Source organism: Lactobacillus sp. M0396 (assembly GCF_016101625.1).
GTDB classification, from domain to species: Bacteria; Bacillota; Bacilli; order Lactobacillales; family Lactobacillaceae; genus Lactobacillus; species Lactobacillus huangpiensis.
In genome coordinates this window covers 230687-346029 of sequence record NZ_JACFQE010000001.1, presented here as the reverse complement: position 1 = coordinate 346029, position 115343 = coordinate 230687, and the positions used below count along the sequence as shown (strand labels likewise).

107 protein-coding genes, 1 tRNA gene, 3 pseudogenes and 1 other annotated feature (2 of these 112 running past the window's edge) are annotated in these 115343 nt (G+C 34.7%); of the genes and pseudogenes, 91 read left to right on the top strand and 20 right to left on the bottom strand.

The genetic code is table 11. The annotated features are described in order from the left end of the window. The 8 genes in view from priA to H3T43_RS01585 are tightly spaced (at most 14 nt apart) and all read left to right on the top strand, a layout consistent with a single transcriptional unit that may run on beyond the window. Positions 1 to 511, top strand: partial view of a primosomal protein N' gene (gene priA / locus H3T43_RS01620; protein WP_198212060.1) — the 3' portion only. 1889 nt of this gene lie to the left of the window's left edge; 511 of the gene's 2400 nt are visible here — the last part of the coding sequence; its start codon lies off the left edge, out of view; it ends in the stop codon at positions 509 to 511. A 14-nt stretch (positions 512 to 525) separates the two neighbouring features. Beyond that, positions 526 to 1470 carry a methionyl-tRNA formyltransferase gene (fmt, locus tag H3T43_RS01615; RefSeq protein WP_198212059.1) on the top strand — a complete coding sequence of 315 codons (945 nt, stop codon included), beginning with the start codon at positions 526 to 528 and terminating at the stop codon, positions 1468 to 1470. Next, positions 1457 to 2782, top strand: a complete 1326-nt coding sequence (gene rsmB, locus H3T43_RS01610; protein WP_198212058.1) for a 16S rRNA (cytosine(967)-C(5))-methyltransferase RsmB — start codon at positions 1457 to 1459, stop codon at positions 2780 to 2782. The genes fmt and rsmB overlap by 14 nt, the downstream gene beginning before the upstream one ends. Positions 2783 to 2786: 4 nt before the next feature. Next, positions 2787 to 3536 carry a Stp1/IreP family PP2C-type Ser/Thr phosphatase gene (locus H3T43_RS01605; RefSeq protein WP_198212057.1) on the top strand — a complete coding sequence of 250 codons (750 nt, stop codon included), beginning with the start codon at positions 2787 to 2789 and terminating at the stop codon, positions 3534 to 3536. After that, the gene (pknB, locus tag H3T43_RS01600) at positions 3533 to 5518 is read left to right on the top strand and encodes a Stk1 family PASTA domain-containing Ser/Thr kinase (RefSeq protein WP_198212056.1); all 1986 of its coding nucleotides are present in this window, start codon (positions 3533 to 3535) and stop codon (positions 5516 to 5518) included. The genes H3T43_RS01605 and pknB overlap by 4 nt, the downstream gene beginning before the upstream one ends. Next, on the top strand, positions 5514 to 6404 hold the full coding sequence (gene rsgA / locus H3T43_RS01595) for a ribosome small subunit-dependent GTPase A (protein WP_370520769.1): 891 nt from the start codon (positions 5514 to 5516) through the stop codon (positions 6402 to 6404). Before pknB ends, rsgA begins: the two co-directional genes overlap by 5 nt. A 10-nt stretch (positions 6405 to 6414) precedes the next feature. Next, on the top strand, positions 6415 to 7062 hold the full coding sequence (rpe, locus tag H3T43_RS01590; protein WP_198212052.1) for a ribulose-phosphate 3-epimerase: 648 nt from the start codon (positions 6415 to 6417) through the stop codon (positions 7060 to 7062). After that, the gene (locus H3T43_RS01585; protein WP_198212050.1) at positions 7059 to 7748 is read left to right on the top strand and encodes a thiamine diphosphokinase; all 690 of its coding nucleotides are present in this window, start codon (positions 7059 to 7061) and stop codon (positions 7746 to 7748) included. Before rpe ends, H3T43_RS01585 begins: the two co-directional genes overlap by 4 nt. Positions 7749 to 8102: 354 nt before the next feature. Here the strand turns inward: H3T43_RS01585 and rpmB are convergent, their stop codons facing one another. Further along, complete coding sequence (rpmB, locus tag H3T43_RS01580; protein ID WP_034981532.1) at positions 8103 to 8288, bottom strand: 50S ribosomal protein L28; 186 nt, start codon at positions 8286 to 8288, stop codon at positions 8103 to 8105. Positions 8289 to 8451: 163 nt separating this feature from the next. Between rpmB and H3T43_RS01575 the strand changes: the two genes are divergently transcribed. From H3T43_RS01575 to H3T43_RS01495, 17 genes and pseudogenes are all read left to right on the top strand, one after another. Next, entirely contained in the window at positions 8452 to 8814 is a 363-nt protein-coding gene (locus H3T43_RS01575) for an Asp23/Gls24 family envelope stress response protein (RefSeq protein WP_034981534.1), read from the top strand. Positions 8815 to 8835: 21 nt separating this feature from the next. Beyond that, positions 8836 to 10494, top strand: a complete 1659-nt coding sequence (locus tag H3T43_RS01570) for a DAK2 domain-containing protein (RefSeq protein ID WP_198212047.1) — start codon at positions 8836 to 8838, stop codon at positions 10492 to 10494. A gap of 2 nt (positions 10495 to 10496) precedes the next feature. Then, entirely contained in the window at positions 10497 to 12533 is a 2037-nt protein-coding gene (recG, locus tag H3T43_RS01565) for an ATP-dependent DNA helicase RecG (protein WP_198212044.1), read from the top strand. A gap of 17 nt (positions 12534 to 12550) precedes the next feature. After that, positions 12551 to 13555, top strand: coding sequence for a phosphate acyltransferase PlsX (gene plsX, locus H3T43_RS01560; RefSeq protein WP_034981542.1), 1005 nt, complete (start codon positions 12551 to 12553; stop codon positions 13553 to 13555). Positions 13556 to 13559: 4 nt separating this feature from the next. Then, positions 13560 to 13802 carry an acyl carrier protein gene (gene acpP / locus H3T43_RS01555; RefSeq protein ID WP_034981544.1) on the top strand — a complete coding sequence of 81 codons (243 nt, stop codon included), beginning with the start codon at positions 13560 to 13562 and terminating at the stop codon, positions 13800 to 13802. Between the two features lie 119 nt (positions 13803 to 13921). Beyond that, positions 13922 to 14932 (top strand): ABC transporter ATP-binding protein, encoded by a 1011-nt coding sequence (locus tag H3T43_RS01550; protein WP_198212042.1) that lies wholly within the window; start codon positions 13922 to 13924, stop codon positions 14930 to 14932. A gap of 3 nt (positions 14933 to 14935) precedes the next feature. Continuing rightward, the gene (locus tag H3T43_RS01545; RefSeq protein WP_034981548.1) at positions 14936 to 15913 is read left to right on the top strand and encodes an ATP-binding cassette domain-containing protein; all 978 of its coding nucleotides are present in this window, start codon (positions 14936 to 14938) and stop codon (positions 15911 to 15913) included. A gap of 2 nt (positions 15914 to 15915) precedes the next feature. Further along, entirely contained in the window at positions 15916 to 16875 is a 960-nt protein-coding gene (gene opp4B, locus H3T43_RS01540) for an oligopeptide ABC transporter permease (RefSeq protein WP_034981550.1), read from the top strand. Positions 16876 to 16891: 16 nt separating this feature from the next. After that, positions 16892 to 17815, top strand: coding sequence for an ABC transporter permease (locus H3T43_RS01535; RefSeq protein ID WP_198212041.1), 924 nt, complete (start codon positions 16892 to 16894; stop codon positions 17813 to 17815). 191 nt (positions 17816 to 18006) lie between these two features. Beyond that, positions 18007 to 19779, top strand: a complete 1773-nt coding sequence (locus H3T43_RS01530) for an oligopeptide ABC transporter substrate-binding protein (RefSeq protein WP_198212039.1) — start codon at positions 18007 to 18009, stop codon at positions 19777 to 19779. A 201-nt stretch (positions 19780 to 19980) separates the two neighbouring features. Then, positions 19981 to 21750, top strand: a pseudogene (locus H3T43_RS01525) (oligopeptide ABC transporter substrate-binding protein). Positions 21751 to 21925: 175 nt separating this feature from the next. Next, positions 21926 to 23698 (top strand): oligopeptide ABC transporter substrate-binding protein, encoded by a 1773-nt coding sequence (locus H3T43_RS01520; protein WP_198212351.1) that lies wholly within the window; start codon positions 21926 to 21928, stop codon positions 23696 to 23698. Positions 23699 to 23867: 169 nt separating this feature from the next. Next, positions 23868 to 25637, top strand: a complete 1770-nt coding sequence (locus H3T43_RS01515; protein WP_198212037.1) for an oligopeptide ABC transporter substrate-binding protein — start codon at positions 23868 to 23870, stop codon at positions 25635 to 25637. 105 nt (positions 25638 to 25742) lie between these two features. After that, positions 25743 to 26429, top strand: a complete 687-nt coding sequence (gene rnc, locus H3T43_RS01510; RefSeq protein ID WP_198212035.1) for a ribonuclease III — start codon at positions 25743 to 25745, stop codon at positions 26427 to 26429. 12 nt (positions 26430 to 26441) lie between these two features. Next, positions 26442 to 30005 (top strand): chromosome segregation protein SMC, encoded by a 3564-nt coding sequence (gene smc, locus H3T43_RS01505; RefSeq protein WP_198212033.1) that lies wholly within the window; start codon positions 26442 to 26444, stop codon positions 30003 to 30005. A 2-nt stretch (positions 30006 to 30007) separates the two neighbouring features. Further along, entirely contained in the window at positions 30008 to 31192 is a 1185-nt protein-coding gene (gene ftsY, locus H3T43_RS01500) for a signal recognition particle-docking protein FtsY (protein WP_198212031.1), read from the top strand. Positions 31193 to 31226: 34 nt separating this feature from the next. Then, positions 31227 to 32651 carry a C69 family dipeptidase gene (locus H3T43_RS01495; protein WP_198212028.1) on the top strand — a complete coding sequence of 475 codons (1425 nt, stop codon included), beginning with the start codon at positions 31227 to 31229 and terminating at the stop codon, positions 32649 to 32651. 71 nt (positions 32652 to 32722) lie between these two features. Here H3T43_RS01495 and H3T43_RS01490 read toward each other — a convergent pair whose 3' ends face one another. After that, positions 32723 to 34156 (bottom strand): amino acid permease, encoded by a 1434-nt coding sequence (locus tag H3T43_RS01490; RefSeq protein WP_198212026.1) that lies wholly within the window; start codon positions 34154 to 34156, stop codon positions 32723 to 32725. Between the two features lie 407 nt (positions 34157 to 34563). On the opposite strand from H3T43_RS01490, the gene ylxM reads away from it, so the two are divergent. From ylxM to H3T43_RS01455, 7 genes are all read left to right on the top strand, one after another. After that, the gene (ylxM, locus tag H3T43_RS01485; protein ID WP_034981574.1) at positions 34564 to 34905 is read left to right on the top strand and encodes a YlxM family DNA-binding protein; all 342 of its coding nucleotides are present in this window, start codon (positions 34564 to 34566) and stop codon (positions 34903 to 34905) included. Between the two features lie 4 nt (positions 34906 to 34909). After that, a complete protein-coding gene (gene ffh / locus H3T43_RS01480) occupies positions 34910 to 36337 on the top strand; it encodes a signal recognition particle protein (protein ID WP_198212024.1) in 1428 nt (475 codons plus the stop codon). A gap of 86 nt (positions 36338 to 36423) precedes the next feature. Next, complete coding sequence (rpsP, locus tag H3T43_RS01475) at positions 36424 to 36696, top strand: 30S ribosomal protein S16 (RefSeq protein ID WP_034981579.1); 273 nt, start codon at positions 36424 to 36426, stop codon at positions 36694 to 36696. A 64-nt stretch (positions 36697 to 36760) separates the two neighbouring features. Further along, positions 36761 to 37276 (top strand): ribosome maturation factor RimM, encoded by a 516-nt coding sequence (gene rimM, locus H3T43_RS01470; protein ID WP_198212022.1) that lies wholly within the window; start codon positions 36761 to 36763, stop codon positions 37274 to 37276. Further along, positions 37266 to 37991, top strand: coding sequence for a tRNA (guanosine(37)-N1)-methyltransferase TrmD (gene trmD / locus H3T43_RS01465; RefSeq protein WP_187160116.1), 726 nt, complete (start codon positions 37266 to 37268; stop codon positions 37989 to 37991). The genes rimM and trmD overlap by 11 nt, the downstream gene beginning before the upstream one ends. Before the next feature lie 117 nt (positions 37992 to 38108). After that, on the top strand, positions 38109 to 38456 hold the full coding sequence (gene rplS / locus H3T43_RS01460; protein ID WP_034981588.1) for a 50S ribosomal protein L19: 348 nt from the start codon (positions 38109 to 38111) through the stop codon (positions 38454 to 38456). Between the two features lie 101 nt (positions 38457 to 38557). Further along, complete coding sequence (locus H3T43_RS01455; protein ID WP_198212020.1) at positions 38558 to 39322, top strand: nucleoside phosphorylase; 765 nt, start codon at positions 38558 to 38560, stop codon at positions 39320 to 39322. 225 nt (positions 39323 to 39547) lie between these two features. On the opposite strand, the gene H3T43_RS01450 is transcribed toward H3T43_RS01455, so the two are convergent. After that, positions 39548 to 39847 carry a hypothetical protein gene (locus H3T43_RS01450; protein ID WP_198212018.1) on the bottom strand — a complete coding sequence of 100 codons (300 nt, stop codon included), beginning with the start codon at positions 39845 to 39847 and terminating at the stop codon, positions 39548 to 39550. Positions 39848 to 39907: 60 nt separating this feature from the next. On the opposite strand from H3T43_RS01450, the gene H3T43_RS01445 reads away from it, so the two are divergent. Then, positions 39908 to 40300: a MerR family transcriptional regulator gene (locus tag H3T43_RS01445; protein WP_198212016.1), complete on the top strand. Its 393-nt coding sequence runs from the start codon at positions 39908 to 39910 to the stop codon at positions 40298 to 40300. An 18-nt stretch (positions 40301 to 40318) separates the two neighbouring features. Here the strand turns inward: H3T43_RS01445 and lexA are convergent, their stop codons facing one another. Further along, on the bottom strand, positions 40319 to 40942 hold the full coding sequence (gene lexA / locus H3T43_RS01440) for a transcriptional repressor LexA (RefSeq protein ID WP_045928230.1): 624 nt from the start codon (positions 40940 to 40942) through the stop codon (positions 40319 to 40321). Between the two features lie 141 nt (positions 40943 to 41083). On the opposite strand from lexA, the gene H3T43_RS01435 reads away from it, so the two are divergent. The 5 genes from H3T43_RS01435 (at position 41084) to H3T43_RS01415 (ending at position 46760) form a co-directional block, all read left to right on the top strand. Beyond that, a complete protein-coding gene (locus tag H3T43_RS01435; protein ID WP_198212014.1) occupies positions 41084 to 41332 on the top strand; it encodes a DUF896 domain-containing protein in 249 nt (82 codons plus the stop codon). Positions 41333 to 41401: 69 nt separating this feature from the next. Beyond that, complete coding sequence (locus tag H3T43_RS01430; protein WP_034981600.1) at positions 41402 to 41617, top strand: YneF family protein; 216 nt, start codon at positions 41402 to 41404, stop codon at positions 41615 to 41617. 71 nt (positions 41618 to 41688) lie between these two features. Further along, a complete protein-coding gene (locus tag H3T43_RS01425) occupies positions 41689 to 43455 on the top strand; it encodes an ABC transporter ATP-binding protein (protein ID WP_198212012.1) in 1767 nt (588 codons plus the stop codon). Beyond that, positions 43445 to 45235, top strand: a complete 1791-nt coding sequence (locus tag H3T43_RS01420) for an ABC transporter ATP-binding protein (protein ID WP_198212010.1) — start codon at positions 43445 to 43447, stop codon at positions 45233 to 45235. Before H3T43_RS01425 ends, H3T43_RS01420 begins: the two co-directional genes overlap by 11 nt. 124 nt (positions 45236 to 45359) lie before the next feature. After that, positions 45360 to 46760, top strand: a complete 1401-nt coding sequence (locus tag H3T43_RS01415; protein ID WP_198212008.1) for an FAD-binding oxidoreductase — start codon at positions 45360 to 45362, stop codon at positions 46758 to 46760. 94 nt (positions 46761 to 46854) lie between these two features. On the opposite strand, the gene H3T43_RS01410 is transcribed toward H3T43_RS01415, so the two are convergent. Further along, on the bottom strand, positions 46855 to 48030 hold the full coding sequence (locus H3T43_RS01410) for a cyclopropane-fatty-acyl-phospholipid synthase family protein (protein WP_198212006.1): 1176 nt from the start codon (positions 48028 to 48030) through the stop codon (positions 46855 to 46857). Positions 48031 to 48109: 79 nt separating this feature from the next. Continuing rightward, a complete protein-coding gene (locus tag H3T43_RS01405; RefSeq protein ID WP_198212004.1) occupies positions 48110 to 48724 on the bottom strand; it encodes a 1-acyl-sn-glycerol-3-phosphate acyltransferase in 615 nt (204 codons plus the stop codon). Positions 48725 to 48782: 58 nt separating this feature from the next. Here H3T43_RS01405 and H3T43_RS01400 point away from each other — a divergent pair, with 58 nt between their 5' ends. The 6 genes from H3T43_RS01400 to H3T43_RS01375 all read left to right on the top strand — a co-directional run bounded on the left by H3T43_RS01400 (position 48783) and on the right by H3T43_RS01375 (position 53294). After that, positions 48783 to 49814, top strand: a complete 1032-nt coding sequence (locus H3T43_RS01400; protein ID WP_198212002.1) for a GIY-YIG nuclease family protein — start codon at positions 48783 to 48785, stop codon at positions 49812 to 49814. A 156-nt stretch (positions 49815 to 49970) separates the two neighbouring features. Then, positions 49971 to 50774 (top strand): 30S ribosomal protein S2, encoded by an 804-nt coding sequence (gene rpsB / locus H3T43_RS01395; protein WP_034981617.1) that lies wholly within the window; start codon positions 49971 to 49973, stop codon positions 50772 to 50774. A 39-nt stretch (positions 50775 to 50813) separates the two neighbouring features. After that, positions 50814 to 51689: a translation elongation factor Ts gene (gene tsf, locus H3T43_RS01390; RefSeq protein ID WP_034981620.1), complete on the top strand. Its 876-nt coding sequence runs from the start codon at positions 50814 to 50816 to the stop codon at positions 51687 to 51689. Between the two features lie 166 nt (positions 51690 to 51855). Further along, a complete protein-coding gene (locus tag H3T43_RS01385; RefSeq protein ID WP_198212000.1) occupies positions 51856 to 52101 on the top strand; it encodes a hypothetical protein in 246 nt (81 codons plus the stop codon). Between the two features lie 505 nt (positions 52102 to 52606). Next, positions 52607 to 52879, top strand: a complete 273-nt coding sequence (locus H3T43_RS01380; protein WP_198211998.1) for a DUF3883 domain-containing protein — start codon at positions 52607 to 52609, stop codon at positions 52877 to 52879. Positions 52880 to 53111: 232 nt separating this feature from the next. Continuing rightward, on the top strand, positions 53112 to 53294 hold the full coding sequence (locus H3T43_RS01375) for a hypothetical protein (protein ID WP_109918483.1): 183 nt from the start codon (positions 53112 to 53114) through the stop codon (positions 53292 to 53294). Positions 53295 to 53332: 38 nt separating this feature from the next. Here the strand turns inward: H3T43_RS01375 and H3T43_RS01370 are convergent, their stop codons facing one another. Continuing rightward, positions 53333 to 54457 carry an acyltransferase family protein gene (locus H3T43_RS01370; RefSeq protein ID WP_198211996.1) on the bottom strand — a complete coding sequence of 375 codons (1125 nt, stop codon included), beginning with the start codon at positions 54455 to 54457 and terminating at the stop codon, positions 53333 to 53335. 202 nt (positions 54458 to 54659) lie between these two features. On the opposite strand from H3T43_RS01370, the gene H3T43_RS01365 reads away from it, so the two are divergent. The 24 genes and pseudogenes from H3T43_RS01365 to H3T43_RS01250 all read left to right on the top strand — a co-directional run bounded on the left by H3T43_RS01365 (position 54660) and on the right by H3T43_RS01250 (position 84034). Next, positions 54660 to 55571, top strand: coding sequence for an ROK family protein (locus H3T43_RS01365; protein ID WP_198211994.1), 912 nt, complete (start codon positions 54660 to 54662; stop codon positions 55569 to 55571). A 124-nt stretch (positions 55572 to 55695) separates the two neighbouring features. Next, positions 55696 to 56427 (top strand): UMP kinase, encoded by a 732-nt coding sequence (gene pyrH, locus H3T43_RS01360; protein WP_034979511.1) that lies wholly within the window; start codon positions 55696 to 55698, stop codon positions 56425 to 56427. Next, entirely contained in the window at positions 56420 to 56977 is a 558-nt protein-coding gene (gene frr, locus H3T43_RS01355; RefSeq protein ID WP_034979514.1) for a ribosome recycling factor, read from the top strand. The genes pyrH and frr overlap by 8 nt, the downstream gene beginning before the upstream one ends. Positions 56978 to 56980: 3 nt before the next feature. Further along, the gene (locus H3T43_RS01350; protein ID WP_187154614.1) at positions 56981 to 57715 is read left to right on the top strand and encodes an isoprenyl transferase; all 735 of its coding nucleotides are present in this window, start codon (positions 56981 to 56983) and stop codon (positions 57713 to 57715) included. A gap of 8 nt (positions 57716 to 57723) precedes the next feature. After that, entirely contained in the window at positions 57724 to 58521 is a 798-nt protein-coding gene (locus tag H3T43_RS01345; RefSeq protein ID WP_198211993.1) for a phosphatidate cytidylyltransferase, read from the top strand. Positions 58522 to 58531: 10 nt separating this feature from the next. Next, the gene (gene rseP / locus H3T43_RS01340) at positions 58532 to 59788 is read left to right on the top strand and encodes an RIP metalloprotease RseP (protein WP_198211992.1); all 1257 of its coding nucleotides are present in this window, start codon (positions 58532 to 58534) and stop codon (positions 59786 to 59788) included. 26 nt (positions 59789 to 59814) lie between these two features. Beyond that, complete coding sequence (locus H3T43_RS01335; RefSeq protein ID WP_198211991.1) at positions 59815 to 61515, top strand: proline--tRNA ligase; 1701 nt, start codon at positions 59815 to 59817, stop codon at positions 61513 to 61515. 5 nt (positions 61516 to 61520) lie between these two features. Continuing rightward, positions 61521 to 65828 carry a PolC-type DNA polymerase III gene (locus H3T43_RS01330; RefSeq protein WP_198211990.1) on the top strand — a complete coding sequence of 1436 codons (4308 nt, stop codon included), beginning with the start codon at positions 61521 to 61523 and terminating at the stop codon, positions 65826 to 65828. Positions 65829 to 65933: 105 nt separating this feature from the next. After that, positions 65934 to 66407, top strand: coding sequence for a ribosome maturation factor RimP (gene rimP / locus H3T43_RS01325; protein ID WP_198211989.1), 474 nt, complete (start codon positions 65934 to 65936; stop codon positions 66405 to 66407). Between the two features lie 18 nt (positions 66408 to 66425). Continuing rightward, positions 66426 to 67682, top strand: coding sequence for a transcription termination factor NusA (nusA, locus tag H3T43_RS01320; protein WP_198211988.1), 1257 nt, complete (start codon positions 66426 to 66428; stop codon positions 67680 to 67682). 18 nt (positions 67683 to 67700) lie between these two features. After that, positions 67701 to 67997: an RNase P modulator RnpM gene (rnpM, locus tag H3T43_RS01315; protein ID WP_198211987.1), complete on the top strand. Its 297-nt coding sequence runs from the start codon at positions 67701 to 67703 to the stop codon at positions 67995 to 67997. A 2-nt stretch (positions 67998 to 67999) separates the two neighbouring features. Next, entirely contained in the window at positions 68000 to 68311 is a 312-nt protein-coding gene (locus H3T43_RS01310) for a ribosomal L7Ae/L30e/S12e/Gadd45 family protein (RefSeq protein WP_034979533.1), read from the top strand. 4 nt (positions 68312 to 68315) lie between these two features. Continuing rightward, the gene (gene infB / locus H3T43_RS01305) at positions 68316 to 70955 is read left to right on the top strand and encodes a translation initiation factor IF-2 (RefSeq protein ID WP_198211985.1); all 2640 of its coding nucleotides are present in this window, start codon (positions 68316 to 68318) and stop codon (positions 70953 to 70955) included. 18 nt (positions 70956 to 70973) lie between these two features. Beyond that, entirely contained in the window at positions 70974 to 71336 is a 363-nt protein-coding gene (locus H3T43_RS01300; RefSeq protein WP_034979538.1) for a ribosome-binding factor A, read from the top strand. Between the two features lie 44 nt (positions 71337 to 71380). Further along, a complete protein-coding gene (gene truB / locus H3T43_RS01295) occupies positions 71381 to 72274 on the top strand; it encodes a tRNA pseudouridine(55) synthase TruB (RefSeq protein WP_198211983.1) in 894 nt (297 codons plus the stop codon). 18 nt (positions 72275 to 72292) lie between these two features. After that, positions 72293 to 73225 carry a riboflavin biosynthesis protein RibF gene (gene ribF, locus H3T43_RS01290; RefSeq protein ID WP_198211981.1) on the top strand — a complete coding sequence of 311 codons (933 nt, stop codon included), beginning with the start codon at positions 72293 to 72295 and terminating at the stop codon, positions 73223 to 73225. Between the two features lie 133 nt (positions 73226 to 73358). Next, positions 73359 to 74408 (top strand): heat-inducible transcriptional repressor HrcA, encoded by a 1050-nt coding sequence (hrcA, locus tag H3T43_RS01285; protein WP_109586390.1) that lies wholly within the window; start codon positions 73359 to 73361, stop codon positions 74406 to 74408. 12 nt (positions 74409 to 74420) lie between these two features. Continuing rightward, on the top strand, positions 74421 to 75008 hold the full coding sequence (gene grpE, locus H3T43_RS01280) for a nucleotide exchange factor GrpE (RefSeq protein WP_198211979.1): 588 nt from the start codon (positions 74421 to 74423) through the stop codon (positions 75006 to 75008). An 18-nt stretch (positions 75009 to 75026) separates the two neighbouring features. Beyond that, positions 75027 to 76889 carry a molecular chaperone DnaK gene (gene dnaK, locus H3T43_RS01275; RefSeq protein WP_198211977.1) on the top strand — a complete coding sequence of 621 codons (1863 nt, stop codon included), beginning with the start codon at positions 75027 to 75029 and terminating at the stop codon, positions 76887 to 76889. An 80-nt stretch (positions 76890 to 76969) separates the two neighbouring features. Then, positions 76970 to 78112: a molecular chaperone DnaJ gene (dnaJ, locus tag H3T43_RS01270; RefSeq protein WP_198211975.1), complete on the top strand. Its 1143-nt coding sequence runs from the start codon at positions 76970 to 76972 to the stop codon at positions 78110 to 78112. A gap of 329 nt (positions 78113 to 78441) precedes the next feature. Next, positions 78442 to 80280: a translation elongation factor 4 gene (lepA, locus tag H3T43_RS01265; RefSeq protein ID WP_198211973.1), complete on the top strand. Its 1839-nt coding sequence runs from the start codon at positions 78442 to 78444 to the stop codon at positions 80278 to 80280. A 33-nt stretch (positions 80281 to 80313) separates the two neighbouring features. Continuing rightward, positions 80314 to 82589 (top strand): annotated as a pseudogene (gene recJ / locus H3T43_RS01260) (single-stranded-DNA-specific exonuclease RecJ). Between the two features lie 100 nt (positions 82590 to 82689). Continuing rightward, the gene (locus H3T43_RS01255; RefSeq protein ID WP_034979564.1) at positions 82690 to 83217 is read left to right on the top strand and encodes an adenine phosphoribosyltransferase; all 528 of its coding nucleotides are present in this window, start codon (positions 82690 to 82692) and stop codon (positions 83215 to 83217) included. 298 nt (positions 83218 to 83515) lie between these two features. Continuing rightward, positions 83516 to 84034 (top strand): GNAT family N-acetyltransferase, encoded by a 519-nt coding sequence (locus H3T43_RS01250; protein ID WP_198211971.1) that lies wholly within the window; start codon positions 83516 to 83518, stop codon positions 84032 to 84034. Positions 84035 to 84430: 396 nt separating this feature from the next. On the opposite strand, the gene H3T43_RS01245 is transcribed toward H3T43_RS01250, so the two are convergent. Then, on the bottom strand, positions 84431 to 86704 hold the full coding sequence (locus H3T43_RS01245; RefSeq protein ID WP_198211969.1) for an HAD-IC family P-type ATPase: 2274 nt from the start codon (positions 86702 to 86704) through the stop codon (positions 84431 to 84433). Between the two features lie 224 nt (positions 86705 to 86928). On the opposite strand from H3T43_RS01245, the gene H3T43_RS01240 reads away from it, so the two are divergent. Further along, a complete protein-coding gene (locus H3T43_RS01240) occupies positions 86929 to 87258 on the top strand; it encodes a YxeA family protein (RefSeq protein ID WP_198211967.1) in 330 nt (109 codons plus the stop codon). Between the two features lie 22 nt (positions 87259 to 87280). Further along, complete coding sequence (locus tag H3T43_RS01235; protein ID WP_122052536.1) at positions 87281 to 87616, top strand: YxeA family protein; 336 nt, start codon at positions 87281 to 87283, stop codon at positions 87614 to 87616. Positions 87617 to 87672: 56 nt separating this feature from the next. On the opposite strand, the gene eno is transcribed toward H3T43_RS01235, so the two are convergent. Continuing rightward, positions 87673 to 88959 (bottom strand): phosphopyruvate hydratase, encoded by a 1287-nt coding sequence (eno, locus tag H3T43_RS01230; protein WP_045928191.1) that lies wholly within the window; start codon positions 88957 to 88959, stop codon positions 87673 to 87675. 244 nt (positions 88960 to 89203) lie between these two features. Between eno and H3T43_RS01225 the strand changes: the two genes are divergently transcribed. Beyond that, on the top strand, positions 89204 to 90034 hold the full coding sequence (locus tag H3T43_RS01225) for a DegV family protein (protein ID WP_198211965.1): 831 nt from the start codon (positions 89204 to 89206) through the stop codon (positions 90032 to 90034). Between the two features lie 311 nt (positions 90035 to 90345). After that, positions 90346 to 91899 (top strand): L-lactate permease, encoded by a 1554-nt coding sequence (locus H3T43_RS01220; RefSeq protein WP_223897329.1) that lies wholly within the window; start codon positions 90346 to 90348, stop codon positions 91897 to 91899. Positions 91900 to 91959: 60 nt separating this feature from the next. Here the strand turns inward: H3T43_RS01220 and H3T43_RS01215 are convergent, their stop codons facing one another. Further along, complete coding sequence (locus H3T43_RS01215) at positions 91960 to 92535, bottom strand: phosphatase PAP2 family protein (protein ID WP_370520768.1); 576 nt, start codon at positions 92533 to 92535, stop codon at positions 91960 to 91962. Between the two features lie 243 nt (positions 92536 to 92778). On the opposite strand from H3T43_RS01215, the gene H3T43_RS01210 reads away from it, so the two are divergent. Continuing rightward, positions 92779 to 93699, top strand: a complete 921-nt coding sequence (locus H3T43_RS01210) for a hypothetical protein (RefSeq protein ID WP_198211961.1) — start codon at positions 92779 to 92781, stop codon at positions 93697 to 93699. A 212-nt stretch (positions 93700 to 93911) separates the two neighbouring features. On the opposite strand, the pseudogene H3T43_RS01205 reads toward H3T43_RS01210, so the two are convergent. Together H3T43_RS01205 and H3T43_RS01200 are read right to left on the bottom strand one after the other, a co-directional pair. Continuing rightward, positions 93912 to 94077 (bottom strand): annotated as a pseudogene (locus H3T43_RS01205) (IS3 family transposase); the annotation flags it as partial. Positions 94078 to 94449: 372 nt separating this feature from the next. Then, the gene (locus H3T43_RS01200) at positions 94450 to 94926 is read right to left on the bottom strand and encodes a hypothetical protein (protein WP_198211959.1); all 477 of its coding nucleotides are present in this window, start codon (positions 94924 to 94926) and stop codon (positions 94450 to 94452) included. 746 nt (positions 94927 to 95672) lie between these two features. Between H3T43_RS01200 and H3T43_RS01195 the strand changes: the two genes are divergently transcribed. Both H3T43_RS01195 and H3T43_RS01190 read left to right on the top strand, forming a co-directional pair. Next, positions 95673 to 96380 carry an AzlC family ABC transporter permease gene (locus H3T43_RS01195; RefSeq protein WP_198211957.1) on the top strand — a complete coding sequence of 236 codons (708 nt, stop codon included), beginning with the start codon at positions 95673 to 95675 and terminating at the stop codon, positions 96378 to 96380. Next, positions 96367 to 96690, top strand: coding sequence for an AzlD domain-containing protein (locus tag H3T43_RS01190; protein ID WP_198211955.1), 324 nt, complete (start codon positions 96367 to 96369; stop codon positions 96688 to 96690). Before H3T43_RS01195 ends, H3T43_RS01190 begins: the two co-directional genes overlap by 14 nt. A 524-nt stretch (positions 96691 to 97214) precedes the next feature. Here H3T43_RS01190 and H3T43_RS01185 read toward each other — a convergent pair. From H3T43_RS01185 to H3T43_RS01165, 5 genes are all read right to left on the bottom strand, one after another. Beyond that, complete coding sequence (locus H3T43_RS01185; RefSeq protein WP_198211953.1) at positions 97215 to 98045, bottom strand: hypothetical protein; 831 nt, start codon at positions 98043 to 98045, stop codon at positions 97215 to 97217. A 93-nt stretch (positions 98046 to 98138) separates the two neighbouring features. After that, a complete protein-coding gene (locus H3T43_RS01180) occupies positions 98139 to 98378 on the bottom strand; it encodes a S24 family peptidase (protein ID WP_198211951.1) in 240 nt (79 codons plus the stop codon). 945 nt (positions 98379 to 99323) lie between these two features. After that, positions 99324 to 100136: a hypothetical protein gene (locus tag H3T43_RS01175; protein ID WP_198211949.1), complete on the bottom strand. Its 813-nt coding sequence runs from the start codon at positions 100134 to 100136 to the stop codon at positions 99324 to 99326. Positions 100137 to 101024: 888 nt separating this feature from the next. Further along, positions 101025 to 101114: transfer RNA gene (locus tag H3T43_RS01170), tRNA-Ser, on the bottom strand. 143 nt (positions 101115 to 101257) lie between these two features. Further along, positions 101258 to 101626, bottom strand: a complete 369-nt coding sequence (locus H3T43_RS01165; protein ID WP_198211947.1) for a MerR family transcriptional regulator — start codon at positions 101624 to 101626, stop codon at positions 101258 to 101260. A gap of 157 nt (positions 101627 to 101783) precedes the next feature. Between H3T43_RS01165 and H3T43_RS01160 the strand changes: the two genes are divergently transcribed. From H3T43_RS01160 to pnuC, 5 genes are all read left to right on the top strand, one after another. After that, on the top strand, positions 101784 to 102191 hold the full coding sequence (locus H3T43_RS01160) for a carboxymuconolactone decarboxylase family protein (RefSeq protein WP_045928178.1): 408 nt from the start codon (positions 101784 to 101786) through the stop codon (positions 102189 to 102191). A 139-nt stretch (positions 102192 to 102330) separates the two neighbouring features. Then, entirely contained in the window at positions 102331 to 103038 is a 708-nt protein-coding gene (locus H3T43_RS01155; RefSeq protein WP_198211945.1) for an AzlC family ABC transporter permease, read from the top strand. After that, positions 103025 to 103351, top strand: coding sequence for an AzlD domain-containing protein (locus tag H3T43_RS01150; RefSeq protein WP_034979609.1), 327 nt, complete (start codon positions 103025 to 103027; stop codon positions 103349 to 103351). The genes H3T43_RS01155 and H3T43_RS01150 overlap by 14 nt, the downstream gene beginning before the upstream one ends. Positions 103352 to 103571: 220 nt before the next feature. Then, positions 103572 to 104735: a cation:proton antiporter gene (locus H3T43_RS01145; protein WP_198211942.1), complete on the top strand. Its 1164-nt coding sequence runs from the start codon at positions 103572 to 103574 to the stop codon at positions 104733 to 104735. A 135-nt stretch (positions 104736 to 104870) separates the two neighbouring features. Beyond that, the gene (gene pnuC, locus H3T43_RS01140; RefSeq protein ID WP_198211940.1) at positions 104871 to 105584 is read left to right on the top strand and encodes a nicotinamide riboside transporter PnuC; all 714 of its coding nucleotides are present in this window, start codon (positions 104871 to 104873) and stop codon (positions 105582 to 105584) included. A gap of 31 nt (positions 105585 to 105615) precedes the next feature. On the opposite strand, the gene H3T43_RS01135 is transcribed toward pnuC, so the two are convergent. After that, a complete protein-coding gene (locus H3T43_RS01135; protein WP_198211938.1) occupies positions 105616 to 105924 on the bottom strand; it encodes a TipAS antibiotic-recognition domain-containing protein in 309 nt (102 codons plus the stop codon). A 178-nt stretch (positions 105925 to 106102) separates the two neighbouring features. On the opposite strand from H3T43_RS01135, the gene H3T43_RS01130 reads away from it, so the two are divergent. From H3T43_RS01130 to H3T43_RS01110, 5 genes are all read left to right on the top strand, one after another. Further along, the gene (locus tag H3T43_RS01130; protein ID WP_198211936.1) at positions 106103 to 106612 is read left to right on the top strand and encodes a dihydrofolate reductase; all 510 of its coding nucleotides are present in this window, start codon (positions 106103 to 106105) and stop codon (positions 106610 to 106612) included. Between the two features lies 1 nt (position 106613). Beyond that, positions 106614 to 106802 carry a hypothetical protein gene (locus tag H3T43_RS01125; RefSeq protein WP_198211934.1) on the top strand — a complete coding sequence of 63 codons (189 nt, stop codon included), beginning with the start codon at positions 106614 to 106616 and terminating at the stop codon, positions 106800 to 106802. A gap of 58 nt (positions 106803 to 106860) precedes the next feature. Beyond that, positions 106861 to 107100 (top strand) — a binding site (T-box leader). Positions 107101 to 107145: 45 nt separating this feature from the next. Beyond that, positions 107146 to 107997, top strand: a complete 852-nt coding sequence (locus H3T43_RS01120; RefSeq protein WP_198211933.1) for a MetQ/NlpA family ABC transporter substrate-binding protein — start codon at positions 107146 to 107148, stop codon at positions 107995 to 107997. Between the two features lie 27 nt (positions 107998 to 108024). Beyond that, positions 108025 to 109089 (top strand): methionine ABC transporter ATP-binding protein, encoded by a 1065-nt coding sequence (locus H3T43_RS01115; protein ID WP_198211932.1) that lies wholly within the window; start codon positions 108025 to 108027, stop codon positions 109087 to 109089. Beyond that, positions 109082 to 109783 (top strand): methionine ABC transporter permease, encoded by a 702-nt coding sequence (locus H3T43_RS01110; RefSeq protein WP_198211931.1) that lies wholly within the window; start codon positions 109082 to 109084, stop codon positions 109781 to 109783. Before H3T43_RS01115 ends, H3T43_RS01110 begins: the two co-directional genes overlap by 8 nt. A 66-nt stretch (positions 109784 to 109849) precedes the next feature. On the opposite strand, the gene H3T43_RS01105 is transcribed toward H3T43_RS01110, so the two are convergent. Continuing rightward, on the bottom strand, positions 109850 to 110131 hold the full coding sequence (locus tag H3T43_RS01105; protein WP_034979630.1) for an HU family DNA-binding protein: 282 nt from the start codon (positions 110129 to 110131) through the stop codon (positions 109850 to 109852). A 161-nt stretch (positions 110132 to 110292) separates the two neighbouring features. After that, positions 110293 to 111153: a glycosyltransferase family 8 protein gene (locus H3T43_RS01100; RefSeq protein ID WP_198211930.1), complete on the bottom strand. Its 861-nt coding sequence runs from the start codon at positions 111151 to 111153 to the stop codon at positions 110293 to 110295. A 206-nt stretch (positions 111154 to 111359) separates the two neighbouring features. Between H3T43_RS01100 and H3T43_RS01095 the strand changes: the two genes are divergently transcribed. The 6 genes from H3T43_RS01095 to H3T43_RS01070 all read left to right on the top strand — a co-directional run. Continuing rightward, positions 111360 to 112085, top strand: coding sequence for an SLAP domain-containing protein (locus tag H3T43_RS01095; protein WP_187154641.1), 726 nt, complete (start codon positions 111360 to 111362; stop codon positions 112083 to 112085). A gap of 32 nt (positions 112086 to 112117) precedes the next feature. After that, positions 112118 to 112600 (top strand): nitroreductase family protein, encoded by a 483-nt coding sequence (locus H3T43_RS01090; protein ID WP_198211929.1) that lies wholly within the window; start codon positions 112118 to 112120, stop codon positions 112598 to 112600. 177 nt (positions 112601 to 112777) lie between these two features. Beyond that, positions 112778 to 113773 carry a dihydroxyacetone kinase subunit DhaK gene (dhaK, locus tag H3T43_RS01085; protein WP_198211928.1) on the top strand — a complete coding sequence of 332 codons (996 nt, stop codon included), beginning with the start codon at positions 112778 to 112780 and terminating at the stop codon, positions 113771 to 113773. A gap of 16 nt (positions 113774 to 113789) precedes the next feature. After that, the gene (dhaL, locus tag H3T43_RS01080) at positions 113790 to 114374 is read left to right on the top strand and encodes a dihydroxyacetone kinase subunit DhaL (RefSeq protein ID WP_198211926.1); all 585 of its coding nucleotides are present in this window, start codon (positions 113790 to 113792) and stop codon (positions 114372 to 114374) included. Then, on the top strand, positions 114371 to 114742 hold the full coding sequence (gene dhaM / locus H3T43_RS01075) for a dihydroxyacetone kinase phosphoryl donor subunit DhaM (RefSeq protein WP_198211924.1): 372 nt from the start codon (positions 114371 to 114373) through the stop codon (positions 114740 to 114742). Before dhaL ends, dhaM begins: the two co-directional genes overlap by 4 nt. 261 nt (positions 114743 to 115003) lie before the next feature. Further along, positions 115004 to 115343, top strand: partial view of an MIP/aquaporin family protein gene (locus H3T43_RS01070; protein WP_198211922.1) — the beginning only. Its footprint extends 380 nt past the window's final position; the window shows 340 of its 720 coding nt (coding positions 1–340); it begins with the start codon at positions 115004 to 115006; its stop codon lies off the right edge, out of view.

Here is a 115343-nt window from a genome sequence, read left to right as displayed (position 1 = left end):
GGGGTTATGGTTACCAGATTACAACGCCTCTGAAAGAACGTTTGAGTTGTTAACACAAGTTGCAGGGCGGGCTGGACGGGCTCAAAAGAAAGGTGAGGTAATTATTCAGACTTTTAATCCTGATCATTATGCCATTAAGTTAGCTGAAACTCAGGATTATGAACAGTTTTATCAATATGAGATGCGTGTTCGACATGCTGGTAATTATCCGCCTTATTTTTATACAGTGTTAATTTCTGTTGCGGCAAAAAAAGAACAAAATGCTGCGAGAGAGGCTTTTAAAATAAAAAAATGGTTACAGCCAAAATTACACCAGTCAACAATAATCTTAGGTCCAACTCCTAGTGCAATTTCTCGTTTAAAAAATCAATATTATTATCAAATACTGGTAAAATATAAAAAAGAAGATAATTTAAACAAGTTACTACACCAAATTCAAGACTCAGCGCAAAAAGTTAAAAAATATGGTTTGTCTGTTTATATTGACAATGAACCAGAGCGCATAATGTAAAGGGGAAATGATTAATGACATCAATAATTTTTTTAGGAACACCTAAATTTGCTGTACCAATTTTAGAGGCTCTTTCAGAGAATGATTATGAAATAAAAGCCGTGGTTACTCAACCTGATAAAAAAGTTGGACGAAAACAAAAAGTCACTGAAACGCCGGTAAAACTATTAGCAAAAAAATTGAATTTACCTGTTTTTCAGCCCGAACATTTGGGAAAGTCTGATGAATTGATTGATTTGATAAATATGCATGCTGATTTAATTATTACTGCTGCTTATGGTCAGTTTTTACCAAGTAAGCTTCTGCAATCAGCAAAAATTGCTGCTGTTAACGTTCATGGTTCTCTATTACCAAAATATCGTGGCGGTGCTCCTATTCAATATGCTCTTATTAACGGTGATAAACAAACCGGAGTAACCATTATGGAAATGGTTAAGCAAATGGATGCAGGTGACATTTACTCTCAAAAAACAATAGATATTCAAAAAGAAGATAATGCGGGAACCTTATTTGAAAAACTATCTCTTTTAGGTCGTGACTTGTTACTCCAAACTTTACCTCAAATTATTGCTAATCCGCAAAAAAAGGTTTCCCAGGATGAAGATAAAGTTGTATTTTCACCGAATATTAACAAGGGGCAAGAACAAATAAAATTAAATATGACCGCGACTGAAGCCAATAATTTAATTCGAGGCCTTAATCCTGACCCAGGAGCTTATTTGCTCATTGATGGTAAAAGATTTAAAATATGGCAAGCTGAAGTTGCTGCCGACACGACTAGCTTTCCTGCTGGAGTTGTCGTTGATAATAAAAAACGATTTGCAATTAGTTTTGCTAATCATACCGTTTTGAATTTACTTGAAGTTCAGCCTTCTGGAAAGAAAAAAATGGCAATTAAAAGTTTTTTGAACGGTCAGGGTAAAAACTTCAGTAAAGGTGATAAGATTGTCAGTTCATAAAAGTGCACGTTCTGTAGCACTTGCAACCTTGATTCGAGTATTTCGTGATGGCTCTTATTCAAATATTAGTTTTAGCAATAATTTGCAGGGAACGAAGCTGTCACAAGCTGACCAAAAGTTGGCAACAAGAATTGTATATGGCACTATTCAGGAAAAGATATATTTGGAGTATCAGTTTCGGGGTCTATTAAAGACTGAACTTAAAGAAGATTACCTTTTGCCATTGTTATTTATGTCCGCCTATCAAATTTTATTTATGAACAGTATTCCAGATCGAGCCGTTCTAAATGAAGCTAATAATCTGGCAAAAGAATTTGGTAGAAAACATTCAGCTGGATTTAAGATTGTTAATGGTATTTTACGTTCTTTCTTAAGAAGGGGACAGATTTTACCTGATGAGAAAGATAAAGTGCTTTTTTTAAGTGTTAAAGAAAGTACTCCCCAGTGGCTAGTTCAGTACCTTATTAATAGTTGGGGTGAAAGCAGAACAGCTTCTATCTTGTCAAGTATCAATAAACCAGCAAAAAATACTGTTAGAGTTTCAGGTTTAACTGATTATAATTTGATCAAAGAAGAATTAACAAAATTAGGATTTTTTCCTAATGAATCTCAAATTGCTGATGATGAACTGGTTTTAGCACATGGTGGTGTCTTTAAAACCTCCCTATTTAAAGAAGGAAAATTGACAATTCAAGACGAAGCTGCTAGTTTGGCAGTAAGTGCTTTCACTTTCACAGGTAATGAAGAAGTTCTTGATGCATGTAGTGCACCAGGTGGAAAAACTATTCAAATTGCTGAAAAGCTAAAACATGGATATGTTACTGCTCTTGATATTCACAAAAACAAACTGCGTTTGGTTAAGCAAAATGGTAAAAGAATGAACGTTGAATCAAGAATAAACGTTAAAACGATGGATGCCAGAAAAGCTGATCAAACATTTAAAAAAGGACAATTTGATAAAATCTTGGTGGATGCTCCATGTTCTGGATTAGGTCTTATTAGAAGAAAACCAGAAATTCGTTATACTAAAACATTACAGGATTTAGTCAAATTACAAAAAATACAATTGGATATTTTAGACCATGTAAGTACGTTGTTAAGTCCAGATGGCGAATTGGTTTATTCTACTTGTACTATTACTCAAGAAGAAGATGAAGACGTTGTTAAGGCTTTTCTAAAAAGTCATACTCAGTTTGAATTACAGCCTTTCACTGCAGGTAAACTTAAAGCAACACAAGGGATGCTGAAAATTTTACCTGATAGTTATGGTAGTGACGGCTTTTTTATAGCTAAGTTTAAAATGCGAGGTTAAAGTTTTGATTAGAACAGCATTTGCATCTAGTATCGGGCGAATACGCAAGAGTAATCAGGATTCTGTCCAGGTTTTCAAAAATAAAAGGAACGCATTGTTGGCCATAGTTTGTGATGGTATGGGTGGACATCAGGGAGGCGATGTAGCCTCAACTATGGCTGTAAGTCATTTGGGTCATAATTTTGGCGTTACTGACTTTTACGATTCTGACAGCGCACGCAAGTGGCTAAACGTCCAGCTAAGTAATGAAAATGAAACTATATTAAGAACTGCAGATCGCTTTCCAGATCTAAATGGTATGGGTACCACTATTGTCCTGGCTGTTATTTTTAACAACGAAGCTTTAATTGCACATCTCGGGGATTCAAGAGCATATGGTTATTCTGATGGCAAATTCATCCAGTTAGTTGAAGATCATTCCCTTGTTAATGAGTTAGTAAAATTAGGTCAAATTACGAAGCAACAGGCTAGAAATCACCCTCAAAAAAATATTATTACTCAATCACTGGGGGTTTCTAGTACAATTGATCCAGAGTTTAAACAAGTAACTTTAAATGATAACGATATTATTTTGCTTTGTACTGATGGGTTAACAAACTCATTAAGTGATCCACAGATTCAGCAAATTCTTGCTACAAAAGATTTATCATTAAAGAATCGGTGTCAAAAATTGATTGATGAAGCTAACCGCTTAGGTGGTGAGGATAATATTACTGCTTGCTTAATTCTAAACGAAGGCGGTGACGGTAAATGATAAATAAGGGCTATTTGTTAGGCGATCGTTACCGTATAATCGATACTTTGGGTGAAGGTGGCATGGCAAATGTTTATCTTGCTGAAGATATAATTTTACAGCGAAAAGTTGCGGTTAAAATTTTGCGACTTGATTTACAAAAAGAACCGCAAACTTTGGCTCGTTTTCAAAGAGAAGCACTGGCAACGAGCGAACTGAGCCATCCTAATATAGTAATGGTTCTTGATGTTGGCACTGATCATGGACTGCCATACATGGTAATGGAATATGTCGATGGGCCGGATTTAAAAGACTATATTAGAGCAAATTCTCCTTTGCATTTAGGAGATATTATCCGCATTATGGACCAAATACTAAGTGCAATGTCCTTGGCTCATAAACATAATGTTATTCACAGAGACCTAAAACCACAAAATATTTTAATGGACAAGCATGGAAATATAAAAATTGCTGATTTTGGCATTGCTGTGGCTTTAAATCAGAATTCTGTTACCCAAACTAACTCTGCGATTGGTTCTGTTCATTACATGTCTCCTGAGCAAACGAGGGGAGGACTCGTCACCAAGCAGTCTGATATTTATTCTTTAGGCATAATTCTATATGAATTAATTACTGGTCATGTTCCATTTAACGGAGATTCAGCTGTTTCAATTGCTTTAAAACACGCACAAGAGCCAATTCCCTCGATACGAAAACAAGATCCAAACATTCCCCAATCTTTAGAAAATGTTGTTTTAAAAGCTACTGCTAAAGATCCACGTGACAGATATGATTCAGCCAAAGAAATGAAAGATGATCTCGACAGTAGTTTAGAGCCAGGTAGGGCTAATGAACCGGTTTTTAAGCCAACTCATGGGAATAATGATGACGAAACCATTATATTACCTAATTTCAAATCTGATCCAAATAGCAATAGATTAGATGAAGAAAGCAGAACACAGAATGATGAATCAGGTGATAAGTCCAAAGTAAATCATTCCAGTTTTACACAGGCTTTGCGTAAACATAAATGGTGGTGGCTTTTTGTTGGAATTGCTGCGGTTTTAATAATTGGATTAATGTTTTTTGTTTTAAACAGCAACAATCATAAAGATGTACGTATTCCAGACGTTACAAATATGAGCGAAAGAAGCGCAAGAAATAGGCTTGAGACGGTAGGCTTGAAAGTAGGCAAAATAAAACACCGGAGTTCTGACAGTATAGATCGTGGTAAAGTAATTGAAACTTCACCTACTGCAGGAGTAGAAATAAAACGAGGCAGATACATTGATCTTTATATATCAGATGGAGCAGGTATGGTAAGAGTACCTGATGTTACAGGAGACGAATATGAAATAGCAGTACATAAGCTCGAAAAATTGGGCTTTGAAATAATACGTGAAAACCAATTTTCTTCTAACGTTCCACCTGATCATGTTATTTCTCAAAGTGTTGCAGCTGATGTGGAGGTAAAGCCAGACCAAACAACCATTACTTTAACTGTGTCAAAAGGAAAGAATCATAGCGCAAAAGATCATATGACTAAATTACCGGATCTAACTAATTATTCATTGAAGGAAGCGCAAGAATTTGCACATAAGCATGGTTTAACTTTGCAAGTCAGTTCTGCATATTCAAATAAAGTTAAAAAGGGTATGATTATTTCAATGAGTCCGGCAGCTGGTACCAAAGTACCAAGGGGAAGTACAATTTCAGTTAATGTTTCTGAAGGTGCGAAAAAAGAGCGTGATCTAACAGCTATAAAAAATTTCACAGTTAGTTATGAAGATAATGATGAAGATGATTCAGATGACAAGCGGGGGAATCATGTTCAAATTTATGTTTCAGATGATAATCATTCAATTGATAATATTTATCGGGATCTTTACATTAAAAAAGATATGAATTTTTCAATACCATTTGAACTTAAGGATGGTCCTGGTCAGCTGAAAGTAGTGCGTGACGGGCAGACAATTTTGAATGAGAAGGTCAAAAATGATTAAAGAAGATCAGGGAATTGTTACTGGTCTGATTGCCGGCTTTTATGACGTTCAGACGGGCACTGATACAATAAGAACACGTGCCAGAGGGGTTTTTCGTAAAAATAATTTAAAGCCTACTGTTGGGGATCACGTTAAGATTCGAATTGATGATAAGGGCACAAGTTACTTGGTTGCGGTGTTGCCTCGCCAAAACCTGATTGGTCGACCTGCTGTAGCCAATGTGACTCAAGTTTTACTCGTAATGTCTGCTGTACAACCAGATTTTTCATTACAACTGTTAGATCGCTTTCTGACTTATTTTTCTTGGAAAAACATTGCTGTAAGTATTTTTTTATCGAAAAGTGATTTAGTTGGTATATCCGATCTAAATAATATTCAAGAAAATTTGAATTATTATCAAGAAGTAGGCTATAAGGTCTATTTTAGTAAAAAAGAAGTTGCCGATAATTTACCTAATGACATTGGTTTCGGACAAATATGGACTTTAGCAGGCCAATCTGGTGCGGGCAAATCAACTTTAATCAACTCGCTTAAGAATGGTCTGCACCAAAAAACTGGGATTATTTCAAATTCCTTAAATCGTGGCAAGCACACAACAAGAACGGTAAACCTTTTTCCTTTAGGTAAGGGCTACCTTGCGGATACACCAGGTTTTTCAGCAATTGATTTAACTCCAATTAAAATAAATGAATTATGCAATTATTTTATTGAGTTTAGAAGAGCAAGTAAATTCTGTAAATTCCGAGGTTGCCAACATCTCAATGAACCCAAGTGCAGAGTAAAAGAACTAGTTGAAACAGGCAAAATTAAAAAAAGCCGCTATGATGATTACTTGTTATTGCGCAAAGAAATAGAAAATGGCAAATTACCAGAATATTTAAAGTAAGGAGAATACAGTGATAGCACCATCAATATTAAATATTAATAACTTAAATTTAGAAAAAGACATTCAAATAGCTGTGAATGCAGGCATTAACAGATTTCACATTGATATCATGGATGGGCATTTTGTACCTAATTTATCTTTTGGGCCACAACTTGTTTCAGATTTCAAAAAAGCTTTTCCATCTATTGAGGCTGAAATTCACTTGATGAGTAACAATCCTGATGATTTGGTACCGGCTTTTACTAAGGCCGGTGCTCAAATAATGTTGCTTCATTATGAAGCAATGACTGAAGAAAAACTAAATTACTGGTTAGATTATTTAAATGAAAATCAAGTTAAAGCTGGTGTTGTTCTTAACCCAGATACTCCCGTATCTGTACTTTCCAAATTTATTTCTAAAATAGATCAAATTTTACTAATGACTGTTTTTCCTGGTTTTGGTGGACAAAAATTTATTCCAGATTCTCTTTCTAGAATTAAAGAAGCATCAAATTTAGTAAATGGAAAAGTTCCAATTGAAGTTGATGGAGGAATTAACGGACAAACTGCAAAAAAAGCTAAAGATGCAGGAGCAGAAATTTTTGTAGCTGGATCATACCTCTTTTGTCAAAATAGTGTTGAACAACAAATTGCTGAACTGAAAGGTATATTACAATGAAAGCATGGGCGTTGCTAGGCGCTCCTAAACAGTTATGGCCGAATGATCTTAGAAAACAGCTTTTAGCAGCAAAAAAAAACGGCGATTTAATAATCGGAGTTGATCGTGGGACTTATCTTTTAAAAGAAATGGGTATAAAGGCCGATTTAGCTGAAGGAGATTTTGATTCATTGCAAAAAAATGAATTAGCTGCAATTGAAAAAAATGTTACTGATATCAGGTATTCGCTTCCAGAAAAAGACTTGACGGATGCTGAGATGGTTATTAGATGTGCGTTTATAGATTATCATGCTTCTCATTTAAGCCTTTTTGGAGCAACTGGAGGGCGATTAGATCATTTTCTATCTAATTTATTTATGGTTCTTAAACCTGGATTCAACCAGTTTGCTGAAAGCATCGAACTTATTGACCAACAAAATTCAATTAGATTCTACAATAACGGACAACATTTGATAGAAAAATTACCAACTTATAAATATTTCGGAGTAATACCATTAACAGCTGTTCAAAATTTAAAAATTAGGGGAGCTAAATATAATTTAACAGAGTTTAACGGGAATAATCCTGTGTCGTTTAGTTCGAATGAATTTTTACCTGATAAAGATCAATTTGAATTATCATTTAAAAAGGGAACTGTTGCAGTTATTCAATCTAGAGACATTGATCGCTTTCAAAATATCAAATAATAAAAACAGCAGATTTACTGCTGTTTTTTATATTTCTTGGAACAAGTTGTGATAAGTTAATAAATCTTTTTATATTTTTATATAAGTAAATTGATACAATGAGAAGTTTATCGTCAACATCATCTATTACTAATCGCATAGTATATAAAAAATTGAAATGAATGATTTGCCAATGAGGTTAGTTAAAAACGATACCATCAATTAAAACTACAGACTATAACTTGTCTTTTTTTACTCGGAAACTAATTGAAAGAGCAATAAGAATATCTCTATTTAAACATAAACTTTTAAACAGATTTTGGGAAATAAAAAAGCAGAAGAAAACTTCTGCTTTAAAAACTTTTTTATTTTACGCTAGGCACGGGTAACTTTACCAGATTTTAATGTCTTAGTTGAAACCCATACACGCTTTGGCTTGCCATCGACAAGAATACGAACTTTTTGAAGGTTTGGCTTCCACGCACGACGTGATGAATTCAGTGCGTGTGAACGTGTATTACCAAAAGTGGTCTTTTTGCCAGTGATATAATCTTTTGCCATTTGCTAAACCTCCTTTATTGTGTTTTCATACTAAATTAAGATAGCATAAGTTTAAGAACATTGCAACTGCAAAAGTATTTTTTAAGAAGGGATTTTTGCATTTAAACTTGATTACTATGATAAAATAGATTCATAATATGAGAACAATGATACGGAGGTAAACATGGCTGTAAAAATCAAAACAAAAAACGGTTTGATTGATATTTCAAATGGAGTGATCGCAACTGTTGTTGGTAGCGCAGCTACATCTAACTACGGTGTTGTCGGCATGGCTTCAAAAAATGCTATCCGTGATGGCTTCGATGGAATATTGAATCGAGCAAATTATAAGCGCGGTGTTGTTGTTAAGTCTGAGGATAATAAGATTACGGTTGATGTTTATATAATAGTCGGCTATGGTTTAAAAATATCTGAAGTAAGTCGCAACGTACAAGATAGTGTTAAATTCAATTTGAAAAATCAACTTGGAATTGAAACTAAAGCTGTTAATGTCATCGTTCAAAGTGTTAAAGTGCTTGATGAATAACTCAAGCGGAGGGTAGAAATATTGGTTTTAAAGGAAATAGACAGTAAAAAATTTAGAGATATGGTTCGCGTCGCTACGCACAGACTTGGTCGCAACGCAGAGTTTATTAACTCTTTGAACGTTTTCCCTGTTCCTGATGGAGACACTGGAACAAATATGAATTTAACTATTGAAAGTGGCGCTAAAGCTGTTGCCAAAAATACTAGTAATAGTGTGGGTGATTTGACAGAAAGCCTTGCTAAAGGGATGTTGATGGGTGCTCGTGGTAATAGTGGGGTAATCTCTTCTCAGCTCTTTAGAGGAGTTTATAAGGCAACTCAAGGCATGAAAACTCTTAATGCACAAGAGTTGGCCAATGCTTTTTCAAATGGGGTTGCAACAGCTTATAAAGCCGTAATGAAGCCAGTTGAAGGAACTATTTTGACTGTTGCTCGGATTGGTGCACAAGAAGGTGCCAATAAGGCCAATGAAACCGATGATGTTGAAGAAGTTATGAAGGCGATTGTTGAAGGTGCTAAAAAAGCGTTAAAGACAACTCCTGACTTATTACCTGTTTTAAAGCAAGTTGGTGTAGTTGATTCAGGAGGCCAAGGCTTACTCTTCATATATGAAGGATTTCTAGAAGGTCTTTTAGGTGAAGAATTTGCTGACCGGTACCAACCTGATGAAGGTGAAATGGATGAAATGATAAATGCCATGCATCATCAGTCTGTACAATCACAACTTTCTACTCAGGATATTACTAATGGCTACTGTACTGAAATCATGGTTGATTTAACTGCTGATGTTCCTAATAAGAAAACTTTTAATTTAGATGAATTTAGGGAGCATTTATCTCAGTTAGGTGATTCACTTTTGGCAGTTTCAGATGAAGAAGTGGCAAAAGTTCATGTTCATACTGAACACCCTGGAGCTATTTTTGCGTACGGCAGCCAATTTGGTCAATTGGGAAAAATTAAAATTGACAATATGCGGATTCAACACGAAACAATAGTAAATAGCAGTGAAGAAAATCAGGAAAATGTTGATTTTGCCGTAATAGCTGTTGCTTCTGGTAACGGAATTCGCAAACTTTTTGAAAGTGAAGGCGTTAACCGCATTATTTCTGGGGGTCAAACAATGAACCCTTCAACACAAGACATTATTGATTCAATTAAAAAATCAGGTGCTAAAAAAGCAATTGTGATGCCGAATAATGGCAACATTATTATGGCAGCCAAGCAAGCAGCTGAGGTGAGCGACATCCCAGTCGGCATTGTCCCTACTAAAACCATTTCACAAGGCTTGACAGCCATGCTTTCATTTGATCCGGACGATTCTCTTGATGACAATGTTGCAAACATGACTGACACTCTTGATACTGTTGTTTCTGGCGAAGTTACTAAAGCAAATCGTGATACCAAAATTAATGAAGTTGAGATCCATCAAGACGATTATTTAGGGATTATTGATGGAGAAATTAAAGTGGCTGAAACTGACATAATTACTGCAGCTTCTTCAATGATTGAAAAAATGTTGGATGAAGATTCCGAAATCGTTACTGTGATGTTTGGACGAGATTCTAACAAGAAAGAGGCTCAGAAACTGATAGATGCTGTTAAAGAGAAGCATGATGATCTTGAATTTGAACTTCATGATGGCGGACAACCTGTATATAATTTTCTGATTTCTGTTGAATAATTATGTATGCAAAGGAATTATTTGCACCTGTTACTGATTTAAAAGGAGTTGGAACCAAAACTGCTGCAGCACTTGGAAGCTTAGAAATATATAGCATTTATGATTTGTTATATTATTTCCCATTTCGCTATGATGAACTTCAAACGATTCCACTTGACCAGATCATGGATGGTCAAAAGGTAATGCTAAAGGGAGTTGTGGCTACTGAAGCTTTTGTAAGCAGATTTGGCTACAAAAAGAGCAGACTTAGTTTTAAATTGAGAATTGACCATGATGTAGTCATGGTCAATTTTTTTAATCAACCTTGGTTGAAAGAAAAAATTGAGGTAGGTAAAGAAGTTGCAGTCTATGGTAAATACAATATCTCAAGACAAAGTTTAGCGGGTTTTAAATTTATTGCAGCTAAAGAAAATGATAGTGGCATGGCTCCAATTTACTCAGTTAACCGACATTTAAGGCAAAAAAAATTAATTGATTTCATTAATATTGCTTTAGATGAATATTTGCCGGCTGTTGATGACGTTGTTCCAGTGGATATTCGACGGAAATATCGTTTGCTTCCTGAAAAAAATATTGTACAAAAAATGCATCACCCGCAAAATTTTAATGAGTCCCAGATTGCAAAAAGAAGTGCCATTTTTAGAGAATTCTTTATTTTTCAAACTGAACTAGCTCAGTTAACTGAAGTCAATCCACAAAACAAGGGGATTCCCAAAAAATATGACCTGAATGAAGTTGCTAAATTGACTAAATCTTTGCCGTTTGAATTGTCCACGGATCAAAAGCAGGTTATCAACGAAATTTTTGCAGACATGTTATCATCCAGACAAATGCAGCGTCTTTTACAAGGTGATGTGGGTTCAGGCAAGACTATTGTTGCGGTATATGCAATTTTTGCGGCTGTAACTGCTGGCTTTCAAGCTGCACTGATGGTTCCTACAGAGATATTAGCGACTCAGCATTTTAAAAAGATTGATGAATTGCTAAGGCCTCTAGGTGTAAGATGTGCGCTGCTAACAGGTTCTTCGAAAGCTTTGGAACGAAAAGAAATTTATACAGAATTGACCGATGGCACAATTAATGTTGTGATAGGTACGCATGCTTTAATTCAATCAAACGTAATTTTTAAAAAATTAGGATTAGTAATTATCGATGAACAACACCGGTTCGGTGTTAATCAGCGGCAATCTTTAATTAATAAGGGAAATTTGCCTGATGTGCTTACTATGACTGCTACCCCAATTCCCAGAACTCTGGCATTAACGGTTTACGGCAACATGACTATATCTGAAATACGACATCTTCCAGCCGGAAGAAAAAAAGTAATTTCTTCATGGAAAACGAGTGCCCAAATGGATCAGGTTTATCAGCTAATGCGCGAGCAATTAAAGCAGGGATTTCAGGTATATGCTGTAACACCTTTGATCACAGAATCAGAAGCATTAGATTTAAAAAATGCAGAACAGCTTTATGATAAACTCAGTAAAGATTTTCCTGATGAAAAAGTAGCATTACTTCACGGTCAAATGCCTGGTAATAAAAAAGATGAAATTATGTCCGAATTTGCAGCTGGAGAAATTAATATTTTAGTTGCTACCAGTGTGATTGAAGTTGGTGTTGACGTGGCAAACGCTAATATGATGGTTATCTATAATGCTGATCGTTTTGGAATTAGTCAGCTACACCAGTTAAGAGGGCGAATAGGGAGAGGTAAGACTCAAAGTTATTGCATATTTTTGGCTGATCCTAACACACAGGCAGGTAAAGCTCGTATGAAAATAGTGGCATCAACAACAGACGGTTTTAAATTGGCTGAAGAAGATTTAAAAATGCGGGGAGAAGGAGATATTTTTGGTAAAGCTCAATCTGGTCTGCCTGAATTTCAAGTTGGTGATGTAGTTAATAACTACGATACAATGGTAGTAGCACAAAAAGAGGCTAGAAAATTAATTAAACTTGATCCTCTCTTGCAAAAATCAGAAAATAAAACTTTAAAACAAGTGATAGAATATAAACAATTACAGCAAAAGAGAACATAGTAAAGGTTGAGGATACAATGAGAACTATTGCTATTGATGCTATGGGCGGTGAAAATGCCCCTGAAGCAATTATTAAAGCAGTATTACGGGCCAAAAAGGACTTACCCGAGACAAAATTCATACTTTTTGGCGATCAAAAAAAAATAAAAGAATTATTGGGAAGTGATAGCAGTCGCACACAAGTAGTCAATACTTCTGAAATTATTTTAGATGAAGATGAACCAGTTAAGGCAATTAGATCTAAAAAAGATTCGTCACTTGTCGTGGCAGCACAATTTGTGAAGCAGGGCAAAGCTGATGCACTTTTTTCATTAGGTAATACTGGAGCTATTTTAGCTTGTGGCATATTTATAATAGGACGAATTAAAGGTGTGGCCCGTCCGGGATTCATGCCAACATTGCCTGTAAAAAATTCCGATGATGGTTTCAATATGATTGATGTTGGTGCCAATGCCAAAAGTAAACCAGAATACCTGCTGGCCTGGGCTAAAATGGCTTCATATTATGCAGAAAAAGTAAGAGGAGTCAAAAATCCTCGTGTTGGTCTTCTTAATAATGGATCCGAGAGTGATAAAGGTGATGATGTTCATCAAAAAGCATACCAGTTGCTATTGGAAAGCAAACTTAATTTTATTGGTAATATAGAAGGAAATGAGTTATTAGTGGGTAAAGCTGATGTAGTCGCAACAGACGGTTTTACTGGTAATGCAGTTTTAAAAAACATTGAAGGAACTTCAGGTGTTTTGATACATCTTTTGAAGCAAAGCTTGCTCGATAACGGACCTTTTGTTAAATTAGGTGCGTTAATGATAAAAAAGGCATTAAAAGGGTTAGTTTCAAAATTTGATGTTGACAAATATGGTGGCGCAGTTTTACTCGGAGTCAATGCTCCTGTAGTCAAAACACATGGTCGCTCAGGTCAGCGTGCTGTTTATTTTACAATTAAACAAATTGATAAAATTTTACAGGAAAAAATAATTGATAATTTTAAAGCAGAATTTGCAGTTGAAAATAGGGAGTAAAGACATGAGTAAAGAAGAAATTTTTACCAAAATCCGAGATATATTAGCAGATAATTTTGAAGTTGATAAAGAAAAGATAACTGATGAAACTAATTTCACTAGTGATTTGGACGCTGATTCCATTGACTTAGTGGAATTCATTTTACAATTAGAAGATGAATTCGGCGCCGAGATTTCTGATGAAGATGCGGAGAAATTAAAAACTGTAGGAGACGCAGTTAATTATGTTGCAGATCATCAAAAATAAGTAAAAAATATTCATTATTAATTTGCATACAAAATGTTTCACGGTTATAATTAGAAATTAAATAAATTTATTAAATATCTTTAATAAATTCATTGAAGATTTGAGAGGGGAAATGACCTTTGGAAAAACAAAGTGATCTCTTGCTAGATATCCAGCATTTGCATACTGCATATCGTTTACATGGAAAGTTTTATGATGCTGCAGATGATATTAATTTAACGTTGAAGCGAAATGAAATTTTATCCATTGTAGGTGAATCTGGTTGTGGTAAGAGTACAATTGCATCGAGTATTATCGGCTTGTACGACCATAAAAATACGAAAGTGACTGGTGATATTCTGTATAATGAGTTAAATTTAGTTGGATTAAATGAAAACTTGTTTAACAAAATACGTGGAAACAAAATTGGTATGATCTTTCAGGATCCTCTAGCCAGTTTAAATCCTTTAATGCGTGTTGGCGATCAAGTAGCTGAAACGCTTTATTATCACACAGATATGAATGAAAAAGAGCGTCATGATCGTGTGCTTGAATTATTCAATCAAGTGGGAATGCCGAAGCCAGAAGAAACTTTTCAAATGTATCCTTTTGAATTGTCTGGAGGATTAAGGCAGAGAGTAGTGATTGCTATGGCGATTGCATGTAAGCCCGAAATTATCATTGCAGATGAGCCTACTACCGCTTTGGACGTTACTATTCAGGCTCAAATTTTGGATCTGCTTGAAGATATTCAAAGACAATCTCAATCTGGTATTATCTTAATTACTCACGATTTAGGTGTAGTTGCTGAAACTGCCGATCAAGTTGCAGTTATGTATGGTGGGCAGATAGTAGAAAAAGCTGATGTAAAAACTATTTTTGAGCATCCTTTGCACCCATACACTCGCTCCTTGTTAAATTCAATGCCTCAATCTGAAGATGAAGAAGAAGATTTGCACGTTATTCAAGGAACAGTTCCATCATTGCAAAATATGCCTAGAAAAGGCGACAGATTTGCTGCTAGAATTCCATGGATTCCTGCCAGTGCGCATGAAGAGGACCCAGTAATGCATGAAGTTGAGCCTGGTCACTGGGTAAGATGTACTTGCTGGAAGACGTTCCACTTTCAAGATGAAGTAGGTGGGGAGTAGTTTATGGCTAAAGAAATCATTCAAGTAAAAAACTTAAAAGTTCATTATCCCATTAGATCAGGTTTTTGGAACAGAATTACTGATTATGTAAGAGCGGTTGACGATATTAGTATTACCATTAATGAAGGTGAAACCTATGGTCTAATTGGTGAATCAGGCTCAGGCAAGTCAACTACTGGTAAAGCCATTGTGGGTGTTGAGCCTGTGACTAGTGGCAGTATCCTTTACAAGGGTGTCGATATTACTAAATCTAGAAATCGGCGTAAACTAAACTACAATAAAGATGTCCAAATGATTTTCCAAGATTCAATGTCGAGTTTAAATCCGAGAAAACGAATAGAAGACATTATTGCTGAACCTATTCGAAATTTCGAAAATTTAACTACAGATCAAGAACGTGATCGAGTTCAAGAGCTGCTGGATATCGTGGGTATGCCTAGTGATTCAATTTACAAATACCCTCATGAATTTTCTGGGGGACAGAGACAAAGAATTGGCGTAGCTCGGGCGGTTGCAACTAATCCGCGTTTAATTGTTGCTGATGAGCCAACTAGTGCTTTGGATTTATCTGTGCAAGCTCAAGTTTTAAACTTTATGAAGCATATACAACAGAAATATAATATTGCTTATTTGTTTATTTCTCATGACTTAGGTGTCGTAAAGCATATGTCTGAAAACTTAGCTATTATGCATCGTGGTCGTTTAGTTGAAATAGGTTCAAGAGAAGATATTTATGAGCATCCGATGCATATTTATACTAAGAGATTGCTTTCTGCTATACCGCAAGTTGACGTTGAGCATCGTGATGAGCATAAGAAACATCGACAAGAAGTTGAGCAAGAATTTCAAAATGATCAAAGCAAATGGTATGACAAGGATGGTCGTGTATTTCCTTTGCAACAAGTTTCTGGCAAACATTTAGTAGCCTTACCGAAAAATGAATTGAACGAAGAGAAGATAAAAGAAAAGGAGGGGGCATAATCATGTGGAAAACAGTTCTAAGACGAATTTTAATTATGATCCCGCAAATTATTATCTTGAGTATTTTGGTGTTTTTCTTGGCTAAGATGATGCCGGGTGATCCTTTTACTGGACAAATTAATCCAAATACTGATCCCAAGCAACTTGAAGCTTTAAAAAGAGCGGCTGGTTTATATGATCCCGCACCTGTTCAATACGCACGCTGGGTGGGAAACCTGTTTAAAGGTGATTTGGGAACAAGCTACATTCAACATGTTGCCGTTACTTCCTTAATTGCCGACCGTGCTGTTAATACTTTCTGGTTATCATTATTATCTACAGCTATCTGCTATGCTATTTCTATTCCTATGGGAGTTACAGCGGGTCGTCACCAAGATGAATGGCAAGATCAAGCAGTTCAAATTTTTAATTATGTTACTTTTGCTATTCCGCCATTTGTATTTTATATTTTGGGAATCTGGCTATTTGGTTTTACTTTAGGGTGGTTCCCTATTTCTGGCTCTGTTTCTCCAAGTGCCTCCGGTTTTTGGGGAACATTAGGAAGCCAACTTTATCACATTATTCTACCTGCTATACTAGTGGGATTAATTACCACTACATCAATTGTGCAATACTTAAGAACTGGAATAGTTGATAATAAGGTTGAAGATTATGTTCGTACAGCCCACAGTAAGGGTGTACCGGAAAAAGTTGTTTTTAATAAACATATTTTACGTAACTCCTTATTACCAATAGCTTCTTCCTTTGGTACAGTCATTACGGGACTTTTAAGTGGTTCGATGATTGTTGAATCAGTTTTTAGTTATCCTGGAATGGGTAAGTTATTCTTAGATTCTATTGGTCAGCGTGATTACACAACTTTGACTGCCTTAATATTAATTTTTGGTATTTTAACACTATTAGGTAATCTACTTTCTGATATTATCATGAGTATAATTGATCCAAGGATCAGAATTAAATAAGGGGGGAGGAGAAAAGATGTCCGACAAGAAAGAAATTAAGACTAATTTGAAAGATAAAAAGAAAAATGTTTCTTCTTCTCCTGAATCAAGTTTTAAAGTAATTATTAGAGAAATTGTAAAAGATAAGGTGGCATTATCTGCCTTCGTCGTAATAGTGTTAATATTGCTGTTTACCATGGTAGGCTCCTTATTCCTAAATTCTGCTCAGGTAACTGAAACTAATATTGTAGAAGCGTATAATCCATGGGGAACTGCTGGTCATATATTAGGAACTGATGATGGTGGACGTGATATCGTCAAATTACTAATAATGGGTGGACGAAATTCCATTTTGATTGGTTTGGGTGTAACCGTAGTCTGTGAAACTGTTGGTTTACTTGTGGGTCTAGTATCTGGATATTACGGTGGTAACATTGATGCCATAATAATGAGAATAGTAGATTTTGTTCAGGTATTGCCAACTTTCCCAATTGAAATCGTTTTGGTTTCTGTTATTCCGAACTACAATTCCCTTAGTTTAATTGGAATTATTTCACTTTTTGGGTGGCCTAAAACTGCAAGGTACTTTAGGGCTTTTATACTGTCCCAAAGAGAAAGAGACTACGTTTTGGCTTCCAAAACCTCTGGTTCTTCAGACCTTAAAATTATGTTTCGTGAAGTATTACCAAATATTACCTCGATGATTATTATTGACGTTGTATTAACTATTGCTGGTAATATTGGTATTGAAACTACGTTATCATATATTGGTTATGGTCTGCCGGCTTCTGTTCCATCATTAGGTACTTTGATTGGATTTGCAAATGATCCGGTAAACGTAGTAAGTCGTCCCTGGCTGTGGCTTCCGGCTACAATTTTACTGTTAGCAATATCGCTAAGTATAAATTACGTTGGTCGTGCTCTACAGCGTGCTGGTGATGCCAGACAACGTGAGAATTAATTCATTAATAGAATACAAAAAGCTTTGTCTAAAGAGACAAAGCTTTTTTTAATTAAAAATTATTATTATAAACTTATTAGACTATTATGATACTTTTTGATAAGATTTTTTTCTATGCTAGAATATGTTTGTTAGCTTATTCCAAGAATTTAGAATTTATTCAATAAAAAGATTGGAGTATGAATTAAATTATGAATAAAACAAAACTTTTATATTCTGCTGGTATCGTTTCAACTGCCGCACTAACTTTAGTAGCTTGTGGCAAAGGTAATAGCACTACTAAGAATGAAAATGCTAAAACTGCAAGTAAATTTCCACAATCTGTTCCTGTAAAAAAAACCAAAAAAGGTGGAACTTTAAAGTATGCAATTATGACAGATACTCCTTTTACTGGCATTTTTTCTGATGAATTATCGACTACAGCCATTGATAGTTCAGTAGCTGAACCAGGAGAAGAAGAATTATTTGATACTGATGATAATTTCAAAATTACTAATAAAGGTCCAGCTACAATGAAACTGGATCGTAAAGCTAAAACTATTACGATTAAAATAAAAAAAGGTGTGAAGTGGTCAGATGGCAAACAAGTTAATGCTAAGGATGTAGAGTACCCTTACGAAATTTTAGCAAATAAGGCGACCAAAGCACAACGTTATAGTAATCAATTTGAAGAAATTGTCGGAATGAAAGAATACCATAACGGTAAGTCAAAAACTATTTCAGGAATAGAAATGCCAGAAGGACCAGATGGTCTGACTGTCATTCTGCATTTTAAAGAGATGAAACCGGGTATGGTATATAGTGGTAATGGCTATTATTGGGAATATGCAGCTCCATACCATTATTTAAAAGATATTCCATTTGAAAAATTACAATCTTCAGATCAAATTAGAAAAAAGCCACTGTATTTTGGACCATATAAAGTTCAGAAATTAGTTCGTGGTCAATCTGTAACTTGGGTTCCAAATAAGTATTATTGGCGTGGCCATCCAAAGTTGGATAAAGTGGTTTCACAAGTGATTTCACAGAATTCGATCTCACAGGCAATTAAAAGTCATAAATTTGACATTGCTCAGGTAGTTAATTCTCAGTGGAACGAAGTTAAGAATACTAAAGGTGTTAATTTTGTTGCCCAAATTCCTCTAGGATATCACTATATTGGCTTTAGAGTTGGAAAATGGAATGCTAAGGCCGGTAAAAATGTGATGAATTCTAAAGCAAAAATGAATAATCAAGCACTTCGTCAGGCAATGACTTATGCCATAAATATTGATGAAGTCGATCAGCATTATACTTCAGGTTTAAGTTTTAGAGTTCCGACTTTAATTCCAGCGCAATTTGGAGACTATTTTGATAAAAAAGCAAAAGGTTATACTTATAATTTGAAAAAAGCCAATCAAATTTTAGATAAAGCTGGTTATAAAAAGAAAGGCCAATGGCGTGTCCAGCCTAATGGCAAGCCACTTACTATCAAATTTTTAGCAATGACAGGCAGTTCAATTCAATCACCAACTGTACAAAACTATATTCAGCAGTGGAAAAAAATTGGCATAAAAGTGAAATTAGTTGGAGGAAGGCTGACGGAATTTAACTCTTTTTATGACAAATTAGGGCATGATGATCCGCAAGTTGACATGTTTTTGGCGGCTTGGTCTTTGGCTAGCGAACCCTCTCCTGCATCTCTTTATGGTGAGACCTCACAGATGAATTATAGTCGGTTTGCAACTCCAGAAAATAATAAACTTTTGCAAGAAATAGATTCTCAAAAGTCATTTGATCATACGTATAGGGTTAAGAAATTCCATGAATGGCAGAAATATATGAATAAAAAGGCTTATGTTGTTCCTGTTGATAATTCTTATAAGGTAATAGCAGTAAATAATAAAGTTACGGGTTATTCCACCAAGCCCTCTGATAATTCTAATGGTCATCAATTATGGTACAAAATTGGATTTATAAAATAGAAAAATAAAATTTTTAATTAATTTCAATAAAAATGCATTGAGCTGATAAAGTCCAATGCATTTTTATTATTAAGAATAATTAAAATGATATTATTAATAAAATATTATTTTTTATTTAAAAATTTAATTTAATATGATATTATTTAGTATATTACACTCATAATTAGAAAAAGGTTTAGATTTTGAAAGGATCAAATAATCATGAAAGAACATAGTCTGTTTTATACGATAGGATTAGTGACAGTTACAGCTTTGACAATGGTTGCTTGCGGTAAAAAAAATAATGATAATGAAAATACTGCAAAATAAGCTAGTAAATTTCCTGAAAAAATGCCTGTAAAAACTTCAAAGCGGGGTGGTGTAGTTAAAGTAGCTTTACAAACTGACTCACCTTTTACCGGTATTTTTTCAGATCAATTACAAGTGACGGTCGTTGATGCTGATGTAGCCTCTCCTGGTTCAGAATCTTTATTTGATACTGATGATAATTTTCGTTTTACGGATAAGGGACCAGCAACTTTGAGGATTAATCGCAAGAATAAAACAATTACAATAGAAGTTAAAAAGGGAGTTAGATGGTCTGACGGCAAACAGGTTACTGCCAAAGATGTAGAATATCCGTACGAGATTTTATCGAATAAAGATACAAATTCACAAAGATATTCAAGTCAATTTGAACTTATAAAAGGTCTTAAGGAATATCATGAGGGAAAGGCAAAATCAATTTCAGGAATAGAAATGCCTGATGGCGAAAACGGCAGGAAAGTAATACTTCATTTCAAGCAATTGAAACCAGGAATGTATAATAGTGGGAATGATTATTTTTCAGAATATACGGCTCCATATCATTATTTAAAAGATGTACCTTTTAAGAAGTTGGAATCATCAGATAAGATTAGAAAAAAACCTTTGTATTTTGGACCATTTAAATTAGAAAAATTAGTACGTGGTCAATCAGCAGTTTGGGTACCGAATAAATATTATTGGCGTGGTAAGCCAAAGCTGGATAAGATAGTGTATCAGGTAGTTTCGCCTAATTCTTCAACACAAGCTATTAAGAGTCACAAATTTGATGTTGTGAATGTAATAAATTCCCAATGGGATCAGGTGAAAAATACTAAAAAAGTAAAATTTATTGCAGAAATACCGCTCGCTTATTGGTTCATCGGTTTTAAGCTTGGCAAATGGGATCCAAAAACTGGTAAAAATGTCATGAATCATAAAAGTAAGATGGATAACGTTGCTCTACGTAAGGCAATTGGGTACGCAATGAATGTTGATGAAGTAACCAAGCACTATACTCATGGCCTTACATTTCATATAACTACTTTTATTCCTCCTCAATTTGGTGATTACTTTAACAAAAATATTAAAGGATATAATTATGACGTTAAAAAAGCCAATCAAATTTTAGATAAAGCTGGATATAAAAAGAAGGGTAAATGGCGTGTTCAACCTAACGGCAAACCATTAAAGATTAGATTCATGGCTAAAGCCGGTGATCCTAATCAAGAACCGATTATTGAAAATTATATTCAACAATGGCATAAGGTCGGATTGGATGTTAGACTGTTAAACGGCAGAGTAACTGAATCAAACACTTTTTATGATAAGCTTAATCATGATGACCCACAAGTCGATATGTTTGAGGCAGGATGGTTGTTGTCATCTGAGCCCTCAGCAAGAGGTATGTATTGGGAAAAAGGTGCAGCGAATTATGATCGTTTTGTATCTCCTGAAAATGAAAAATTGTTGCAGGAAATGGACTCACAGAAAGCTTTTGATCATAAATATCGTGTAAAAGTTTTTCATGAATGGCAAAAATACATGTTTGATCAAGCGTATATGATACCAACTGTCAATTCATATAAAATTAAAGCAATTAACGATCAAATCACAGGATTTTCTCTCAAACCATCTGAAAATAACAATGGTCATGTACTTTGGTACCAAGTGGGTTATGTTAAATAAAATTATGTAAGACTCAAGTTTTTAAGGCTTGAGTTTTATTTTTGCTAATATAAAAAGGTATTTTATAGAAAATTTTAATTAATAATTAATAAAATATTTATTTTACTAATCTTTTTTGTTATTATTTGATTTAGGTTTTAAATCGTGTTTGTACTTTTGTAAGGAGAGAAGAATGATGAAAGAAAAAAATTTTTTATGCTCCATCGGTATTATAGCTACATGTGCCATGGCTCTGGTTGGTTGTAATAAGGCAAATAAAAGTAATAATGAGGACAGTTCGAAGGAAGCAAGTAAATTTCCAAATGCTTTGCCAAAAAAGGAAACAAAGCAAGGTGGAACTGTTAGAGTTGCCGTTGAAACAGATACGCCCTTTACAGGAATATTTACTGATGAGTTAAGTGTAACTGCGACTGACGCAGAAGTTGCTTCACCCGGCGAGGAATCTTTGTTTTATACAGATGATAATTACAAAATAAATGATAAAGGTCCAGCAACAATGAAGCTGGATCAAAAAAACAAAACTATAACTATTAAAATCAAAAAGGGTGTTAAATGGTCAGACGGCAAACAAGTGGTTGCTAAGGATATGGCATATCCATATGAAATATTGGCTAATAAAAATACTAAAGCTCAAAGATATTCTACTAAAATGGAAGTTCTGAAAGGAATGAAAGAATATCATGAGGGCAAAGCTAAAAAAATTTCAGGAATTGAATTGCCAGACGGTGATAATGGTCGCAAAATGATATTGCATTTTTCCTATATGACACCAGGAATGGCCTTTAGTGGTAATGACTATTATTGGGAATCAGCTTCACCATATCACTATTTAAAGGATGTACCTTTTAGCAAACTCGAATCCTCAGATAAAGTTAGAAAAAGACCAATATATTTTGGACCTTATAAGTTAGATAAACTAGTTCGTGGACAGTCAGCTACATGGGTACCAAACAAATACTATTGGCAAGGCAAACCAAAACTGGATAAAATTATTTATCAAGTTGTTTCCCCTAATTCTACTTCTCAAGCAATCAAATCACATAAGTTTGATATTGCTCAAGTTATTAATGCTCAGTGGAAACAAGTAAAAGATACTAAAGATGTGAGATTTATTGCAGAAATTCCTTTATATTACTCATACCTAGGGTTTAAGGTCGGCAAATTTGATGCCAAAAAAGGTAAAAATGTTATGAATCCTCATAGTAAAATGAATAATAAAGCCTTAAGGCAAGCTATTGGGTATGCCATGAATGTAGAGGATGTCAATAAACGTTATAATAACAATCTGAGTTTCAGAATTCCAACATTAATTCCAAAGCAATATGGTGATGTATATAATAAAAATGTTAAAGGATTTTCTTATAACTTAAAAAAGGCTAATGAACTTTTAGATAAGGCTGGTTATAAGAAAAAAGGTAAGTGGCGCGTTCAGCCCAATGGTAAACCTCTAAAAATTAACTTTTTAGCCATGTCGGGTGATGCTACACAAGGACCAATTATACAAAATTACTTGCAACAGTGGCATAAAATTGGGCTAAATGTAGGCCTTCTAAATGGTCGGCTGACAGAACGTAATTCATTTTATGATAAAGTTCAAAACGATAATCCTCAAGTAGACATGTTCTTAGGAGCTTGGGGTCTTTCTACGGAACCATCACCTAATGGATTATATAGTGAAGGTGGGCCAGCAAACTATACCAGGTTTGTTACCCCTGAAAATAATAAATTGATTAAAGAGATTGACTCTGCTAAAGCATTTAACCATAAATATCGTGTTGAAAAATTTCATGAATGGCAACAGTATATGTTTGATCAAGCTTATGTCATACCTATCTTTAATGCATATAAAATTAAAGCGGTTAATAATAAATTAACTGGTTTATCACTAAAACCTTCTGAAACTAATAACGGTCATCCAATATGGTACAAAGTCGGTTATATTAAATAAAATGCAGATTATCATTATTTATGATCATGTATACATCTTCCGACTTTAATAAAGCAAAATTAACATTTTATTAGTAAAACTATTGCATTTTTAATTTTAAGTGTTAACATTTAGGTATTAACTTGCTTCCAAAATTATAAATGATGTTGGAGAAGGAGAAAATTGTGTTATGAAAAAAGGTAAACTATTAGGTTCTGTAGGAGTTTTAACTGCTGCAACCCTGACTTTAGTAGCTTGTGGTAAGAGTAACACCAAGAGTAATGAAGGTGCTAAAACAGCAAGTAAATTCCCTATTCAGACTCCCGTAAAAACCGCTAAACAAGGCGGTACGTTAAAGGTGGCAGAAGTTACTAACACCCCATTTACTGGTGTCTTTAATGAAGAGCTGCAAATGGATCAACCAAGTGCTGATGTTACTAGTCCAGGTCAAGAATCTTTATTTGATACTGACGATCACTATAAGATTAATGATAAAGGTCCGGCTACTTTAAAACTGGATCGTAAAGCCAAGACCGCAACTATAACTATTAAAAAAGGCGTAAAGTGGTCTGATGGTAAACAAGTAACTGCTAAAGACATTGAATTTGCATATGAAATTATTGCTAACAAGGCAACAAAATCACAAAGATATGCGACTCAATTTAATATTATTAACGGAATGTCTGATTACCATGAGGGTAAGTCAAAAACTATTTCAGGTATTGAAATGCCAGATGGCCCTAATGGACGTGTTGCAATTTTGCACTGCAAGGAATTGAAACCAGGTATGTACTATAGTGGTAACGGCTATATTTGGGAAATGGCCGCACCTTACCACTATTTGAAGAATATTCCTTTTGCAAAATTGGAATCTTCTGATGAAATTAGAAAGAAGCCATTGTTCTTTGGCCCATACCAAGTTAAAAACGTTGTACGTGGTCAGTCAGTTACATGGGTACCAAACAAATATTATTGGCGTGGTAAACCAAAATTAGATAAGATTGTATACCAGGTTGTATCTCCAAACTCTGCTTCGCAAGCGATTAAGAGTCATAAATTTGATATTACCCGTGTAACTAACAGTCAATGGAAACAAGTAAAGGATACAAAGAAAGTTAACTTTATTGCTCAGATTCCTCTGGCATATAGTTACCTGGCATTCAAGGTAGGTAAATGGGATGCTAAGAAGTCTAAGAATGTAATGAATCCCCATGCTAAAATGGGTAATAAGTCATTACGTCAAGCAATGGCTTATGCTATGAATACTGACGATGTTTATAAACATTATACAGATGGTTTGAGTTTCCAAATTCCTACATTGATTCCAGAACAATTTGGTGATTATTTCGATAAAAGCGCCAAAGGATACACTTATAACATCAAAAAGGCTAATCAAATTTTGGATAAGGCTGGTTTTAAGAAGAAAGGTAAGTGGCGTACTAATCCAAACGGTAAGCCATTAACAATAAATCTTTTGGCTATGTCGGGTAATGCCATTCAACAACCAATTATTCAAAACTTTATTCAACAGTGGAACAAGATTGGCTTGAATGTTAAACTTGTTGGCGGACGCTTGACTGAATTCAACTCATTCTATGATAAAGTTCAAAATGACGATCCAAAAGTTGATCTGTTTTTGGCAGGTTGGAATTTGTCCACTGAGCCTTCTCAGGAACAAATGTATAGTGAAGGAACAATGTCTAACTATTCACGTTTTGTAACTCCTGAAAACACTAAACTTATTCAAGAAATGGATTCCCAAAAAGCCTTTGACCATAAGTATCGCGTTCAAAAATTCCATGAGTGGCAAAAGTACATGATTGATCAAGCATATGTAATTCCTACTAAAAATGATTATAGAATTGATGCTGTTAACAGTAAAATCACTGGTTACTCATTGAAGCCATCACAGACAAACAATGGGCATCAATTATGGTACAAAGTTGCTTACACTAAATAAAGTTATTTAATAAAGAGATTAGAAAACTATTGTCATTTGAGGACAATAGTTTTCTTTTTTAACGCTAAAAACTGGTATAATTTAGATTGTTAAGGAGTTGAAAAAATGGTTAGTACCAAATTCATTAAACGATTAGATACAAAATACAAAATTAAATTTAACAATCCTAACTTATTAGAAGAGGCTTTTACTCATTCTTCTTATGCTAATGAGCATCCTGAAAATGGTACTCGGGATTATGAAAAACTGGAGTTCTTAGGGGATGCAGTTTTGGAATTAGCAATTTCTGATTATCTCTACCGTAATTTTAGAAATCTAAATGAAGGCGAATTAACTCGAATGCGTTCAAATATCGTTGATACTGAAGGATTTGCAGAATTTGCTCAAAAATTTGGTTTCCCGGCTGAGATTAATCTAGGTCATGGTGAGGAAAAAGCAGGTGCACGTTCTCGAAAAACTCTTTTAGAAGATGTTTTTGAAGCTTTTAACGGTGCGCTTTTTCTTGATCAAGGCATGGAAGCAGTCGAGCATTTTTTAAGTTTGACAGTATATCCATTAATTGATGCTGGCAAATTTGATGCTTCAAGAGATTACAAAACAGACTTACAAGAATTGTTGCAAAAAGATGGACCTGTTAAGATTGAATATGAAGTTTTAAAAGAAGAACAAATGCCTTCAAGTTTTACTGTCCAGCTAGTTGTTAATGGGAAAGTATTGTCTAAGGGACAGGGTCACAATAAAAAAGCCGCTGAACAAGAAGCTGCAAAAACTGCTCTAGGTAAGCTCAATTAGGGAGATGAGTGTGTGCCACTAACAGAACTGATAATTGACGGCTTTAAATCCTTTGCCGAAAAAACAAAAATTAAATTTGACACCGGTATTACTGGCATAGTTGGTCCCAATGGTAGTGGTAAAAGTAATATTACTGAAGCGATCAGATGGGTCATGGGCGAATCAAGTGCCAAATCCTTGCGTGGTTCAAACATGAAAGATGTCATTTTTGCCGGAAGTGAATTCCGTCAACCGGCAAATCATGCAGAAGTTTCTCTGATTTTTAACAATAAAAAACACGAACTAAATTTTAAGGAAGATCAAGTTGTTATAACTCGACGGATTTTAAGGTCTGGAGATAATGAGTATTTAATCAACAAAAAGAGTGTCAGACAACGTGATGTGCGTGCTCTATTTTTGGATTCTGGAATTTCACAGGACAGTTTAGCAATTATTTCTCAAGGTCGGGTAGATCAAATACTAAATTCTCGTCCAGAAGAAAGACGTTCATTATTTGAAGAAGCAGCTGGTGTACTTCATTTTAAGAGACAAAAAGAAGAAGCAAAGGTTCAGTTGGAACAAACAACTGATAATTTAGTGCGCATCAACGATCTTGTCAAAGAGCTAGAGCAGAGGATTGAACCTCTTCATGAACAAAGTTCCTTAGCTAAAGAATATCAATTTCAGAAAAAGGGTCTGGATCAAGAACTAAAAACTTTATTGGCATTTGAAATTCACGATTTAGATAATCAAAAAGAAAAAGAACAGGAAAAGGCTGATGAAAATCAGACTCTTTTATCGAAACTGGATCGAGAAGTAAAAGATTCTCAAGAAGCTGTGGCAAACAAAAGAAAAGAATATCAAACTTTAAATAGTCAAAGAGATAAGGTGCAAAATGATTTACTTTCTTTAACTAAAAAGCTTTCTGAAATTAATACCAATTTGCAAGTTGCGGTACAAAGTAAGCAGTATAGCGCAGCTACAAAAAAAGAATATCAATCTGAATTGGATGACCTAAAAAAGCAATTATCGGCAATTGAAAATGATAGAATTGATCTGCTTGAAAAGGAAAAGAATTTAAAGAGTGAGCAAGAGAAGTTGAATGATAAAAGATCTGAACTCTGCGCACAGCTAAAAGAAGATCCTGAACAACTAAACCGAAAACTAGAGCAGCTCCGATCAGCTTATATTCAGTTGTTGCAAGATCAAACTTCTAATAATAATGAAATAGTTTATTTGAATTCTGAACTGAAAAAACTTTCTGATAATAGCCAGTTTCAAACAGAAAATGTTGTTGAAGAACTAAGAACTGAAACTACTGAGCTTAAACGACTTAAAACTGAAGGTAAGTCACTTAAAGAAAACTGTCAGATTGAAGAACAAAAGATAGCAGATTTAACTAATGAGCAAAAAATAAGTCAAAAAAATTTGTCGTCGCTTCAAGAATCATTGTCGACCAAAAAACAACGTTTTAGTCAATTAAATGCACGTTATGATGCTCTGGAAAATATACGCAAACGTCATGAAGGTTATTTTTACGGAGTCAAAAACGTTTTAAATAATTTATCTGCTTATCCCGGAGTAATTGGAGCAGTGGGTGAATTAGTTGCTTTTCCTGTTAAATATGAAGCTGCAATGGCTACAGCATTAGGGAATGGGGTTCAAGATTTAGTTACTAAATCAAAACTGGATGCTCGGGATGCTATTAATAAATTAAAAGAAAACCATGCGGGTCGTGCTACTTTTCTTCCTCTTGACGGTTTAAGAGAATATACAATACCAACTTCAACTATCAATACAATTTCTTCTTTTTCCGGATTTCAAGGTATTGCTAGCGAAATAGTTAAAAGTTTGCCTAATCAAGATATTGCGCCTGCAATTAATTATCTCCTTGGAAATACTATAATAGTTGACACAATAAGCAATGCTATGAAGATAAGACAGAGAATTTCTCGCTATCGTATTGTAACTCTTGACGGAGATGTTATTTCACCTGGTGGTTCAATGACAGGAGGAGTGCGTAATCAAAAAAGCAATTCTCCACTTCAAACAACTGCTGAACTGAGTCAATTAAGACAAAATATTAATGATTTAAAAGCAAAAATTAAGAATGAACAATCTCAGTTAGCTGATGCTGTAAGCAAGAATGAAATTTTAACTCAGCAGTTGAATGAAATGACATCGAAATTTCAAAATCTTAAACAAGAATTAGGTGAAGCGGCTCTTTCTTATCAAAACCAAGAAAAAGAAGTGAACAGGTTAAAGGCTGCAAATAGTTTGTTTGAACAACAAAAGCAAGAACGCAACCAGGAAATTACTGAAACTAAGAACAAGATTAAGTCTGCCGAAAAAAAGAAGAAAGAACTGCAGGAGAAAATACTTCAGCAAAAACAAGATATTAGTGAATTGCAATTACGTATTAAGAACTTTTCAGAGTTGAATCAAGAGGTTCAGGAAAAGTTAAGCGAACTTGATCCGCAAATAGCGGTTTATGCTAATAAGTTGGAGAACGTTTCAAAGCAAAAATCCGATAAAAAGAATGAATCAAAGCAGCATCAAAATCAAATTAATACTTTGTCCCAAAAGTTGAAAGAACTTGATGAAAATGATGTGCTTGGTGACGAAAAGAAGATGAACTTTGAACGCGAAAATAAAGAGGGGATTGCAAAAAAGAAAAATTTGCAGGAACAACTTAATACTTTAAGTTCTAAATTAGGACAGTATGATGCTAAAATTAACCAGCTTGATCAGGTAGCGAGTCGTAATTATGAACTTCGTAAAGATGCTGCTGCTGAACAAAAAGATTTTTCTGTGAAAATAGCACAGTTGAATAGCCAAATAGATCAACGTCTAGATACTTTGAATACGGAATATTCACTAACATATGAGGCCGCATTGAATCAAGCCGAAATAGAAAATAACGAGACCAATAGGACACAACTTCAAAAGAATGTGAAATTGCATCGCATGTCTATTGCGGACATTGGTCCAGTTAATCTGAAGTCAATTGAAGAATATGAAAATGTCAAAAAACGTTACGACTTCCTTAATGCACAACAAAATGATTTGTTAAAGGGTCGAGACAATTTAGAAAAATCGATGTCAGAACTTGATCAAGAAGTATGTAGTCGCTTTAGTAAAACTTTTACAGAGGTAGCTCATAGTTTTACTGAATTATTTCCGGTGGTTTTTGGAGGTGGCAGTGCCAAATTAGTTTTGACTAATCCTGAAGATTTATTGAACACAGGAGTTGAAATTATTGCTCAACCACCGGGTAAAAAGTTGCAAAAACTAAGCTTATTATCAGGTGGAGAAAGGGCATTGACAGCAATTACATTGCTTTTTGCTATGCTCAAAGTTAAACCAGTACCATTTTGTGTACTGGATGAAGTGGAGGCAGCACTTGATGATGCAAACGTCACACGCTTTGCACATTTCTTAGAAGAATATGACATGCATACACAATTTATTGTAATAACACATAGAAGAGGAACAATGGAAAAAGCAGACCAACTTTATGGTGTTGTCATGCAAGAATCAGGCGTATCGCAGGTATTGTCAGTGTCATTAAAAGAATTAAAAAATGAGGTGAAATAACAGTGGGTTTATTTGATAAGATAAAAAAATCTTTATTTGGTGAAGAGAATAGTAAAGCTACTGATGATTCGCAGAATCAATCAGAAAAAGAGCAACAAGAATCTTCTGAGGAGATAGAAAACAAGGAAGAGATAGCCTCTGAAGAAAAACAAACTTCAGAAAAGAATGAATCAGAAAACAAAAATTCGACAGCTTTTCAGGAAGAAGAATCTTTAGAGCAAGAAACTGAGGATGAGCCTGATAATGAAAAGGAAAAAGAAACTGAATTATATGAAAAAGGTTTAGAGAAAACTAATCAGGGTTTTGGGGCTCGATTAAATCGCTTTTTTGCCCAGTTCAGGACTGTTGATGAAGATTTCTTTGATGACTTGGAAGAGCTACTCATTGAGTCTGATGTCGGTTATGAGACTGCCGAAGAATTGACTGACGAACTGCGAGATGAAGCAAAATTGCAGAAAGCCAAGTCGCGAGATGATTTGAAAAAAGTTATTGTTGAAAAATTAGTTAATCTTTATGACCAAAGTGGTAATTCCGAAAATGAAAAATTAAAGTCTCATAACGATGGTAAGCCGAATATTTATCTTTTTGTAGGTGTAAATGGCGCGGGCAAAACCACAACAATTGGTAAATTGGCTAAAAGATTTAAAGATGAAGGGAAGTCAGTTCTTTTAGCGGCAGCAGATACTTTCAGAGCTGGTGCAGTTGAACAATTATCAGAATGGGGAGAAAAAGTTGGTGTTCCAGTAGTAACTGGAAAGGAACAAGCGGACCCTGCTTCAGTTGTTTATGATGCGACTGATAAAGCTATTAAAGACAATTATGATTATTTATTAGTGGATACTGCTGGTCGTTTACAAAATAAAAAGAATTTAATGAATGAGCTGGAAAAAATTGAACGGACAATTAAAAAGCAAGCACCAGAAGAGCCAACAGAAACTTTATTAGTTTTAGACGGCTCAACTGGTCAAAATGCACTCCTTCAAGCTAAGGACTTTGACAAGACTACCAAATTAACAGGATTGGTTTTGACTAAATTAGACGGTTCCTCAAAGGGCGGGGTGGTTTTGGCAATTAGAAATGAGATGAAATTGCCAGTAAAATTAGTTGGTTTAGGTGAAAAAGCCAGTGATTTAGCTGATTTTGATGCCGCAAACTATGCTGTCGGACTATTTCATGATTTAATTTAAAAATAGATTTTTTAAAGGGAGATATTTATATTTAATGAAAGAATACAGTGCATGTACAACAATTTTAGTCGGTAAAAAGGCTTCAGTTGACGGGTCGACCATGATTGCTCGTAATGATGACACTTTTCGTCCAATTACACCGCAAAAATTTATTATCAGACCCGCTGCAAAAAATGAATCGGGTCGTAAAATTAAGTCTTGGTTGAATAAGTTTAAATTAGACTTGCCTGAAAATGCTCAGGCTGTTCCTGCTGTACCAAATGTTGATTACAAAAACCGTGGTTATTACGATGAGAGTGGTATTAATCAAGAAAATGTGGCAATGTCTTGTACTGAATCAACTTATGGTAATGAGAGAGCACTCGCATATGATCCACTGGTAAAAGATGGTCTTGATGAAGATTGTATGCAGTCAGTTGTTTTGCCTTATATTCACTCTGCTAGAAATGGAGTTGAATATTTAGGCAAACTGATAGCTAAATATGGTTCACCGGCAGGCAACTCGGTCCTTTTTGGTGACAAAGATGAAATATGGTATATGGAAATTGTCACAGGTCATCACTGGGTAGCACAACGTATTCCAGATGATGCTTATGCAATTGCTGCAAATAGGGTTTCTATTGAACAAGTAGATTTTGCTGATTCAGACAACTTTATGTGGAGCGAGGGAATTCAGGAGTTTGTTGCCGATCACAACTTAAATGTTGATCATCAGGGATGGAATTTCCGTCATATTTTTGGTACTTATAGTGAACAAGATAGGTTTTATAATACTAATCGTGTTTGGTACGGTCAAAAATATTTTAATCCCGAAATTGAACAAGATCCAACCGATGGTGATTTACCTTTCATTCGGCGTGCAGCTAAGAAAATAACCAGAGAAGACATTGAATTTGTGCTCGGCAGTCATTACCAAAACACTCCGTATGATCCTTTTGGTAAAGGCACAGATGAAGAGAAGCATCGTTTCCGTCCAATTGGTTTAAATAGAACGCAAAATTCCCACATTTTACAGATTAGAAATGATGTTGACCCTGATAAGGCAGCAATAATGTGGCTTTGTATTGGTGGGCCAACTTTCACGCCTTTTGTACCATTCTTTGCTAATATGAATGATACTGATCCTTCTTACAATAACACATCAATGGAATATAATCTTAATGATGCTTGGTGGTACTACAAATCTTTAGCGGCACTTGTAGAAACGCATTACCCACAGTTTGTTCAACTCGATAGTGATTATCTGAATGAACTTAATCAATACTATCGTCGTCGTGTGCATAAGATTATCGAAGTAGCTAGTGATAAATCAGGGACTGAATTAACTTCATATCTAACTAAGGCCAATCAAGAGACTGTTGCCTATACTAGAAAGCGTTCTGAAAAGCTTTGGGCTCAGATGATGATTGATTCAATCAATATGTCAAAACTAACATTTAATATGGATGAAAATCTTTAAATAATAATACTATTTAAAGGCATTAAAAAAGTCTGGAAAAACTTTCCAGACTTTTTTATTTTTGAGAAGTGCTATTTACGCATTTTCTTATTCATAGCAGAATGACGAATGCCATAAATTAAATAAATAAAGACACCAATTAGTGACCATATTAGCATGTACTTTTTTGCTTGTATATCTAATCCCCAAAAAACAACAAAAGATCCGAGAAATGCTAAAAATGGCAGTACAGGATACCAAGGCATTTTAAAAGCTGGATCAACAATATCTTTTCCTTCGCGTGGCCTTATGCGATAGATTCCCAGAGAAACAAACATAAAGGCAATCAGAGTTCCAGCTGAAACTAATTGTGACAGGAATGAGAAGGGAATAAATGCAGAAATAATAATTGCAATAACTGCAACTGTCCATAATGAGTTTGCTGGTCGATGTTCTTTATTCAATTTACCAAGTACTTTAGGAATCATACCATCGCGACCAAATGAATATACCAAACGAGAACTTGCCATACAAAGACCAATCAAAGCGGTAAACATTCCTAAAATAGCAACAGACTGAACGATAGTGGCAATATGTCCGAAACCTGTTTTTCTTAAAGCGTATCCAACTGGCTCAGCTGAATTTAAATATTGGTGATAAGGTATCATTCCAACTAAGACTAAGCTGACGGCTACGAATAAAATAACTGCTATTAGCAACGAACCGATAATTCCCCGTGGCATAGTTTTTTGCGGGTTAATAGCTTCTGCAGAGTTTGATGCAATGGTATCAAAGCCCAAGAATGAAATATAGATCATCGAAACTCCGGCATAAATACCTTGCCAGCCACCAAAAGGTCCATGAGCTGTTGCACGATAATGTGGTATAAAAGGAATGAAATTAGCTTTTTTAATAGCTGTCAAACCAACGCCAACAAAAAGCAAAATTGCTAAAACTTTGACCACCACTAAAACGTTTTCGACTCGGGAAGCTTTAGAGACTCCAAAGCTGACTAGAAATGCAGCCAACAAAATAGCTAGTAATGCAACCAGGTCAAATAATCCTCCATTTACGCCTAGTGGATTGGCTAGGGCAGCGGGTAATTTCCAGCCTAAAGGTGCTATTAATGCACGAAGATTAGCAGACAAACCAGAGCTAATAAATGCCATTCCAATTAGGTATTCTGCTAAAAGAGCCCAACCAGAAAACCAACCCCAAAATTCTCCAAATATAACATTGATCCAAGAATAAACTGATCCTGCAAATGGCATTGCGGCTGCCATTTCTGCATAGGCGAATGCAACAAGACCAGCTACTATAGATGCAATAACACATGACAGGGCTACAGCGGGTCCTGTGTGCAGTGCTGCAACTTCTCCAGGTAATGTAAAAATTGAGGTTGAAACGATAGTACCTACACCCAGAGCTAAAAAGTCACGAACTTTTAGTGTTCTGACTAAGTGACCATCTTTTTCCTGATAAATATCTGGATCTTCTTTTCGATTCATTAATTTCCATAAATTCACACTGAATTGCTCCTTAGCTTTGTTTAGCATTCTGTTTGAAAGAAATCTACCATTTAAAAAGTTCACACGGGTAACAACTTGAGTGCGAACTTACATTTTATATAGTAAAATTTGTTTTAAACAGTAGGTGTAGTGTAACGCTTTTAAATATTTTTTCAAAACAGTTTGATTACTCAAATAAAAAAACGGTACAAAATTAATATTTATTCGTGTACCGTCTAATCTAATAACTTTCAAGAATGATAATTCTATATCCGTGATAGTAAAATTCCTAAAAATTAATTAAATTAATAATACAGATTTTTATTAAGAAAAGCAATAAATTTTAGTATATCTTTAATCAAATTTTTGGCTTTCAAGATCGTCAATTTCTGACATTTTTGCTATACTTGTTCAAGGTGAGGGCAATGGACGAACTCGAAAAAAACGAAATATTAGGTGATTTATACGCATATTATGGTGGTCTATTAACCAAGAGCCAGCAAAGTTATTTTGAAGACTATTATTATAACGACCTGTCTTTAGGAGAAATAGCCATTAATCATCATGTTTCACGTCAGGCAGTCTACGACAATTTACGTCGCTGTCGCAAGTTGTTAAAAAATTACGAAGATAATTTACATATGCAGAGGGATTACAATATGATTGAAGACAAACTAGCAAAAGTTGTAGTCGCACTCAAAAAAAGCAAGTCAAGCCAAGCTTTACAAATAACTACTGATCTAATAAATCAACTGAGGGGAGAGTAATTCGATGGCATTTGAAAATTTAAGTGAAAGAATTCAAAAAGCCTTAAAAAATCTAACGGGTAAAGGGAAAATATCAGAAGATGACATCAATAGTGCCAGTCGGGAAATTAGACTGGCATTACTGGAAGCTGATGTTAACTTTAAAGTTGTTAAAGATTTTATCAAGAAAATAAAGCAAGAAGCTCTCGGAAAAGAAGTTCAGGAAAGCCTTAATCCGGGTCAACAAGTCATTAAGATTGTTAACGATGAATTAACCAAGATGATGGGTGAGAGCGCAGTTTCCCTCAATAAATCTAAACATATTCCTACAATAATAATGATGGTGGGTTTACAAGGTACAGGTAAAACTACTACAGTTGGTAAGTTGGCAAACAGATTAATACAAAAAGAAAAAGCAAGACCGTTGCTAATTGCTGGTGATATTTATCGTCCAGCGGCTATTGACCAGTTGCAGCAAATTGGTGACCAGCTAAAAGTTCCTGTTTATAGTGAAAAAGATCAAAAAAACGTAGCTCAAATAGTACAAGACGGCTTAAGCCAAGCCGATAAAGATAAAAATGATTATGTCATTATTGATACCGCGGGTCGTTTGGAAATTGATGAGCCTTTGATGGAAGAACTTGAGCGCGTCAAAAAAGTTGCCCAACCGGATAATATTTTGCTGGTAGTAGATGCCATGACCGGTCAAGCAGCAACTGATGTTGCAAAGGGCTTTGACAAACGTTTAGACATCACCGGAGTTATTTTGACCAAACTTGATGGTGATACTCGTGGCGGTGCCGCTTTATCCATTAGAGCAGTAACCGGCAAGCCAATTATTTATACTGGTCAGGGTGAAAAATTAACTGACCTTGAACAATTCTATCCTGATCGTATGGCTTCTAGAATTCTAGGTATGGGTGATATGCTGACTTTAATTGAAAAAGCTCAGCAGGATTATGATGCCAAAAAAGCTGAAGAAGTTGCTGAAAAAATGAAAGAAAATACTTTCGATTTCAACGACTTTGTTGATCAGATTGAGCAAGTTGAAAAAATGGGTCCACTTGACCAGCTGATGAAGATGATTCCAGGAATGGCAAATAATCCACAGCTTAAGAACGTCAACTTCGATAAAAAGCAAATTGTTTATGTGAAAGCAATTATTTCATCAATGACAGAAGAAGAGCGAGAAAATCCAGAGTTGCTTAATCCTAGTCGCAGAAGAAGAATAGCAGCTGGATCTGGTCGACCGGTAGTTGAAGTCAACAGAATGATTAAGCAATTTAAGCAGGCTCGCGATATGATGAGCAAAATTACTAAGGGTAATTTTAAGGGAATGGATAATTTGCCAGGAATGAATTCTCCAATGGGTCGGATGGCCATGAGACATATGGGTAAAAAATTTAAGAAAAATAAGAAAAAACGGATGAAGGTCAAGAGATATCATTCATAAAAAATCACCTGTTAAGTAAAAACACTTTACACCCTTTTAAAAAAGTGCTATATTATTTAACGTAACTTTTAGGAGGAAAAAAATTTATGTCAGTAAAAATTCGTTTGCGCCGTATGGGTGCTAAAAGAAAGCCATTTTATAGAATCGTTGTAGCTGATTCCAGAATGCCACGCGATGGTCGTTTTATTGAAGAAGTCGGTTACTATAATCCAGTTTCAGTTCCTAAGGAATTGAAATTAGACGAAGATAAAATTTTTGAATGGTTGCAAAAGGGTGCTCAACCTTCAGATACTGTGCGTTCACTACTTTCTGGTGCAGGCTTAATGAAGAAACTGCATGATTCAAAATTTAATAAATAGTGAATCGTTAGTTAAAAGTTTGAAGTTAACTGCTTCAAGCTTTTTTCTTTGAGTAGGAGAAACTATGCAATTTTATGATGTTGCGCGAATATTATCTACCCATGGTCTTAAAGGAGAAGTAAAAGTTGCTTTAATTACGGATTTTCCGGAAGAACGCTTTGCTGCAAAGCAAGAATTGGCTTTAAAAGCTAATCAACAAAAAAAGTTGACGGTTAAAACCAGCAGACCTTTTAAACAGTTCTGGCTGGTTCAATTTAATGAAATCACTGATATTGATAGTGCTAAGAAATTAGTCGGCGAAACTTTAGTTGTTAGCGAGCAAAATCAGCATGAACTTCCAGATGGCGCATATTATTATCGCGATATTCTAGGCTGTAAAGTGATAGATAATCATTCTGGGGTTAAGCTGGGTCAAATAACCGGTATCGAAACTCCAGGAGCAAATGATGTTTGGGAAATTACCGAAGAAAATGGTAATGAGTATTTAATTCCCTATATAGATCAAGTTGTTAAAAAGATAGATGTTGAACATAAAAAAGTTTTTGTAGAACTTTTGGAAGGATTACGCAATGAAGATTAACGTATTGACGCTTTTTCCCGATATGTTTACACCATTGACAACTTCAATGCTTGGAAGAGGTCTTGAAGATGGCAGATGGCAACTCAATTTAGTCAATTTTCGTGATTTTACCACGGATATTCATCATCACGTTGATGACAGTCCTTATGGTGGCGGAGCAGGCATGGTCTTGCAAATTATGCCGATCAAAAAAGCACTTGATTCGATCGCAAATAAGGGCAAAGTAATTATTACTGCACCACAAGGCAAAACTTTTAATCAAAAAATAGCACAAGAATGGTCTAAAGAAGAGAACCTTACATTTATTTGTGGTCATTATGAAGGCTTTGATCAGCGCATCTATGATTTGGCAGATGAAACAGTTTCAATTGGTGATTATGTCTTAACTGGTGGTGAATTACCTGCAATGAGTATGATTGATGCTACTGTTAGATTGATTCCGGGTGTTTTGGGAAATATTGCCTCACCAGTAGAGGAGAGTTTCACTCGTGGTTTGCTGGAATATCCACAATATACCAGACCAGAAGATTTTGAAGGAAAGAAAGTACCTGAAGTATTAACATCTGGAAATCACCAAAAGATTGATGAGTGGCGTCATAAGGAAGCTTTGCGGGCAACCTACTTGTACAGACCGGATTTACTTGAAAATTATAATTTAAGTAAAGAAGAAAAGAGAATGTTGACGGAAATAGAGCAGGAAAAAGATCAAACTTGATTTTAATTGCTATTTTTGCTAATATAATTGAGGTGTAATTTATTTTTGCACTAATAGTTAGGGGTGTTCCGCTGACGTGAATGACGTGAATGAATGCCGGAGAAGGAGAAAATAAAAATGGATCCATTAATTCAAGAATTAACTAAAGAACAATTACGTGACGATATTCCTGACTTCCGTGCAGGAGACACAGTTCGTGTCCACGTGCGTGTTGTCGAAGGTTCACATGAACGTATTCAGATGTTTGAAGGCGTTGTTATTAAGCGTAAGGGCACTGGAATTGGTGCCAGCTATACTGTACGTAAGATGGCATCTGGTGTTGGTGTTGAACGTACTTTTCCAGTAAACGATCCACGTGTTGCCAAGGTTGAAGTATTACGTCACGGGCGTGTACGTCGTGCTAAACTTTACTACTTACGTGATCGTCACGGCAAGTCTGCTAGAATTGCAGAAAAGCGTCGTTAAATTAACGCTTAAGTAAAGGAGAATCATTCCGTAAAGGGATGATTCTCTTTTTTGTTTATGTTAAAATCTTCAGCAAAATATTTTTTATGGAGGGTAGAATTATGAATGAACCATTTTTATTAAATTTTGATACTAGTCCAAAAGCAGTTCTAGAACCAGAGCACGAAAAAGAAATTAATCACTTTCATTTTCAACCTAAATTGCTGTTTGCATTTTTAACTACAGCTGCAATCAACAAATTTTTAGTTGGTCGTCCTCATAAACAAGTGGGATTTTTTGAATGTTTTGAAGGAAAAACTCCCATTTATGAAGTTGATTTAGATGGAGCAAAGTTTACCCTTTGTCAGGCTAAAATGGGGGCCGCGGCCGCTGTGCAACTGTTAGATTGGTTAATAGGCTACGGTGTTAAACAGATTTTAGCAGTTGGCTCAGCAGGTTGTTTGGTTGATTTACCGGAAAATTATTTTCTCGTGCCTATAAAAGCCATAAGAGACGAAGGTACGTCATTTCATTATTTAAATCCAGAGACATTTGTCATGTTAGAATCCGCATTTTTAGACAAAACAAAGAAGCTAATGAACGAAAATGGATTTACGGTTAAAGAAGTAACTACGTGGACTACTGATGGTTTTTTTAGGGAAACTGCCAAGAAAGTAAAACAGGCTAAAGCATTGGGCGCCTCATGTGTTGAAATGGAATGTGCGGCACTCGCTGCTTGTGCACAATTTAGAGGAGTCGACTTTGCACAAATATTATTTACAGCAGATTCTCTTAAAGATGTAGAAAAGCATGAAGAAAGAGGCTGGGGCAGGGATGCTCATGAAGCAGCAATTAATTTAGCTGCCAATATCATTAGTAAAATTTAACCAAGTTTGTGAAAAAATACTTCCGTGGAACCAAAGTGAAACAGCGTTATTATTCACAAGCAAATAACATAAAAGCTTTAGAAATAGCATTTTTAAGTATAAAATCAATGTAAAGATTGTGAATTGATTTAAAGCATTAGTTGTGGAAAGTCAATTTCTTGCCATAATGACAGTATTTTGAGACGTTACGTTTGACTACTAACAGGAATTTTGCTAGGTAAATATCTAAAAATACTTAAAGTTCAAGCAAATCAAAATAATAGTCAAAATTAGTCTGATAAACCAGTGAGACCAAGTGATTTGTCCGTAAAGAAAAATTCCGTTTGCTAGAGCGGTAAGCAAAACTGCTACTAGAAATATAGTAGTTAAAAGTGGTTTTTTTAGAAAACTTCCGGCAATAATGCCTAATGCGGACAAGACGTTGATCATGATTAGCCAAATTGGCAAACTAGTAAAAGATGAAAAGCTGGCGCTAGTCATAAGAACACCATATATAATAGTTAAAGAGATTGTTAGATATGACATTTTTATACCTCCTGCTAAAATTTAATCATCTGGGGTCGACCCTACGTCAAGGAGATAATTATGTATTTGAAAGAATTTATTCAAAAGGAAAATACTACACGTGATACAGTTAGACATTATATCTACTTAAGCTTATTAAATCCTGGTCGTAAGGGAAGAAACTATTGGTTTACTGAAGACGAAACTGATATTTTTGAAGCAATTAAAGAGTTCCAAGACTTAGGTTTTTCGCTTCAAGAAATAAAGGACATAAAAAAACTACACGATGAATCGTGTAGTACTGAAAAGCAGCGTAAACAGAACTTAAAGTTAATTAAGGATAAAATCGCTGTTATAAATGCAAAAATAAACAAATTAAAAATGCAGGAAAAAGTCCTGGAAGAAGTAAAAGAAACTATGGAGAAAAAAGCATTATTGAAACTCGTAAAAAATAATTTTTATTTATCCCAATAATGCTATAAAGTTCTTTTGTTAAATAATAGTGTTACGGTACAGTCCAACTACTTTACCTAAAATGTGGACGCTTGACAATATGATCGGTGCCATCGTATCATTTTCAGGCTGTAAACGATAGTGACCTTTTTCCTTGTAAAATCGTTTTACAGTTGCTTCATTTTCATCTGTCATTGCTACTACAATTTCACCGTTAATAGCTGAAGATTGTTTGCGGACAATTACATTATCTCCGTTTAAAATACCAGCATTAATCATACTTTCTCCATGTACTCTCAACATAAAGAGATCGCCAGCATCGTTTGCTAAATCAGGAGGCAAAGGGAAATAGTCTTCTATGTCTTCAACAGCTAAAATAGGTTGACCAGCAGTCACATCACCAACAACTGGAATTTCTTTTGGTTGGACGCCAATTGCTTTTTTCCCTTCATCGGTTATTTCTAATGCTCTTGGTTTTGTAGCATCCTTTATTATTAAGCCCTTGTTTTCAAGCCTTGATAAATGGCCGTGTACAGTAGAAGTGGAAGATAAATCTACAGCATGACATATTTCACGCACAGTTGGAGGAAAGCCCCTGTCTTCAACCGTTTCATATATATAGCGTAAAATTTGTAACTGCTTATTGTTTTGTTTTGTAGTCATAGTTATCTCCAGTATTATAAACGTCTTTAATACTTTTAATTCTAGCAGATAATTTGGTATAGTACAAACAAGCGTTCTGAAAATTTTAAACTTTTTTTATTACAAATAATAATGTAGACTTTTTTAAGAGAGGTGCTAAAAATGAATGAAGATCTTGAGAAAAAACTAATAAATCGAATAAATGAACTTTATCATAAAAAGGAATCTGTTGGACTAACAGAAGGCGAGGAAATAGAACGAAAGAAATTACATCAGGAATTTATTAAGAACTTCAGAGCAGGCTTTAAACAAGATGTAGAGAATTTAGTGATAATTGATAAAAATGGCAAAGAAATTACTTCTGAAAAAGCGAAAAAAGCTCAAAGAAAAAAAGGTTTAAGAAAAGATTAACTTTGATCTTTAATTTTACTGTATTTTTAGGTAAGATATACCTATTGGACAAATTGAGGTGATTATTTTATGAACTTAGGATTAGCGATTTTTCTGATTGTTATAGCATTAATATTAGGACTTGTAGGAGGCTTTTATGGTGCAAGAGCATATATGAAAAAATATTTTAAGGATAATCCGCCAATCAGTGAAGATATGATTGTTGCCATGATGTCTCAAATGGGCCAAAAGCCTTCAGCTAAGAAGGTAAACCAAGTGATGAACATGATGAAGCACCAAAAATAAAAACTTACTAGATTGAAATAGTGTGGCGGAGAATAAACTCTCCGCTTTTTTACTGAATTTTTAGGTGAATAATGGGTATATTTTTTAAATTAGGTTGGTTTTTTAAAAAAGAAAAAAAGCGTTACCTAATTGGTATTACGTTTTTGGCACTTACTTCAGTTGTGAACTTGGTGCCACCGAGAATCTTAGGTCTAATGGCTGATCAATTAGATGAAGGACATATTAGTTGGCAAGAATATGGTCTTCTAATTTTGGCAATTGTTTTAGCAGCCCTGTTGCTGTATGGCTTTCGCTATTTTTGGCGTAGTCAGATTTGGGGTGGTGCAGCAGAACTGGAACTACAGTTAAGATCGAAACTATTCCGTCATTTCATGGCTATGGATCGCACTTTTTATCAACGTCACAGAACAGGTGATTTGATGGCTCACGCTACAAATGATGTTTCGGCCGTTCAGGAAGTTGCCGGTGAAGGCGTTTTAACACTCGTTGACTCACTAATAATGAGTGTATCTACCATGGTGGCCATGATTGCTTTTGTTGATTGGCGTTTAACACTTGTGGCTCTTTTGCCGTTACCATTTTTGGCTTGGGGAGCATGGAAATTAGGAGACAGGCTACATGATGCATTTGATAAGTCCCAAGCAGCTTTTTCCAGGTTAAACAATAAAACTCAGGAATCAGTTTCAGGTATCAAGGTTTTGAAAACATTTGGTCAGGGTAAAGAAGATACTGCTGCTTTTGACCAAATGATAGATGACACTATTAAAATCAATAAAAAAGTTTTTAAATGGGACTCTATGTTTGATCCTTTAGGCACATTGCTTATTGGTTTGACATATACAATAACTATTATTTACGGTGGGATGCTTGTTTTTAACAAAGCACTCACTATTGGCCAGTTAGTTTCGTTTATTGCATACATTGGTAATATGGTCTGGCCTATGTTTGCCATCGGATATCTTTTTAATATTTTAGAGCGTGGAAGCGCAAGTTACGATCGTATTGAAAAGCTGCTGGAAGAAAAGTCTGAAATTACGGATAAATATGCTGATCAAAAATTATCTGCCAAAGATATAGCGGGCGATCTTATTTATCATGTTAAATATTTTGCATATCCAGATGAACCGAAAGTTCAAGTGCTGAATAATATCGACTTTACGTTAAAAACAGGTCAAACTCTGGGTCTTGTGGGTAAAGTAGGAGCTGGTAAAACTACTATAATACAGCTTTTACTTAGGGAATTTGATAAGTATGATGGTCACATTACGTTAAATGGACATGATATCAGAGAGATTCCCCTTAATGTTTTATTACGCCAAATATCATATGTACCTCAAGACAATTACCTATTTTCAACCAGTATCCAAAAGAATATCGCTTTTTCAAAAGCAGACAGTAATGAAAGTGCTATTGTTTCTGCAGCAAAGAAAAGTGATCTGCACAATGATATTTTACAGATGCCAGGTGGTTACAATACTTTGGTGGGTGAAAATGGCGTTTCACTTTCCGGAGGACAAAAACAACGTATGTCTATTGCCAGAGCGCTACTTAAACAAAGCCAAATCTTAGTTTTAGATGATGCATTGTCAGCAGTAGATGCCAGGACTGAAATGGCTATTTTACGCTCTCTAAGAAAGGAACGTAAGGGAAAAACAACATTAATTGCTACGCATAGACTTACATCGGTAATGAATGCTGATTTAATTTTAGTCCTAAAAAATGGTCGGATTGTTGAACGAGGAACTCATGACCAGCTGCTGAAATTAAATGGTTGGTATGCTGATATGTGGCAAAGACAAGAATTAGAAGACAAGGTAGGTGACTCCAATGGACGATGAAAATTCATTCCAATCAGTCTGGTCTCAAGAAATTCCTGTAAAAGAGCAACTTAGCATTTTTAAGCGCTTGCTGCGTTTTGTGATGCATTTTAAAAATGAAATGATCATTGCAGGTATTGGTGCTTTTTTAGTAAGTGTAATTAACGTTTTACTGCCATATGGTTTACAGTATTTTTTAGATAATTTTTTGAGTAAAGCTGATGTTACAACACAAATAATTTTATTCGCTGGTTTTCTTTACGCATTTGGTTCCATTGTCAAAGGAATTTTGCAGTTTACCTACGAGTACTTTTTTGCTTTAGGATCAGAAAAATCGCTTGAAGGCTTGCGTTCTGAACTTTATAAAAAGTTGCATACATTAGGAATGCGATACTTTGATCAAACTCCAGCTGGTTCAATAGTCTCAAGAGTAACAAATGATACTATGACTTTGAGCAATTTTTTGACTGTATTATCAAGCGTAGTAATTTCATTTTTCTCAATTATTTCGGCTATGGTAGCGATGTTTTCTACCAATGTGGTGGCTGGATTTATAGTTCTTGCTTTTTTACCTTTACTTTTAGTGATTATTTGGCAATATTCTAAAAGAAGTTCGAAACTTTACCGTAGTTATCGCGAAAGATTAAGTCGCATAAATACTAACTTAAATGAATCAATTGAAGGAGTTTCTTTAATCCAGCAATTTAAGCAGGAAAAGCGTATGACTAATCATTTTGAAAGTGAAAACTCTGCCTTAATGAAAACACGTTTCGATATGATTAATCTTAATTCCTTTTTGTTGTCACCTTTAACTAGTTTGCTATATTCACTTGCATTAGCATTAACTTTAATGTACTTTGGATTTCCGTTAAGGGAAACCTTTGTTCCAGCTGGTGTTGTTTATGCATTTTCACAATATATTTCACAGTTTTTTAATCCAATTGCCAATATGATGGATCAAATGACTTTTTTCCAAGATGGTATTGTAGCAGGCAAAAGAATTTTTCGGATTTTAGATAATACTGATTACGAACCACAACAAAAAGCTGAGGCAGGATTAACAATTAATCAAGGAAAGATTGAGTTTAAGCACGTAAGTTTCTCATATGATGGTAAAAACGAAATTTTACATGATATTTCCTTCACAGTTAATCCAGGAGAAACTTTAGGCATAGTTGGACATACAGGTTCGGGTAAAAGTTCAATTATTAACGTAATGATGCGTTTTTATGAATTTTATAAAGGTGAAGTGTTAATTGACGGGGTTGACATCAAAAAATATCCTAAAGAAGAATTGCGCAAAAAACTTGGATTGGTATTGCAAGAGCCCTTTATGTTTTACGGGGATATTAATTCCAATATTCGCCTTTATAACAAGGACATAACTGACAAGCAAATAAAAAAGGCTGCTGAAACTGTTCAGGCAGATGGCTTTATTGAGAATCTCCCTGGAAAGTACCATGCTAAAGTAGGTGAAGGTGGAAGTGAATTTAGTCAAGGCCAAAGGCAGCTAATATCTTTTGCTCGTACTTTGGTGACGGATCCTAGGATATTAGTTCTGGATGAGGCCACTGCAAATGTCGATACTGAAACTGAAACGCTGATTCAACAAGGATTGAAGAGATTGCGTAAGGGTCGCACAACTTTGGCTATTGCGCACAGGCTTTCAACTATTGTTGATGCAGATCAAATTATTGTATTGAATGATGGCAGAATTGTGGAAAGAGGCAATCACGAGAAACTTCTTTCACAAAAAGGTTATTATTATAATTTATATACCTTACAGAATAGCCAAAAGTGAAAAAAAGCACAAAGCTAAAAACTTTGTGCTTTTTTATATTTAGTATTGACAGCGTTTACATTAAAGAGTAAATTTATCATGTTAGCAGTAGCTAAATTATGATTTTAGTAAGAAGGGAATTATAATGGAATATCAAAAAATTAATCAAACTGACTTGGATAACCTAAGCAAGTTCATTTCAGATCCAGAAAGGTTTATTACTAAACCAACTAAGCACTGGGATCATGACCAATTTGGTACAGTCAAAGCTATGCCAGATTTGGTAATTCAACCAACAAGCAATGAAGAGGTAATGAATGTTGTTAAATACGCTAGTGATCATTCAATACCTTTGGTTCCAAGGGGAAATTCAACTGGTTTAATGGGAGCTAACCTTGCTGTTGATGGCGGAATTTCACTTGACATGATCAAAATGAACAAGGTTTTGGAATATGATCCAGAAAGTTTGACTATGACTGTTCAAGCAGGATTAAGATTGAAAGACTTGGACGAATATTTAGCTGATAAGCCTTTCATGTATATGCCTGCTCCAGCCATGCACTGGGCAACTATTGGTGGCAATGTTTCCACAAATGCGGGTGGACTCAAAGCCATCAAATATGGAGTTACCAGAGAGCACATTCGTGAGATCAAAGTAGTTTTGACTAACGGAAAATTGTATAAATTTGGCTCCAAAGCAGTTAAATCGTCTTCAGGCTATTCACTAAAAGATTTAATTATTGGATCAGAAGGAACTTTGGGTGTTGTAACAGAAGTTACAATTCGTTTATACCCAAGACCACACAAATCTATCAATGCAATTATTCCATTTCCAACTCTAAATGACGCTATTAGATCTGTTCCAGCTATTCTTAAATCTGGAGTTGTGCCAACAACCGTTGAATTTATGGGACGCAAGGTTGTTAAACTCTGGGAAACATATGCTAAGGACGAATTTCCGATTAAGCATGGTGATGGTTTTATTATCATTGGAATTGACGCCTTCACAGAAGATGAATGGAAAGCAGAACTTGACGAAACTTTAGAAGTTGTTAAACCGTTTAAAGCAGAAAAGGCAATTGTATTAAGTGCTGATTCTGATGAAGCTAAGAAGATTTGGAAATGTCGTGAAGAGTTATTGCTTGCTATTCAAAACTCCACACCAAAGATGGATGAAATTGATGTCTGTGTTCCAATCAACCACATTCCAGTAGTTTTAGACCGAATCGAAGAGCTAGAGAAGGAATTGAATATTAGAATTCCAAACTTTGGTCATGCTGGAGACGGCAACCTGCATATTTACCTTTGCTCAGATGATATGACTGATGAAGAATATGCAAAAACAAGCGATAAAGTAATTTCAGAGTTATACAAGACTGCTAAATCACTTGATGGAAATATGTCTGGTGAACATGGTATTGGCTACGCTAGAGCAAATTATTATGAAGACTTTTATGGTAAAGAATATACTGACTTACTACGCAAGGTTAAAAAGTTATTCGATCCTAATTACATTGTTAATCCAGGAAAAATTTTTGAACCTTAATTCATATCTTAATTCATAGTGTATATGTGCGTTTAATAAAAAAAGCTGACAAAGTTTATTTGTCAGCTTTTTTGTGTAGATTAAATTATTAATATTACTTATTTAACATATACTTTCTAGTCATTGGTAAGTTTTTACCTGAAGGTCCTTTAGTAATCAGATATTGGACAACATCGATATTGCCAGATTCAAAAGAAGCAGCGCAAGCCTGCAGGTATAAATCCCACATTCGAGTAAAACGCTCACCCATATTCTTTTGAATTTGATCCCGTTTAGCATTAAAATTTTTATCCCAAATTTCCAATGTTCTTTGATAATGTCTTCTAAGCATTTCCAAATCCGTAATTTGCATGTTGTTTTCGACAATATGACTGATATTTTCACTTAACCCTGGTACATAACCACCTGGAAAAATGTACTTGTTAATCCAAGCGTTTTTGGCACCACCTTGTTGACGCGTAATGCCATGAATGAGAGCTACGCCATCTTTCTTTAAATATTTTGAAACATCGGCAAAGTATTGACCTAAATTTTCTTTACCAACGTGTTCAAACATTCCTACAGAGGTAATGTAATCCCATTGTTCATTTCCCAACTCGCGGTAGTCTTCTAACTTAACTTCTGCAATATCCTGCAAGTTTTGATCGTATATTTTCTTTTGAACAAGTTTATATTGCTCTTCACTTAATGTTACGCCAGTTACCTTAAGGCCATATTCTTTAGCCGCTAGCAGCATGAGAGTGCCCCAACCGCATCCAATGTCAAGCAGTGTCTTTCCTTTTTCGGGATGTAATTTATTTAAAATATGGTGGATTTTTGCCAATTGTGCTGTCTCAAGATCGTCATTTTCGTTTTCAAAATACGCACATGAATATGTTAAAGTAGGGTCAAGCCATAATTTATAAAAGTCATTACCGATATCATAATGACTTTGAACATCTTTTTCACTTTGTGCTTCAGTGTGTTTTTCTTTTGGTAAAAATTTGCGAAATTTACTGGACCGCATGAAACTTCCGGCACTTTCATAAGCTCCGCAAATTAGTTTTTGCAAACTGCCCTTGATTTCGATTCTTTTATCCATATATGCTTCGCCTAAAGCAAGAGAAGCATTTTTTGAAATAGTACTAGTCGGAATTTTCTCGTTAAAAATTATCTCTATATTTGGAGTACCGTTTCCGTAAACTTCACTTTTGCCATCCCAGTATGTTACTTTGACAGGGAAAGGAAAGGACTTGCTTAACATAGCTCTATAAAAACTTTTTTCTAACAATTTTGAAATCCTCCATCTAACTTTTTTACATTTTTATTTTAACACTTGTTCATTGAGCTAATGTTTAAAGAGTAATTTTTTATTTAGGTTGATAATGAAAATTGGGGTTTTGTTCGTAGTCAACTTTATCCCAGGCTTTTTTAAGCTTATTGTCTAACATAGCTTCGTTTTCGTGAGTGAGTTTTATTTTACGGTCAATCATAAACGGCTCCCCGAAACAAACTTCTAAGGGTTGGCGTTTTAATAAACCAGTGAAAGTTAGTGGACCCTGATAGACTACTGGTACTATAGGCTTGTTTGATAATTTAGCAATGGCAATTGTGCCGCCTTTCATTTCAGATGAGTGCCTTGTACCTGAGGGAAAAATAATTAAAGAATAATTACCTTTTCTCAATCCATTAATAGGAGTTTTTAAAGCTGAAGGTCCAGGATGTTTACGGTCTACTGGAAAAGCATGTGCATGTTTTAAAATGAACCGTAATATCGGTTTTTTAAACAATTCTATTTTAGCCATAAACATGAATTCTTTTGGACTTGCCGCTAAGGCGAATAAAATTGGTTCCCACCATGTTCTATGTGGTGCTGCTAGTATATAGTTCCCTTCGGGAATTCTTTCCTTATGATTAACGTGTAAATGTCCATTTAATAGCCAAACTATAAAGCGAGCTACCGGACGAATAAAATGATAAAACATAATTTCCTCCAATTGATGTAAAATATTATAACAAAGCTGCGAGAGAGGACAAATTTTTATGGACAAATTATTGAAAAATGAGCGCATTGATTATATGTACAGTGATGATTTAAAAATAATCCAAAATAAATCATCTTTCAGCTTTTCATTAGATACTCTGCTTTTAGCAGCAACTGCAAAAGATTCAATTAAAGATAATTCCAAAGTGGCTGATTTATGTGCTGGCAATTGTGCAGCAACAATGTATATGGCTTATTTTAACCGTGCTAAATATGATGCGGTTGAAATACAAGAAGAAGTGGCTTCACAAGCTGAACGTTCTATATCGCTAAACAATATGGAAAATCGTATCCAGGTTTTTCAAAAAAATGTTAAAGATGCTCCAGTTTTTTTGAGAAAAGATTCGTATGATGTAATTGTCGTGAATCCACCTTACTTTAAAGTTGCACAAAATCATAAAGTAAATCCTGATCCAGCAAAGGCTATTGCCAGACATGAAATCTTAATTAATTTAGAAGAAATAATTTCTGTAGCCAGTGCCTTGCTTAAAATGAAAGGCAAATTATTTATGGTCCATCGACCAGAGCGTTTAAATGAGATTGCATATTTTTGTCTTAAACATGATTTGAGTATTAAGCTTGTACAGCCATATGTTTCTCATCGAGGAGAAAACTGCAATTTAATAATTATTGAAGCAGTTAAGCATACCGGTAGCGATGGTCTGGTATTAAGGGATGCCATTGAGGTACATGATAAAAACGGTAATTATCTTCCTCCGATTCAGCGTATAATCAGAGAAACGGAATCGGATAGAGAAAAAAGGCAAAAGAGTAGAAGATATTATTTTTATGTACTCTTATGCAAAGATAATAGCTTCTACGGTGGCTTTACTGATGATTTATCCAAACGACTAAAAGCACATAATAGTGGCAAAGGTGCCAAGTATACAAAGTCTCGCAGACCAGTCAAACTGCTTTACCACGAAGAGTTTAAAGATAAGAAGCTGGCGCTTAAAAGGGAATATTGGTTTAAGCACCATAATAGATTATGGAAGGAAAGATTTTTAAGAGAACATAAAGTTAACTTTTAACCTTGCATCTTAAACAATAATCTAGTATTATTTTAGCGTATGCCTTTATGCATATGTATAAAAAACATCAAGAGCAATCAGTATTTCGGTGCCATACAAATGGTGAAATACTGAAATGACCGCTTGAGACGATTAAAACCATAGGAGGAAGTTAATATGTCAGTAGTTTCTATGAAACAATTGCTTGAAGCCGGTGTCCACTTTGGTCACCAAACTAGAAGATGGGATCCAAAGATGGCTCCTTATATCTTTACGCAAAGAAATGGTATTTATATCATTGACTTGCAAAAAACTATCAAAATGTTAGATGATGCTTATTCATTCGTGAGAGCTGTTGCTCAAAATGGTGGCGTTATTCTTTTTGTTGGTACTAAGAAACAAGCTCAAGATTCAATTGCTGAAGAAGCTACTCGTGCTGGTCAATACTACGTTAACCAACGTTGGTTAGGTGGTACATTGACTAACTGGAAGACTATCCAGAGCCGAGTACAAAGATTAAAAGATTTAAAGAAAATGTCAGAAGATGGCACATTTGATGTATTGCCAAAGAAGGAAGCTTCTCTTTTGACTAAAGAAAAGGATAAATTGGAAAGATTCTTAGGTGGTATTGAAGATATGCCTAGAATTCCAGATGTTTTATTCGTAGTCGATCCTAAAAAGGAAAAGATTGCTGTTCATGAAGCTAATATTTTAGGAATTCCTGTAGTAGCTATGGTCGACACTAACACTGATCCGGATCCAGTTGACGTAGTTATTCCTGCAAACGACGATGCTATTCGTGCTATTCGTTTGATTTCAGGCGCAATGGCTGATGCTGTTATTGAAGGTAAGCAAGGTCAAGATGATGACAATGCTGAAGCAGAGATGGCTAAGGGTGCAGAAGAAAAACAAGCAGATACTGAAGCTGATGCAGAAAAAACAGTAGAAGCTGAAGAAACTTCTGACTCAGATGAAGACTAGTTTTAATTATTAATAAGTTTTTATTTGGAAGGAAAAATAATGGCAAACATTACTGCTAAACAAGTAAAAGAATTACGTGACCGTACTGGCGCCGGCATGATGGATTCCAAGAAGGCTTTGGTTAAAGCTGATGGTGATATTGAAAAGGCAATTGACATTTTAAGAGAAAATGGTGTTGCTAAAGCTGCTAAGAAGAGTGGCCGTATTGCTGCTGAAGGTTTGGCCGAATATGCTTTTGAAGGAAATAATGCTGTTGTAGTAGAGATTAACTCTGAAACAGATTTTGTTTCATCCAATGATAAATTTATCAAATTAGTTGATGATGTGACCAAGGCTATTTTAGCGGCTAAACCTGCTAACGTTGAAGAAGCATTAAAATCACCAATGGGTGATTCCACAATTGGCGAGGAAATTACCAATCTTACTGCTGTCATTGGTGAGAAAATCACTTTAAGACGATTTGATCTAATTACTAAGAATGATGATGAAGTCTTTGGTGCTTACAAGCACAATGGTGGTGCAATTGTTGCAGTTGTTACCTTAAAAGGCAACAGTGAGGAAGCAGCTAAGAACATTGCAATGCACGTTGCCGCAATTAATCCAGAATACTTGAACAAGGATTCAGTACCAAAGGCTGATTTTGATCGTCAGAAAGAAGTTTTCACTAAGGAAACTGAAAATGAAGGCAAGCCTGCTAAAATCATTCCTAAGATTGTTGAGGGCAGAGTAAACAAGTATCTCAGTGAAATTTGTTTAGTGGACCAACCTTATGTTAAAGATGGCGATATGACAGTAGCTGAATATGCTAAATCAGAAGGCTGCGAAGTTGTTGGCTACAAACGTTATGAAGTTGGCGAAGGTATCGAAAAGAAGCAAGAAGACTTTGCTGCTGAAGTAAAAGAACAAATGAAATAGATATACATATTTTTATTGATTCAATTAAAAGCTCTTATCTGTATAGATGAGGGCTTTTTTTTTCTAAAATCTTGCGAAATCATTGACAAAAAGTGATAACCTTAAAGTATAAAGCTTTCTGTATTTGAGAAAGAAAATAATTTTAACAGGAAATGAGGTTTCAATAATGAGGAAACTGGCAGAGTTTGACTACATGCTGGATTCATTTAATAGGGATTCCAGAAATCTTAATCGGTTAAGACACGATTTCGTTAATAAATATACGCAAAGTTATATTAAAAATGATATGAATTTAGACGATTTTGTTGTTGGTAAAGGAAATAAAAATAGCTTTTGCTATCAACTTGAATTTAATTTAGCTCAATTGGGCAGTATCAGAGGTTCAAATTCAAAAAATTGGTATTTATTATAACCAACAAAAACAGGATTACGTTGTTACGAAAGCATGGCAAAGAAATGATGAAAATAGTCTTTTACTGAATTGAAAGCAGCAATTGTCAAAATCATTGACTTAGGTAAAAAAGATAAAATGAGTAAAAAAATTGATGCTATTCCACTTTCAAATATATTAAAGCATAAAATATTATCTGTTTATTATCTCAATAAATACTTAAATATTTTTGCAAAAGAACCACTGACATACTTTTTATTACAGTTTTATCAAAAAAATTAAAAAATATGTCAATTTATGAATTGCAAAAAAAGTTAATTGATTTGAAAAGGAAGAATAAAGCGCTAAAAGGCTGGTCTAATATTGAATATGGTAATTATCTTTATTATCTTTTTTCCAAAGCTAAGAAATTAAATACTTGATAATACTAATAAGCTAAAACAACAGATTATGACATTGAAACTCTACAAATCCCTGAAAATAAAGAATATTCATATAAAGAGAAAAAATGTCAAGCTATGTATGATTGGAGAAGAAAAGTGTTTTTAATAGTGAGGTTAAAAGGCTGAAAGATTTCAATGATCTAAATATAGAATGGGAATCTAAAGTTGATGATTCATTGGGATATGATATTTTATCTTATGAGCTAGATGGTATTCCAAGATATATAGAAGTAAAAACAACAAAAGAAAATAGGAGCGATAGATTTAGTTTTCATATCTCTCGCAATGAACTTGAAAAATCAAAGGTATTAAAAAATTATTGGATTTACCAAATATTCTTTTCGATAGGACAATAGCAAGTAATTTTTCTCATTGAAGATCCTTTTAATGCAAAAGACATTAATATAACAGCCCTTAATTACCTGGTTAATGTCAGGTAAAAAGAAAAGAATGATTCAAGACAAGTTTTTTAGTGTTAAGTTAGAGTAAAAGTGATTAATTAGAATTAAGTTTTTCAAATTTTCTTTATCTTATTAAAACTATCATTTACCATGTAATTAAAATTATTTTAAGGACGGTGAAAAACTTATGGGATTTTGGGTAATGCTAATTTCATTAGCAGTCGGGGCATTTTTAATATATTTGTGTTTTGCCAAAAACACGTCTCAATCAGTTAAGGTCACGCTTTTTTTAACTGGTTTAATCTTAATTGCCGGGGCAATTTTTCTATCTACTCCGCAAGGCGCAGCATTTGTAATGGAAATTACTTAATTAGATAAAAGCATTTTAAAAAATATTTATGGCACTAATCAGTGCCTTTTTATTTTGTTTTGTAAATAGTTTTTAGTATTAGCCCAGAAAACATGTAAAAAATATGCGGATACAAAAGATAATAGCCACGTTAATAACCAGGTCGCCCAAAAGCTGCAAAAAGGATGGAGAATGGCATAATGTTTGATATTTAAGCCATACCAAATAATTTGGTCCCAAAAGACATTTGATAAGTAAGCTCGGTAGGCGTAAGCGGCTAAAAAGTGAAAAACCTGTAGACTAATTTTTGAATTTTTTCTGACTTGATACAAGCAAAAAGACGAAATTAAGGCAATGACTGCTAAGCAATAAAAAGTCATTGACGGTTTATAATATGGTGCATTAGCAAAAAGTACCGGGTGACCAAAATTTTGTAATTCAAAGTTAGTCCAAAAAAAGCATCCGCCAAAGGCAATCAATACTAGCCACCAAAATTTTTGCAAAAGCGCATTAACATAATCTCGCAGTTGCCAAGCGAGTACACCATATACCGCATAAATAAAAAATGATATAAAAAGACGATCAAGAAGGTACCAACTTCTTTCTTGCTGGCCATGAAAAACAAAATAATCATAGAATCTAAGCCAAACAAAATAGAAGATAAAAGTTATGATTGCTACCGTGATGCCCCGTTTGACATCTTTACCAATAAAGCGGCTAAGGGTCCAGAAAAAAGGCATTAAAATGATAAATTGCAACATCATGGTGTTGTACCATAAATGAGGTGCAGCGTTGCCGCTAACAAAGTGCCAACAAAATGACAAGAAGTTGGTAAACTTATTTACTTGTTGTAACCACGGCATTCCTAGTAAGTAAATTAAAGTCCACCATATAGTTGGAATAAAAAGATTTGAACAATTTGAGCGCAGGTATTTTTGATAAGAAAAACTGCCAGTTAGATCACAAGTGCGGATAGTGGAATAAAGTATGCCAAAAATAAATGCTGGTGCTGTATATTTAACTAAGTTATACATGATGCCAAAAATGTCCTGGGTATAATAAGATTGTCCTTCACCCATAATTAGTGACATTATTGGTTGGGTCATGACTGCTGTGCAAGCAAATACTTTGAGATAATCACCAATATCAGCTTTTTTATAAGCTGGATAGGGGTATTTTTTCATTTACTCAGATCCTTATTTAATACTAAGTCTTGCATTTATTATTTTAAAAAATATGATAGAAGTAAAGAAGCTTATTCAATTATTTTTTGATAATCTCATTTTCAAAATTAGGGGGTTGGAATTTTTACTTTTTTAAAATATAATTTTTATTGCTGCTGCAAAAATGCATTGAGCTTTTTAGATAAGGAATTACAAGGGATATATGAAAAATTATTTAACTGTTGATATTGGCGGAACTGAAATTAAATTTGCAAAATTAGATTATGCTGGGAATATAATCGAAAAAGATAAAATTTCTACTGTTAAAAATAAATCTGAATTTTTGGCAAAAATAGATCAAATTGTAATACATTATATTTCAGATATAAAAGGCTTGGCTTTTTGCTCTCCTGGAAAAATTGAAAACACTAAAATCAGATTTGGTGGTTCATTACCTTTTTTGGATGGAATTGATTTTGCAGAAATTTATGGTAAAAAGTGCAGGATTCCAGTAGCGGTAATAAATGATGGCAAGGCCAGCGTTTTAGCAGAAAATTGGTTGGGTAGTCTAAAAGGTGAATCGAATTGCGCCGCAATAACCCTTGGAACCGGTGTTGGTGGGGGCATAATAATTAATGGTCATCTATTGCGGGGCACACACTATCAAGCTGGTGAATTAAGTTTTATGATTAATGATTTATCGCAACCTAAAGATATGGAAGGTGCCGTAGGAAGTAATGGTTCTGGTGTGAATTTTGTTAAATCAATTAATCGTAAACTAAATCATAAGAATGTAAATGACGGATTGCATGCTTTTAAAGCAATAAAGTCCGGTAAAAGAGAAGCTGTGGAGATTTTTAATGATTATTGTTTAAAAGTAGCAACTTTAATTCTTAATATTCAAACAGTAGTAGATTTAGATAAAATAGCCGTTGGAGGCGGTATAAGCGCACAACCAATTTTAATTAGCGGTATAAATAAAGCATACGATAAATTAGTTAATAATTATAATCCAATCATTGGTGATACTTTGATTAAACCTGCAATTGTTTCTGCTCATTTTAGAAATGATTCAAATTTATACGGATCGCTTTATAATTTATTGCTTCAAATTAATAAGGAAAATAAATATTAGTTTTATCAAAATCTCGAAGTTGATTAACTTCGGGATTTTTTAAGAAATTTCTCTCTTTTATTTCTAAGTCCACATTTGCCCTTTTTATATGGTAGAATAACTAAAGTTAATAGAGGAGGTTGTCATGACTAAAGTTAAGTATAAGCGAATAGTTTTGAAAATTTCTGGTGAAGCTCTTGCTGGTGATGAAGGAACCGGTATAAATCCTACAGTCATCAGTCATTTGGCAAAGGAGATTAAATCTGTTCACGATTTAGGAGTTGACATTGGAATCGTTTGCGGTGGCGGTAATATGTGGCGCGGAGAAACTGGTGCAAAACTTGGTATGGAACGTTCGCAGGCTGATTATATGGGTATGCTTGCTACTATAATGAACGGCTTGGCTCTTCAGGATGGATTGGAGCACGTGGGAGTACCGACTAGGTTGCAAACATCAATTGAAATGAGACAAATAGCTGAACCATATATTAGGAGAAAAGCTATTCACCACATGGAAAAAGGACGTGTAGTTATTATGGGTGGTGGCACTGGTAACCCCTATTTCTCAACTGACACAACTGCTGCCTTAAGAGCTGCAGAAATAGGTGCTGATGTGATCCTAATGGCTAAAAATGGAGTTGACGGAGTTTACTCTGCTGATCCAAATGTTGATCCACATGCCAAAAAATACAGTGAACTTTCACAACTAGATATTATTTCTAAAAACTTAAAAGTCATGGACAGAACTGCCAGCTCACTATCAATGGATACCAACATTCCTCTAATTGTATTCAACGTTAATACTGAAGGTAATATTAAAAAAGTGGTATTGGGTGAGAATATTGGAACAGTAATCGGAGGGAAAAATAATGAATAATGACGCAATCAAAAAGGCTCAAGATAATATGAAAAAATCAATTACTGTTTTTGAAAAAAACTTGAGCTCTATTCGTGCTGGCGTTGCTAACGCAGCTTTACTTGATGGAATAAAAGTGGACTATTATGGTGCTCCTACTCCATTAACGCAAATGTCTAGTGTTACTATTCCTGAGCCACGCGTGTTATTAATTACACCTTATGATCAGAACAGTCTGGATGATATTGAGCATGCACTCTTAGCATCAAATTTGGGTTTAACGCCAGCAAATGATGGAAAAGTCATCCGCCTTGTTATTCCGCAATTAACAGGTGAAAGGCGTCAAGAAATTGCTAAAGAGGTCAACAAAATGGCTGAAGAAAGTAAAATTGCAATCAGAAATGTTCGTCGTGAAGCTATGAATAGTCTTAAAAAGCAGCAAAAAGATGATGAAATCACCGAAGATGAACAGCGCAATTTGGAAAAGAAAGTGCAAAAAGTTACTGACGATGCAACAAAGCAGATTGACCAAATTGCAGAAGAAAAACGTAAAGAGATTACCCAGGGCTAATAAATGGCAGATAAAAAAAATCAGTTAAACCATTTAGCTATCATTATGGATGGTAATGGTCGTTGGGCAACAAAGCAAGGCAAACCACGAATTGCAGGTCATTACGAAGGTATGAACAACGTAGAAAGAATAACTTTGGCAGCCAACCAATTAGGCATCAAAGTTTTATCCTTATATGCGTTTTCTACTGAAAACTGGGGTAGACCTAAAGAAGAAGTAGCATATCTGATGAACTTGCCAGTACGCTTTTTTGATAAGTTTATGCCAACCTTAATGAAAGAAAATGTCAAAGTGAACATTATGGGCTACTTGAATGAATTGCCTTCTAAAACCTATGATGTAGTGCAGAGAGCAATGGCTGAAACTGCTAATAACAGTGGTTTGATTTTGAACTTTGCTTTTAATTATGGCTCACGAAGAGAAATTACTACAGCAGTAAAGGAAATTGCAACTCTTGTTGAAACGGGAAGTATTACAAGTGATGAAATTTCTGAAAAAATGATTTCGCAGAGATTGATGACTGCAAGCTTTGGTAAATACAGTGATCCAGATTTATTAATCAGAACTTCTGGTGAGCAAAGGATTTCTAATTTCATGTTATGGCAATTAGCATATTCAGAACTTGCTTTTAGTGAGAAAAACTGGCCTGATTTTACTAGAGAAGATCTAGAAAAATTTGTTATTGATTTTCAAAATCGTCATCGACGTTTCGGTAAGGTCGATGAATCGGATAGTTAGGTAAATATATGAAACAACGTGTAATCACAGCAGTTATTGCTTTAATTTTATTTATTCCTATCGTCATAGCTGGCGGACTTTGGATGGATTGGCTCACCGTTTTGTTTGCGGCCGTTGGTATCAGTGAATTCTTTTTAATGAAAAAACAAATATTGGTTTCAGTAAACTTTCTACTAGCATTACTGGCCACCATTATTTGGGCAGTTCCTGATAGTTTTCTCAAGTCAATGCCATTTCATTGGACAAAATACGGCATTTATTTTGCTTTGATAATGTTAATGCTAACTTGGACAGTTTTAACTAAAAATAAAACTACTTTTGATGATGTAGCGGTTTATACATTAGGCTCATTATATGTGGGAACCGGCTTTCATTACATGGCAAGTATTAGAAACGCAAACAATGGTCTTGCACTGCTTTGCTACGTTTTTGTTGTAGTTTGGCTGACAGATACAGGAGCCTACATGATCGGGCGTAAAATTGGTAAACATAAGTTGTGGCCTGTAATTAGTCCTAATAAAACATGGGAAGGCTCAATTGGTGGCACAATTTGTGCTGTAATTTGTGCCGCAATTTATGTTTACTTTGTTAATCTGAACCATTCACAAGTTGAAATGATTATTTTTGCTCTTATATTATCAATTGTTGGGCAAATGGGTGATTTGGTTGAATCTGCTTATAAGAGATACTATGGGGTAAAGGATTCAGGCAAGATATTGCCAGGTCATGGTGGAATACTTGATCGCTTTGACAGCATGCTCTTTGTTTTACCTGTTTTTGCTGCTTTGATGGGAATCATACACTAGGGGGATTTTTGTGAAAGGTATACTTATCTTTTTAGTAGTATTTGGAATATTAGTTTTTGTCCATGAATTCGGGCACTTTATTGTTGCTAAAAAGTGCGGTATTTTAGTACGTGAATTTTCTATAGGTATGGGACCAAAGCTTTTCCAAGTTAGACGCAATCCAACTACTTATACGATTAGGTGGCTTCCGCTAGGCGGATATGTCCGTTTAGCAAGTAAAGATGACGAAACTGATTTAGCAGCAGGGATGAGAGTGGTTTTACAGCTTAATCAACAGAAAGAAGTTGTAAAAATTGATGCCTCTGAATCAGATATACCGATTGAAGGAATACCATTACAAGTTACGGCATTTGATTTGGTAGATAAACTTTTTATTTCTGGATATGAAAATGGAGAAGAAGATCGATTAGTCACATACAAAGTCAATCATGATGCTACGGTTATTGATCATTCAAAAACTGAGTTAATTATTGCACCACGTGATACACAGTTTCAAGAAGCCAATGTGTGGCAGAAACTAGCTACCAATATTGCTGGGCCATTAATGAATATAATTCTAGGTTTTGTCGTTTTTTTAATTTGGACATTTACTGTTCCCGGTCCTGCAACTACAGAAATAGCAGAAGTGACACCTAATTCACCTGCAGCTGTTGCAAAAATTGAGCCGGGTTCAAAAATTTTGGCTGTTAATGGTCACAAAATATCGTCTTTCGAACAAATTTCGGAAAAAATATATCAGAACAAAAATAAAAAAATTAATATCTCTGTTATTAAAGATAAGCAAAAAAAAGTAGTAAACGTTCAACCAAAAGCAGTAAAAATGCAAGGTCAAAAAGTTTACCAAATCGGAATTAGAGCAAAAAGCGATGAAAGAATCGGGGCTAAATTTAAGCGTGGCTGGAATACGGCTGTTTCCACTACGGGAATGATTTTCAGCGCAGTTGGTGGCTTATTCCGTCATTTTAGTTTAAATAAGCTTTCTGGACCTGTGGGTATCTATTCCCAGACGTCACAGGTTTCGCAAATGGGTTTTACCTATATCTTAGCTTTTTTGGCAATGATTTCAATTAACTTGGGAATCGTGAATCTAATTCCTGTACCGGGTCTTGATGGTGGCAAGTTTTTGCTAAACATTATTGAAATTGTGCGGGGCAAACCGATATCAGAAAATCATGAAGCCATGGTAGAACTGGTTGGCTTCGGTTTATTATTAGTTTTAATTATTGCTGTAACTGGTAATGATATCTACCGTTACTTTATTAAATAAAATATTAATTTTGGGAGAGAGAATTAATGCGACAATCTAAATTATTTATGCCAACTTTGAAGGAAGCGCCAGCTGATGCTGTTGCTGAAAGTCATAAATTGATGCTGCGAGGCGGATACGTTCGTCAAGTTACAGCGGGCGTTTATGCGTATTTGCCTTTAGGGTACCGTGTTCTAAGTAAAGCTGAACAGATAATGCGTGAAGAAATGGCAAAAATCAACGTGCCAGAAATGGCAATGCCGGATCTTTTACCAGCAACTTTATGGGAAGAATCAGGCAGATGGCAAAAATATGGTCCGGAAATGTTTAAACTTAAAGACAGACATGGTCGTCAAAGCCTGCTAGGACCAACTCATGAGGAAACATTTACTGATATTGTCGCAAAAAATTTAAAAAGTTATAAGCAAATGCCGATAGCTCTTTTCCAAATTCAATCAAAGTTTAGAGATGAAAACAGGCCTCGTTTCGGTTTGCTTAGATCACGTGAATTTATCATGCTTGATGCATACAGCTTTGCCGCTACTAAAGAACAGCTTGATCAACAATTTGAAGATGAGAAAAAGGCTTTTACAGCTGCGTATCATCGTTGTGGCTTAAAAGTTACTCCGGTTATTGCCGATTCAGGAACTATGGGAGGAAAAAATTCAACTGAATTTCAGGCTCCAGCTGCCATTGGTGAAGATACTATTGCTACAAATGAAACAGGAACATATTCAGCTAATCTAGAAATGGCTTGCAGTATTGATACGTTCAAGCAGAAAGAGGAACCGTTAAAACAAGTTGAAGATGTAGCTACTCCCGGTCAAGAGAGTATCGCTGATTTAGTTAAATTTTTAAATATTCCGGCAACTAGAATTATTAAGAGTGTGCTTTACGTTGCTAATGAAAAAGAAAATATGCTAGTCTTAATCCGTGGTGATAAAGAAGTCAATGAAGTAAAGTTAAAGCATTTACTTGATGTTGATTCACTAAGAATCGCTACTGATGAAGAATTGGCAAACATAACCGGCGTTGGCAAAGGTAGCGTTGGTCCAATTAAAGCTGATTGGGCTGATAAAGTAGTAGCAGATAATACTGTTAAAAATCTTTATAATGTTGTTGTAGGCGCAAACAAATCTGGTTACCAAATTAAAAATGTGAATTTAAACCGTGATTTTACTCCAGACATATTCGGTGACATTCGTGTTGCTAATGAAGGTGAACCAGATCCAGTTGATCACTTGCCATTAAAATTCACAACTACTATTGAGGTAGGACACATTTTTAAACTGGGAACTTATTATACAAAAACTATGGGTGCAAACTTCCTCGATAAAAATGGTAAAGCTCAACCTGTTATAATGGGTTCATATGGTATTGGTGTCACGAGAGTTTTATCTGCTGTGATTGAACAGCATTTGACTAAAAATGGCGTTGCCTGGCCTAAAGAAATTGCACCATTTAGCCTGCACATTGTGCAAATGAAAATGAAAGATGAAGGTCAAACGACTTTGGCTCAAAAACTTGAAGAAAAGTACAGTGCTAAGTATGATGTATTGTATGATGATCGTAATGAACGGGCAGGAGTTAAATTTGCTGATGCTGACTTGCTGGGAGCTCCAGTGCGAGTAACAGTTGGTAAAAAAGCCAGTGAAGGAGTAGTCGAAGTTAAACGGCCTACTGATGAAAAAGCAACTGAAATGACAGTGTCCGAGTTAGACGATTTTATTAATAAAGAGTTAGGATAATTTTCGTGACTGATAAAAATAAACTATTTTTAAGGTTATTGGAGCAAATCAAGTTTCCGCAAGAATTTGCAGATAATGATTTGTTGCAAAAGGGCGAAATTGAGAACGTGGATGTTTACGCTAAAGAACACAGGTGGGATATCCATGTTCTTTTTACTACACCCTTAAAATTTGAAACTTTTAATGCTTTAAATAAGGCTATAACTGCTAGTTTTTCCTCTTTCGTCAATATTCATTTGTATGTTCGCTCTCGGGATGGAGCAGATGATTATTTAACTGACTATTGGCAGTTCGCGGTGCAAAATTCTCAGGCTTTGCAACCAGTGGCACGAGAATTTATTTCTAGTCATAAGCCTAAAAAAGAAAATGGCCGTTGGATTATTCCGGTTGATAATTTAGTGGTTGATGGATTGCTCGAGCAAAAAATGCTTGATGAACTTGCGGAAGAAATGAGGAATTTTGGTTTCTTTAACTTGAAGTTTGTAACTGAAATTGATGATGAAAATTCCAAAAATAATTTAGCCAGTCTTCAAGAGCTGCAGGAACAACATGAGCAAAATATGCAGGAAGAATATGATTCAGCTTCACCACAAGAAAAGCCAAAACCAGCAACCTATCCCACAAAAAAGACTCGTTATGGCAATCGCAAATTGGATGATAATTTACCTGTAACTCAAATTAAGGAAGTAATTGATGGAAGTAGAAATATTGTAATAGAAGGTAATATTTTTAATATTTCAAGTCGAGAATTAAAAAATGGTTCAATTATATTTACAGGTGAAATAACTGACTACACTGATTCAATTTCATTTAAAAAGTTTGTTTCCGATAAAGAGCAAATTGAAAATATGACAAAAATCAAACCGGGAACTTGGGCTAAAATGCAAGGATCAGTAGCTGAAGACCAGTGGAGTCATGACACTGTTTTTAATATTTCTTGTTTTGAAATTGTAGAGCATGTTGGCAGAACTGAAAAATATCAGGGTGATGAAAAAAGGGTCGAGCTACATCTACATACAAATATGAGTCAGCTTGATGCTACAAATACCGCAACTGACTTTGTCATGGCAGCTAAGAAATTTGGTCAAAAAGCAATAGCTATTACAGACCATGCTGATGTTCAAGCCTTTCCTGAAGCATATAATGCAGGTAAAAAGAATGGTGTCAAAATAATTTACGGTTTAGAAGCTAATATGATTGATGATCATGCATTACTGGTTCTTAATCCGGCTTCAATGACATATAAAGATCGTGAATTTGTTATTTTTGATGTTGAAACGACAGGTTTGTCATCCGTTTACGATACCATTATTGAAATCGGTGCTGTAAAGATGAAAAATGGGGAAGTGCTGGAGAGGTTTGATAAATTTATTAATCCCCATCACCCATTAAGTGAACAGACCATTAATTTGACATCAATTACTGATGAAATGGTAGGAGCAGCTGATGATGAAGCTGTGGTTATTAAGCAATTTCAGGATTTTTATGGCGACCGTCCGCTTTGTGGTCATAATGTTCAGTTTGATGTTGGTTTTGTCAACGCAGCTTTGAAACGAGCTAACTTAGAAGAAATTACTCAGCCGGTAGTTGATACTCTAGAAGTATCACGGTTGCTTCATCCAGAACAAACCAGACATACGTTAGATTCTCTGGCCAAAAAATATAATGTTGTCCTCGAGCATCACCATAGGGCTAATCAAGATGCTGAAGCAACAGGCTATTTAATGTTTAAGCTCTTGGATGCGTTTGCCAAAAAGTATCACGAAGATGATTTAGGTAAAATGAACGATTATGCCGCTCAGGGTCAAGTGTTTAAAAGAGCACGGCCACAACATATGACTATCTTAGCAAAAAATCAAGCTGGCCTTAAAAACATGTACAGACTGGTTTCTATTGCAAGTACCAAAGATTTTTATCGGATCCCACGTACTCCCAAATCAGATTTGGTTAAGAATCATGAAGGTTTGCTATATGGTTCTGGATGCTCTGAAGGCGATGTTTTTGTTGCAATGATGCAAAAAGGCTATGACGAAGCTCGTAAGAAGGCACGCTTTTATGATTACCTCGAAATTCAGCCACCAGCAAATTATTCAATTATGATTGAAGATCATTTGATTGCTGATGAAAAAGAACTTGAAGAAATTCTGACAAATATTTACAAATTGGGTAAGGAATTAAATAAACCAGTAGTTGCCACAGGAGATGCACATTATCTGGAAGAACATGATGCTATATATCGTACTATTTTGATTTCGGCCCAACGCAGCAAACCTGACAGGAACAAAAAACAGCCTGACATGCATTTTTACACTACTCAGGAAATGCTAGATGCCTTTAGTTTTTTAGGTGCAGATATTGCTAAAGAAATAGTAATTACTAATCCTAATAAAATTGCTGAATCAATTGAAGAAATTTCACCTATTAAAGATGGACTTTACCCACCACACATTGACAATGCTGATGAAGAAATGAAGCGTTTGACATATGACAAAGCACATGAGCTATATGGAGATCCACTGCCAAAGATTGTCCAAGATAGACTTGATATGGAACTCAATTCAATTATTTCCAATGGTTATGCTGTAATTTATTTGATTTCTCAAAGACTAGTGGCTAAGTCGAATAAGGATGGCTATTTGGTTGGCTCACGAGGTTCCGTTGGCTCTAGTCTGGTGGCTACAATGTCGGGTATAACTGAAGTCAATCCATTGGCACCACATTATCGTTGCCCAAAATGTAAGTATTCGAAATTTTTCGAAAACGGTGAATACGGGTCTGGATATGACTTGCCAGATAAAAAATGTCCTAAGTGTGGAGCTGAACTGGTTAAGGATGGGCAAGATATTCCTTTTGCAACGTTTTTGGGATTTCACGGTGACAAAGTTCCTGATATCGATTTGAATTTCTCGGGTGACTATCAGCCGGTAGCCCATAACTTTATTCGAGTAATGTTTGGTCCCGATAATTCTTATCGAGCAGGTACAATTGCCACTGTAGCTGATAAGACAGCTTACGGTTATGCTAAACACTATGATGAAGAAAAAGAATTGAATCTTCGTAATGCTGAACTTGATCGTTTAGCAGCGGGTGTCAGTGGAGTTAAAAGGACTACCGGTCAGCATCCTGCAGGTATTGTTGTCGTTCCTGATGATATGGATATCTATGACTTCACACCCGTACAATATCCTGCAGATGATGTCAATGCTGCGTGGTTGACAACACACTTTGATTTTCATTCCATTCATGATAATATCTTGAAATTTGATATTCTAGGTCACGATGATCCAACTATGATTAGAATGTTGCAAGACCTTTCCGGTGTTGATCCTTTAACAATTCCACCCGATGATCCAGGAGTAATGTCGCTTTTTTCAAGTCCTAAAATTTTAGGTGTAACACCTGAGCAAATTCAATCAGAAACTGGTACTTTAGGCGTACCCGAATTTGGTACAAAATTTGTACGAGGGATGTTAGAGGAAACAAAGCCGACTACATTCTCCGAGTTACTGCAAATTTCTGGCCTATCCCACGGTACTGATGTCTGGTTAGGAAACGCAGAAGAGCTTGTTAACAACGGCACTTGCAAACTAAAAGATGTTATTGGTTGTAGAGACAATATCATGATGGACTTGATTCACTGGGGAGTTAAACCCGAAGTAGCGTTTTCAACTATGGAATCAGTTCGTCATGGTCGGGGAATAAGTGATGATGATATGGCAGTTCTACAGAAAAATGATAAAATTCCTGACTGGTACATTCCGTCTTGTCTCAAAATCAAGTATATGTTTCCGAAAGCTCATGCGACGGCTTATATATTAATGGCTTTAAGAATTGCCTGGTTTAAAGTTTACTATCCTGAAATCTACTACACTGCTTATTTCTCAGTACGGGCTGATTTATTTGATTTAGTAGCTATGAGTCATGGTAAAAACACGGTAAAAAAGGCAATGGCTGATATTCAAAATCAAGGAAATGATGCGTCTGCCAAGGATAAGAGTCTTCTGACAGTCCTGGAAATTGCCAATGAGTGTTTAGAGCGTGGTATTAAGATAAAAATGGTTGATATTAATCAGTCTGAGGCCACTAATTTTAAAATTATTGATCAGCATACAATTTTAGCACCGTTTAATGCAGTTCCTGGTCTGGGAAATAATGCAGCCAAACAAATTGTTGCTGCAAGAACTGAGCAGAAATTTTTGTCAAAAGAAGACTTGGCAAACCGTGGAAAAGTATCCCAGTCAATTATGGATTATTTAGAAAATAATGAAGTTCTAACTGGAATGCCAGAGCAGAATCAACTTTCACTCTTTTAAAATTTTGCAGTATTAATATAAATGTGATATACTTTTTAAAGAAGTTCGAATAAATAATTCGGAGTGAGCAATTGTGCTCACTCTTTTTATTACGGAGGAAAGTACTTGGCGAAAGTTAAAGATTTTGTTCTCAAAGAAATTAAACCAATTATTGCAGAACGCAAAGATGAGTTTATTGATATAGAATACGTTAAAGAAAAGGGTCAAAACTATTTAAGAATTTACGTTGATAGAGAAAATGGTATTGATATGGATGAAATTGCAGGGTTAAGTGAATTATTATCTGAGAAGCTTGATCAAATACAACCTGATCCATTTCCTGATCCTTATATTTTGGAAGTTTCTTCTCCTGGTATTGAAAGACCAATAAAAAACAAAGATGATTGGAAAAAAGCTTTAAATGAGTATGTGCATATAAAACTATACCAGAAAGTTGAAGGTGAAAAAGAATATGAGGGAACTTTAAAATCTTATAATGATAGCGAAATCGAACTTGAAATAAAGATAAAAACTAAAAAGAAGGTTTTATCACTTCCCCGTAAAGCAATTGCAGGCATTCGTTTCGCAATTGAGTTTTAGAAAGGTTGATTAAAATTTATGTCTAAGGAAATGCTTGAAGCGTTCGCTACACTCGAGAAAACAAAGGGTATAAAGCAAGACGTAATTGTTGAAGCGATAAAAGCAGCGCTGGTTGCAGCATATAAGAAAAATTATAATCAGGCAACGAATGTAATAGTTGAATTTGATGAACGTAAGGGCGACTTTAAGCTGATGACTGAAAAGACTGTCGTTGAAGAAGTTCATGATGAACGTTTGGAAATCAGTTTAAAGGATGCTCTGACGATTAATCGGGCCTATGAACTTGGTGACAAAATTCGTTTCGAAGTCGCACCTAAAAATTTTGGTCGGATTGCTGCACAAACTGCTAAACAAGTTATTATGCAACATTTGCGTGAGGCAGAGAGAAATCATATTATTGATGAGTACTCTCAGTATGAAGATGAATTAATAACAGGAACTGTTGAAAGACGTGATAATCGTTTCGTTTATGTTAAAATTGGTAATGTTGAAGCAGTAATGCCACGTAATGATCAAATGCCTGGTGAAAGCTATAATCCCCAAGATCAGATTCGGGTTTTGGTTACTCATGTTGGTTCAGATTCAAAAGGCGCTCAAATTACGGTTTCACGTACCGCACCTGATATGGTAAAGAGATTATTTGAACAGGAAGTACCTGAAATTTATGATGGAACTGTTGAAGTGGTCTCAATTGCTCGTGAAGCAGGGGACAGAACCAAGATTGCAGTGAAGTCCAATGATCCTAACATTGATCCAGTAGGAACATGTGTTGGTCAAAGAGGTGCCAGAGTTCAGAATGTGGTTAATGAACTTGACGGTGAAAACATAGATGTAGTTAAATACGAGGAAGATCCGTCAGACTACATTGCTAATGCCTTGAATCCCGCTGAAGTGATTGCTGTTCAATTTGGAGATGAGGACGAGGAAAAAAGTGCTTTGGTAATTGTTCCGGATTACCAGTTGTCGCTTGCAATTGGTAAAAAAGGACAGAATGTACGTTTGGCTGCCAGATTAACAGGATATAAGATTGATATTAGACCAGAATCTGAAGTAGAATTTGTTGACGAAAGCAGTGATCAGGCTGAAAAAGAAAATGAAGCAGCTGAAACTAATAATTTAGCTTATGATGGTTCAAAGTCTTCTTTACAAGAAAACAGCGATTTTGCTGAGAGCGAAGAATCTGATGAAGATCCAGCTTCTGAAGGGGCTGAACCAGAAGATGAGCTTCAGGATAACATTTCTGATGGTGAAACAGTAGATTCTACTGAAAATTAAAGCAAGAGGTGAAACTTTTTGAAAAAAAGAAAGATTCCAATGCGAAAAGACTTGTTGACTAATACCATGCAGCCAAAAAAAGAATTGGTGCGCATCGTAGTCGACAAAGAAAAGAACATTTCTGTTGATCCTACTGGTAAAAAACCTGGTAGGGGAGCATATGTTTCGCTTGATCCAAGTCAGATCAAAAATGCTCAAGAAAAGAGCTTAATTGAGCGGAGTTTAGGAACTAAAGTGCCTAAAGAGTTTTACCAGGAGCTTTACTCATATGTTGACCATCAAAAGGCAAGAAAAGAATTGTTTGGTGATAAGTAGATTTGCAAAATAGACAAAAAGCACTAAATTTGTTGGGATTAAGTCAAAAGGCCGGAAAATTAGTTTCAGGCACTGAAATTGTTTCAATTGGCGCAAAAGCCAAAAAGGTAAAACTAATTATTTTAGCCCAAGATAGTCATGCAGATACTACTGCAAAGATCTATAAAGTTGGGGAACAAAATAATATACTTGTTATTAACAAATTTACTAGTAATGAAATTTCCCAAGCGATCGGAAAAAAGCGAAAAGTTTTAGGAATTACTGATACTGGTTTCTGCAAAGCATTGTTACAAAAAATAGACGAAGGAGTGTGATTTGATGGCTAAAACAAGAATTTATGAATTGGCAAAAGAATTAGGCATCGATAATAAAACTGTGGTCAATAAGGCGAAGGACCTGGGACTGGATGTTAAAAATCATATGTCATCACTTGAAGATTCACAAGTAAATCAATTAAAAGATAGTTTCCGTAGCTCCGCTCCCGCGCAAAAGCAAGAGAAACCCGCAAAAAGGAGCAGTAAAATCAAAATTTCCGTTACCTCAATTCGCAAAAATGAAAAAAAGCATGAGGAAAATAATAATAACAAGAATACCAAAAGGAGCAACAACTTTCACCGATCTAACAATAGATCAAGACAAGCTCAAGATCGCTATAAGCAACATACTAGCCCAAGTCAAAGGACTTCAAAGCCAGTAGCACAAGACTTATTAAAGAAGTTAAAGCAAAAACAACGTGTGGATGAAAAGAAATTAGATCGTCAAAGTGAGAGAGTCCAGAAGTCTTATGATGAAGACAAAGTCAATGTCAAAAAATCTTCTGGAGAAGATAACAAGAATGTTTCAAAATCAGAAAATAAAGTTGTTAAAGTCGAGACTACAGCACCTAAGGTAACTGGACCTAAAATAATTAAGCCTTCGCCAGCCAGAATGAAGAATACACAAAAGGCAAGTCCAGTTAATAAACCTAAAGCTTTGGATACAAATGCTGCACCTGAACCTGCAAAAGAAGAAAAGCGTCGCGGTAATGGTCACGGTCGCAATTCTGGTAAACCTGGCAGAAAAGGTAAAAATCAAACTTTTGGTACCAATAATTACTCAAAGCATCAAGAAAAGCGTAAACGCAAGAATAAGAAAAAGCAGCTCGAACAGGTACCAAAGAAACAGTCAACCCAGAGAAAAGAACGTCCGTTACCGGAAACACTGGTGTACGAAGTTGGTATGAATGCTCAAGATTTGGGCAAGTTGCTGCACCGTGAACCTGCTGAAATAGTTAAGAAACTATTTATGTTAGGTGTGATGACTAATCAAAATCAGTCACTTGATAAAGATGCAATAGAATTAGTTGCTGCTGAATATAATATCAATGCCAAAGAAAAAGTTCATGAAGATATATCTGACATTGATACTCTTTACGACAAGAGAATGGCAGCTTCTATGAAATCTAAGCATCAAATTAAGCGACCACCAGTTGTTACAATCATGGGTCACGTTGACCATGGTAAAACAACTTTGCTTGACCGATTGCGTCATACTCATGTTTCTGCTCATGAAGCTGGTGGTATTACACAGAAAATTGGTGCCTATCAGGTAAGAGTAGATAATAAGCCAATCACATTTTTAGATACGCCTGGACATGCGGCATTTTCTAACATGCGTGAACGTGGTGCTGAAATCACCGATATTGTTGTACTGGTTGTAGCTGCAGACGATGGAGTTATGCCACAAACTGTTGAAGCCATTGACCATGCTAAAAGTGCTAAGGTACCAATCATTGTTGCAATTAACAAAATGGATGTTCCTGGTGCAAACCCTGAGCATGTTACTGAACAGTTAATGAAATACAATTTGATTCCGGAAAATTATGGTGGTGACACTATTTTTGTAAACATTTCTGCCAAAACTGGTGAAAATGTTGATGAACTTTTACAAATGATTCTCTTACAAGCAGATGTCATGGAACTACAGGCGGATCCTACGCAAAAGGCAATTGGGACTGTTATTGAAGCTCGCCTTTCCCGTGGCCGTGGCCCAGTTGCTGACCTTTTGGTTCAACAAGGAACCCTAAAAGTAGGTGATCCTATTGTTGTCGGTAATCGCTTTGGTCGTGTCAGAGTGATGACCAATGATCGTGGACGCCAGGTAGAAAAAGCTACGCCATCAATGCCAGTTGAAATTACTGGATTGAATGATGTGCCCGAGTCAGCCGATAAGATTGTTGTCTTTGATGATGAAAAGACTGCCAGAAGCGTTGGTGAACAAAGAGCACAACAGGCTTTACAACAATCTCGTGAAAATGTCCAACATGTTACTCTTGATAACTTGTTTGACACGATGAAAAAAGAAAACATGAAAGAAGTAGACGTTGTCTTAAAAGCAGATGTACAAGGTTCAGTAGAAGCTTTACAACAATCGCTTGAAAAGATAGAAGTCGAGGGCGTTCGTGTTAATATCATTCATGCGGGTGTAGGAGCAGTAAATGAATCGGATGTTACATTAGCCGGAGCTTCGAATGCCTTTATTATTGGCTTTAATGTCCGTCCAACCGCTACTGCTAAATCTCAAGCTGAAGCAGATGGAGTAGATATTCGACTATATAGTATTATTTACAAGGCAATTGATGATGTTAAAGCTGCTATGAAGGGTATGCTTGAACCAACTTATGAAGATAAAGTTGTTGGTAATCTGACTGTACGTGAAACTTGGAAAGTTTCTAAAGTTGGGACGATTGCTGGTGCATTTGTTGATTCCGGATACGTATCAAAAGATTCTGCAATCAATTTGATTCGTGATGGGGTTGTGATCTATACCGGAAAAGTTGCGTCACTCAAACGGTTTAAAGATGATGCCAAGATTGTTAAGCAAGGATTCGATTGCGGTTTAACCATTGAGGGCTATAATGACATCAAGATTGGTGACGAAATGGAAGCCGTAGAAAAACAGGAAGTTAAGCCTGAATAAATTAACTGGGAGGAAAGCATGAAACACAGAATAGGTCGTGTTGAAGGAGAAATCCTCCGTGAATTAACGAAAATTTTACGAAAAAATATTCGTGATCCACGAGTTAATGATGTAACAATTACAGCGGTTGAATGTACAAATGACTTATCATATGCTACTGTTTATTACAGCATTCTTTCTGAAGATTCTAAAAAAGAAGAAGAAGCTGCTGCTGGTTTAAATAAAGCTAAGGGAATGATGAGGCATTTGTTGGGGCAAGTCCTAACTGTATATAAAGTACCAGAGTTGATTTTTAAACGAGATAATTCAGTTAAATATGGTAGTAAAATTGATCAGTTAATCGCTGAAGTAAAAAAGCAGGATGCAAATCGCAATAATTAAGAAAAGCGCTGTGAGGCGCTTTTTTCATGATTAGGTAATAAAAAATGTTAAATGGTATTTTAGTGATAGATAAGGATAAGGGCATGACAAGCGCAGACGTTGTCTATCATTTACGCAAAGCGCTGCATATCAAAAAAATAGGCCATGCTGGTACCCTAGATCCTGACGTTACGGGAGTGCTACCAATTGCAATTGGTCAGGCCACAAAATTGATTGAATTGATGCACGAGGAAAACAAAAAATATGTAGGTCAGGGAATTTTTGGTTTTGCCACTGATAGTTACGATATTAGTGGCAAAAAAACAGAATTTAAAAAAATAACTAGTAAAATTAAACACCATCAAATTCAAAAAGCTATGCAAGAGTTTGTGGGCAGTATAGAACAGGTACCACCTATTTATTCGGCCGTCCGAGTAAATGGCAAGCATTTATATGAATATGCGCGAGCAGGTATTAAAGTTGAAAGGCCAAAAAGACAGGTTGAAGTTTTTTCTTACGATCTTACAAATGAACCTGTTTTTGATAAAGAAAATGGTCAAGAAGTTTTTGATTTTAAAATTGAATGCAGTAAAGGAACCTATGTTCGCTCTTTAATAAATGATTTGGGAACAAGCCTTGGTGTGCCGGCCGTAATGAAAAATTTGCGGCGCACTTCTAGTTCAGGCTTTGATATAGATCAAGCTGTTAAATTGAATGAAATTTCAGAAAATCCAGATATGGTAAATGAATTGCTTCAACCAATTGACTCTTTTTTTACTAATTATGCTCATGAGGATATTGATACAGATCTGTGGGCCAAAGTTAAAAATGGAGCAACGATTTCTCTGAAAACGAATGCAAAAAAAGTGGCATTAGGATACAATAATAGAGTTAAGGCAATTTATCAAAAAGATGGTACCATGTATCGCCCTTATTTAATGCTTTTACAAAATGAATAAGTGAATGAAGGTCTTATTATGGAAATTATCCATTTAACTTACCCGTTTAAGGAAAATATTATTCCACAAAAGATAATCCTTGCTTTAGGATTCTTTGACGGTGTTCATCGTGGTCATCAGGAATTAATCAAAATCGCAAAAGAAAAAGCAATTCAAAAGCATTTACCATTAGTAGTAATGACATTTGATCGACATCCTAAAGAAATTTATCAAAATAAAGAAGTCAGCTATATAGATACATTGTCTGAAAAAGCTTATAAGATGCAGGAACTAAAAGTTGATTTTTTGCTTGTGATGCATTTTAATGAGGCATTTAGCAAACTGACTGCACAGGAATTTGTAGATAAAATTATTGTTAAATTAAATGCTGATACAGTTGTAGCCGGCTTTGACTACACTTATGGTCCCAAAGAGATTGCCAATATGAAAAATTTCCCTAAGTTTGCTAAGGGAAGATTTGCTATTATTGATGTTCCAAAACAGTCTTATGATGGCCAAAAAATTGGCTCTACGGAAATAAAAAGGGCCATTACCAGTGGAAATATGGAATTGGCCGCTAAATTATTAGGGTTTCCGTATGTCATGTCCGGTAAGGTCGGGCACGGTTTACGTAATGGCCATAAACTGGGTTTTCCTACAGCAAATCTAGTTTGGTTTCAAGGCAAGGTGGTTCCTAAAATTGGAGTATACGCTACTAAAACCAAGATTAAAGGCAAGTGGTATGACTCAATGACAAGCGTGGGTTATAACGTAACTATTAATGAGGGTACAAAGCTTTATATTGAATCGAATTTATTTGGATTTAATCAAGAAGCCTATGATGAAGAAATGGTAATTAAATGGTATAAGTATACTCGTGGCGAAATTAAATTTGATAACTTAAAAAAATTAAAAAAACAAATGAGTGGTGATGAGGCAGAAATCAAAGCTTATTTTGCCGGCATTGGTTAATTTCAATTTTAAAGAGGATAAGCGTTTTTTTTGTAAAAAAGTTAGCACTCAACTTGACATTCTGCTAAAAGCTAGTATCATATTAATTGTTAGCACCTAATAAGTTTGAGTGCTAAAAGTGAGGGCGATATTTATGTTGACCGAACGTCAAGAATTAATTTTAAAAACAATTATCAATGATTTTACGCAGACACATGATCCTGTTGGGTCTAAAACAGTCATGAATCAGTTACCTATTAAAGTTTCAAGTGCAACTATTCGTAACGAAATGGCGGTTTTAGAAGAAAAAGGCTTGATTGAAAAAACTCATTTGTCAAGTGGTCGAGTACCTTCAACAGAAGGCTACCGTTACTATCTTGACAATTTAGTTGAGCCTTTACAGATTTCATCTTCTGTTTATAAAAGAATTATTAATCAGCTTGATCAGCCGTTTCATCAAGTTAACGACATCGTACAGGAAGCTGTTAAGATCTTATCTGACCTAACAAATTACACTGCATTTGCGGAGGGGCCTGAGAATAGTGATTTAACTATTACCGGATTTCGTATAGTACCTTTATTTGGCAGACAGATTATGGCTATTCTTGGTACCAGTGATGGTGATGTTCATGACCAGGTTTATAACTTACCATACAATATTCATGGTGATGACATTGAACGTGCCGTTCGTATGATTAACGATGAATTAGTAGGAAAGTCGCTAGATCAGGTTACACCTGAGTTTCTTAAGAAGACTTTAGGACAAAAGCTTAAAGCTGCTCATGTGTCTGAATTAATAGATTTAGTTGAAGATGTGATCAGTGATGCTGCCAGCGAACAAATGTATGTCGATGGTCAGATTAATTTGCTCAATAATATTTCTTTGAGTGACGTTTCTAATTTGCGGTCATTATATGAAATGATTGAGCATAATGACTTAATTTCTAGTATTTTGGATAACAGGCAAAATTTAAAAAGTGACAGATATCCAGTTCGGGTAAGTCTAGGGTCTGAGTTATCAAATGATTTGTTAAAGGATTATAGTCTGCTTACGGCAGAGTACAGCGTTGGTCCTCACGGAAAGGGCATAATTGCTTTACTTGGCCCTGATAATATGCCGTATTCTCAAGTGATAGGATTGCTTGAATATTTCAGAAATGAGCTATCTAAAAAGTTGCTTGATTATTATGGTAGATTTAAATAAAGGAGGTTAGCCGTGAGTAAAGAAGAAATTAACAGTAAAAATTCAAAAAAAGATCAAAAAGAATCAAGTGAATCAAAAGAAGTTAAAAAGCATTCTCAAGCTAAGGCTAACGAAAAAAAGAAGTCCGAATCTTTGGAAAGCAAACTGCAACACAATTTGACCCAGTTGCAAAAAGAAAAAGATGATTTAGAAGATAAGTACTTGCGCAGTCAAGCTGAAATGCAAAATATGCAAAATCGCTACAATAATGAAAGAGCGCAACTTATTAAATATGAATCACAATCTTTAGCTAAAGATGTTTTGCCAGCAATGGATAATTTAGAAAGAGCTTTGGCAACAAAGGTTGATGATGAAGCATCAAAGCAGCTTAAAAAGGGAGTGCAAATGACACTTGATTCTCTGGTTAAAGCCATGAAAGATCATGGAATCAGTGAAATCACTGCTGAAGGTGTAAAGTTTGATCCTAATTTACACCAAGCTGTCCAAACAGTTGAAGCTGAAAATGAAGATCAAAAAGATCATGTTGTGCGGGTTTTGCAAAAAGGATACTTGTACAAAGATCGTACTTTAAGACCAGCGATGGTTGTTGTAGCACAATAATTGAAAGGAAGCATATCAATGTCAAAAGTTATCGGAATTGACCTAGGAACTACCAACTCGGCAGTTGCTGTTCTTGAAGGAAAAGAGCCAAAAATTATTACTAATCCAGAAGGAAACCGTACTACACCTTCAGTAGTTGCTTTCAAGGATGGAGAAATTCAAGTCGGTGAAGTCGCAAAGAGACAGGCTATTACTAATCCTAATACTATTTCTTCAATTAAGCGTCATATGGGTGAAGCTGATTATAAGGTCAAGATTGGTGATAAAGCATACACTCCTCAAGAAATTTCTGCCATGATTTTACAATATATCAAGAAATTCTCTGAAGATTATCTTGGCGAAAAGGTTACTGAAGCAGTCATTACAGTTCCTGCATACTTTAACGATGCTCAGCGTCAAGCTACTAAGGATGCCGGTAAAATTGCAGGCTTAGATGTTAAGAGAATAATTAACGAACCTACTGCATCTTCACTTGCATATGGCCTTGATAAAGATGCTGAAGATGAAAAAGTTCTGGTTTATGACCTTGGTGGTGGTACCTTTGATGTTTCTGTTTTGCAATTAGGTGACGGAGTCTTCCAAGTACTTTCAACTAACGGTGATACTCACCTTGGTGGCGATGACTTCGATAATAAAATTATTGATTGGCTGATCAAGAACTTTAAAGATAAAAATGGTGTTGACCTTTCTAAAGATAAAATGGCTTTACAAAGGTTAAAGGATGCCGCTGAAAAAGCTAAGAAAGATTTGTCTGGCGTGTCTTCAACTCATATTTCATTACCATTTATTTCTGCTGGTGAATCTGGGCCATTACATTTGGAAGCTGATTTAACTAGAGCGAAATTTGACGAATTAACTGCTGATTTAGTTGATAAAACAAAGATTCCATTTGACAATGCATTGAAAGATGCTGAATTAACAGTTAATGACATTGATAAAGTTATTTTGAATGGTGGTTCAACCCGTATTCCTGCTGTTCAGGATGCAGTTAAGAAGTGGGCTGGTAAAGAGCCTGATCACTCAATTAACCCGGATGAAGCTGTTGCTTTAGGTGCAGCAATTCAAGGTGGAGTTATTTCTGGTGATGTTAAGGACGTAGTTTTACTTGATGTCACTCCTCTTTCTTTAGGTATTGAGACCATGGGTGGCGTATTTACTAAGTTAATTGAAAAGAATACGACAATTCCAACTTCAAAGAGTCAAATTTTCTCTACTGCTGCAGACAATCAACCGGCTGTTGATGTTCACGTTTTGCAAGGTGAGCGACCAATGGCTGCTGACGATAAAACATTAGGTCGTTTTGAACTAACAGACATTCCTGCCGCCCCACGTGGTGTTCCTCAAATTCAAGTTACATTCGATATTGACAAAAACGGCATTGTTAATGTTTCTGCTAAAGATATGGGAACCGGTAAAGAACAAAAGATTACCATCAAGAGTTCATCCGGTTTATCTGACGAAGAAATCAAGAAGATGCAAAAAGAAGCTGAAGAACATGCTGAAGAGGATAAGAAGAAGAAAGAAGAAGTTGATCTTCGTAATGAAGTCGATCAATTAATCTTCTCAACTGAAAAGACTTTGAAGGATGTCAAAGGCAAGGTATCAGATGATGATACTAAGAAAGTTCAAGATGCACTTGATGCTTTGAAGAAGGCTCAAAAGGACAACAACTTGGATGAGATGAAGTCCAAGAAGGATGAATTGTCTAAAGTTGCCCAAGACTTAGCAGTCAAATTGTACCAAGCTAATGGTGGGGCTCAAGGTGCACAAGGACAGGCTGGACCTCAAGCAGGACCACAAAATCCTGGTTCCCAAGATGGCAATTCAGGTAGTGGTTCCGCAGGTGAAGGCGAGTTTCATAAGGTAGACCCAGATAAGTAAAGGGTTTATAATTGAATAAATTAGAAAAGAACTGCCAAAAAAAGTAGTTCTTTTCTTTTGTAAAGTTAAGGAGCTTATAGATGGCACAAGAAGATTACTATAGCGTTCTTGGTGTTGATCGCAATGCCAGTGATGAAGAAATTACCTCTGCTTATCGTAAACTTGCCAAAAAGTACCATCCTGATTTAAACCATGAACCAGGTGCTGAGGACAAATATAAAAAGGTTAATGAAGCCTACGAAGTTTTACATGACAAGCAAAAGAAAGCACAATATGATCAATTTGGTTCAGCCGGAGTCAATGGTCAAGGCGGCTTTGGCGGTGCAGGTCAAGGGTATAGTGATTTTGGTGGCTTCGGTGATTTTGGTGATATTTTTAATGACTTCTTCGGTGGCGCTACCGGTGGTGGTCAGCGTAGAGCGAATCCAACAGCACCAACTCGTGGTGAAGATTTAGACTATACTTTGTCAATTGATTTTATGGATGCAATTACCGGCAAAAAAACACAAGTTTCTTATACCAGGAGCGAAACATGTCCGACATGTAAAGGTAATGGTGCTGAAAAGGGTACACACCCGATTACGTGTGATAAATGTAATGGTACTGGTTACATGACTATAACTCAAAAGTCCATGCTGGGAGTTATTCGGCGTCAGACAGTTTGCGATAAATGTCATGGCAAAGGTGTAATTATTGAGCATCCTTGCCAAACTTGTCATGGCAAAGGTGTAATTGATGGCAAAAACACTATTGAAGTTAATATTCCAGCCGGAATTGATAATGGACAGCAATTACGTTATGAAGGTCAGGGTGAAGCAGGAAAAAATGGTGGCCCTTATGGAGATCTTTATATCAGTTATCGCATCAAACCATCAAGAGATTTCGAACGTAAAGGAACTACTATTTATACTACTGTTCCGATCTCATTTGCGCAGGCAACATTAGGTGATGAAATTAATGTTAAAACTGTGCATGGAGAAAAGAAGTTGAAAATTCCTGCTGGAACACAACCTAATAAAGAATTTACTTTACATGGTGAAGGTGTTCCATATTTGCGTGGAAATGGTAATGGTGATCAAATAACTACTGTTCAAGTACAGATTCCGAAATCGATTAATGAAAAGCAGAAACAGGCTTTGGTTGATTTTGTCAAAGCCGGCGGTGGATCAATAACGCCACAAGAAAAAGGATTCTTTGAAAGATTAAAAGAAAAGTTGCAGTAAAAATTAATGCTATAAAATTATGCTCAAAGGGCTATAAATACTGGTGAGAGATTGATACTGACTTAATAATTAAATCCGATGATCCCTGCTGTGTAAAAAAGAAATCAAAAATTATTTGAGACTTTTCAATGAAAATGGAATGTCAGATAAAAATGGCATTATAAGATATTAGTAGTATTATTTGCAAATTGAACTAAAGGACTAATTCTTCAAGCTTGATGGGATTAGTCCTTTAATTTTGATAAAAAGTTTCTTTATCTTAATTAATTTTATAGGTGTTTGGGAATTTGTTATAATAATAAAGATAGAGTAAAGGGTGCAAATTATTTATGGATATTAAAAAATTACAAGATTACCAAAAACATATTCGCAACTTTTCCATAGTTGCTCATATTGATCATGGGAAATCTACAATTGCGGATCGTATTTTAGAACTGACTGATACTGTATCTGAACGACAACTAAAAAACCAAATGTTAGATGATATGCCACTTGAACGTCAGCGGGGAATCACGATTAAAATGAACTCAGTTGAAATTAAATATCATGCCCAAGATGGAGAGGACTATATTTTTCATTTGATTGACACTCCTGGACACGTAGATTTTTCTTATGAAGTTTCTCGTTCTTTGGCAGCTTGTGAAGGTGCACTTTTAGTAGTCGATGCTTCACAAGGTGTACAAGCGCAAACTTTAGCTAATACTTATTTAGCGATTGATGATGATCTGGAAATAATGCCTGTAATTAACAAGATTGATTTGCCATCCGCTAATCCTGAGCAAGCCAAGGAAGAAATAACTGAAATGCTGGGTTTAGATGCTTCAGAGGCAGTTGAAGTTTCGGGAAAAACAGGTCAAGGAATTAAAGAATTGCTTGAGCGAATAGTAAGAGATATTCCTGCACCACAGGGAAATTTGCAAGATCCACTTAAAGCATTGATTTTTGATTCTAAATATGATGATTATCGCGGGGTAGTTTTGTCCGTCAGAATTGAGGATGGCACTGTTGCACCTGGCGACAGAATCAAAATTATGAATACCGGTAAAGAGTACGAGGTTACTGAAGTTGGGGTATCAAGTCCACACCCAGTAAAGAAAGAAATTTTAATTGCTGGTGATGTTGGTTATCTGACAGCAAATATCAAGTCTGTTCGTGAAACTCGTGTTGGTGATACCATTACTTCTGCTGAAAATCCGACAGCTGAACCACTTCCTGGTTATCGCCAAATACCACCAATGGTATATTCTGGTATGTATCCTGTTGATAATTCCAAATATGACGATCTTAAGGAAGCTTTGCAAAAGCTTCAGCTAAATGATGCTGCTCTGGAATTTGAACCTGAAACTTCGACCGCTCTTGGATTTGGATTTCGTTGCGGGTTTTTAGGCTTGCTTCATATGGATGTAGTACAAGAAAGACTAGAGCAGGAATTTGATTTAGACTTAATTATGACCGCTCCTTCTGTTGATTATCATGCCATTATGAATGATGGTACAACAAAGGTAATTGATAATCCTTCTGATTTGCCCTCAGCTGGTGAATATAAGGAGGTACAGGAACCTTTTGTTAAAGCGGAAGTTATGGTTCCAAATGATTTTGTTGGTCCAGTGATGGAACTTTGCCAGCGTAAACGTGGTGAGTTTGTAACTATGGATTATTTGGATAAATATCGAGTTAACGTAATTTATAACATGCCATTAGCGGAAATCATTTATGACTTTTTTGATGATTTAAAATCTTCCACTAAAGGTTATGCCTCACTTGATTATGAAATTACGGGTTATCGGGCAACTGATTTAGTTAAAATTGATATTCTTTTAAATAAGCAAGTTGTTGATGCTTTGAGCTTTATTGCTCATCGGGATGAAGCTCAGAACAGAGCAAGGCAAATGACATCAATGCTCAAGAAACTTATTCCCCGGCAGAACTTCGAAGTTGATATTCAAGGCGCTATTGGGGCCAAAATCATCTCTCGTGCAACAGTAAAGCCTTACCGCAAAGATGTTACTTGGAAAATTCATACAGGTGATCCTGATAGAAGGGCTAAATTGCTTGAAAAGCAAAAGAGAGGTAAAAAGCGAATGAAAGCGGTAGGTCATGTTGAAATTCCTCAAGACGCTTTTATGGCTGTTTTAAAAATGAATGATGATGACTTAAACTCGAAATAAGAAAGAATTACAAAAAGGCAAAATTTATTAATGATTGAATGGCATGAGCGCAAAAATGAAGAACTAGCCCCTGAATTAATTGAGGAATATCAGCTTAGTCCGATTATGGCTAAGCTGCTTTCTTTGCGTGGAATAAATACTGCAGAGAAAATTAACTTTTGGTTTAATGCGACTGAAGATGACTTGGCAGACCCTTACTTAATGCACGATATGAAAAAAGCTGTTGACAGGATAAACCGAGCAATTGATGCAGGAGAAAGAATAACTATTTATGGTGATTATGATGCAGATGGCATAACTGCTACAAGTATCATGATGGAAACACTTGGCATATTGGGCGCAGACGTTAATTTTTTCATACCTGATCGTTTTCGTGACGGTTATGGTCCAAATCTAGAAGAGTATAAGCGAATAGTAGCAGAAGGTGCTAAATTAATTATAACTGTTGATAATGGCATTACAGGGGTTAAAGAAGTAGCCTACGCCAAGAGCAAGGGTGTAGATACAATAATTACAGATCATCATAAATTTCAAGATAAAATTCCTGAAAGCTATGCGTTGGTTCATTGTAACTACCCTGGCCAAGAATATCCGTTTGATGATTATTGTGGTGCTGGAGTAGCCTATACTATTTGCCGAGCTTTAATGCAGGATTCAATGCCAGAATTATTGGAACTGGCAATGATTGGAACAATTGGAGATATGGTCAAGGTTTCCGGAGAAGGTCATATTATCGTTAAACGGGGTTTAAAAATGCTTAACGAAACTCAACGACCAGGCTTAAGGGCTCTTATAAAAAATGCTGGGTTACAAATAGGGCATATTGATGAAACAGATGTTGGCTTTAATATTGCACCAAGATTGAATGCTGTTGGTAGACTTGATAATGCTAGTTTAGCCGTTGACTTACTGTTATGTGAAAGTGACGAAGAAGCTGAAAAAATAGCAGATAAGATTGAAGGTCTAAACGATAAACGTAAAAATTTAACAGCTGAAGTTTATCAATCTTGCGTTAATCAGATTAAAAATAATGGTTGGCAAAGAGATAAAACCTTAGTTTTATATAATCCCAAGTTCAATGAAGGGGTTTTGGGATTAGTTGCAAATGAACTGGTTGAAAAAACTCATAAACCAACTATAGTGCTGACTAAGAATGATAAAGGAATTGTTAAAGGCTCAGGAAGATCTGTAGATGGTTTTAATCTTTTTAATGCCTTAGAGCCTTTGAAGGATAGACTTTTTCTTAAATTCGGTGGGCACGATTTTGCGTGTGGCTTGTCTATGACTGAAAGCAAAATTTTCTCGTTACGCAAATCATTTGAGGATAGTTTTACTGGTGTTTTTAATCAAAATATACGATATTATGATTGTGAACTACCTTTTTCTCATCTGGATTTGAAAATTATGACTGAAATCAAAAGGGTGGGTCCTTTCGGAACAGATAATGTCAAACCCCTTTTTAGTATTACTCATCCAAAAATTAACAGCTGTTTTTACATGGGTAAAGATAAAAGTCATATCAAATTAAGCATTAGTAAAGACAATAATAAAGTTGATGTTATAGGATTTAACAAGAAATTCCTTACAAAAATACTTTTACCATATATAGATCAGTTATTCATAGAGCTACAAGAAAATTGCTTTCGTAATCAGATAAAATTACAAGGCATTATAAAGGGAATCATTTTTGCAGCACCAAAATTAGCAGTTCCAGAACCAGTTGTTGATTTGCGCAATGAAAAGTATGTGATGGGTTTTGCTGACAGATATTTATTATTTGATAAAAGAAATAAAAATGCTGCTTCCAGTCTGTTTGATATCGACCCTGCAAAAATTACATTGGTAAATGATTATGATAGTGAAGGTGAAGTGGCCGTCTTTCTTGATGTTCCTCGCAATCAAAAAGACTAGATTTTGCGTTGAACAATAATTATGAGCAGCTATACTTACACTTTCTTATGGATCAATTACCCGTAAAACATTTACCGTTAAAATCTGATTTTGAAATCTTGTTAAAATATGTATATTCTCACCCTGGTCTAACACTGCAAGATTACCGAAAGGTCGGTAAATTTATAAAATTAAATTACGACAATGTTCTCTTTATTTTACGTGTATTCTTTGAATTGAATTTTATTCAATTAGAAGATAATAAAATATTTGGTGTCAATAATCCTGTTAAAAATAAACTGACAAATTCGAAATATTATCAGGCTACAAAGTCACAGATTGCTTTTATAAATGAATTGCGACAAATGCCTAGTCAAAAATTACTAATGTACGTGAATGAGCAATTAAAGCAACATTAATTTTTCTCGCTTTTAATGCTTTTAAGCACAAAATTTGTTAGAATATAAAGGTCAAATAAGCTTTAGAAAGAAAGTTAAGTTTTTGGAGGTTTTTCTTCTTATGGCAAACGATTTTGAGAAACATATTGCAAGTGTAAAGGATTTTCCGAACAAAGGAATAATCTTTCGGGATATCACTCCTGTCCTACAAGATGGCAAATTGTTTCAGGCAGCTACACACAAGTTAGCTGAATACGTTAAAAGTAAAAATGCCGATATAATTGTTGGTCCCGAAGCGCGTGGTTTTATTGTTGGTTGTCCTGTGGCAACAGAATTAGGTATTGGTTTTGTGCCAGCTAGAAAGCCACATAAATTGCCAAGGGAGGTCGAACGTGCTTCTTATGACCTGGAATATGGTTCAAATAGTTTGGAAATTCATAAAGATGCTATTAAACCTGGTCAGCGTGTTGTAGTGTGTGATGATTTACTGGCTACAGCTGGAACTTTAAGGGCGTGTAAACAATTAATTGAAAACCTTGGTGGAGAGTTGGTTGGTTCTTGTTTTTATATTGAACTACCTGATTTAAAAGGAAAAGAGAAATTACCAGGACTTGACGTGTTTTCTTTAGTTAAATACCATGGTGCTTAATATTTATTAATCTTGTTTTTTTAAGCATGAAATTTTAAAAAAATAATAAATGTGCATGAAATGCTCTTAATAGTTAGATTTTTGTAATCTGCTGTTAAGAGCTTTTTTTATGTTTAAATATTACTTCATATATAAAAACAGCAAATGATTTAGATTTTTGCATAAAACTAAGATTTCAATAAAATAAAGCGCTTTCTGAAATATGAAAAAAACTTTGAATTTTGAGTTAAAATTTTTTACAAGATCATGGCAGCTATATATAATGATACAGTATTTCAAAAAAGGAGAATAGAGTAATTTGCAATTAAGAAAAGCAACAATGGCCGATTTTGACCAAATTATCACTATTTTAAAAGATGGAGCTAATCAATTAGCTGAACATGGAGTAAATCAATGGCAAGGAGATTATCCCTCAAAAGGTCAAATTAAAGAAGACATTGAAAATGGTTGGGCCTTTTTAGCAGTTTCTGAGGATAAAGAAACTGTTGGTGCAATTGCTATAGTAGATGGACCTGACCATGTTTACGATCACTTAGACGGTACCTGGCTGTGCAATACAGATAGATATGTTGTTATTCATCGTGTGGCAATTCACTCTCAACATTCTGGTAAAGGTTATGCTACTAAACTTTTACAGGCCGTAATTGATGATATCAAAACTAACCGTGACGATGTTGATTCAATCAGAATCGATACTCACGAAGATAATAAAGCAATGCAACACTTAATTGCAAAAATGGGTTTCACAAAAGTTGGTCTTTTACATGGCGTTTATCGTGCTAATGAAATTTCGTATGTGTATGAATTAAAAAAGTAAAAAGGAATTATTAAATGTTATTTAAAGTAATAAAAAAATTGATTTAAAAGTAAAAAAAAACACTAAATTGTTTACTTTAGTTATTTTATGTATTAATATAAACATAACGAATGTAATTTAAAGCATTTGTTATAAACGTACAACCAGTGAAAGGGGGGATTCAAGGGTCAATTAGTGAAATGGTTATCTATCTTTGCTGTTGACTCGCCTCTTATTAAATAATTAACTTTCCTGATTAATTTAACTATTTTTTCCTATTCTAAATTATTATACCAAATAGCATATACAAAACCTTTTTACCGATGTGATGGAAAAGTCAGGAACTCATCGGTAAACCTTAAAAAACCTGATTACGGAAAATTTCCGCAATCAGGTTTTTCTTTATTTAAATTTAAATTAGCGATGTTTCATTATTGGTTGATAGAATAAATCAATAACAATTGCGGCTATCAAGGCAATGGCAAAAGTAAGTAATAGGTTCGTCCAGTTTATTTTTGTCATTGCGATACCAAATAATGCCAGGATCACGGTCAGAATGACATCGCCTAGTTGTGTCAAACCAACTGCTTTAGATGGGTAATCCTGCCAAAAGTATTTCTTTGTTCTGGTAATTAAAACTATGAACATAGCACTCAAAACGAGGTAAACATAAACCATCGTTGAAATAGTGCCATGCCCCCAGCCGTGCGTGTTAAGATAGGCAATACCAGCAATACCAATAGCTGTCCAGCCGAAAGCTAGTGAAAAAGCAATTTTAGCTAATTTAGCCATATTCCAGTTTTCTGGTTTATAAGTGATGTGAGTTCTATCAGTACCAATCATCATTGTCACCATATTATTCATAATTGTGTAAATAACCATAGCGTTTAGCGCCATTGGAATATAGTTAAAGAAAAGGTAGCCAAAAGTCAAAAGCATCGTTAATTGTGCAGTTCTGGCTAACTTTGTTAAGGACCAGGTAGTCATTCTTTGGTATACTCTGTGTCCAGCATCAAGTATTTTTACTATTGAAGACAAACCGTCATTTAAAAGTACCATTTTACCAGATCGTTTGGCCACGTCGGCAGCGTTAGACACTGCTATACCAACTTCAGCTTGCTTTAGAGCAGGAGAATCATTCACGCCATCACCTGTCATACCTACTATATAACCTTTTTTCTGGAAGAATTTAACCATGCGCAATTTATCTTCTGGTAAAACGTCCGCAATACCAGCCAATTTGCTGGTATCTGTCTGGTCAGTAAAATCACGAATAGAAATTACCTCACCTTGCAAGTCAACCTGCTTAGCGACTGCAACAGCAGTTTTCTGGTTATCACCAGTCAGCATAATCGGCTTAACTCCCCGTTTTCTGAGTTCTCCGAGAGCCGCTTTAGAGTCAGATCTTACCACATCTTGCAAAATGAAAACACCGGCCAACTTGTCGTCAATTAATAAGGCTACTGAGCGTCCTGCACCAAAATCTATTTCTTTTGCCTTTTCGTTAGCATTTTTGTCAATTAGCGAAAGTTGTTTAAAAGAACCAAGTTTAATATTATGACCATCACAGTTTGCCATTGAATAACCAGTGCTTGAAGTGAAAGGCGTGAAATCTGAAGCTGATTTAATACTTAATCCTTGTTGTTTAACATATTCATCAATTGCAGTATCAATGAGTTTTTTGTTTCTTTGATCTGTAGCAGCTGATGCTAGTTTTAAAACATCATTATTATTCATTGAACTAAAATTGGTCCACTGACCAACTGCCGTTTTATTTTCCGTGATTGTTCCTGTTTTATCGAGCAAAATCAAATTAAGGTTTGCTGCATCTTGAATACCAGTCAAATCAGAAGTTAATACTCCTTCTTTGCTTAAACGGGTTGCTTCAAACGAGTTAGAAAGAGCAAATGTGGAAGGCATAGCAACTGGTATTGAAGCAATAAACATCATTGCTAAAAATGGCAGCATGTTAATCAGATTATTTAGGTCACCACCCTTAAAGAAAGAAGCAATGACAATTACTAAGGTCAGAATTCCATCAAGAATGCACAAATAGTAAATAATTTTAGTTAGCAGTTGTTGCAGGTGACCAGGAGCTGCAGAATTATTAATTAAGTTAATTGTCTTACCGGAACGAGAATCAGCACCGGTAGCAGTGACGACTGCTAAGCCATTGCCTTCTGTTACAGTAGTACCGGCAAAGGCTGTATCTTGTGGATTTTTCCGCACTGTTCTTGCTTCGCCTGTAATTGAACTCTCATCAGTAGAAATTTGTCCCTCAATCAGCTTCACATCGGCAGCCAAAACATCACCAGCCTGCATACTGATTAAGTCACCAGGGACTAAGTATTTTGAGTCAATATTCTGCCACTCCCCATCTCTTTGAACAGAAATAGTAGGAGTTAATTTATGTGAAATATTATTCAGAACTCGCCTTGATTGCTTTTTCTTAGAAGCTCCATTCCATGCAGCAAAAAGTAGCATCAATAACACAAATAATGATTGTATCCATTTTCCTAACACACACTCTAAAAGTAGGGCAGCTTCGAGAATCCATGCTGATAAATTCCATAACTTGGATAAAAATTCTTTAAAAAAGTTGAATTGAGGTTCAGGAACCTCGTTTAATCCATTTTCCTGCACTAGTTTATCTGCTTCGGCTTGACTTAAGCCAGTAATTTTTTCAGCCATAATTTTACTTCCTTAGTTATAAATACTTAATTTAAAGTAGCATAAAAATAAGACTTTTGCTAGCAAATTAGATATTATCATTTGCAAGTTTGTTTTAATTTTGTATTTAAAATAATTATAGAAAAGTGTAAAATAGGTATAGTAGTGTATTAGTACACCTGAATCTTAATATATCATTTTAAAAAATTCGAATTTATTTGCTTTTAATCTAGGAGGTGGAATTCATGTCAGTTAAAAAATTTATTGTAGCTTCACTATTAACACTAACAGCTCTATTTTTCTTACCCTTCTTCGTTCACAATGAGATTATAGATTATTTTAACGTTGCGATTCCTGAAACATATAGTTATGCGCAGGTATCAAAAAATACGCAAAAGTATTTTAATGTTCAAGCCTATGATTCTAAAACCGGCAGAAAGCTTCCATACAAAATAAAAAGAGTAGGAGGCTATGATCCAAGCAGGCAATATATTAAAATTGACCATAAAGGCCAGTATGTGAAAGAAATTAAATATATTTCCAAAAAAGAATTTCAAAAGAAAGTTCATTCCTAAAAGTTAGATAAAAGGAGATACCATGTTCGAAAAATTTTTGGTTCCAGTTTATGTCTTTTTTCTGATTATAACTAACCAAATTCCATTAGATCATAATTCTTGGATTGATAGAGTTGATCCTGCTATTCCAGAAGTAATTAGTTATGCGCAGGTGCCAAAAAATACGCAAAATTATCTAAACGTTCAGGCCTATAATCCTGATACTGGTAAGAAATTACCATATAAAATTGAAAGAGTAGGTGGTTTTGATCCAAGTAGACAATATATTAAGATCGACCACAAGGGACAGTACGTGAGAAAAATTGACTATATCTCCGAAAGTACTTACTTAAAAGCAATTAGTCAAAAAGACGACTAGCCATAAAAATAGCACAAAAAAAGCCTGCATTATTGCAGGCTTTTTGAGTTTAAAAACTAATCTTTGTCAACACTGTCTGGGAAAGTAGCTAGACGCTCGCCTTCACCAAGATCTTCTTCAATTTCGAGCAAACGGTTGTATTTTTCAACACGTTCAGAACGAGCAGGTGCACCAGTCTTAAGCTGACCACCGTTAACTGCAACTGCGAAGTCAGCGATGAATGTGTCACCAGTTTCACCTGAACGGTGAGAAATCATGGTGTTGTACCCGTTCTTACGTGAAAGGCGGATAGTTTCCAAAGTTTCAGTAACAGTACCAATTTGGTTTAACTTAATCAATGAAGCGTTACCGGCACCTTCCTTAATAGCTTTTGTCAAAAGCTTAGGGTTAGTACAAATGAAGTCATCCAAAACAATTTGAATTCTGTCTTTGTGGCTTTGAGTAAATTTAATCATGCCATCAACATCATTTTCATCGTATGGGTCTTCAATTGAAATTAATTCTGGGAACTCGTCAAGTAACTTGTCGTAGTATTGAGCTAATTCTTCATCGTTAAATACTTTACCTTCGAAGTGGTACTTGCCGTCTTCTTTGTTGTAGAAGTATGAAGCAGCACAGTCACAAGCAATAGCAATGTCTTCACCTGGCTTGTATCCAGCCTTAACGATAGCGTCGTGTAAAGCTTGTAAAGCTTCTTCAGAGTTCTTCATGTTAGGTGCGAAACCACCTTCGTCACCGAGTCCGGTTTCATAACCCATATCTTCAAGGACTTTCTTTAAAGTATGGTAAGTATTAACAATCTTTTCAAAACCATCACGGAAAGAAGTCTTCTTAACTGGAGTGATCATGAATTCTTGCACGTCGATACCATTGTCAGCGTGCTCACCACCGTTAATAACGTTATGGAAAGTTTGTGGCATTTCAAGGTCAGTTCCGCCAAGGTATCTGTATAAAGGTTGGTGACTGTCTTTTGCTGCAGCAGCTGCAGTAGCCATTGATACGCCTAAAATAGCATTAGCACCAAGCTCAGCCTTGTTAGGGGTGCCATCTAATTCGATCATTACACGGTCAATGTTTGCTTGATCATGTGGATCTAAACCCTTCAACGCTTTAGCAATTTTAGTATTTACGTTTTCAACGGCTTTGGAAACACCTTTACCGCCTACACGACTGCCACCATCACGTAATTCAACTGCTTCATTTTCACCAGTTGAAGCACCTGATGGAACTTCAGCTTTACCAACAACACCGTTTGATAAGGTTACAAAAGCCTCAACAGTTGGATTACCACGTGAATCATAGATTTCCAGTGCATGAACATTTTCAATGACTGATTTTAACATCTAAAAACCTCCTAAATAATAAATGCTGTACTAATTTTTATAAGTACATACATTAGTGGAGCACACGCTCCATATCTACATCACAAATTTTAGCCTAAGTTTGTGATTATGTAAACATTTGTAACCGATTTCTAATGTTAAAAAATATTAAAAAAAATTTTATCGCTTTTTTTTGGTATTTGATTTATTATTTAGCTATATATTTTTTTGAATATATAGTTTATTTATATAAGGATACACAAATATGGATAAAGTAAAGTTGATAATAGATTCTGGCTCAAATGACAGGGCAAATGAAAATCTGACAGTAGTGCCGTTAACAATGACAATTGCAGGACAAGATTTTGTTGATGACGAAAATCTTAATATCGATGAGTTCATCAGCAGTATGGAGAAAAATACGGAGGAAGGAAAAACTTCCTGTCCCAGCATTAATGATTGGCTAGAAGCATTAAAAGGAACTAAATTTGCAATAATGATGACAATTACTAGTGGTCTTAGTGGCAGTTTTTCATCTGCTTTTCAAGCTAAACAAATATATGAAAAAGACCATCCAGATAGCCATGTAATTGTGATTGACTCCAGGACAGCTGGTCCTGAAATTTCGATCATTTTAGAAAAAATTCGAGAATTGGTTAATAGCAAAACCCGTTTTGTAGATTTAGAACAAAAAATTTCAGATTATAAGACACACACTCATTTATTAGTTATATTAAAGTCGCTACATAATTTAGCACTTAATGGACGAATTAATATGGCCGTGGCAAAAGTGGCTAAGGTTTTAAATATTGATGTAGTAGGTACTGCCAGTGATGAGGGTAAACTAGAGCCTTTAGCAAAAGTACGTGGAATAAAGCGTGCTTTTAAAGAAGTACTCAAATTGATGAGTGAAATGAAATACAAAGGAGGAAATTTAATTATAGATCACTGTAAAAATAAAAAAGATGCTGAAAGTTTAAAAGCAAAAATTTTAGCACTTTATCCAGAAGCAGAGATCAAGATTCGCTCAATGAGGGGACTTTGCACGTTTTATGCCGAGGAAGGCAGTTTAATGGTTGGTTTTGACGATTTGTAATTTAATCGTAAATTAAATATTATATTTTTACACTTGTTCTCTATATAACAGAAAATTAAAAAAGTTGATTTAACCCTAGTTTAATATAGCTAGGGCTATTTTTTGTACATTGTTGAAAGCGCTTTATTATAAAAGTTTGTGAAGTTAAATTCATCTTCAAAAGCGCTTAACATAGTGCTATAATGAAATTAGATAGCGCTTACATCACAAACCCATATAGTGTTGTCTAATAAGTTTTATCAAGTTCTATGTTAGAAAGTGAGAGGAATCAATTTGGCATTTGTTGAGTTGATTTCATCGGAGGAATAAAAATGGATATACTTAAAACAGTCCTTGCGATCATTCCTATCGTTTGGCTGATACTTTCCTTGGGTGTTTTTCACATTCGAGGAGATTTGTCGTGCTTAATCGGCTTTGCTTTATCAATAATTCTCAGTATTGTCGGTTTCAAATTTTCGTTTTCAAACAGTATCACTGCCGGAATTGATGGCATAATTATGGCTTTATGGCCAATAATCTATGTTATTATTTCTGCTCTGTTTATCTACAATATCAGTAGAAAATCAGGAGGAATGGATACAATAATGTCTATGTTAACTTCAATTACTAAGGACATGAGATTCTTAGTATTGATCTTAGCATGGGGATTAGGCGGATTTTTGGAAGCCATTGCTGGTTTCGGTACAGCGGTAGCTATCCCTGCAAGTATCTTAATCATGCTGGGAATGAGTCCAATTAAAGCTGCCGTGGTCTGTTTAGTTGCAAACACTGCTCCTACTGCTTTTGGTGCTGTTGGTCTGCCAGTAACAACTCTGGCTAAAGTAACAGGGCTGGGGGTAACTGAATTAGGTTATTTAATTGCTATACAATTATTTATTTTAATGATGCTAGTTCCATTCGTTTTGGTTATGATGACAGAAGGTAAGGGACTTAAGTCATTTAAAGGAAAAGGTGTTTTGGTTTGCACCTTGGTAGCTGGCTTAACATTTGCAGTTCCGGAGATTTTCATTACTAAATATTTAGGACCTGAACTACCATCAATTGTAGGTTCAATAGTTTGCCTTCTATGTTTAGTAATTATTATTAAGAAATACAGCAGTATAGATGAAACTGAGTCTGCTAGTGATGAAAAAGACGATAAAGCTCCTATTTCCACTGCTGAAAAAATCAAGGCTTGGGTACCATTCATTTTGGTATTTTGCTTTATCATTTTTACTTCATCAATGTTCCCAGCAATCCATAATGCATTGGCAAGCGTTAAAACCAGTTTCCACTTTTACAATGGTGCAAATGCCAAGCCGGTTGACATTGACTGGCTGTCATCACCGGGTACTTTAATTTTATTGTCAAGTATCATTGGTGGTGCTATTCAAGGTTTGTCATTTAAGGAAATGTTTTCCGTTTTGACCAGTACGATCAAGCAATTGGTTAAAACAATTATCACGGTTTGTTCTATTGTGGGATTGTCCAAAGTAATGGGCTACAGCGGGATGATTGATGTCATCGCGGTTAGTCTCGTAACTTTGACTGGCGCATTTTACCCAGTAATTTCACCAATCATCGGTGTATTAGGAATCTTTATCACTGGTAGTGATACTTCAGCCAACGTCCTCTTTGGTGAGCTGCAAGTACAAGCTGCCCACGCGCTGAAAGTAAGTCCATACTGGCTGGCAGCTGCTAACATGGTTGGTGCTACCGCTGGTAAGATGCTTTCACCACAGAACATCGCAATTGCTACAGGAGCAACAGGTCTTGAGGGTAAAGAAGGAGTTATTCTTAAGAAAGCTTTGCCGCATTGTGCATGGTATACATTGGTATTATGTGTGATCGTGTTTGCGTTAGGAAAAGTGCTTAGTTTCCTATAATTGTTAAAAAATTATCGATAAGCGAAAAAACAACCCTAAACCAAAAGTTTGGGGTTGTTTTTAAATAACCATTAAAAGTAATTGTTGAGATATACTAAAGCAAAAGACAGCTAGAGAAGTAGCCCCGATAATATCTGATGGAAAGTGGGCTTTAAGACTGATACGAGAAATGACAACCATTAGCCAAATTGCAACTAAAATCCATAAAAGTCTATTACCTAATTGTCCAGCAAAAAGTCGCCAGATGATTAAAGCCATAACAGTACTTCCTAGGACATGACCACTTGGAAAACTATAGCCTTCTTCTAAATCTGAATGTAGGATTGGACGTTTTCTGCGCATCCATTTTTTTAAAAAGATACCAATCAGATCAGTAAAGCCCAAAGTGAATAATGCCCAAAAAGCTAGTAAACTTTCATTATTACTGATTAAAAAACTTGCCAGAAATACATCCAAAACAACTAAAAGTTTGGGATCGTTTATAAATGCAATAATCTGCCAGCCGATTCCATCGCGTCTTCTGATTAATTTATGATGAAGCCAGTGATCAAATAAATTGAAACGTCGTGAATTTCTGACATTAAAGATAAGTAGTATTAGTATTAGAGCAGACAATGTTGCTACCCAAAAGTTAATATTCAAATCGAATCCCTACCTATAATTTGTATTCGATTGTATTTTAACAGTAACGAGACAAAGCGTAGAAATTAAAATCTACTCTTGAGCAAAACTTAAGATTTGTAATTTAAAGGAAATTCAGAATTTGAACTTTACTAAAATTAGTTTTAGCAAGGTAATTACTTTTAAAAAAACTTGACTTTAATTAAAACCAACTTAAAATTATCATTATCAAGTTAGGGCGCAATTTAGGAGGTAAAAATGAATAATAATCACACTTCTAAGCAAGAGACTGTAGGTGAAGCTATACGTGATATTGCTCACCATGAACATAACTTTGCTTTAGCTGATAATTCTACTAACCATCTTGGTGATCTCGTTATTTATGGCACCCTTTATCTTTTTACACTTTTATTTTCTGATATTTGGTTTGACTGGCTGTTTGTATTGTTGGCTATTGTTGCAATCATTAGCGTAATCCGTTATCAAAACTTCTTGCGACGCAAGGTTAATTCCCAAAAAATGACTTCGTTTTTCGTAAATACTAGTTTGATTTCAACTGGTGTGAGATGTTTTGTAATAGGAAACGCACCATTACTAGCTCTTAGTATGCATACTCAGGGAAAATTTAACTTCTCCATTTCTTTGCTGGTTGGCTTAATTATTGCTTTGATTGGAACAACTTGTCAATATCATTACCTGACTAATCATCAAGTCATTGACAGGCAAAAGGAATCACCAAGCGAGACCTGCAAAAAAGCTTTTGATTTTAGTATTAAAAGTTGCAAAAAGGGTTATGTCAACCAAGGCTTTTTCTTTGATATTGCGTGTGGTTTTGCCCTTTTGGCAAATCATTTTTCTTATAAAGAATTCATCTTAGTTAAATTTGAAGCTTGGCAATTTGTTTTAATTACTATTTTAATAGTATTGGGTACAGTTCTATTTCAAAGGTTTTTACACAATAAAGTTGTTACAAATAATATAAGTAAAGGCTTTAAGTGGGGTACTTTATTAATGACGGCTGCGCGCGGCTATTTGATAGCCATTGCACCATGGGTTACAGTGTGTCTGTTCACGGGCAATTCAATCAATTGGTTAGCGGCAAACCTGTTAGGTATATTTGTTGCACTTATTGGAACTGGATTGCAATACAAATATTTACATAAAGTCAGAGTCTTTTAAATGCAGAGCTAAGTATGAATATATTTGACCGTGAGGACACTGATACAAAGATAAGCCAGTAAAAGTAATTTCTTTTACTTGCTTTTTTAATATTGAAAGCAGATTTGCTTATAAAGTTCGATTCTATGAAGTTTTAGATAATTAGCTTGAATAAAAAGCAATTTATACAATGGTGATGTGAACCCTAAAATTAGGACACTTTATATAAGCTGCTAACTGAGGACTACCTTCCAATATTCAATTTGAGTTAGTCCTTTTAGTTTGATCCTGATTCTTTTCTTATTGTAATACTCAATGTAGTCTCTGATTGCGTCTTCCAGTTCATTCAGATTTTTAAAACTTCTTTTCAAATCCATAAAACATTTTCCGTTTAAGTATGACAAGTTAAGCCATCCAGTGCTGGATACCTGAGCGAAGCCTGCCTTAACATGTCCATAGCAAGTTTAAGAATTAAGCAACGAAATGGTATAGATACAACCGTCAAGAATAGGCGTCCAGTAAGTCTTCTGTCCCTTGATATTGAACTCTATCGCATCTGAATACCAAATATGATTGGGATAAAATACACTGAAGTTTGTTTTAAGCAAGATCAGATTGGCAAAAAGCAAAGTAAAAGAAAAAGAATCAAACAGTTTATTAGCAGCTTGATTCTCTTTAATTTACTCCTTATCAACACGATCTGACAAAGAACTATTTTATATGAAATAAAATAGTTGTAAAGTTGTCAGAAGACTGTCCGATGGCAACTGACTATTTGCCCAATTGTTTCTTATAATTACCTTTAGTTTGATAAGAATAATCATGCTTTATTTTGTTTCTTGTATAGACAGAGAAATATCCCATATTGTAATATGATTTCATTACACGTTTGCCATAAATTTTTCTTTTGGATAACCAAAAAGAACCAACTTCTTGATAATGATAGTTAAACTTATTCAAGACATAATAGGGTCTGCCATTTTGCTTATAACGCGTGACATGTAATTTTTTATATCCTTTTTTATTCAAGCTACAAAGGACTTGATCATTTTGTATAAATGCATGTTTAGTAATCTTTATATGATTACATTTGTTATGCCCTTTATATTCGTACCAAGTACCTCTTAGTTCTGTGGGAGTAGCATTATGCCCTACATATTTGGCCTCTACTTTTGAAGAAAAGACCAGTCCAGTTGTTACTAATAATAATATAGAGACTAATATTACCAATGTTTTCTTTAATTTCATTTTATTCTCACCTTCCGTTAAATTTTATCACTGAAATAAAACGCCAGCAATTTATAATTTTATAATAATAAAGCCTGATTCAAACGTCTTTTTATAAATTTATCCGTATTGATTCGACTTATAAATTTAGCCCTCAGACTCAAAATTTTTATAAACTTATAGAACTTTATTCCTTGTCAAGCTAACGTTTTAGATTCTTAAAAATATTTCAAAATACTTGTTTTCTTAGGTTCCAAAGGCAAATGTTCTGATTAGAAGGGATTAACAGCAAACTTTAAAAAAAACAAAATTAATTTATCTAGTAAACGCTCATCAGAGATTTAAGATAAAAATTATTGAATTTTTAGGTGCATTTCATAGTTGAATATGTGTTTTAATGCGTAATCTGATAGCAGTTAATGATGAATAAAGTTGTTGATTTGGCTTTTTTTATCGTACCAATCTATCTGATTAGTCAATCTATCTTTATCATATGTGCTAAAATCCATGATATTCCTTTTCTAAATAAAATTTGTGTATAAATATTATACCAATAACATAATATTTATATTTTAATGACTTTATACAATTATTTTATAGCTTATATATTTTGCACGCAACATAAAATTTGTTTCTATTTAAAATATAATGTTGTAAAAATTAAAAACAAATGTTAAGCTACGAGATAATTTAGATAATTTAACTACATTACTCATGGTAGGACTAACCACATCATTTCATGATTTTTCACAAAAGAGGGTGAAAGAATGGATACTTACTTAACCAAAAAATCTGCAATTAAAGAATCAATTCCAACAATTTTCGGCTATATTGGCATAAGTACGGCTTTTGGAATTATTGGCAAAGCCAGTGGTTTTTCTACTTTGGAAGTTTGCTTGATGTCTATTCTGATTTATGCCGGATCCGTTCAATTAACCACTCTGAATATGCTGGTTGCGGGAAGCCCAATATCTTCAATTGTTTTAGCCGCTTTCTTGGTCAACTCTCGAGTAATTCTTATGAGCACGACTGTAGCGGGTTATTTGAAACAAGAAAATTTAAAAAGAAATATTTTGATAGGAACTTTTCTCACCGATGAAAGTTTTGCTCTAGGTATGAACAAAATTAATTATACAAATGACAAGTTAAATTTTACTTGGTTTAATACGGTAAATATAGTTTCTTACATAACTTGGCAAGTTGGAACACTTTTGGGAGCAGTGTTGGGCAGTTTTATCACTGATCCTAAAAAATTAGGGCTTGACTTTGCTATTGTAGCAATGTTTATTGGTTTGCTTTATTTGCAGGTAATTGGGGACAAAAAACTAAATAAAGTACTCCAAATAATTGTGATATTGATTTCTTTTGCGCTGACATATTTACTGACAATTATTTTACCTGCCAACTTGGTGGTAATAGTTGTAACCTTAATTGGTTGTAGTTTAGGAATGGTAATAAAGCATGTCTTCTTCTGAATACATTTTAACGACAATCATTTTCTGTGGAATCACTACCTTGTTATCTAGAGTGATACCATTTGTCTTATTGAAAAAATTCACCTTGCCGCCAAAATTAGTTGAATTTTTGTCTTTTGTTCCTATAGTAATAATGGCTGCTCTTTGGTTTAGTAACTTATTAATAGAAAAACCAGGTCATTTGCCTCAACTTAACATGCAGTACGCTTTGGCTTCACTGCCAACATTTATTTCCGCAATTATTAGTAAGTCTCTCTTAATCATTGTGATAGTTGGTATGATTTCATTAACAGTTCTTCGCTTAATTTAAAAAAAGAAATGATACTGTGTAAATTAAATACTAAAGTCGTTCCTTGTGAACATTTTTTATATTTTATAATTAGTTTGTAGTTTATTTATAATGTATAGAATAAGAAAAAGCATTGTGCTATGTCGCTCAATGCCTTTTTGTAAAACAAAAAATATATAAAATTATTTTTATAGTAATTATAAAAAAGGGGTGCAGTTTGTTTTTATAAAAATAATAGAAAATGAAATCTAGTAATTAATAATTAATTTTAAAGTTGGCGATTATTTTTATATGCTATTGACGATTTTTTCGATATTATCATCTTGATGTGCTTTATATTCATCAAGCATATAGGCATAAGTTTTTGCAGTTATTGTCATGTTTGAGTTTCCTAAAAGTTTTGAAATGGCATATAAATCAATTACTTTACTCCTATGATAGAGAATGCAAAAGATCATAAAAGTGTTGTATTTGTGTTACTTCTAAGAAATCTAAATTCGAACTATAATCTCTTAGAGGTTTTTTGTTTTTTAAATATTTAAATCTTATTTTTTACTTAAGCCAATTAATTCTATAGTAGACAATATAACTTCTCCAGCAGTTAAATCAGCCGTTACTTTGCTGACTTGGCCTTTTTCAGTATCTTTGCCTAATATTTCGTTTAAATTATTATCAGACCCATCTTCTGATATCAAGTTACCTCTGCCTTTTATTGGCCGTATGACATACCTTCCGGGTTTAATATCAAGCCCTACTAACCATATACCAGCATTTATTTTTGTTTTATAAGTATATTTATCTGGTGTTGGCGTGAAGCTTGTAGACTCTATCCAGTCTAACTTGATTTTGTCATTTTTTACTAAGTTGGTAGTAAAAGAAGTTAACTGATCTCCTTTATCATCGTTTCCTAAAATAACGTTAATAGTGAAATCGCTGTTAGATAAATTACCACTGCCCTTAACAGCTTTAATAACGTACCTGCCTGGCTTTATATCTCTACCGACCTTATACTTACCAGCGCTTAAAGTAACTGCTTTAGCTGTGTTCTTCACTGGTATAAATTTGGAAACCTTTTTTGAAGCATAGTCTGAAAGCTTTTTCCTCTTTTTTACAGGAGATGGTTTTATTGAATGAGGTGCGGTAGTTTTGTATGTTTCATCATGACTCTCGGCTTTATTTGAAGTTGATACAAAGAAACCATAAATTAAAACTAATATTAGTCCCCATACCCACCAACGTTTCACTAATGGCTCATTTGATGGATTTTTACTTGGTGTTGGTGCTTCTTTATAATCTTTTCTATTTTTTAATTTTCTTTCACTAATAATAATGTAAATAACAAATATTATTAGTGCAATTACCCATAAAAATTTCATTTGCCTTCTCCCATTATACTTGTATCAATACATTTATAATTTACCATTTTTATAAATGTCTTAAAAGAATAAATTTACATATGTTTTCAAGTACTATTGAATATCGTATTCTACATGGACAACTTTTCTTAAAATTTTTTCCGGATTATTTTTGTTTAAAACAATCGAATCATAGTCATTATTTTCAGGAAATAAGATAACTTTATTTCCAACGAGCTTTACACGTTTATTCGTAGCCTCATCATCTATTAAAACAGCTGGCAAATCAGCATTCTCAAAAGTTGGTTTTCTTACAAGGGTTATTAATGATCCGAATGGAACTAGAAGCTTCATGGAATTGTTTCAGCAATATAGCATAAACAGCTTATTAGAAGGCATATGGTCAAAAGCGTATTTTAAAAGGTATTTTAATAAATCTTCCATCGTTTACTTTTGATATCACTGTACATTAAGTTACGTATAACATCAAAACGCTATATAAGAAATTACAGCCTGACATTGTAAGACTGGTTAAAAGTTATGAGGAAGATAAAATTGCTATTCTTGTAATAAAATATTAACTCCATTCAATATTTTTAGAAGATTTGAATTATGTCCTTTCTTAATAATTATATTAAGTTTGAGCTTGATATTAAAGATTAAAGCAATCCTATGGGAAACCATTCAAATTATAATATCGAGATGAAATTGTTAATCAAGCTAAAAGTATAAATAGAAATATCTGGATTAATATAGTTCCATCTAGCATTGGCAACTATGGTAGTATATTGAGGTATTGGATCTTATTAATAATAATATAATCTTTATTTAAATAAAAATAAATTGGGTGGAAAAGGGTATAAGGCAGAATGGTAAGTAAGATTAACAAACGTAGTTTTTGGTTCAAACTAGTTATAAATTAAACATCGAAATAGATTGTGAGCCAATCGTTTTGACTAAGAAACACGAAAAAAATGACTATCCAGTAAAGGTTGAAAAACTAGCGGGTCGATGGAAAAGCAATTTTTTGCCAAACTGAAGCATATAGCTATACATGCTAATACAAATGGTTGCTTGAAGTTTATTTTTAAAAAATTTTATAGCTTAATAATCGACAGCAAAATAACTTTTGAGCTGACTACTAATACAAACGAATACAAACGAACTATTCATAATAGGACGAAAGGCACATTCTTGGAATTTATAGGCAAATATAAGAAAAAATACATGTTACGATTAATTGTATATATGCATCGCTTTTATATTCTGCAATATATTGTATAGCAAAATAATTAAACACTATGTCAATGAACTTATTATATTATAAAGATGTGAATAAAGATCTAAACATAATTCAGATCTCAAATTGATGGTTAATTTTTTAAGTAGTGCCTTCAACACATAATACGAAATATAAAAAATATAAAACCAAAAATAAAGAAATATCAAAAAAGCTAATGCAATTATATTAATAATAACTAAAATCGAAATAATTGCTATACAAATTATATATACATACTGTATTTTAGCTGTAGGACACACTACTAAAGTTTCAATTATTAACCATGACATTACTACTGTAATCAAAAATGCACCAATAATAAGTTCAGAGTTAGTTTTTGATTTATACATTTCGATCTGGTAGTATTGTTCCAAAAAACTTTTGAAATTATTTACGAATAAGAACATTTTTGGGGTACTTATAACTTCTTGGTCATTATTTGAAAAAATTGAAATTAATACTTTATTGGTTTTTTCAACCAAATATGAAGTATATATAGCAAAACCCAAGCAAATACTACCTGCAATTGAAAATATAGTTATAAAAATAAATTTTCTCTTTATGTATTTGTCGAGGATATCTTTATTAATTTTTAATACATAATTTGGTTTTTTAAGCAAATATTTTTCAAAAGAAGCCCATAAAAGTAAGCCTAAAATTATCCCATATATTGCTGATTTTGCATACCAGCTTGCATTAAGAGCAGTAATAAGAATAGAAAAAATTGTAGAAATAGTTATGAGCCAATCACAATAATTTACTGCAGCAAAGGTATCATATTTAAGAAAATTATCTTGTTTACTTTTTAGATTATTTGATTTTATCTTCATAGCGACATCATTTCACAAAATATAGTAATTTTTGTTAGATATTCTAACTCAAAAATATCACAAAATAAAATATAAATTTGTATTTTATACGAGATGCTGTGATTAAAAAGTTTAATCAAAAAAATCTAATCAAATTGTAGATAACTTTTTCAAGACTTAGACTTATAAGGATAGTAGTATGGAAAAGTTGTAAAGAACAATGCTCAATGGCCAAACCATAGCGATGCAAACGGTAGGAATATACTGTTTACGAAAAGAAGAAATCATAAGTTTGTAGTGAAATATTAATGATGGCTTATATAATGACAAACGAGTAGTAGACTAACATAAAGAATTGACTACAGGAAAACTATTTATATTTTACCGGTCACTGATTAGGTTTCACTAAATATCCAGTCTGTCAGACCACCTATACGTTTAATTTGAAGCTCGTTTATGACATGCTAGTATAGTTAAACATGAGTTGCCAAAACAACTCAGCCTATTTTGAATTCAGCTCAATACCGCATTTCTACAATTAAGACCAAGCTAAAATGGATAAAGCTTAAGCAAAAAGTGTAAGGAAAGGGCAATAGCCATCACAATGCATTGAATAAACGATTCTCAACCTAATAAAACGTAAGAAATTTAACCGCATTAATATCAGTTCTTTAGCCGAATGAGACAAGTACTGCGTACTTATTTTTACTGATTCAATCAAATTAGTAGATTAAGCAAATTAAAATACATGACTCCAATGAAATATCTAAACCGTTCATTGGATCTCGTGTAATTATAAAATGGCTAACTTTCAAGTTGCACTTCTTAACTTGAAACTTTTTTGGATATTTTATGCGTATATTTGAAGTTAAGAGTGCTGATTTAGCAAACATTAAATCCATATATTTAAGGAGAGTACAGGATTTGAACCTGCGCGCCAAGGAAAAACTTGGTTCGCCGGATTTCGAGTCCGGTGCATTACCACTCTGCCAACTCTCCATAACGAATAACATTATACCTTAACTGAAATTTTTTTCAACTTGCCATTTTCTTCTAAATTGAACAAGTGCGTGTTTGTTATGTATTTGCTTAATGTAATATCGAAAAAAGCAATTAAATCAGCTACACACTAGATAGCAACTTTATTCTTTTAAATCACCGATTGTCTTGAGATAGGTTTTAATTTTTTGTTCTACAAACTTGATATTATCGTCAATTTTCTTTTCCTGTTCATGTAAATTATCAAGCTGCTTAAACAGTAAAACAAGTCTGTCAGGTATAGTTTGGTCACCCTCATAGCGTAATTTGGTGTATTTTTGCATTTCTTTAATACTCATACCAGTCTTTTTTAAGCGAGAAATGAAACTAATCCATGCTACATCTTTTTCAGTATAGATGCGACGATTATTTTCATCACGATTTGGGAAAAGTAATCTTTGCTTTTCATAATAACGCAGTGTGTCAATTGAAAAGCCACTAAGTTTCGAAAATTGACCAATTGAATATTTCATTGTAGTTCCTTTCTAAAAAATTCCAGCAAAGTAAATGATACATCGTCATATTTTACCACTACCAAAAAATTTTGAAATAGTAGTTGACATGGACTATACTCCAGCAACTATTCTATAAACCGTTAAAAAAGTTTACAAAACAAAAAGGAGAAAAACTATGAAAAATGATGAACGTTATCAAAAGGGTTTAGTAAATTTAGAAAAAGTTGATCAAGAGGGCGGCAAATCAGTTATTGATTCACTAGCTGGTTTATCTGAAGATGTAGGGCGCTACATTATTGAATTTGCATTTGGTGACGTATACGATCGTGGTGTTCTGGATCTAAAGCAAAGGGAAATGATTACCATTACAACTTTGCTGACACAAGGAGACACTGAACCGCAACTGAATGTTCATATCAATGGCGCTTTAAATGTCGGTTTAACGCCAAAGGAAGTAATCGAGACATTTATTCAAACTATTCCTTACGTAGGATTTCCGAAAGTGCTAAACGCGATTAATGTTGCTAAAAAGGTATTCAAAGATCGTGGAATAGATTTCACGCAATCGAATAAAAGTGAATAAAGTCATGACTAAAACTAGTTACTGTGATAAGTAAACTAGTTTTTTTATCTGAAGCTGATATAGTTCGTATTTTTATGACTATAAAACAAGCACGCATGAATTTAATTGTAAGTTAATTTTTGAGTTAAAGAAGTGAAATATGGAAAGTTCGTTATCTAAGCGTGCAGCTATTATTGACACAATTCCAACAGTTTTTGGCTATTTAGGAATTGCGTCCGCTTTTGGTGTGATTGCTCGCTCAACAGGTTTTTCGACTATTACAGTAATCATGATGTCAATCATAATCTATGCTGGATCAGCACAATTTACCACTGTTAGTATGCTAGTAGCAGGTAGTCCGATTGCTTCAATTATTTTTACTACATTTATGGTCAATTCAAGGATGATTTTAATGAGTACAACGGTGGCACCGTACTTTAAGAAAGATAAACTGGGCAAAGGTATTTTAATTGGCACGCTTTTAACTGATGAAAGCTTTGCTCTAGCGATGAATAAACTTAATTTTACAAATGACAAAATGAATTTCAGTTGGTTCAATACCGAAAATATGATCTCATATAAAACTTGGGTATTTGCTACAGCGATTGGTGCCATACTTGGCAAGTTTATTAAAGATCCAAAACAATTAGGTCTTGATTTTGCAAATGTGGCAATGTTTATTGGTTTGTTATATTTGCAAGTATACAATGATAAGTCTTTAAATAAGCTGTTACAAGTAATAGTAATTTTACTGACAATGTTGTTGACCTATATTTTGACAATGATTTTGCCACCCAGTCTGGTTATTATTGTTGTAACTCTTATTGGATGTGCATTGGGGATGGTAATAAAACGTGTCTTCTTCTAACTATTTGTTTTTGACTATTATCGGATGTGGACTTGCAACTTGGCTATCGCGGATACTTCCCTTTGTTTTATTAAAAAAATTCACTTTACCTAAAGCAGTGGTTGAATTTCTATCTTTTGTACCGATAGTTATAATGTCTACTATGTGGTTTTGCAATTTATTCACCGCTCAACCAGGTCAATTGCCAAAAGCTAACCTTGAATATCTTGTTGCTTCAGTGCCAACTTTTATAGCAGCGGTTATTAGCAAATCACTTTTAGTAATTGTTATTGTTGGGGTAGTTTCTTTAGCTTTATTACGATTTTTTATTTAGTGAAAGATCTATCAATAATTGTTTTATATCTCTGTAAATTTGAATTAAAAAAATTGTGAGTTATACTAATAAAAGTTGCTAATTTGTGCAAAAATCAAATTGGTTCTTAAATTAAATAAATATTTTGGTTGAAGTGAAAGACTTTCAAGAATTGTTCTCAGGTTTGGGTTGCCTGGGCAATTATGAAAGTCTTTTTTTGTTTGAGAAAGTGGGATTGCAAATGCAATTTTTAGGAATGCTAGTTGTTATTTTGTTTGCTACCTTAATAGGCGGACAATTCAGTGCAAGGTTAAAATTACCAGCCATTGTCGGTGAGTTACTAGCTGGGATAATAATAGGGCCAGCTGTTTTTAATTTGGTACATCCTAGCGGAATCATCAAAGTATTCTCAGACATCGGTGTGATTTTTTTGATGTTTTTGGCAGGTCTTGACAGTGATATTAAAACACTAAAAAAGCTTTTACGTCCTAGTGTATTAGTTGCTGCCTTTGGTATGATAGTCCCAATCGTTACCGCCTATACGACAGGTATTTTCTTTAATTTTTCACAGGTTGAAAGTTTATTTTTAGGATTAACTTTTTCTGCAACTTCTGTTTCAATTTCGGTAGCCGTTTTGCAAGAAATGGGACACCTAAAAGGAAAAGAGGGCATGACAATTTTGGGAGCAGCAGTAGCAGATGACCTGTTGTCAATATTACTTTTGAGCATTGTTAGTGGACTAACAGGTGTTTCTGAGCAAGGCTCAACTATGGGAAAAAACTTTATTGTGAGCCTATTTATTCAGGCAGCCTTTCTTATATTATTAGTTTTTCTTAGCGTTTATGTCATACCTCGGTTAATCGGTTTAAGTCAGCGTCTGACATTGCCTGTTCCAGAAACTTTGGTGGCAATGATTATTGTATTACTGTCTTCTTGGGGAGCTGAGAAAGTGGGACTTAGTAACGTGATCGGAGCTTTTTTTGCCGGCTTGGCTCTGAATCATACCTCAGCACAGAAAACGCTCAAGAAAAATTTTACCGTGATTAGCTACAGCAGTTTTATTCCTGTCTTTTTTGTCAGCATTGGTTTAGACATGAGCATTAAAGGAATATTACACGACTTTATTTTATTTATTGTTTTGGTAATTGGCGGTGTTTTTTCAAAATTGGTTGGCGCAGGCTTGGGCGCAAAAATTGCGGGTTTTAGCAATTCAAGTTCTTTGTTAGTTGGGAACGGAATGGTTTCGCGTGGTGAAATGGCACTCGTTGTCGCACAAATAGGTTTAACCAATCATCTACTAGCGCCAGCAGCTTATTCAACAGTCATTGGAGCAATAATTATGACAACCGTAATTTCACCCTTTCTCCTCAAATGGTCAATATTAAAAATGGATAAGAATGAATAAAGCAAAACAAGATACTTAAGATCAATACAGAGATCTGACCTTCTAGTTAAATTTCTTAAAGTCATTTAGAAGTTATGCTATGATTAAAACCGTGTTTTTTCACTGTTAAACTTAAACAGAAGGTAGGAAGGTCTGATGAAAATAAAGCCGAGTGCTGGGATCTTTAAATTAAGATGGTATATAGAGCAGATGCGAGGCTGGAGTTTTAAAACATATTTATTATTAATGTTGGGAATAGGCATTATTGTTGGTACTACTGTAGCCGCACCCGTTACTCAAATTTCCTTGTTAACAATGGTAGCTGCAATTTTGGGTTTTACATGTACACTTGCCATTACTAATGCCAGACAAATCAATGGTATTTTAGGTTTAATTTCTTCTGCGATTTATATTATAGTTTCCATATACGCCAAAAATTATGCCAATGTGATTTTGCAAGCTATTTATATTTTGCTGTTAGATTTACCTGTATTAATGTTGCCGTCTTGGTCTAAAGATACGGAAAAACATATTCATGGTTTGACACTGATAAAGTGGCTTCTTACCATTATCTTTTTTGCCATGGTGCTAGTTTTACTTTATCTGCTAGATACTAAACTTTTCACTAGTCCAAGACCCCTAATCGATGCAACAGCTGGAGCAATTGGAATTACTGGATCTTTTCTTTGTATGTTACATTTTCGCGACCAATACTATTTTTGGACTATTCAGGGAATACTTTCAATTATTTTATGGGGAGTTACCGCATTTCAAGGGGATGCTAATCTAACTCTATTTTTAACATATATTTTGTATTTAACTAATGATTTACTAGCATTTACCGATAAGCATGTTAGCTGGTTTCACTAACAAAAAAGAAGTCTTTCTCAAAAGACTTCTTTTATTTGTCTAAATGTTTTTTAACAATTCTGCTTAATATCTTGGTTGCACCTTTGCCAGCCTTATCATCATAATAAGATTGATAGCGAGTATCATTATCGTAGGCATTGACTATTCCTAAATGGATTTTGCTGGAATAATTAGGCATAATAATTCGCAGCCAGTTTTGATGCTTTGTAAAAACATCATCACTCAAGTCGGCTTCTTTAGAGGGATCTTTAACAATTGCTTGTAAATCTCTTACTAGATCCGCTTCAGTTTGCTTCATTTTATTATATTTTGCTTCAGTAAATTGACTTTTTTCCGCCATGACTTCCTCCTGTAATTTGTTAAGATACTTAAATAACTATAGCAATATTATCCTGAAAAATCATGTCTAAATTTCTTCGTGGGAAAAAGCTAAATTTAAAAAGTCACAATTGGTAAAGTGGGGCAAAAGACAAGAAAACTCATAAATAAAGCGCTATAATTAAGGCAGAGGAGAACTAATGATTACTTTTGTTTGGGCAGAAGATGAAAAACACCAAATTGGTATAGATGGACATTTACCTTGGAAACTGCCTGCCGACTTACATCATTTTAAAAAAATAACATATGGACATCCCATTGTCATGGGGCGAAGAACTTTTATGAGCTTGCCTCATATTCTACCTGGTCGCAAGCATATTGTTTTAACAACTAGTCAGGAATTGAAAAATAAATTTCATGCTGATCAAAGAGTTTTAATAATACCTACGATCAGTGAATTACAAAGTTGGATTGACAGACACAAAAATCTGGAAATTTGTGTTATTGGTGGTAACTCGGTTTTTGATGCCTTGAAAAATCAGGTAGATTGTTTAGAAAAAACTGAGATAAAAGCCACTTTTACAGCTGATGTGATAATGACAAAACTTAATTATAACGATTTTAAGCTAGTAAAAAGGGAATTTCAGCAGCCTGACAATTTAAATTTGTATTCCTATGAATTTTTAACTTATATGAGAAAGGAGAAGTAACATGAAACGAGTTATTACTTCAACCGTCGTTTTGATAATTTGTATATTAACTTTGATTAGCAGTTTTTTACTTGCAGAAAACTTAAATCATAATTATTGGTGGCAGGTAATTGGTATGGCCATTGTAACTTTTGCTGTGGGACAATATTTTTTTAAAATAATAAAATCATATCAAGCAACTAAAAAATAATTTATTTTTGGTTGACAGGAAAATTTTTAGATGTTAAATTAATAAAGAATTAAATAATTAATACATCTTGAAAAGCAGAGTAGCTATTATTTTTACTAATAAAGAGAGCTGACGTTTGGTGAGAGTCAGTTAGTAAGGTGTAGTGAACATGGGCTTGAAACGATGACTGCTAGTGATATTTAGCTAGTGGCGGAGTTGCATCCGTTAACATTGCAAGCTATTGTTAGATAGCTGTTGAGGTTTATTACGTGAGTAATAAACAAATTAAAGGTGGTAACACGAAGCACTCGTCCTTGGTTTAGGATGAGTGCTTTTTTTATTGAAAAATTGGGAGGTTTTTCTAATGACTAAAAAAAGTCGCAATATATTTATTGGAGTAATTGCAGCCATTGCAATTATTGCAATTGCCTGGTTTAGCTTTGGCAAAAAAGGGGATAGCAATCAAAAGAACCATGTTGTTACTGTAGGTATAGTTAGTGAGTCAAAACCAAAAGAGGTTATTTGGGATCACGCTGCGGCCTTGGCCAAGAAAAAATATGGTATTACGATTAAAATCAAGAATTTCACTGATTACAATCAACCAAATAAAGCAGTAAAAAGTGGTGACATCGACTTAAATGCTTTCCAACATTATGCCTTTCTTAACGCTTGGAATAAAGCCAACCATGGTGGATTAGTGGCTATTGGACGAACTGACATAAATCCAATTAGGCTATATTCAAAGAAATATCATAAATTAGGTGAACTGCCAAAAGGTGCTACAATTGCTGTTCCAAATGACGCAAGTAATGAATCTCGTTCCTTACTCGTTTTGAAAAATGCCGGTTTAATTTCATTACGCAAGGGTAAAGTTCTTATGACCGTTGCAGATATTGTGAAGAATCCAAAAAACATCAAAGTTAAGGAAATTAGCGCAGATCAATGTGGACGTATAATCAATTCTGTAGATGCAGCGGTTATTAATAATGACTTTGCTCGTCCTGCTGGTTTGGGCGAAAAACAGACAATCTTTGTTGAGCCAGTTAATAAAGACTCTTATCAATGGATAAATATAATTGTAGCTAAAAAAGGTCAGGCAAAGAACAAGGACTACCAGGCAGTAGTCAAATGTTATCAAACCGCTGAAACTAAACGGATACAAAAGAAATATTATGGAAATATGACTAGAAGTGCTTGGGACATTAAATTGAAGTAAAAATTTTAATGATCGGAGAAGATTGTAATGGGTATTATTGATTTAGAACACGTTAGTGTAGATTTTCCTGATAAAAAAGGCAAAATTGTGCAAGCAGTTCATGATGTTAGTCTAACTGTAGAAAAAGGTGATATTTTCGGAGTTGTAGGCTTTTCCGGAGCAGGTAAGTCTACCTTAGTCAGAACAGTCAACCTTTTACAAAAACCAACAGCTGGTAATATTAAAGTTAACGGAACCGATTTTGTCAAAGATGGCAAACAGGTAATAGCTAACAAAGATTTACAACTAGCTCGCAGAAAAATTGGCATGATTTTTCAAAATTTTAATTTATTAAATGAAATAAGCGTGGTTGATAACGTGTCCTTTGCCCTGAAACATTCTGGATTAAAAGAAAAAGAAATTAAGGAAAAATCATTAAAATTATTAGATTTAGTGGATTTAAGAGATAAAGCAAACTTTTATCCAGTGCAGCTTTCCGGAGGTCAGCAACAAAGAGTTGCTATTGCCAGAGCTTTAGCGAATGAACCAGATATTTTGATTTCAGATGAGGCTACTAGTGCACTTGATCCCCAAAATACTCTTCAAATTCTGAAATTGCTCAAAAAGCTCCAAAAAGATCTTAACTTAACTATTGTCTTGATAACCCATGAAATGGCGGCTATTAAGAAAGTTTGTAATAAAGTTGCCTTAATGCAGTCTGGACAAATTGTTGAAAAAGGAAGTTTAAGGGATGTTGTGCTACATCCTAAAAATGATTTGACCAAGAGTTTCGTGGGTGGCTCTTTGGAAGTAATCAACACTTTGAAATCTCTTAATATTGATAAGCTTGACAACGATAATGAGGCCATTTATCAACTTGTATATAGCATGGCTAATGTCACCAAAACAATTGTTGTTGATTTATACCGTGAAGTAGGAGTTGAAGCCAGCATGTTATATGGCAATGTTGAATTGCTTGATGATGAGCCAATTGGTACTTTACTTGTTCAAGTCAAAGGAGATGAGACAAAACAGCAGGAGACAGTTGCTTATTTAAGAAAAGAAAAAGTTGCTGTTACTCGACTAAACGAAAAGGGGGATCTATATGAGTAGTTGGTTTAGCAAAGTTTTTCCCAATGTTGTGCAATTAGGTTGGTTGGGAGACACTGGATGGGGCACCAGCATTATTCAAACTCTGTATATGACTTTTTGGGCCGGAATTTTTGGCGGCATTTTGGGAATGGTTTTTGGTATCGTTTTAGTCCTAACAAAGAGTGACGGCATCAGGCCTAATAAATTTTGGTTTAACCTTTGTGATAAAATTGTTTCAATTTTTCGTGCTATTCCATTTGTTATTTTATTAGCTTTTATTTCACCTCTTACTCAATTAATTGTTCATACGCAGATTGGTATTAAGGCAATGCTAGTACCTTTAACTCTGGGCGTACTACCCTTTTATGCTCGCCAAGTTCAAGTAGCTTTAGAAAGTGTAGATTACGGTAAAATAGAAGCTGCACAGAGTTTAGGTGCTACAATCTGGGATATCGTATTTAACGTTTATTTAAATGAAGCTAGATCTGAACTTGCTCGTGTTACTACAGTAACAGTTATTAGTTTAATTGGATTAACTGCAATGGCAGGAGCGATTGGTGCTGGTGGTCTAGGAAATACGGCGATTTCTTATGGCTATAATCGGTCCGACAATGACGTTACTCTTATTGCGACAGTTTTAGTTATTATTTTAATATTTATTGTTCAAGTTATTGGTGATTTTTTGGCCAACAGATTGAATCATCAAAATCGCTAAAAATTTTAAAACAAAATAAAAACAACGAGTTAAAACTCGTTGTTTTTTTCGTATTTAATTGTAGAATTACTTAACTGCATCCTTCAATGCTTTACCAGGCTTGAATGCAGGTACTTTTGTTGCAGGAATGGTTAAAGTTTTACCAGTTTGTGGGTTTCTGCCTTTTCTAGCTGCACGATTACGTACTTCAAAAGAACCAAAACCTATGATTTGAACTTTTTCGCCTTTAGCCAAGTTATCCTTAATTGATTCGATTAAAGCATCGATAACTTTTTCTGCATCCTTTTGTTTAAGATCTGTCTTTGCTGAAACTTCTTTAGTAAGTTCAGACTTGTTAATTGAAGCCATAATTCTTCTCTTTTCTATAAAAAATATTACACATTCAATGCTATTAAATAGTTTGCATTTTTTCTATACTAATCCACCTAAAGCATTGTGTCGCTTGATATTCGGCAACTTTTATTATTTTAGCACATATATAGCAAGCTTCAACAGTAAAAAGCTAAATGTTACGTTAATTTTTGCTGTTTTAACAAGCGGTTGACCATTTGCAAATAATTAAGATAGAGTGGCTTAAACCGAGAATGTTTCTCCTTTTGCCAGGGCTTTGGTTTACCGCAAAAGTGTAAAATTGAGGTGTTTTTCATTACCCACTCGGTATTGATTTCGCCTGTGCTCCTTGTTAAGTAAACTGAGAAAGCTCTGGCATCGTAATTCCAGCGGGTTTCTGGAATTTTTAAAATATTTTCGCCATATAAGTAATTGAGAATATCTTGATCTGGCAAAATTAAAGTATCATGATGCTCTTCAATTGCCTGAGTAATTTCTTCGATTTTAATTTTTGTACGCATTTGATCTAAATCCATTAACATTATTCCAGAGTTAAAGTAGCCGGTTGATGTGCCCAGCCTGATATTATTAATTGAACTCATAATATCTGTTAACCCTTCATGAACTGAAGCTGCAAACATTTTTCCTTTAAGGTCTAACTCCCATAAAGGAACTATTGAATTAATAACTAATATGTCAGGATCAAGATAAATAATACGATGTAAATCAGGTGGCAAAATTTTACTTGAAAGTAATCTGAAATACATTTCTTTCGGATAATCATGCAAGTTGAGTAATGAATCAGAAAATTTAATATTCTTATTCATAGTTAAGGTGGATACTTTAATTCCTATTTTTAGCCCAAATTTTTTTAATTTATTCAGAGCGTGCAGGTTGATGTTATCGTAAATTAGCCAGACATGAAACTCTTCAGTTATATTGTTAAGCCTAAGGGAATACATCATAACTTCGAGTGGTTTGATATAGTTTTGGTCAATAGTGACTAATATTTCAATTGGTTCTTTTTGCGACTTTTTCATGAATTTCTTCCTTTAATAACATTATTATGTTTTCACTATTTCTTAGTATAAAGCAAAAGTATGTAACGTACCTCATAATATAAGCTATGAAAATGATATATCACAAATCAAAGACGTAAATTAATTGTTTCGATTTTGTAAAAGAAATTATTTATTCAAAGTAGTAGAATGTATATAAATAAGTTTTTCAATAATGAGGTGTCAAAATGAAGAAAAAACTTTTGTTAAGTCTAGCTGGAATTGCATCTTTGACTTTGGGATTAAGTACCACTAAACCAGTTTTGGCTGCAGAAACTGATGCAAATTCAACTAATCAAAGTCAGACTAATAATACAACTTCTAATACTACAAAGGGAGATTCGAATACGTCAAATACTACAGATCAAAGTAAAACCAATAATGGACAATCCAATACAACTAACAGTACAAATAAGCCTTCTACAACAGATACGACAAAGAAGCCCAAGAAAAATAAAACTAATTCAAATAATGCAATAAAATATTTAGGCAAAACTGTCAAATTAAAGAGAAATGCCTATATATATGACAGTAAGGGTAAAAGAATTAAAAACAAAAAACTGAAAAAAGGAACAATTCTTTCGGTTATCGGTTTTACTACAGTTAAAAATAAGAGTTATCTGCAAATATCATTAAATGGCAAGAAAACTAAGAAGAAAGAATACGTAAAGCCAGGTAATGTAAAGCTTTTTAAAGTTGCCAGCTATAAAGTAAAACGCAATGCTAAAGTTTACGATAGCAAAGGCAAGCTTCTGGTAAAAGGAAATAAATATTCATACGTTAAAAAAGGTGCAACAGTTTTTGTATATAGTACTAAGAAGATTAAAGGTAAAAAGTTAGTAGGAATATCTGAAACACAGTTTTTAAAATGGTCTGATTTAGTTCATAAGACTGGTAAAGCTGTCATTAAATAATTTGGGTTTTGTTTTTCATAGAGGGCACATAAATGACTGATCCTGTTTTAAAAAGAGTAGCTGTCAGAAAATATACGACTGAAAAAGTTGCTCAAGATGATATTGCTAAGTTGATCAACGCTTTTCAAGCATCTCCTTGTGGCATGCACCAAACTGACGTGATGCAGATGACCGTGGTTGAGAGTGAAGAATTATTAGCACAAATAGAACAAGTTACAAGTAACGCTTGCTATAATGCTCCTTTATTATTTGTCATCAATGTCAAAAAGAATAATGAGTTTGGTGAAAGAGACGCTTCTGTTGCTGCAGAAAACATAATGGTAGAGGCGGCAGAACTCAACCTGGGTTCGGTTTATCTAATGAATGCGGCTAGTGTACTCAATTCTGCTAAAAATTTGGAAGAAAAGTTAGGTCTTCCGCAGAATTTTGAAACCTGTGTTATTGTTGCCTGCGGTCATGCTGCTGAAGAACCAGACGATGATAGATCAAATAGATATAAAGTAGTAAGAAGATAAGATTTTAAGTATAAGAACCAAAGACTTTAGCTATCAGTTGTATTTTAATGACGCTAGCTAAAGTTTTTTATTTTGCCCAAAATATTTAATTTATTGCAACACAAATGGTTTATATAAAGGTTACTTGGTATAATAGTTATGTAAGCGTTACATTTATTTACTGAAGGAGCTAATTACATGAAAAAAATTATTAATGATCCTGCTAATGTTGTACCAGAAATGGTTAAAGGTATGGTGAGATCTTATCCACAATTTATAACAAAAATAGAAGATGCTGCGGCTGTGATGAGAGCAGAAAAAGAATCTATGACTGGTAAGGTAGGTATTGTCAGTGGGGGAGGTTCTGGCCACGAACCTACTCATGCTGGTTTTGTGGGTAAAGGGATGTTAAGTGCAGCTGTTTGTGGAGAAGTGTTTACATCCCCAACGCCGGATCAAATATACGCAGCAATCAAAGCAGTTGACCAAGGTCAAGGTGTCTTTTTAGTAATTAAAAATTATTCTGGAGACGTCATGAACTTTGATATGGCAAAAGATATGGCTGATATGGACAACATCAAAGTTAAATCAATTGTGGTTGACGATGATATAGCTGTTGAAAACAGTACTTTTACGCAAGGTAGACGTGGTGTAGCCGGTACTTTGTTTATGCATAAGATACTTGGCGCCATGGCTCAAAATGGTGCATGTTTAGACGAAATTGCTGCAGCAGCTAAAAAAGTTTTGCCTAATATTAAAACAATTGCAGTAGCCTTATCAGCTGCTACCAATCCTGAAACAGGCAAACCTGGTTTTGTTTTAAAAGATGATGAAATTGAATATGGCGTAGGCATTCACTCAGAGCCTGGCTACCGTCGTGAAAAAATTAAGCCTGCTAAAGACTTGGTATCTGAATTGGTAGGCAAATTAAATGATGAAATGCATTTAGAGCAAAATAAAAAGTATGCTGTTTTAGTTAATGGCATGGGTGCGACTCCTTTGATGGAACAATATATTTTTAGTAATGATTTGCTCGATAAATTGGCGGAATTTAATGTTAAACCAGCTTTTATCAAAATTGGTAATTACATGACATCGCTCGATATGGCTGGTATCTCACTTACAATTTTTGAGTTAGCTGACGAAAAGTGGCTTGAATATCTTAATCAACCAGTTGAAACGATAGCTTGGTAAAAGGGGGGGAAATAATATGGGATTAACGGTTAAAAACGTAGTTGAATGGATCAATAAATTTTCCGCAAAAATTGAGCAGAATAAGCAATTTTTAAGCGATTTAGACACTGCAATTGGCGATGGGGATCACGGGTTTAATATGAGCCGAGGCATGAATGCTGTCAGTCAAAAACTGAATTCAGAGCCAAAAACTATTACTGATGCCTTTAAACAAATTGCAATGACTCTTATTTCTACTGTTGGTGGAGCATCAGGTCCATTATATGGTACAGCTTTTTTAGAAATGGCCAAGAAAAGCGCTACTAGCGATGATATTGGTGAATTACTGGATGCCGCTTTGGCTGGTATTAAAAAACGTGGCGGTGCTGAACCAGGAGACAAAACGATGGTTGATGTTTGGTCAGTGCTTGTACCTGAAGTAAAAGCGCATAATTTAACTCAAGAAAAAATTGATTCTGCTGTAGATGCAACTAAAGATTTAGTTGCAAAAAAGGGACGTGCTTCATATTTGGGAGAGAGATCAAAGGGTCATGTTGATCCCGGCTCGCAATCTAGTGGCTATCTCTTTGAAGCTTTATTGGAAACAGAAGGTATACTATGAGTTTAGGCATTACGTTAGTATCACATGTTCCTGAAATACCTATCGGATTGACTAAACTTTTAGATCAAGTTGCAAAAGATGTATCAATCACAACTGCTGGCGGAACAAATGAAGAAGATATAGGGACCAGCATGGACAAGGTTTTGCAGGCTTTTTCTGACAATAAAGCCGATGAAATTTTGGCTTTTTATGATTTAGGCAGTGCCAAAATGAATATTGAATTAGCTACTGAAATGACTTCCAAAAAAATTCACTTATATGATGTGGCCTTCATCGAAGGGGCATACACAGCAGCCACTCTGATTGAAGCCGGAGTTAATTTATCTGAAATAGAAAAACAGCTTGAGTGCTTAAAAATAAAAAAATAGGCTTAAAGCTTCCATTTAAAATACCTTGCTAAAAATAACAGTTATAAAAATATAACGAACATTTTTAAAAAATTAAATATAAATGCTATATAATAGCCAAATTTAAATAACAGTTGCTTAAACAATTTTTTGAAAATTATTTTATTTAAAGAAAGGGTTTACACAAGCGAGATTTTATAATATATTTTGTTAGGGAGTAATTTACTACTAAACATTATTTAAGGCTTATGCAGCCTGATAATCAAAGTAGGAGATTAAAAAATGAATAATAGCTTAACAATGCAATTAGTGGGAGAGTTCATTGGAACTATCATCTTAGTATTGCTTGGAGATGGCGTTTGTGCCGGTGTCAACTTGAACAAGTCGAAAGCAAAAGGCAGTGGCTGGATCGTTATTTCTTTTGGTTGGGGTTTTGCCGTAACTTTCGGAGTATTTTGTGTTAGTTGGCTTTGCCCAGGACATTTTAATCCGGCAGTGTCATTAGGAATGGCTATTGCAAACAAATTGCCATGGTCTTCAGTTTTGCCATATATGCTGGCTCAAATTGCTGGAGGTTTTATCGGTGGCATTTTAGTTTGGTTAACCTATTTTCCTCACTGGG

Bases quoted from the DNA above. Each gene is read 5' to 3' on its own strand.
- H3T43_RS01155 (WP_198211945.1), top strand. From the start codon at position 102,331: ATGGAAAGTTCGTTATCTAAGCGTGCAGCTATTATTGACACAATTCCA.
- tsf (WP_034981620.1), top strand. From the start codon at position 50,814: ATGGCAAACATTACTGCTAAACAAGTAAAAGAATTACGTGACCGTACT.
- rnc (WP_198212035.1), top strand. From the start codon at position 25,743: ATGGTTAGTACCAAATTCATTAAACGATTAGATACAAAATACAAAATT.
- H3T43_RS01245 (WP_198211969.1), bottom strand. From the start codon at position 86,704: ATGGCTGAAAAAATTACTGGCTTAAGTCAAGCCGAAGCAGATAAACTA.
- nusA (WP_198211988.1), top strand. From the start codon at position 66,426: ATGTCTAAGGAAATGCTTGAAGCGTTCGCTACACTCGAGAAAACAAAG.
- ffh (WP_198212024.1), top strand. From the start codon at position 34,910: ATGGCATTTGAAAATTTAAGTGAAAGAATTCAAAAAGCCTTAAAAAAT.
- H3T43_RS01585 (WP_198212050.1), top strand. From the start codon at position 7,059: ATGAAAGCATGGGCGTTGCTAGGCGCTCCTAAACAGTTATGGCCGAAT.
- H3T43_RS01445 (WP_198212016.1), top strand. From the start codon at position 39,908: ATGTATTTGAAAGAATTTATTCAAAAGGAAAATACTACACGTGATACA.
- dnaK (WP_198211977.1), top strand. From the start codon at position 75,027: ATGTCAAAAGTTATCGGAATTGACCTAGGAACTACCAACTCGGCAGTT.
- H3T43_RS01105 (WP_034979630.1), bottom strand. From the start codon at position 110,131: ATGGCTTCAATTAACAAGTCTGAACTTACTAAAGAAGTTTCAGCAAAG.
- H3T43_RS01405 (WP_198212004.1), bottom strand. From the start codon at position 48,724: ATGTTTTATCATTTTATTCGTCCGGTAGCTCGCTTTATAGTTTGGCTA.
- pyrH (WP_034979511.1), top strand. From the start codon at position 55,696: ATGACTAAAGTTAAGTATAAGCGAATAGTTTTGAAAATTTCTGGTGAA.
- H3T43_RS01090 (WP_198211929.1), top strand. From the start codon at position 112,118: ATGACTGATCCTGTTTTAAAAAGAGTAGCTGTCAGAAAATATACGACT.
- dnaJ (WP_198211975.1), top strand. From the start codon at position 76,970: ATGGCACAAGAAGATTACTATAGCGTTCTTGGTGTTGATCGCAATGCC.
- H3T43_RS01210 (WP_198211961.1), top strand. From the start codon at position 92,779: ATGAATAATAATCACACTTCTAAGCAAGAGACTGTAGGTGAAGCTATA.
- rpmB (WP_034981532.1), bottom strand. From the start codon at position 8,288: ATGGCAAAAGATTATATCACTGGCAAAAAGACCACTTTTGGTAATACA.
- hrcA (WP_109586390.1), top strand. From the start codon at position 73,359: ATGTTGACCGAACGTCAAGAATTAATTTTAAAAACAATTATCAATGAT.
- H3T43_RS01435 (WP_198212014.1), top strand. From the start codon at position 41,084: ATGAATGAAGATCTTGAGAAAAAACTAATAAATCGAATAAATGAACTT.
- H3T43_RS01370 (WP_198211996.1), bottom strand. From the start codon at position 54,457: ATGAAAAAATACCCCTATCCAGCTTATAAAAAAGCTGATATTGGTGAT.
- ylxM (WP_034981574.1), top strand. From the start codon at position 34,564: ATGGACGAACTCGAAAAAAACGAAATATTAGGTGATTTATACGCATAT.
- H3T43_RS01385 (WP_198212000.1), top strand. From the start codon at position 51,856: ATGAGGAAACTGGCAGAGTTTGACTACATGCTGGATTCATTTAATAGG.
- dhaL (WP_198211926.1), top strand. From the start codon at position 113,790: ATGGGATTAACGGTTAAAAACGTAGTTGAATGGATCAATAAATTTTCC.
- H3T43_RS01455 (WP_198212020.1), top strand. From the start codon at position 38,558: ATGAATGAACCATTTTTATTAAATTTTGATACTAGTCCAAAAGCAGTT.
- H3T43_RS01180 (WP_198211951.1), bottom strand. From the start codon at position 98,378: ATGAAGCTTCTAGTTCCATTCGGATCATTAATAACCCTTGTAAGAAAA.
- H3T43_RS01200 (WP_198211959.1), bottom strand. From the start codon at position 94,926: ATGAAATTAAAGAAAACATTGGTAATATTAGTCTCTATATTATTATTA.
- recG (WP_198212044.1), top strand. From the start codon at position 10,497: ATGTATGCAAAGGAATTATTTGCACCTGTTACTGATTTAAAAGGAGTT.
- H3T43_RS01300 (WP_034979538.1), top strand. From the start codon at position 70,974: ATGAAACACAGAATAGGTCGTGTTGAAGGAGAAATCCTCCGTGAATTA.
- H3T43_RS01415 (WP_198212008.1), top strand. From the start codon at position 45,360: ATGGAATATCAAAAAATTAATCAAACTGACTTGGATAACCTAAGCAAG.
- H3T43_RS01220 (WP_223897329.1), top strand. From the start codon at position 90,346: ATGGATATACTTAAAACAGTCCTTGCGATCATTCCTATCGTTTGGCTG.
- opp4B (WP_034981550.1), top strand. From the start codon at position 15,916: ATGTGGAAAACAGTTCTAAGACGAATTTTAATTATGATCCCGCAAATT.
- H3T43_RS01350 (WP_187154614.1), top strand. From the start codon at position 56,981: ATGGCAGATAAAAAAAATCAGTTAAACCATTTAGCTATCATTATGGAT.
- dhaK (WP_198211928.1), top strand. From the start codon at position 112,778: ATGAAAAAAATTATTAATGATCCTGCTAATGTTGTACCAGAAATGGTT.
- H3T43_RS01530 (WP_198212039.1), top strand. From the start codon at position 18,007: ATGAATAAAACAAAACTTTTATATTCTGCTGGTATCGTTTCAACTGCC.
- ribF (WP_198211981.1), top strand. From the start codon at position 72,293: ATGGAAATTATCCATTTAACTTACCCGTTTAAGGAAAATATTATTCCA.
- H3T43_RS01175 (WP_198211949.1), bottom strand. From the start codon at position 100,136: ATGAAGATAAAATCAAATAATCTAAAAAGTAAACAAGATAATTTTCTT.
- rimM (WP_198212022.1), top strand. From the start codon at position 36,761: ATGCAATTTTATGATGTTGCGCGAATATTATCTACCCATGGTCTTAAA.
- rpsB (WP_034981617.1), top strand. From the start codon at position 49,971: ATGTCAGTAGTTTCTATGAAACAATTGCTTGAAGCCGGTGTCCACTTT.
- H3T43_RS01400 (WP_198212002.1), top strand. From the start codon at position 48,783: ATGGACAAATTATTGAAAAATGAGCGCATTGATTATATGTACAGTGAT.
- H3T43_RS01365 (WP_198211994.1), top strand. From the start codon at position 54,660: ATGAAAAATTATTTAACTGTTGATATTGGCGGAACTGAAATTAAATTT.
- H3T43_RS01225 (WP_198211965.1), top strand. From the start codon at position 89,204: ATGGATAAAGTAAAGTTGATAATAGATTCTGGCTCAAATGACAGGGCA.
- trmD (WP_187160116.1), top strand. From the start codon at position 37,266: ATGAAGATTAACGTATTGACGCTTTTTCCCGATATGTTTACACCATTG.
- H3T43_RS01535 (WP_198212041.1), top strand. From the start codon at position 16,892: ATGTCCGACAAGAAAGAAATTAAGACTAATTTGAAAGATAAAAAGAAA.
- H3T43_RS01520 (WP_198212351.1), top strand. From the start codon at position 21,926: ATGAAAGAAAAAAATTTTTTATGCTCCATCGGTATTATAGCTACATGT.
- H3T43_RS01165 (WP_198211947.1), bottom strand. From the start codon at position 101,626: ATGAAATATTCAATTGGTCAATTTTCGAAACTTAGTGGCTTTTCAATT.
- rpsP (WP_034981579.1), top strand. From the start codon at position 36,424: ATGTCAGTAAAAATTCGTTTGCGCCGTATGGGTGCTAAAAGAAAGCCA.
- H3T43_RS01255 (WP_034979564.1), top strand. From the start codon at position 82,690: ATGGCAAACGATTTTGAGAAACATATTGCAAGTGTAAAGGATTTTCCG.
- H3T43_RS01110 (WP_198211931.1), top strand. From the start codon at position 109,082: ATGAGTAGTTGGTTTAGCAAAGTTTTTCCCAATGTTGTGCAATTAGGT.
- H3T43_RS01160 (WP_045928178.1), top strand. From the start codon at position 101,784: ATGAAAAATGATGAACGTTATCAAAAGGGTTTAGTAAATTTAGAAAAA.
- H3T43_RS01190 (WP_198211955.1), top strand. From the start codon at position 96,367: ATGTCTTCTTCTGAATACATTTTAACGACAATCATTTTCTGTGGAATC.
- H3T43_RS01145 (WP_198211942.1), top strand. From the start codon at position 103,572: ATGCAATTTTTAGGAATGCTAGTTGTTATTTTGTTTGCTACCTTAATA.
- pnuC (WP_198211940.1), top strand. From the start codon at position 104,871: ATGAAAATAAAGCCGAGTGCTGGGATCTTTAAATTAAGATGGTATATA.
- H3T43_RS01135 (WP_198211938.1), bottom strand. From the start codon at position 105,924: ATGGCGGAAAAAAGTCAATTTACTGAAGCAAAATATAATAAAATGAAG.
- H3T43_RS01515 (WP_198212037.1), top strand. From the start codon at position 23,868: ATGAAAAAAGGTAAACTATTAGGTTCTGTAGGAGTTTTAACTGCTGCA.
- H3T43_RS01420 (WP_198212010.1), top strand. From the start codon at position 43,445: ATGGACGATGAAAATTCATTCCAATCAGTCTGGTCTCAAGAAATTCCT.
- H3T43_RS01495 (WP_198212028.1), top strand. From the start codon at position 31,227: ATGAAAGAATACAGTGCATGTACAACAATTTTAGTCGGTAAAAAGGCT.
- H3T43_RS01195 (WP_198211957.1), top strand. From the start codon at position 95,673: ATGGATACTTACTTAACCAAAAAATCTGCAATTAAAGAATCAATTCCA.
- frr (WP_034979514.1), top strand. From the start codon at position 56,420: ATGAATAATGACGCAATCAAAAAGGCTCAAGATAATATGAAAAAATCA.
- lexA (WP_045928230.1), bottom strand. From the start codon at position 40,942: ATGACTACAAAACAAAACAATAAGCAGTTACAAATTTTACGCTATATA.
- H3T43_RS01235 (WP_122052536.1), top strand. From the start codon at position 87,281: ATGTTCGAAAAATTTTTGGTTCCAGTTTATGTCTTTTTTCTGATTATA.
- plsX (WP_034981542.1), top strand. From the start codon at position 12,551: ATGAGAACTATTGCTATTGATGCTATGGGCGGTGAAAATGCCCCTGAA.
- H3T43_RS01100 (WP_198211930.1), bottom strand. From the start codon at position 111,153: ATGAAAAAGTCGCAAAAAGAACCAATTGAAATATTAGTCACTATTGAC.
- pknB (WP_198212056.1), top strand. From the start codon at position 3,533: ATGATAAATAAGGGCTATTTGTTAGGCGATCGTTACCGTATAATCGAT.
- truB (WP_198211983.1), top strand. From the start codon at position 71,381: ATGTTAAATGGTATTTTAGTGATAGATAAGGATAAGGGCATGACAAGC.
- H3T43_RS01095 (WP_187154641.1), top strand. From the start codon at position 111,360: ATGAAGAAAAAACTTTTGTTAAGTCTAGCTGGAATTGCATCTTTGACT.
- H3T43_RS01575 (WP_034981534.1), top strand. From the start codon at position 8,452: ATGGCTGTAAAAATCAAAACAAAAAACGGTTTGATTGATATTTCAAAT.
- H3T43_RS01545 (WP_034981548.1), top strand. From the start codon at position 14,936: ATGGCTAAAGAAATCATTCAAGTAAAAAACTTAAAAGTTCATTATCCC.
- rplS (WP_034981588.1), top strand. From the start codon at position 38,109: ATGGATCCATTAATTCAAGAATTAACTAAAGAACAATTACGTGACGAT.
- H3T43_RS01335 (WP_198211991.1), top strand. From the start codon at position 59,815: ATGCGACAATCTAAATTATTTATGCCAACTTTGAAGGAAGCGCCAGCT.
- H3T43_RS01185 (WP_198211953.1), bottom strand. From the start codon at position 98,045: ATGAAATTTTTATGGGTAATTGCACTAATAATATTTGTTATTTACATT.
- lepA (WP_198211973.1), top strand. From the start codon at position 78,442: ATGGATATTAAAAAATTACAAGATTACCAAAAACATATTCGCAACTTT.
- infB (WP_198211985.1), top strand. From the start codon at position 68,316: ATGGCTAAAACAAGAATTTATGAATTGGCAAAAGAATTAGGCATCGAT.
- H3T43_RS01125 (WP_198211934.1), top strand. From the start codon at position 106,614: ATGAAACGAGTTATTACTTCAACCGTCGTTTTGATAATTTGTATATTA.
- eno (WP_045928191.1), bottom strand. From the start codon at position 88,959: ATGTTAAAATCAGTCATTGAAAATGTTCATGCACTGGAAATCTATGAT.
- H3T43_RS01130 (WP_198211936.1), top strand. From the start codon at position 106,103: ATGATTACTTTTGTTTGGGCAGAAGATGAAAAACACCAAATTGGTATA.
- dhaM (WP_198211924.1), top strand. From the start codon at position 114,371: ATGAGTTTAGGCATTACGTTAGTATCACATGTTCCTGAAATACCTATC.
- H3T43_RS01375 (WP_109918483.1), top strand. From the start codon at position 53,112: ATGGGATTTTGGGTAATGCTAATTTCATTAGCAGTCGGGGCATTTTTA.
- fmt (WP_198212059.1), top strand. From the start codon at position 526: ATGACATCAATAATTTTTTTAGGAACACCTAAATTTGCTGTACCAATT.
- acpP (WP_034981544.1), top strand. From the start codon at position 13,560: ATGAGTAAAGAAGAAATTTTTACCAAAATCCGAGATATATTAGCAGAT.
- H3T43_RS01115 (WP_198211932.1), top strand. From the start codon at position 108,025: ATGGGTATTATTGATTTAGAACACGTTAGTGTAGATTTTCCTGATAAA.
- H3T43_RS01240 (WP_198211967.1), top strand. From the start codon at position 86,929: ATGTCAGTTAAAAAATTTATTGTAGCTTCACTATTAACACTAACAGCT.
- H3T43_RS01425 (WP_198212012.1), top strand. From the start codon at position 41,689: ATGGGTATATTTTTTAAATTAGGTTGGTTTTTTAAAAAAGAAAAAAAG.
- H3T43_RS01450 (WP_198212018.1), bottom strand. From the start codon at position 39,847: ATGTCATATCTAACAATCTCTTTAACTATTATATATGGTGTTCTTATG.
- H3T43_RS01120 (WP_198211933.1), top strand. From the start codon at position 107,146: ATGACTAAAAAAAGTCGCAATATATTTATTGGAGTAATTGCAGCCATT.
- H3T43_RS01430 (WP_034981600.1), top strand. From the start codon at position 41,402: ATGAACTTAGGATTAGCGATTTTTCTGATTGTTATAGCATTAATATTA.
- H3T43_RS01345 (WP_198211993.1), top strand. From the start codon at position 57,724: ATGAAACAACGTGTAATCACAGCAGTTATTGCTTTAATTTTATTTATT.